Annotated in this window: 112 protein-coding genes (2 of these 112 cut by a window edge); 48 read left to right on the forward strand and 64 right to left on the reverse strand. The window is 59.4% G+C overall.

What is annotated here, in order from left to right; all coding sequences use genetic code 11:
* The 12 genes from ACR1XU_RS18005 to ACR1XU_RS18060 form a co-directional block, all read right to left on the reverse strand.
* Positions 1-1,016: the 5' portion of a hydantoinase B/oxoprolinase family protein gene (locus tag ACR1XU_RS18005; RefSeq protein WP_480915644.1), read on the reverse strand. The gene continues 637 nt to the left of window position 1, outside the view; the window shows 1,016 of its 1,653 coding nt (coding positions 1-1,016); it begins with the start codon at positions 1,014-1,016; the stop codon falls past the left edge of the window.
* Positions 1,016-3,112 (reverse strand): hydantoinase/oxoprolinase family protein, encoded by a 2,097-nt coding sequence (locus tag ACR1XU_RS18010; protein ID WP_480908379.1) that lies wholly within the window; start codon positions 3,110-3,112, stop codon positions 1,016-1,018. The genes ACR1XU_RS18005 and ACR1XU_RS18010 overlap by 1 nt, the downstream gene beginning before the upstream one ends.
* A gap of 335 nt (positions 3,113-3,447) precedes the next feature.
* Complete coding sequence (locus ACR1XU_RS18015) at positions 3,448-4,737, reverse strand: amidase (protein WP_480813211.1); 1,290 nt, start codon at positions 4,735-4,737, stop codon at positions 3,448-3,450.
* Positions 4,734-5,927, reverse strand: coding sequence for a YlbE family protein (locus ACR1XU_RS18020; RefSeq protein WP_480908381.1), 1,194 nt, complete (start codon positions 5,925-5,927; stop codon positions 4,734-4,736). The genes ACR1XU_RS18015 and ACR1XU_RS18020 overlap by 4 nt, the downstream gene beginning before the upstream one ends.
* The gene (locus ACR1XU_RS18025; RefSeq protein WP_480813209.1) at positions 5,924-6,550 is read right to left on the reverse strand and encodes a hypothetical protein; all 627 of its coding nucleotides are present in this window, start codon (positions 6,548-6,550) and stop codon (positions 5,924-5,926) included. Before ACR1XU_RS18025 ends, ACR1XU_RS18020 begins: the two co-directional genes overlap by 4 nt.
* Positions 6,550-7,179: a hypothetical protein gene (locus ACR1XU_RS18030; protein ID WP_480813208.1), complete on the reverse strand. Its 630-nt coding sequence runs from the start codon at positions 7,177-7,179 to the stop codon at positions 6,550-6,552. The genes ACR1XU_RS18025 and ACR1XU_RS18030 overlap by 1 nt, the downstream gene beginning before the upstream one ends.
* A 37-nt stretch (positions 7,180-7,216) precedes the next feature.
* Positions 7,217-8,602 (reverse strand): Rieske 2Fe-2S domain-containing protein, encoded by a 1,386-nt coding sequence (locus tag ACR1XU_RS18035; RefSeq protein WP_480908383.1) that lies wholly within the window; start codon positions 8,600-8,602, stop codon positions 7,217-7,219.
* Position 8,603: 1 nt separating this feature from the next.
* Positions 8,604-10,124, reverse strand: a complete 1,521-nt coding sequence (locus ACR1XU_RS18040) for an aldehyde dehydrogenase (protein ID WP_480908385.1) — start codon at positions 10,122-10,124, stop codon at positions 8,604-8,606.
* Between the two features lie 545 nt (positions 10,125-10,669).
* On the reverse strand, positions 10,670-11,464 hold the full coding sequence (locus tag ACR1XU_RS18045) for a TIGR03084 family metal-binding protein (protein WP_480908387.1): 795 nt from the start codon (positions 11,462-11,464) through the stop codon (positions 10,670-10,672).
* The gene (locus ACR1XU_RS18050) at positions 11,457-13,460 is read right to left on the reverse strand and encodes an acetyl/propionyl/methylcrotonyl-CoA carboxylase subunit alpha (RefSeq protein ID WP_480908389.1); all 2,004 of its coding nucleotides are present in this window, start codon (positions 13,458-13,460) and stop codon (positions 11,457-11,459) included. The genes ACR1XU_RS18045 and ACR1XU_RS18050 overlap by 8 nt, the downstream gene beginning before the upstream one ends.
* A gap of 122 nt (positions 13,461-13,582) precedes the next feature.
* The gene (locus ACR1XU_RS18055) at positions 13,583-15,214 is read right to left on the reverse strand and encodes an acyl-CoA carboxylase subunit beta (RefSeq protein ID WP_480908391.1); all 1,632 of its coding nucleotides are present in this window, start codon (positions 15,212-15,214) and stop codon (positions 13,583-13,585) included.
* The gene (locus ACR1XU_RS18060) at positions 15,214-16,995 is read right to left on the reverse strand and encodes an acyclic terpene utilization AtuA family protein (RefSeq protein WP_480908393.1); all 1,782 of its coding nucleotides are present in this window, start codon (positions 16,993-16,995) and stop codon (positions 15,214-15,216) included. The genes ACR1XU_RS18055 and ACR1XU_RS18060 overlap by 1 nt, the downstream gene beginning before the upstream one ends.
* Before the next feature lie 141 nt (positions 16,996-17,136).
* On the opposite strand from ACR1XU_RS18060, the gene ACR1XU_RS18065 reads away from it, so the two are divergent.
* The 4 genes from ACR1XU_RS18065 to ACR1XU_RS18080 all read left to right on the forward strand — a co-directional run bounded on the left by ACR1XU_RS18065 (position 17,137) and on the right by ACR1XU_RS18080 (position 20,765).
* Positions 17,137-17,769: a TetR/AcrR family transcriptional regulator gene (locus tag ACR1XU_RS18065; RefSeq protein ID WP_480908394.1), complete on the forward strand. Its 633-nt coding sequence runs from the start codon at positions 17,137-17,139 to the stop codon at positions 17,767-17,769.
* A 285-nt stretch (positions 17,770-18,054) separates the two neighbouring features.
* Complete coding sequence (locus ACR1XU_RS18070; RefSeq protein ID WP_480908396.1) at positions 18,055-19,209, forward strand: acyl-CoA dehydrogenase family protein; 1,155 nt, start codon at positions 18,055-18,057, stop codon at positions 19,207-19,209.
* Positions 19,210-19,396: 187 nt separating this feature from the next.
* The gene (locus ACR1XU_RS18075; RefSeq protein WP_480908398.1) at positions 19,397-20,200 is read left to right on the forward strand and encodes an SDR family NAD(P)-dependent oxidoreductase; all 804 of its coding nucleotides are present in this window, start codon (positions 19,397-19,399) and stop codon (positions 20,198-20,200) included.
* A 178-nt stretch (positions 20,201-20,378) separates the two neighbouring features.
* Positions 20,379-20,765 carry an acyl-CoA thioesterase gene (locus ACR1XU_RS18080; RefSeq protein ID WP_480908400.1) on the forward strand — a complete coding sequence of 129 codons (387 nt, stop codon included), beginning with the start codon at positions 20,379-20,381 and terminating at the stop codon, positions 20,763-20,765.
* A gap of 297 nt (positions 20,766-21,062) precedes the next feature.
* Here the strand turns inward: ACR1XU_RS18080 and ACR1XU_RS18085 are convergent, their stop codons facing one another.
* The gene (locus ACR1XU_RS18085) at positions 21,063-21,980 is read right to left on the reverse strand and encodes a LysR family transcriptional regulator (protein ID WP_480813197.1); all 918 of its coding nucleotides are present in this window, start codon (positions 21,978-21,980) and stop codon (positions 21,063-21,065) included.
* 103 nt (positions 21,981-22,083) lie between these two features.
* Between ACR1XU_RS18085 and ACR1XU_RS18090 the strand changes: the two genes are divergently transcribed.
* From ACR1XU_RS18090 to ACR1XU_RS18145, 12 genes are all read left to right on the forward strand, one after another.
* On the forward strand, positions 22,084-23,043 hold the full coding sequence (locus ACR1XU_RS18090) for a tripartite tricarboxylate transporter substrate binding protein (RefSeq protein ID WP_480813196.1): 960 nt from the start codon (positions 22,084-22,086) through the stop codon (positions 23,041-23,043).
* Between the two features lie 73 nt (positions 23,044-23,116).
* Positions 23,117-23,587 carry a tripartite tricarboxylate transporter TctB family protein gene (locus ACR1XU_RS18095; RefSeq protein WP_480908403.1) on the forward strand — a complete coding sequence of 157 codons (471 nt, stop codon included), beginning with the start codon at positions 23,117-23,119 and terminating at the stop codon, positions 23,585-23,587.
* Positions 23,588-23,592: 5 nt separating this feature from the next.
* Positions 23,593-25,107 carry a tripartite tricarboxylate transporter permease gene (locus ACR1XU_RS18100; RefSeq protein WP_480915645.1) on the forward strand — a complete coding sequence of 505 codons (1,515 nt, stop codon included), beginning with the start codon at positions 23,593-23,595 and terminating at the stop codon, positions 25,105-25,107.
* Entirely contained in the window at positions 25,067-26,200 is a 1,134-nt protein-coding gene (locus ACR1XU_RS18105; RefSeq protein ID WP_480909089.1) for a lyase family protein, read from the forward strand. The genes ACR1XU_RS18100 and ACR1XU_RS18105 overlap by 41 nt, the downstream gene beginning before the upstream one ends.
* Positions 26,201-26,292: 92 nt before the next feature.
* The gene (locus tag ACR1XU_RS18110) at positions 26,293-26,739 is read left to right on the forward strand and encodes a DUF2141 domain-containing protein (RefSeq protein ID WP_480909090.1); all 447 of its coding nucleotides are present in this window, start codon (positions 26,293-26,295) and stop codon (positions 26,737-26,739) included.
* A 1-nt stretch (position 26,740) separates the two neighbouring features.
* On the forward strand, positions 26,741-27,334 hold the full coding sequence (locus ACR1XU_RS18115; RefSeq protein ID WP_480909091.1) for a TetR/AcrR family transcriptional regulator: 594 nt from the start codon (positions 26,741-26,743) through the stop codon (positions 27,332-27,334).
* Positions 27,331-27,576 (forward strand): hypothetical protein, encoded by a 246-nt coding sequence (locus ACR1XU_RS18120; protein ID WP_170808052.1) that lies wholly within the window; start codon positions 27,331-27,333, stop codon positions 27,574-27,576. Before ACR1XU_RS18115 ends, ACR1XU_RS18120 begins: the two co-directional genes overlap by 4 nt.
* A gap of 28 nt (positions 27,577-27,604) precedes the next feature.
* Entirely contained in the window at positions 27,605-28,759 is a 1,155-nt protein-coding gene (locus ACR1XU_RS18125; RefSeq protein ID WP_480909092.1) for an aromatic ring-hydroxylating oxygenase subunit alpha, read from the forward strand.
* The gene (locus ACR1XU_RS18130) at positions 28,756-29,820 is read left to right on the forward strand and encodes a 2Fe-2S iron-sulfur cluster-binding protein (RefSeq protein ID WP_480909094.1); all 1,065 of its coding nucleotides are present in this window, start codon (positions 28,756-28,758) and stop codon (positions 29,818-29,820) included. The genes ACR1XU_RS18125 and ACR1XU_RS18130 overlap by 4 nt, the downstream gene beginning before the upstream one ends.
* 383 nt (positions 29,821-30,203) lie before the next feature.
* Positions 30,204-30,617 (forward strand): RidA family protein, encoded by a 414-nt coding sequence (locus tag ACR1XU_RS18135; protein WP_480492366.1) that lies wholly within the window; start codon positions 30,204-30,206, stop codon positions 30,615-30,617.
* Complete coding sequence (locus ACR1XU_RS18140; protein WP_480909096.1) at positions 30,614-31,414, forward strand: class I SAM-dependent methyltransferase; 801 nt, start codon at positions 30,614-30,616, stop codon at positions 31,412-31,414. Before ACR1XU_RS18135 ends, ACR1XU_RS18140 begins: the two co-directional genes overlap by 4 nt.
* Positions 31,415-31,435: 21 nt before the next feature.
* Positions 31,436-32,248, forward strand: a complete 813-nt coding sequence (locus tag ACR1XU_RS18145) for a class I SAM-dependent methyltransferase (RefSeq protein WP_480909098.1) — start codon at positions 31,436-31,438, stop codon at positions 32,246-32,248.
* 50 nt (positions 32,249-32,298) lie between these two features.
* On the opposite strand, the gene ACR1XU_RS18150 is transcribed toward ACR1XU_RS18145, so the two are convergent.
* Complete coding sequence (locus ACR1XU_RS18150) at positions 32,299-32,487, reverse strand: hypothetical protein (protein ID WP_170614043.1); 189 nt, start codon at positions 32,485-32,487, stop codon at positions 32,299-32,301.
* A 254-nt stretch (positions 32,488-32,741) separates the two neighbouring features.
* Between ACR1XU_RS18150 and ACR1XU_RS18155 the strand changes: the two genes are divergently transcribed.
* From ACR1XU_RS18155 to ACR1XU_RS18205, 11 genes are all read left to right on the forward strand, one after another.
* Positions 32,742-33,611, forward strand: coding sequence for a LysR family transcriptional regulator (locus ACR1XU_RS18155; protein ID WP_480909100.1), 870 nt, complete (start codon positions 32,742-32,744; stop codon positions 33,609-33,611).
* A 179-nt stretch (positions 33,612-33,790) separates the two neighbouring features.
* Complete coding sequence (locus ACR1XU_RS18160; RefSeq protein WP_480909102.1) at positions 33,791-34,993, forward strand: LacI family DNA-binding transcriptional regulator; 1,203 nt, start codon at positions 33,791-33,793, stop codon at positions 34,991-34,993.
* A gap of 16 nt (positions 34,994-35,009) precedes the next feature.
* A complete protein-coding gene (locus ACR1XU_RS18165; RefSeq protein WP_170808046.1) occupies positions 35,010-36,371 on the forward strand; it encodes an extracellular solute-binding protein in 1,362 nt (453 codons plus the stop codon).
* 68 nt (positions 36,372-36,439) lie between these two features.
* Positions 36,440-37,675: a carbohydrate ABC transporter permease gene (locus ACR1XU_RS18170; RefSeq protein ID WP_480909104.1), complete on the forward strand. Its 1,236-nt coding sequence runs from the start codon at positions 36,440-36,442 to the stop codon at positions 37,673-37,675.
* Entirely contained in the window at positions 37,675-38,883 is a 1,209-nt protein-coding gene (locus tag ACR1XU_RS18175; RefSeq protein WP_480909106.1) for a carbohydrate ABC transporter permease, read from the forward strand. The genes ACR1XU_RS18170 and ACR1XU_RS18175 overlap by 1 nt, the downstream gene beginning before the upstream one ends.
* 5 nt (positions 38,884-38,888) lie before the next feature.
* The gene (locus tag ACR1XU_RS18180; protein WP_480441080.1) at positions 38,889-40,136 is read left to right on the forward strand and encodes an MGH1-like glycoside hydrolase domain-containing protein; all 1,248 of its coding nucleotides are present in this window, start codon (positions 38,889-38,891) and stop codon (positions 40,134-40,136) included.
* Complete coding sequence (locus ACR1XU_RS18185) at positions 40,136-41,188, forward strand: sn-glycerol-3-phosphate ABC transporter ATP-binding protein UgpC (protein ID WP_170679222.1); 1,053 nt, start codon at positions 40,136-40,138, stop codon at positions 41,186-41,188. The genes ACR1XU_RS18180 and ACR1XU_RS18185 overlap by 1 nt, the downstream gene beginning before the upstream one ends.
* A gap of 207 nt (positions 41,189-41,395) precedes the next feature.
* Complete coding sequence (locus ACR1XU_RS18190) at positions 41,396-43,036, forward strand: thiamine pyrophosphate-dependent enzyme (RefSeq protein ID WP_480909109.1); 1,641 nt, start codon at positions 41,396-41,398, stop codon at positions 43,034-43,036.
* Positions 43,033-44,226 (forward strand): pyridoxal phosphate-dependent aminotransferase, encoded by a 1,194-nt coding sequence (locus ACR1XU_RS18195; RefSeq protein ID WP_480909112.1) that lies wholly within the window; start codon positions 43,033-43,035, stop codon positions 44,224-44,226. The genes ACR1XU_RS18190 and ACR1XU_RS18195 overlap by 4 nt, the downstream gene beginning before the upstream one ends.
* Positions 44,226-45,569, forward strand: a complete 1,344-nt coding sequence (locus ACR1XU_RS18200; protein WP_480909114.1) for an MmgE/PrpD family protein — start codon at positions 44,226-44,228, stop codon at positions 45,567-45,569. Before ACR1XU_RS18195 ends, ACR1XU_RS18200 begins: the two co-directional genes overlap by 1 nt.
* A 70-nt stretch (positions 45,570-45,639) precedes the next feature.
* Positions 45,640-46,545: a LysR substrate-binding domain-containing protein gene (locus tag ACR1XU_RS18205; protein WP_480909117.1), complete on the forward strand. Its 906-nt coding sequence runs from the start codon at positions 45,640-45,642 to the stop codon at positions 46,543-46,545.
* Positions 46,546-46,715: 170 nt separating this feature from the next.
* Here the strand turns inward: ACR1XU_RS18205 and ACR1XU_RS18210 are convergent, their stop codons facing one another.
* On the reverse strand, positions 46,716-47,417 hold the full coding sequence (locus tag ACR1XU_RS18210) for a GntR family transcriptional regulator (RefSeq protein ID WP_480909120.1): 702 nt from the start codon (positions 47,415-47,417) through the stop codon (positions 46,716-46,718).
* A 77-nt stretch (positions 47,418-47,494) separates the two neighbouring features.
* On the opposite strand from ACR1XU_RS18210, the gene ACR1XU_RS18215 reads away from it, so the two are divergent.
* On the forward strand, positions 47,495-48,034 hold the full coding sequence (locus tag ACR1XU_RS18215; protein WP_480909123.1) for a HutD/Ves family protein: 540 nt from the start codon (positions 47,495-47,497) through the stop codon (positions 48,032-48,034).
* Here ACR1XU_RS18215 and ACR1XU_RS18220 read toward each other — a convergent pair.
* Positions 48,031-49,395, reverse strand: coding sequence for a formimidoylglutamate deiminase (locus tag ACR1XU_RS18220; RefSeq protein WP_480915646.1), 1,365 nt, complete (start codon positions 49,393-49,395; stop codon positions 48,031-48,033). The genes ACR1XU_RS18215 and ACR1XU_RS18220 overlap by 4 nt on opposite strands.
* Positions 49,396-49,476: 81 nt before the next feature.
* Here ACR1XU_RS18220 and hutI point away from each other — a divergent pair, with 81 nt between their 5' ends.
* From hutI to hutU, 4 genes are read left to right on the forward strand one after another with little or no spacing between them, the layout of a single operon-like run.
* Positions 49,477-50,688 (forward strand): imidazolonepropionase, encoded by a 1,212-nt coding sequence (gene hutI / locus ACR1XU_RS18225; RefSeq protein WP_480907886.1) that lies wholly within the window; start codon positions 49,477-49,479, stop codon positions 50,686-50,688.
* Complete coding sequence (hutH, locus tag ACR1XU_RS18230) at positions 50,685-52,223, forward strand: histidine ammonia-lyase (protein ID WP_480915647.1); 1,539 nt, start codon at positions 50,685-50,687, stop codon at positions 52,221-52,223. The genes hutI and hutH overlap by 4 nt, the downstream gene beginning before the upstream one ends.
* Entirely contained in the window at positions 52,220-53,014 is a 795-nt protein-coding gene (gene hutG, locus ACR1XU_RS18235; RefSeq protein WP_480907890.1) for an N-formylglutamate deformylase, read from the forward strand. The genes hutH and hutG overlap by 4 nt, the downstream gene beginning before the upstream one ends.
* Positions 53,011-54,693: a urocanate hydratase gene (hutU, locus tag ACR1XU_RS18240; RefSeq protein WP_480907893.1), complete on the forward strand. Its 1,683-nt coding sequence runs from the start codon at positions 53,011-53,013 to the stop codon at positions 54,691-54,693. Before hutG ends, hutU begins: the two co-directional genes overlap by 4 nt.
* Positions 54,694-54,863: 170 nt before the next feature.
* Here the strand turns inward: hutU and ACR1XU_RS18245 are convergent, their stop codons facing one another.
* The 6 genes from ACR1XU_RS18245 to ACR1XU_RS18270 all read right to left on the reverse strand — a co-directional run bounded on the left by ACR1XU_RS18245 (position 54,864) and on the right by ACR1XU_RS18270 (position 57,343).
* On the reverse strand, positions 54,864-55,178 hold the full coding sequence (locus ACR1XU_RS18245; RefSeq protein ID WP_480907997.1) for a hypothetical protein: 315 nt from the start codon (positions 55,176-55,178) through the stop codon (positions 54,864-54,866).
* Positions 55,136-55,330 (reverse strand): hypothetical protein, encoded by a 195-nt coding sequence (locus ACR1XU_RS18250; protein ID WP_480907895.1) that lies wholly within the window; start codon positions 55,328-55,330, stop codon positions 55,136-55,138. Before ACR1XU_RS18250 ends, ACR1XU_RS18245 begins: the two co-directional genes overlap by 43 nt.
* Positions 55,251-55,460, reverse strand: coding sequence for a hypothetical protein (locus tag ACR1XU_RS18255; protein ID WP_480907897.1), 210 nt, complete (start codon positions 55,458-55,460; stop codon positions 55,251-55,253). Before ACR1XU_RS18255 ends, ACR1XU_RS18250 begins: the two co-directional genes overlap by 80 nt.
* Positions 55,461-55,904, reverse strand: coding sequence for a Rieske 2Fe-2S domain-containing protein (locus tag ACR1XU_RS18260; protein WP_480907899.1), 444 nt, complete (start codon positions 55,902-55,904; stop codon positions 55,461-55,463).
* Between the two features lie 110 nt (positions 55,905-56,014).
* Positions 56,015-56,956 (reverse strand): LysR substrate-binding domain-containing protein, encoded by a 942-nt coding sequence (locus ACR1XU_RS18265; protein WP_480907901.1) that lies wholly within the window; start codon positions 56,954-56,956, stop codon positions 56,015-56,017.
* 135 nt (positions 56,957-57,091) lie between these two features.
* Positions 57,092-57,343 carry a hypothetical protein gene (locus tag ACR1XU_RS18270; RefSeq protein WP_480907903.1) on the reverse strand — a complete coding sequence of 84 codons (252 nt, stop codon included), beginning with the start codon at positions 57,341-57,343 and terminating at the stop codon, positions 57,092-57,094.
* Between ACR1XU_RS18270 and ACR1XU_RS18275 the strand changes: the two genes are divergently transcribed.
* From ACR1XU_RS18275 to ACR1XU_RS18285, 3 genes are all read left to right on the forward strand, one after another.
* Entirely contained in the window at positions 57,333-58,373 is a 1,041-nt protein-coding gene (locus tag ACR1XU_RS18275) for a succinylglutamate desuccinylase/aspartoacylase family protein (RefSeq protein WP_480907905.1), read from the forward strand. The two genes, ACR1XU_RS18270 and ACR1XU_RS18275, sit on opposite strands and share 11 nt — an antisense overlap.
* A gap of 239 nt (positions 58,374-58,612) precedes the next feature.
* A complete protein-coding gene (locus ACR1XU_RS18280; protein ID WP_480907907.1) occupies positions 58,613-59,857 on the forward strand; it encodes a molybdopterin molybdotransferase MoeA in 1,245 nt (414 codons plus the stop codon).
* Positions 59,858-60,006: 149 nt separating this feature from the next.
* The gene (locus ACR1XU_RS18285; protein WP_480907909.1) at positions 60,007-61,182 is read left to right on the forward strand and encodes a S41 family peptidase; all 1,176 of its coding nucleotides are present in this window, start codon (positions 60,007-60,009) and stop codon (positions 61,180-61,182) included.
* A gap of 142 nt (positions 61,183-61,324) precedes the next feature.
* On the opposite strand, the gene ACR1XU_RS18290 is transcribed toward ACR1XU_RS18285, so the two are convergent.
* The 28 genes from ACR1XU_RS18290 to ACR1XU_RS18425 form a co-directional block, all read right to left on the reverse strand.
* Positions 61,325-61,582, reverse strand: a complete 258-nt coding sequence (locus ACR1XU_RS18290) for a hypothetical protein (RefSeq protein WP_170614021.1) — start codon at positions 61,580-61,582, stop codon at positions 61,325-61,327.
* A 14-nt stretch (positions 61,583-61,596) separates the two neighbouring features.
* Positions 61,597-62,295 (reverse strand): NapC/NirT family cytochrome c, encoded by a 699-nt coding sequence (locus ACR1XU_RS18295; RefSeq protein ID WP_480907911.1) that lies wholly within the window; start codon positions 62,293-62,295, stop codon positions 61,597-61,599.
* 29 nt (positions 62,296-62,324) lie between these two features.
* Positions 62,325-62,765: a nitrate reductase cytochrome c-type subunit gene (locus ACR1XU_RS18300; RefSeq protein WP_480441068.1), complete on the reverse strand. Its 441-nt coding sequence runs from the start codon at positions 62,763-62,765 to the stop codon at positions 62,325-62,327.
* A 9-nt stretch (positions 62,766-62,774) separates the two neighbouring features.
* The gene (napH, locus tag ACR1XU_RS18305) at positions 62,775-63,692 is read right to left on the reverse strand and encodes a quinol dehydrogenase ferredoxin subunit NapH (protein ID WP_480907913.1); all 918 of its coding nucleotides are present in this window, start codon (positions 63,690-63,692) and stop codon (positions 62,775-62,777) included.
* Positions 63,689-64,507 (reverse strand): ferredoxin-type protein NapG, encoded by an 819-nt coding sequence (gene napG / locus ACR1XU_RS18310; RefSeq protein ID WP_480524501.1) that lies wholly within the window; start codon positions 64,505-64,507, stop codon positions 63,689-63,691. The genes napH and napG overlap by 4 nt, the downstream gene beginning before the upstream one ends.
* A 27-nt stretch (positions 64,508-64,534) precedes the next feature.
* On the reverse strand, positions 64,535-67,027 hold the full coding sequence (napA, locus tag ACR1XU_RS18315) for a nitrate reductase catalytic subunit NapA (RefSeq protein ID WP_480907916.1): 2,493 nt from the start codon (positions 67,025-67,027) through the stop codon (positions 64,535-64,537).
* On the reverse strand, positions 67,024-67,317 hold the full coding sequence (locus tag ACR1XU_RS18320) for a chaperone NapD (RefSeq protein ID WP_170614015.1): 294 nt from the start codon (positions 67,315-67,317) through the stop codon (positions 67,024-67,026). Before ACR1XU_RS18320 ends, napA begins: the two co-directional genes overlap by 4 nt.
* Positions 67,314-67,829 (reverse strand): ferredoxin-type protein NapF, encoded by a 516-nt coding sequence (napF, locus tag ACR1XU_RS18325; RefSeq protein ID WP_480907918.1) that lies wholly within the window; start codon positions 67,827-67,829, stop codon positions 67,314-67,316. Before napF ends, ACR1XU_RS18320 begins: the two co-directional genes overlap by 4 nt.
* 253 nt (positions 67,830-68,082) lie before the next feature.
* Positions 68,083-68,985 (reverse strand): FAD:protein FMN transferase, encoded by a 903-nt coding sequence (locus ACR1XU_RS18330; RefSeq protein ID WP_480907920.1) that lies wholly within the window; start codon positions 68,983-68,985, stop codon positions 68,083-68,085.
* Entirely contained in the window at positions 68,982-69,497 is a 516-nt protein-coding gene (locus ACR1XU_RS18335; protein ID WP_480907922.1) for a nitrous oxide reductase accessory protein NosL, read from the reverse strand. The genes ACR1XU_RS18330 and ACR1XU_RS18335 overlap by 4 nt, the downstream gene beginning before the upstream one ends.
* On the reverse strand, positions 69,494-70,315 hold the full coding sequence (locus ACR1XU_RS18340) for an ABC transporter permease (RefSeq protein WP_480907924.1): 822 nt from the start codon (positions 70,313-70,315) through the stop codon (positions 69,494-69,496). Before ACR1XU_RS18340 ends, ACR1XU_RS18335 begins: the two co-directional genes overlap by 4 nt.
* A complete protein-coding gene (locus tag ACR1XU_RS18345) occupies positions 70,312-71,205 on the reverse strand; it encodes an ABC transporter ATP-binding protein (RefSeq protein ID WP_480907926.1) in 894 nt (297 codons plus the stop codon). Before ACR1XU_RS18345 ends, ACR1XU_RS18340 begins: the two co-directional genes overlap by 4 nt.
* Complete coding sequence (locus ACR1XU_RS18350; protein WP_480907928.1) at positions 71,195-72,451, reverse strand: nitrous oxide reductase family maturation protein NosD; 1,257 nt, start codon at positions 72,449-72,451, stop codon at positions 71,195-71,197. The genes ACR1XU_RS18345 and ACR1XU_RS18350 overlap by 11 nt, the downstream gene beginning before the upstream one ends.
* Before the next feature lie 2 nt (positions 72,452-72,453).
* Entirely contained in the window at positions 72,454-74,361 is a 1,908-nt protein-coding gene (nosZ, locus tag ACR1XU_RS18355) for a TAT-dependent nitrous-oxide reductase (protein ID WP_480524492.1), read from the reverse strand.
* Positions 74,362-74,377: 16 nt separating this feature from the next.
* Positions 74,378-76,555: a 4Fe-4S binding protein gene (locus tag ACR1XU_RS18360; RefSeq protein WP_480907931.1), complete on the reverse strand. Its 2,178-nt coding sequence runs from the start codon at positions 76,553-76,555 to the stop codon at positions 74,378-74,380.
* Positions 76,546-77,010 carry a DUF2946 family protein gene (locus ACR1XU_RS18365; RefSeq protein WP_480907933.1) on the reverse strand — a complete coding sequence of 155 codons (465 nt, stop codon included), beginning with the start codon at positions 77,008-77,010 and terminating at the stop codon, positions 76,546-76,548. Before ACR1XU_RS18365 ends, ACR1XU_RS18360 begins: the two co-directional genes overlap by 10 nt.
* An 89-nt stretch (positions 77,011-77,099) precedes the next feature.
* Positions 77,100-77,363: a hypothetical protein gene (locus tag ACR1XU_RS18370; protein WP_170614006.1), complete on the reverse strand. Its 264-nt coding sequence runs from the start codon at positions 77,361-77,363 to the stop codon at positions 77,100-77,102.
* On the reverse strand, positions 77,320-78,843 hold the full coding sequence (locus ACR1XU_RS18375; protein WP_480907935.1) for a cytochrome D1 domain-containing protein: 1,524 nt from the start codon (positions 78,841-78,843) through the stop codon (positions 77,320-77,322). The genes ACR1XU_RS18370 and ACR1XU_RS18375 overlap by 44 nt, the downstream gene beginning before the upstream one ends.
* A 76-nt stretch (positions 78,844-78,919) precedes the next feature.
* Positions 78,920-80,134 (reverse strand): heme d1 biosynthesis radical SAM protein NirJ, encoded by a 1,215-nt coding sequence (gene nirJ / locus ACR1XU_RS18380; protein WP_480907937.1) that lies wholly within the window; start codon positions 80,132-80,134, stop codon positions 78,920-78,922.
* A gap of 3 nt (positions 80,135-80,137) precedes the next feature.
* Complete coding sequence (gene ahbB / locus ACR1XU_RS18385; protein ID WP_170614003.1) at positions 80,138-80,632, reverse strand: siroheme decarboxylase subunit beta; 495 nt, start codon at positions 80,630-80,632, stop codon at positions 80,138-80,140.
* Entirely contained in the window at positions 80,629-81,078 is a 450-nt protein-coding gene (locus ACR1XU_RS18390; RefSeq protein ID WP_170614002.1) for an Lrp/AsnC family transcriptional regulator, read from the reverse strand. The genes ahbB (ACR1XU_RS18385) and ACR1XU_RS18390 overlap by 4 nt, the downstream gene beginning before the upstream one ends.
* On the reverse strand, positions 81,075-82,064 hold the full coding sequence (ahbB, locus tag ACR1XU_RS18395) for a siroheme decarboxylase subunit beta (protein WP_170614001.1): 990 nt from the start codon (positions 82,062-82,064) through the stop codon (positions 81,075-81,077). The genes ACR1XU_RS18390 and ahbB (ACR1XU_RS18395) overlap by 4 nt, the downstream gene beginning before the upstream one ends.
* 3 nt (positions 82,065-82,067) lie before the next feature.
* Positions 82,068-83,213 carry a cytochrome D1 domain-containing protein gene (locus ACR1XU_RS18400; RefSeq protein ID WP_480907939.1) on the reverse strand — a complete coding sequence of 382 codons (1,146 nt, stop codon included), beginning with the start codon at positions 83,211-83,213 and terminating at the stop codon, positions 82,068-82,070.
* A complete protein-coding gene (locus tag ACR1XU_RS18405; protein WP_480907999.1) occupies positions 83,210-83,497 on the reverse strand; it encodes a c-type cytochrome in 288 nt (95 codons plus the stop codon). Before ACR1XU_RS18405 ends, ACR1XU_RS18400 begins: the two co-directional genes overlap by 4 nt.
* Positions 83,498-83,570: 73 nt before the next feature.
* Positions 83,571-84,332, reverse strand: coding sequence for a uroporphyrinogen-III C-methyltransferase (gene cobA, locus ACR1XU_RS18410; protein ID WP_480813155.1), 762 nt, complete (start codon positions 84,330-84,332; stop codon positions 83,571-83,573).
* A gap of 201 nt (positions 84,333-84,533) precedes the next feature.
* Entirely contained in the window at positions 84,534-84,941 is a 408-nt protein-coding gene (locus ACR1XU_RS18415) for a cupredoxin domain-containing protein (RefSeq protein ID WP_480907942.1), read from the reverse strand.
* 52 nt (positions 84,942-84,993) lie between these two features.
* Positions 84,994-86,781, reverse strand: coding sequence for a NapC/NirT family cytochrome c (locus ACR1XU_RS18420; protein WP_480907943.1), 1,788 nt, complete (start codon positions 86,779-86,781; stop codon positions 84,994-84,996).
* A gap of 124 nt (positions 86,782-86,905) precedes the next feature.
* Positions 86,906-88,582: a cytochrome D1 domain-containing protein gene (locus ACR1XU_RS18425; RefSeq protein ID WP_170613995.1), complete on the reverse strand. Its 1,677-nt coding sequence runs from the start codon at positions 88,580-88,582 to the stop codon at positions 86,906-86,908.
* Positions 88,583-88,817: 235 nt separating this feature from the next.
* On the opposite strand from ACR1XU_RS18425, the gene ACR1XU_RS18430 reads away from it, so the two are divergent.
* The 7 genes from ACR1XU_RS18430 to ACR1XU_RS18460 all read left to right on the forward strand — a co-directional run bounded on the left by ACR1XU_RS18430 (position 88,818) and on the right by ACR1XU_RS18460 (position 95,514).
* Positions 88,818-89,996, forward strand: a complete 1,179-nt coding sequence (locus ACR1XU_RS18430) for an NnrS family protein (RefSeq protein ID WP_480907945.1) — start codon at positions 88,818-88,820, stop codon at positions 89,994-89,996.
* 99 nt (positions 89,997-90,095) lie between these two features.
* A complete protein-coding gene (locus ACR1XU_RS18435; protein ID WP_170613993.1) occupies positions 90,096-90,545 on the forward strand; it encodes a c-type cytochrome in 450 nt (149 codons plus the stop codon).
* 16 nt (positions 90,546-90,561) lie between these two features.
* A complete protein-coding gene (locus tag ACR1XU_RS18440) occupies positions 90,562-91,929 on the forward strand; it encodes a cbb3-type cytochrome c oxidase subunit I (protein ID WP_170678681.1) in 1,368 nt (455 codons plus the stop codon).
* Between the two features lie 5 nt (positions 91,930-91,934).
* Positions 91,935-92,744 (forward strand): AAA family ATPase, encoded by an 810-nt coding sequence (locus ACR1XU_RS18445; protein ID WP_480907947.1) that lies wholly within the window; start codon positions 91,935-91,937, stop codon positions 92,742-92,744.
* A gap of 9 nt (positions 92,745-92,753) precedes the next feature.
* The gene (locus ACR1XU_RS18450; RefSeq protein WP_480813151.1) at positions 92,754-94,676 is read left to right on the forward strand and encodes a nitric oxide reductase activation protein NorD; all 1,923 of its coding nucleotides are present in this window, start codon (positions 92,754-92,756) and stop codon (positions 94,674-94,676) included.
* Positions 94,673-95,221 carry a cytochrome c oxidase subunit 3 gene (locus ACR1XU_RS18455; RefSeq protein WP_480907950.1) on the forward strand — a complete coding sequence of 183 codons (549 nt, stop codon included), beginning with the start codon at positions 94,673-94,675 and terminating at the stop codon, positions 95,219-95,221. The genes ACR1XU_RS18450 and ACR1XU_RS18455 overlap by 4 nt, the downstream gene beginning before the upstream one ends.
* 5 nt (positions 95,222-95,226) lie before the next feature.
* The gene (locus ACR1XU_RS18460; RefSeq protein ID WP_480907952.1) at positions 95,227-95,514 is read left to right on the forward strand and encodes a cytochrome C oxidase subunit IV family protein; all 288 of its coding nucleotides are present in this window, start codon (positions 95,227-95,229) and stop codon (positions 95,512-95,514) included.
* A gap of 52 nt (positions 95,515-95,566) precedes the next feature.
* Here the strand turns inward: ACR1XU_RS18460 and hemA are convergent, their stop codons facing one another.
* On the reverse strand, positions 95,567-96,790 hold the full coding sequence (gene hemA / locus ACR1XU_RS18465; RefSeq protein ID WP_480907954.1) for a 5-aminolevulinate synthase: 1,224 nt from the start codon (positions 96,788-96,790) through the stop codon (positions 95,567-95,569).
* A gap of 179 nt (positions 96,791-96,969) precedes the next feature.
* On the opposite strand from hemA, the gene ACR1XU_RS18470 reads away from it, so the two are divergent.
* Complete coding sequence (locus ACR1XU_RS18470; protein WP_170613974.1) at positions 96,970-97,662, forward strand: Crp/Fnr family transcriptional regulator; 693 nt, start codon at positions 96,970-96,972, stop codon at positions 97,660-97,662.
* Positions 97,663-97,815: 153 nt separating this feature from the next.
* Here the strand turns inward: ACR1XU_RS18470 and ACR1XU_RS18475 are convergent, their stop codons facing one another.
* The 8 genes from ACR1XU_RS18475 to ACR1XU_RS18510 all read right to left on the reverse strand — a co-directional run bounded on the left by ACR1XU_RS18475 (position 97,816) and on the right by ACR1XU_RS18510 (position 106,602).
* Complete coding sequence (locus ACR1XU_RS18475; RefSeq protein ID WP_480907956.1) at positions 97,816-99,606, reverse strand: aminopeptidase P family protein; 1,791 nt, start codon at positions 99,604-99,606, stop codon at positions 97,816-97,818.
* A complete protein-coding gene (locus tag ACR1XU_RS18480; RefSeq protein ID WP_170807995.1) occupies positions 99,599-100,594 on the reverse strand; it encodes an oligopeptide/dipeptide ABC transporter ATP-binding protein in 996 nt (331 codons plus the stop codon). The genes ACR1XU_RS18475 and ACR1XU_RS18480 overlap by 8 nt, the downstream gene beginning before the upstream one ends.
* Positions 100,591-101,583, reverse strand: coding sequence for an ABC transporter ATP-binding protein (locus ACR1XU_RS18485; RefSeq protein WP_480907958.1), 993 nt, complete (start codon positions 101,581-101,583; stop codon positions 100,591-100,593). The genes ACR1XU_RS18480 and ACR1XU_RS18485 overlap by 4 nt, the downstream gene beginning before the upstream one ends.
* Positions 101,584-101,586: 3 nt before the next feature.
* Positions 101,587-102,438 (reverse strand): ABC transporter permease, encoded by an 852-nt coding sequence (locus ACR1XU_RS18490; RefSeq protein ID WP_480907960.1) that lies wholly within the window; start codon positions 102,436-102,438, stop codon positions 101,587-101,589.
* Positions 102,435-103,376: an ABC transporter permease gene (locus tag ACR1XU_RS18495; protein ID WP_170807990.1), complete on the reverse strand. Its 942-nt coding sequence runs from the start codon at positions 103,374-103,376 to the stop codon at positions 102,435-102,437. Before ACR1XU_RS18495 ends, ACR1XU_RS18490 begins: the two co-directional genes overlap by 4 nt.
* A 56-nt stretch (positions 103,377-103,432) precedes the next feature.
* Complete coding sequence (locus ACR1XU_RS18500) at positions 103,433-105,016, reverse strand: ABC transporter substrate-binding protein (protein WP_480907962.1); 1,584 nt, start codon at positions 105,014-105,016, stop codon at positions 103,433-103,435.
* 134 nt (positions 105,017-105,150) lie between these two features.
* A complete protein-coding gene (locus ACR1XU_RS18505) occupies positions 105,151-105,753 on the reverse strand; it encodes a helix-turn-helix domain-containing protein (protein WP_480907964.1) in 603 nt (200 codons plus the stop codon).
* Between the two features lie 102 nt (positions 105,754-105,855).
* Entirely contained in the window at positions 105,856-106,602 is a 747-nt protein-coding gene (locus tag ACR1XU_RS18510) for a creatininase family protein (protein ID WP_480907966.1), read from the reverse strand.
* 60 nt (positions 106,603-106,662) lie between these two features.
* Here ACR1XU_RS18510 and ACR1XU_RS18515 point away from each other — a divergent pair, with 60 nt between their 5' ends.
* Complete coding sequence (locus ACR1XU_RS18515; RefSeq protein WP_480907968.1) at positions 106,663-107,265, forward strand: helix-turn-helix domain-containing protein; 603 nt, start codon at positions 106,663-106,665, stop codon at positions 107,263-107,265.
* Positions 107,266-107,307: 42 nt separating this feature from the next.
* On the opposite strand, the gene ACR1XU_RS18520 is transcribed toward ACR1XU_RS18515, so the two are convergent.
* Positions 107,308-108,078, reverse strand: coding sequence for a transporter substrate-binding domain-containing protein (locus tag ACR1XU_RS18520; RefSeq protein ID WP_480907970.1), 771 nt, complete (start codon positions 108,076-108,078; stop codon positions 107,308-107,310).
* 138 nt (positions 108,079-108,216) lie between these two features.
* Here ACR1XU_RS18520 and ACR1XU_RS18525 point away from each other — a divergent pair, with 138 nt between their 5' ends.
* The 3 genes from ACR1XU_RS18525 to ACR1XU_RS18535 are packed head-to-tail and all read left to right on the forward strand — an operon-like array spanning position 108,217 to position 110,086.
* Positions 108,217-108,957, forward strand: a complete 741-nt coding sequence (locus ACR1XU_RS18525) for an amino acid ABC transporter ATP-binding protein (protein ID WP_170613966.1) — start codon at positions 108,217-108,219, stop codon at positions 108,955-108,957.
* A gap of 14 nt (positions 108,958-108,971) precedes the next feature.
* Positions 108,972-109,733 (forward strand): amino acid ABC transporter permease, encoded by a 762-nt coding sequence (locus ACR1XU_RS18530; RefSeq protein WP_480524446.1) that lies wholly within the window; start codon positions 108,972-108,974, stop codon positions 109,731-109,733.
* Between the two features lie 11 nt (positions 109,734-109,744).
* Positions 109,745-110,086 carry a carboxymuconolactone decarboxylase family protein gene (locus ACR1XU_RS18535; RefSeq protein ID WP_170678646.1) on the forward strand — a complete coding sequence of 114 codons (342 nt, stop codon included), beginning with the start codon at positions 109,745-109,747 and terminating at the stop codon, positions 110,084-110,086.
* Here the strand turns inward: ACR1XU_RS18535 and ACR1XU_RS18540 are convergent.
* From ACR1XU_RS18540 to ACR1XU_RS18555, 4 genes are all read right to left on the reverse strand, one after another.
* Positions 110,083-110,700: an RES family NAD+ phosphorylase gene (locus tag ACR1XU_RS18540; protein WP_480907973.1), complete on the reverse strand. Its 618-nt coding sequence runs from the start codon at positions 110,698-110,700 to the stop codon at positions 110,083-110,085. The two genes, ACR1XU_RS18535 and ACR1XU_RS18540, sit on opposite strands and share 4 nt — an antisense overlap.
* Positions 110,701-110,706: 6 nt before the next feature.
* Positions 110,707-111,354: a hypothetical protein gene (locus ACR1XU_RS18545; RefSeq protein WP_480907975.1), complete on the reverse strand. Its 648-nt coding sequence runs from the start codon at positions 111,352-111,354 to the stop codon at positions 110,707-110,709.
* Positions 111,355-111,558: 204 nt separating this feature from the next.
* Positions 111,559-112,596, reverse strand: coding sequence for a sterol desaturase family protein (locus ACR1XU_RS18550; RefSeq protein WP_480907977.1), 1,038 nt, complete (start codon positions 112,594-112,596; stop codon positions 111,559-111,561).
* Between the two features lie 108 nt (positions 112,597-112,704).
* Entirely contained in the window at positions 112,705-113,670 is a 966-nt protein-coding gene (locus ACR1XU_RS18555; protein ID WP_170613960.1) for an NAD(P)-dependent oxidoreductase, read from the reverse strand.
* Positions 113,671-113,804: 134 nt separating this feature from the next.
* On the opposite strand from ACR1XU_RS18555, the gene ACR1XU_RS18560 reads away from it, so the two are divergent.
* Positions 113,805-113,849, forward strand: partial view of a LysR substrate-binding domain-containing protein gene (locus ACR1XU_RS18560; RefSeq protein WP_480907979.1) — the beginning only. Its footprint extends 840 nt past the window's final position; the window shows 45 of its 885 coding nt (coding positions 1-45); it begins with the start codon at positions 113,805-113,807; its stop codon lies beyond the right edge, outside the window.

A 113,849-nucleotide genomic window follows, 5' to 3' on the forward strand; every position in this document is an offset into this window, starting at 1 on the left:
GGCGTCACCTGTCCCAGCGTATGCCGCATGGCGACCGGCACCGGGCGCTGTGCATTCAGGATACAGCCCTTTGGTCCGTCCACGGTGAACGGTTCCAACGATCCGGCATTGTTGGGGATGTCAGAGCCGACGATGCAACGCAGTGCGAACACTGTATAGGCGGTGGCATAGTTGAGCGGCACGTTGATACCCTTGCGCGAACAACCCGAGGTGCCGGTGAAATCAACATGCATGCCCGATTTGCTTACGGTCAGTGTCGCGTGCAGTTCCAGTTCGTTCTCATAGCCGTCCATCTTCAGCGCGTTCCTGTAGACGCCTTCCGGCACTTCGGCGATCGCCTCAAGCGTACCACGGCGCGAGGTGTCGATGATGTAGTTGCCCAGCTTGTCCAGATCGTCGATGCCGAACTCGTCCATCATGTCGACCAGCCGGGTCACACCCGCTTCGCAACAGGCGATCAGCGCATATATGTCGCCCTCGTTTGCGATGGGCTCGCGGCTGTTGGCGCGGACGATGTCGAGCAGCAGCGCGTTCGGCACGCCTTCTTCGACCAGTTTGCAGGGCGGGATCAGCAGACCTTCGTCATAGATGTCCGAACCCTCTGGCCCCATGCCGAGGCCACCCAGATCGACCAGATGCGAGGTGCACGAAGTAAAGCCCACGACCTCGCCATTCTTGAACGCAGGCATCATCAGCAGAAAATCGTTCAGATGCCCCGAGGCGAGCCAGGGATCATTGGTCATGTAGATGTCGCCGGGCTTCATGTTCTGCACCGGGAAACGCTCGCGCAGATGCATCACCGCTTCGGCCATGGTGTTGATATGGCCCGGTGTGCCGGTGACCGCCTGTGCCAGCATCCGGCCGGAGATATCGAAAATCCCGGCAGAGATGTCGCCACATTCCCGCACAATGGGCGAAAACGCCGCGCGGATCAGGGTCTGGCCCTGTTCCTCGACCACTGCCAGCAGTCGGTTCCACATCACTTGCAGGCGGGCGGGAGAATGATCGGCAGTCATCATGCGCCTCCTTTCTGGTCCTGGAGCAGGACGAGGTTTCCAATGGCGTCCACATGCGCCGAGAAATCAGCCGAGACCAATGTTGTGGTCTGCGGTTCGGTGATCAGTGCCGGGCCATGTATCCGGTCGCCGGGTCTCAGGCTGTCGCGGGGGACAAAGCTTGCCTGCTTTTTCTGCCCGTCAACATCACAGGTGATGGGGCGCGTCTCGGAAGGTGTGATCGTGGTCAGATCAGGTGTTGTCGGAATATCCGTCACCTCGGCATCCGGCGTGGCAACGCGCACGGCCCAATTCAGAATCTCGATCTGCATCCCCGGCACAGGGCGGGAGAACTGCTTGCGGTATTCCGTTTCGAACGCCGTTATCAGCGGGCTGATATCATCCGCCGTTAAGGCACGGTCGGGCAGGGGAATCTCGATCTCGTGACCCTGACCGTTGTAGCGCATAAAGGCAGTGCGTTGCGTCTCGGTAAGCGCATCGCCTGCACCTTGTGCAACAACGCCACTGGCCTCGGCAATCATGTCAGCGAACAGGGTGTTGATCCCGTCAAAATCCAGCGTCTCCAGCAGCGAGTAGCGCGAGCGCACGATCTCAAAACTGACTGGTGCGAACAGGAAACCCACCGCCGAGCCGACGCCCGGATTGGGCGGGATCACGATCCGGCTGACCCCGGCCGAACGCGCCACACGGCTGGCGTGCAGCGGCCCGTTACCACCAAAGGCGATCATGGTGCGCGGACCCAGATCCTTGCCCGATTCAACGGCATGCATCCGGCCAGCGCTGGCCATGCTTTCATCGACGATCCGGCTGACCCCATCGGCCGATCCCGTCGCATCGGTGTCCAGGCGTGATCCGATCACACGGGTAAGCGCCTCTTTTGAGGCTTCGGCATCAAGCTTGATGTGCCCTTCGGCAAAAGTGTCCGGCACGATGTAACCCAGCGTGATGTCACTGTCGGTCACGGTTGGTTCTGTGCCGCCTCGGCCAAAGGCCACCGGGCCGGGTTCCGATCCGGCCGATTTCGGGCCGACGGTCAGGCGGCCCAGACGATCGACACCCGCGATGGAACCACCACCCGCGCCAATCTCGATCATTTCTATCACCGGAATGCGCACGGGCATGCCCGATCCCTTGATGAACCTAGCTGCGCGCGCGATTTCGAACTGGCGTGAGGTTTGGGGCCGGGCGCTATCAATCAGGCACAGCTTGGCGGTTGTGCCGCCCACATCAAAGGACAGAACATCGCAAATCCCAGCCCGCGCCGCGATGCGCGCGGCAAGGATGGCACCGCCCGCTGGTCCGCTTTCCACCAGTCGGATCGGAAACCGGGCGGCGGTTCGTACCGTGCACATGCCACCCCCTGCAGTCATCATCAGGATCGGGCAGGTCACGCCCTCGGCCTCAAACCGGGCGACGAACCGTTCGAGATAGCTTTCCATCAGCGGCTGGATATAGGCATTGGCAACCGTGGTGCAGAGACGGTCGAATTCACGCGCCTCGGGGCTGACATCGGACGAGATCGAAACCGTCAAACCGGGACGTTTCTCGGCTAGCGCATCGCGCAGGCGCCGCTCATGGTCGGGATTGGCATAAGCATGCATCAGACAGATCGCGACCGCCTCGGCACCGCTGGCGTCTAGATCGGCCAACAATGCATCAATCGCGTCATCCTCCAGAGGGATCAGCACACTGCCATCCGCCGCCATCCGTTCACGAACGGTCAGCGCCCGTTCGCGCGGCACCAGCAGATCGGGCTTTTCCAGATTGATGTCATATTGCGAATAGCGCCGCTCGTACGCGATCTCAAGGATGTCCCGGAACCCTTCGGTCGTCACCGTCGCTACAACCGCACCGCGCCGCTCAATCAGCGCATTGGTTGCAAGGGTGGTCCCGTGAATGAACCCTGTTACTTCATTCAGGTCGTGCCCGGACTGTGCCATTACGCGCACCGCGCCCTCCATCGCGCCATCTGCCGGGTTCTGGTGCGTGGTCAGCGTTTTTGTCGAAGCCAGTATCGTCTCTTCACCGGATACCAGAACCGTATCGGTAAATGTGCCGCCAATATCGATGGCCAGACGCAGTCTTTGAAATGTCATGAAGTTTTCCGGATATGATCGTCACAGCGCAGATGAGCCCGGGCAGATGCCCGCGCTTCAGGCTGACGCGACCAGATCGCAACCGGTCGCGCGACGGTCCAGAGGGTTCAAGATGTGACTCGCTCTCATGCAATTGATCTTGCCGTCGCGCCAATGCTTCGACAAGCCGATTTGCGACAAAAGTTCTCGTTAGCGACATGCACTTGCTCGATCGACCGATAGTCGTGCGACAGAATTTTGTTTTGAAGCGGAACCCGTGGCCCCAGCAAGAACTGTTGAAAACCAAGTTGTCAGCAGCCTACACGCCACTTGGACCGGGATTCGTGTCTATTATTCTATGGCTCAGCCTGAAGAATATCATGAACCCATTGCGCAATACCCAACAACCGCGCGTCGGCACCGCATGGTGCGATCAACTGAAATCCCAACGGCAGGCCGCTTGGATCAGCCCCGAACGGTACGGCGCAGGACGGGACCTGCAACAGGTTCCACATTCGGGAAAACAGTGGATCGCCGGTGGCTTCCAACCCCTTAGGTGCAGGTCCCGGAGCCGATGGCACCAGCAAGGCATCAATATCCCGGAACAACTGGTTCAGAACGACAGACGCGCTGTCGCGGATTGTCAGCGCCTGCCGGTAGTCCGTATCACGCACCCCAAGGCCGTTCTCGATCAGCGAATGGAATTGCGGGCTGATCGCGGACTCGCCCGCGCTGTATTCGACAGCGCGCAACCGGGCGGCCTCATAACTCATGACGGTGTTTTGGGCGTCGGAAAGTCCGGAAAACACCTGCGGGCAGGCGACCTCTGCTGTGTCGGCTCCGGCCGCCGCAATTGCAGCCAGCGCACGAGTACATGTATCGCGCATTTCGACCGTACCATCCATCCAGTGTGGGCCACGCATCAGCCCGATACGCGGCAAGTTGTCTTGGAAGTCTGGCAGCGGCGGCACATCGGTTCCCCGCAAGACAGAATCCGCCAACAAAAGATCACGGGGGTTTCGGGCCAGCACGCCCAGGGTATCCAGGCTTTGCGACAAACCCATGACTCCGTCCAGCGGATAGCCACCGATAGTTGGCCGAAACCCATATACCCCGCAATAGGCCGCTGGCCGGATCAGGGAAGCTGCCGTTTGCGAACCAAAGGCCAGCGGCACCATGAAGTCGGCCACCGCTGCGGCTGAGCCTGACGAAGATCCGCCGGGTGTGTGCAAGGTGTTGTGGGGGTTTGCCGTCTTGCCCGGGCGAAAATAGGCGAACTCGGTTGTCACCGTCTTGCCGACTGCAATCGCGCCCGCATCTATGAATGCCTGAACGCAGGCCGCATTGCGCGTTGGCTGCCGCCCCGCATACAAGTCACTGCCCCATCCTGTTGGCATGTCTTCGGTATCAATGATGTCCTTGATCGCGAAAGGCACCCCAAACAGCGGCCCGTTGACGGGCAGAGCGTCGGCTCGGGTTGCCCGCTCCATGGCATGCTCTGCATCGAGGTATTCGAAGGCACCAATTTCAGGCTCTCTGTGTGCGATGCGATGCAAATGGGCGGCCATTACTTCGGACGGTTTGGCTTGGCCCGCGCGGATCAGCGCGGCAAGCTCAAACGCCCCAAGTTCATTCAGTTCTGTCATGAAGACAGCGCCCGCAAGGCTGTGGCAAAGGGATCGACCGGCATGTCATAAATCCCACCGCCTAAGCGCCCAGCCTGTCCCAGCCGATCCAGAATGCCAAGGCTGACCACAGGACCAGCCCCTTGCGCAACCGCCCCTCGGGCGGTCGAGCCCAGACTGATATCAAAAGCATTGAAATACGGGTGCGCGCCCACGGACAAACCGGATGTACGGGTCCTGGCATCGCCAGGCAAAAAGGCACCCAAACCCTTTAACTGCTCAGGGCTGTGTTCGATGGCCATGGCGCCCAGCCCAAACGCGTCGACCACAGCGCTGTCACCGATGGCGCCCAGGGCACGCTCGGCCGGTAGATCGACATCGAACTTACCTGATGGCGGAGCGGCCGGAATGGTGAACCAACGCCCGGGCAGGCCAGATACCTGAATGCCGACGTCGCGCCCGTTTCCGCCGGCCGCGGTGACGAAACTGGACCCTTCGACCCCTTCGGCCAGCTTCATCATGATCTTGGTTGCGGCCATCCAAAGGTTCAGAAACAAGGACGGTGAGGTCGCCATGAATTCCAGCGCATCCGCGTCATCAATGCCCCTCGGGCTGCGGTCTTTCAGTTCCTCGACAAGCGCAGCCGTGCTGACGGGAGTTCGCCCGTGACAATCATCACCACCCACCAGACCAATGACCGCCAGAGGCACAAGTGCAATGCCCTCGGCGATGCCGTTTTGCAGGATGTCCAGAAATCGCGTGTTCAGCCAGCGGATATGATCCAGCACTGCCTGGGATCGCAGACCCAGCCGCATGGACGGGCGCGCGCCGCCGTTGATCGGGGTGAATACCCGCGTCTGTCCCCGCCACGCATCGTAAATCGTGTGAAGGGGCATATTTGCGGAGACAACGGCAGCCAGTGGTGTGACCACGTCATGGTCTTGCGCTGGTTGCAACAGGATTTCCTGTGCCATGATCATCGCTTCGGCCTGATCGAAATCCCGGGCCAACCCTTCCCAGACTGCCGCGACACAGGCGGAATTCAGGATCGGTACAGTGATTTGTTCCGGCGCAGAGAACGCCGGACCAGCATGCAACAACACATTTTCGGCCAACCCGACTGCTTCGGAGGCCGTGTTGAAACGGTTCCAGACCGGTTGCGTCACCATCGCCCGGTCAAACGCCAGCTGGTCGGCGGGGTGCAGAGTCATGAGACCTCCGGCGGGATGATCCAGGTTTCCGAAAAATAGAGGAACGCGGTCGTAGTCTCGAACCCGGCCTGAACCCGTGTCCCCAATTTTCCCGGCAATGCACGCCCATTTACAATGATCTGCGCGAATTGTGCCGGGATCAGAAGCGAGAACATGTTCTGTTCACCCGATGCCACCTCATGCGGGGACAACTCCAATGCGCGGGGTGGTTCAAGCTTCTCCCAGACCAGTTCAACCGTCAGGGTTCCGCCAACGATGGTTTCAGAGTAACGATGGCTCATCGGGTCACCCGAGCTGCGAACCACCTGCGCGCCGATTTCCGGAAGGGTTTCAAAAGCTGGCGCGTTGGCAAAGGCTGCAATTTTGCTGATGAAGTTCTTTTTCAGAAAAGCAGTCAGATCGGGATTGTCGCTGAGGATGACATTCGGCGCATCCGAAGTGCCTTCGACCTGAGAGGGGGTGCCGTACAGCAGCAGAACCTGCCCCTGTCCCACAGGCGACCAGGCAACACGGAAAAACAAGGCCATCGCGCTAATTTTCCCGTCGTCATCTTTCAACAGGATTCCGGGATTTTCCCCGGTCCAGTCAACCACGCCCGGTGTGATCGGTTCATTCAGTGGCATCAGGCATCCTCCTGCGGCGTAACCCAGGTTTCTGAAAAGGCCAGAAAGGCGGTGCTCATCGTGCGGCCAAAGAACTGACGTTCCGCCACCTGGCCGGGCAGGGTTGTGCCGTTGATCTTGATCTCCGCCTGGCCCGCCTCAAGAAAAACGGAATACATCTCGTGTTCCTTGGTCGCCGAATTCTCTTTGGTCACCTCGACCGGCAGCGGCGGGCCCATATCCCGCCAGATCATCTCGAGTGTCACGCCAGACCCACGCAGGGTCTCCGAATACCTGGTTTTGAGGTCTCCGGGACGTTTTTCAACGCTGTCACAGTCCAGCCATGTCATCGCGGACAGCCCGGCCTTGCCTACGAATGTCGGCATTTTCGTCACCCAGCCATCGACGATCCAACGCATCATACGCTGATTATCAGTCATGATCAGATTTGGCACCCTGGGCCAGCCGAGTGCGTCATCCGGCGCACCTAGCACGATGGCCGCATGACCCCGTCCGAACGGCGATACAACCACGCGGAAGAAAAGCGCCAGAGTGTCATACCTCTCCTGACCCGGATCCCGCTTCAGGTAGATGCCCGGGTTTTCCCCCGACCACTCCACCCGCCCCGGATTGTGCGGTATGCGCGTCATGTCCAATCCCCTTTTCCTGTCGCCTCGCCCTTCACCGTCAGGCCCAGCCAGATTCGTAAGCCTTCAGTTCCTTCACGATAAAGTCGCGTCTCTGTTTGCCGGTCAGGTGATCGCCCGATTTCAGGACTTCGGCGACCTTGAAGCTGACTTCTTTCTGCAGGGCACCGTCGTCGCGGCCTTCCTGCTGCGGGATCTTCAGCACCGTGTCACCGGCGTAGGTTGGGATCACCCTGCCGGTGAAATGGTCGGTCGGCTGTGCGGGGCGCTCGCCTTTTTGCAGCGCCCGGATCGCATTGCGTACCATCCGCCGCGCCTTGGCGACCCCACGGTCGGTAAACGACAGGTTTTCGCGGGCATGGATATTGATCGGGCCCTGACTGACCCAGGCGTCGTAGTCGCCTGGATCGCGTTGGCGCGTTTCATATGGGCGGTCAGGGCCCTGTCCGTAGAAATCCGTTTTGCCGAACCCGACCTCTTCACGATTGGTCAACCCTCGCGGGTCATCATTGAACTCGGGGGCGCGAAAGTGCCGCCAGGCAATGACCATCGTATTGGTGTCATCAATCGGTGTGATCCAGCGCGTCAGCCCGCCGCGACCGAAATAGCGCGAGCGGTCAGGCACCGGAAAATGCCCGCCATTCTGCGTGAAACTGGGCAGCATGTGATCGTGCACGCGCACCCAGATATAGTCCCCGTCCCGGCGCACGTTGGTATAGAAATCGCCGGTGGCGCAGTCGTGGAACTCAATCATCGGCATATGCGCGAACGCTTCGGTGAACTGCACGCGGGCGGCCAGCGTGTGCAGGTATACGACATGGAATGGATCCCAGGCATTCTCCATCACCTGCAGCCAGTTGCACGGAGATTTGATCAGATAGGGAACAAGCTCGTCTCCTTCATCATCGAACGTGTCCATGACTGGGAATGGCGGCATTTCGTTCTTTGGACCCAGATAAGCAAAGGCAAGTCCCTTGTATTCGATCACCGGATAAGCCCCCAGACAGGCCTTTTTCCTGACCTGGCTGGCAGGGGGTTCGCAGGGCGTTTCCAGAACCGTGCCATCCAGACCGTATTTCCAGCCATGATAGGAACAACGGATGCCACCCTCTTCGACGATGCCGAATTCCAGGCTCATGTTGCGGTGGCAGCAGTGGAGATGAGTCAGGCCCAGCTTGCCTTCCTTCTTTTCCCGGAAAAGGACAAGATCCTCGCCCAGTATGCGCAGGCGATAGGGCAGATCGCCAATATGATCCGTCATCGCGACCGGCATCCAGAACCGCCGCAGATATTCGCCGCAAGGTGTGCCGGGGCCGACTTCGGTCAGTTCCGGATCATGCTCAAGTGACCATACCTGTTGCTGGTCATGACCTCGGAAATCACCCTCGGGAACTGCGAACAAGGTGTCGTCGGCTGGATTGCTCATGTCATTGCTCCATACTTTCCGGGTCACAAAGGGTTGTTTCCGTCGGTTCCGGGAAGGGGTCGGGAACCGGGGAAGATCCGGTCCAGATCGATTTGCTTTGCAGGAAGTCCTTGACGGCATCCGGCCCCAATTCCCGGCCATATCCCGACAGTTTGAACCCGCCGATGGGACTTGCCGGATCGACGCTTCGATAATGGTTGATGTAAACCGTGCCTGCATGAATGGCGCCGGCAACGCGCGCGCCCTTGTCCGGATCAGAGGTCCAGACTCCGCCCGCCAGGCCGTAGTCGGTGTCGTTGGCCAATTCGATGGCCTCGTCTTCAGTCGCGAAGGTGGTGATCGCAAGGACCGGACCAAAAACCTCCTCACGCCAGAGCTGCATGTCCGGTGTCACTTCGGCGAAAATCGTTGGTCCGATATAAAAACCGGGATACCCGGCCCCTGTCTCGGTACCATCAAGAAGGCAAATCGCGCCATCGGCCTTCGCCTGCCGGATCATGGCCGCAACCTTGGTCCAATGCGGTTCGTTCGCCAACGGTCCGATCTGCGTCTCTGTTTTCATCGGGTCACCAGGCCGAAGGATGCGGGCGCGTTCCAGAAGGCGATTGGTAAAGGCGGCGGCAACCGTTTCCTCCAGAATCAGACGGGACCCGGCGACACAGGTCTGACCATTCGACAGAAAGATTCCCGACATGACGCCGTTGACCGCATTTTCCAGGTCGACATCGGCAAACACGACCTGCGGGGACTTGCCACCCAGTTCCAGGGTCGTTGGAACAACTCCGGCCGCTGCCGCCTCGGCAACCTTGCGCCCGCCGATATCAGAGCCGGTGAAGGTCACTTTGCGGGTCAGCGGGTGGCGCACCAGCGCCTCACCAGCCTCATGCCCGTGACCTGTCACGACGTTCAAAACACCAGAAGGCAAGCCGCATTCACACGCCAGTCGCGCAAATTCCAGCGTCGAGGCCGACGCCATCTCGGATGGTTTCACCACCACCGTATTCCCTGCGGCTAGTGCGGGGGCCAGTTTCCACGCCAAGATCATCAGCGGTGAATTCCACGGTGTAATCGCGGCGACCACCCCGTAAGGCATCCATTGGCCGGTGCTTTCCACTCCGGACACCCCGTTCGATTGCAGCGCGGGCGAAAGCTGGCGTGCCTGATCGGCAAAATACCTGTACCAGCCGTGCAAGCCGGAAAACTGTCCGCGGACTTCGGCGATGCGTTTGCCGTTGTCACGGATTTCGGGCTCGACAAGCTCTTCCCAGCGACTCTGCAGCCCATCCGCTAGACCATCTAGGATATCCGCGCGCTGCGAAGATGTTGCATTGGCCCAGGGCCCGGTTCGAAACGCCTTGTCCGCATCACGAACAGCCTGATCAACCTCGTCAGACCCGCAACACGCAAACCGACACCATTCCTGACCCGTCGCAGGGTCAACACTCGGCAATGTCTCACCATGCCAGTTCAGGAATGAGCCCGAGATGAAAGGGCCGTAGGTTTTCAAGCCGCTATCGCCCATTTACCAGCTCCTGAACCGCCGCTGCAGGTTTCCGCTGACTTGAGATTGTGCACCTGGCGCCAAGACGGATCAGGCTCCGTGCACACATTCTCGGGATTTGATGGCCGGTGGTTGAAATGCATGAACTCATTGCAGGCGGATCCTATTCAACTTTCATTCATAATATTTTTGAAATCGAAAAACAAAAACTTACTTACTTTGTGATGATGCAATCTGAAAAATGAACAACAAGAGCATGCGAAACACGGTACTCACCAGCAGGAAAAGACCCGTTCCGCAGCCAATTGAGGCACCGTGCGGCCCGAGATTTAAGCTGGCCGCAATCGAGGAGTGGTCGTTTTCAGGCTTGGCATTTGTCCGTTCGCAGCTAATAAAATAATGCCGGCCGCCAAGTTTTCGAACCTAAACACCGACAGGCTGGATACCGTCTGCGATTAGGGTCGTAGCCGACACCAGATGCTCTCGCGCGTCGCCTGATCGCGCCAAACCTTCGCGGCCATACCTGGCGACTTTTGGGGGGTTTACCCAGACGTGTTCTTACGATCTCAGGCCATATGGCGCTGGCCGGGGGCCGGGGGCACTTCGGGGGGGCCCGCAAAACACTGCGCCATGCCCATCCATTCCGTGGCAACGGGGCCGGTCACTTGCAGGGCGGTGTCGGCGATATTACGGGTTTGGGTGACGACCTGACAAAACTCGGTGGCGCGACCCTCGATCCGCTCGGCCTCATTGGGTTCCCCCCATTCCCAGACTTCACCGGAAGGGGCGGTCAGGTTTAGATGGGGCATCGTACCGGGCAAATCCAAGCTGCGGTTCTTGTAGGTCCAGCCAAAAGTGTTCACACCCAGAACGACGATATTCTTGATGTAGTCGTGATCCTGCCGCACGACACCGAACAGATCGTAAAGCGCCTGCGCGTGCGACCAGGTTTCCATCAGCCGGGCAGAAATGGACGATCGCACGGACATATCCGGCCCGACCCACGGCACCCGAGCCTTGGGATCGGCCTGCGCAAAGCGGTCGCACATACCAGTGGTGTAGAACATCCATTCATCCAGCAACGCGTGCCCCGACAAACCCTCGAGGTATTTCGCCTCAAACCCGGCAAGATCACCGCTGCTGAAGCGGGCGATGGCGTCAATTTTGAAAGCCGCGAAAGCCTCGGGTTTGCTCAGCGACAGGTCTGCACCGATGTTCCAGACATGCAGATGGCCCAGGATCCGGTTGGCGGTCCAGCCCTTGAACAGGGTGGCGCGGGCCAGATCTTCCTCGCTCCGGTCCTTCAGTAGATCGTAGAGCGACTGGCTTTCGGCCTGAACGGCCTGCGGTTGATCAAACATCTTCACCCTCCTCGGCGGGTTCAATGATCAGGATCACCTCATCGGCGGCGATCTGTCCTCCGGCACTGGCCTGAACTTCGGTCACGGTTCCGTCGATTTCCGCTTCGATCGCGAGCTGCATTTTCATCGCTTCCAGAACCGCCAGACGATCGCCCCTGGCGACGGTGTCGCCCACGACCACATTGATTTCCAGCAGAGCACCATGCATCGGTGCCGCCACACGGCCTCCGCCGCGTGCCTCCTCGGCCAAAGCCGGGAATTCGAGCTCGTTGCGCAGGGCAAAAGTACGGCCCTGATGTTCCAGATGAATACGGCCGCGTTCGGTGACAAGCATACCGACCGGGACAAGGCGTCCGTTCACCCGCAAACGGGCTTCGGTGCCTTCTTGACGGTCGATGGTGATGGTGGCGCGGGTTTTACCACAGGTCACGTGATAGCGGCCTTCCGTGGCAGTCACCGTCACGTCGCGGGTCATGCCTTCGCTGACATAACGATAGTCGGTTTCCAGACGCCCGGTTGAACTGAAGTTGGCCAGTTCCGGGTTGATACCCAGCGTGGCCGCCATACTCCGGTGGCGCGAGTCCTCGTATTGCAGAACGGCTGCAATCATTGCTTCGGTTTCGGACAACACCGGTGGCGTCATTTCTTCTGCGCCGAACTCCTCGGCGATGAAGGCAGTGGTAGCTTGGCCCTTGGCGAAGGTTTCCTTGTCTAGAATTGCCGACAGGAAGCCCTTGTTGGTCTTGATGCCGAATAGTCGTGTTTTGGCCAGTGCCGCGCTCAGCCTCGCGGTGGCGGTTTCACGGTCCGGGCCCCAGGCGATGACCTTGGCGATCATCGGGTCATAATAGGGCGAGACGACGCTGCCGGTCTCGATACCGCTGTCGATCCTTATGCCTTCGCCGCGATGGGGTTGCCAAAGGTCCACATGACCCGTTATCGGCAGGAAGTCCTGCGCCGGGTCTTCGGCGTAAAGACGCGCCTCGATCGCATGGCCATTCAACTGCACACCATCCTGGACCAACGGCAGGGGCTCGCCCTGTGCGATGCTGATTTGCAGCGCCACCAGATCGAGACCGGTGATCATCTCGGTCACCGGATGTTCCACCTGAAGGCGGGTATTCATTTCAAGGAAGTAGAACTTGCCCGAGGCGTCCACCAGGAACTCCACCGTGCCCGCGCCCAGATAGCTGATCGACAGCGCCGCATCGACGGCGGCCTTGCCCATCGCCGCGCGCAGTCCGGGGGTCATGATCGGGCAGGGGGCCTCTTCAATGATCTTCTGGTGTCGGCGCTGGACGGAACAGTCACGTTCGCCAAAGTGGATGGCGTTACCATGGGCGTCGGCAAAAACCTGAACCTCGACATGACGAGGGCGGATGAGGGCCATTTCCAGAATCAACTCGTCCGAGCCAAAGGCGTTCAGCGACTCGGACCGGGCCGAGATCAGCGCAGCGGGCAGTTCCTCGGCCATCTGGACCAGACGCATCCCGCGCCCGCCGCCACCTGCGGCAGCCTTGACCATGATTGGAAAACCGAGCTCGGCTGCGGCAGTGATCAGTTGCTCGTCCGACTGACCCTTGCCCTCACGGCCAGGAACACAAGGCACACCCGCCTCAATCATCCGGCGCTTGGCGGCAGCCTTGTTGCCCATCAGGTCAACCGCTTCGGCCGTGGGACCGATAAAGACAATACCCGCGTCGACACAAGCCTTTGCGAAATCAGCGTTTTCGGACAAGAAGCCATAGCCCGGATGCACCGCGCCCGCACCAGCCTTCCTGGCAGCCTCAAGGATTTTGTCCGCACGCAGATAGCTTTCGCCTACAGGTGCCGGACCCACACAGACCGCATCATCGGCAAATTTCACGTGCGGCTCGGTGGCATCGGCCTCGGAATAGACGGCGATGGTGCGATAGCCCAGCGAACGCGCTGTTTTCATCACCCGCAAGGCAATTTCACCACGATTGGCCACAAGGATCGAGTTGAAGCGCGGCATGGATCAGACCTTTGCGGTTTCGGAGGTGGCATCGGCCTGGTCGGACCACACCGACCGGCTGTTGCACTGATTGTCCAGTTCGAAGGTTTGATGGGTCTTGAAATCAGCCAAGTTGCGCCCTCTCAAATCCTTGCGACGCCAAAGGTGTTGGGTTTCAGGTCTCGGTTGCGTGCTTCCCAAGTGGTCTCGATCAAAAAGCCCAGAATTTTACGAGTGTCGCGCGGGTCGATGATACCGTTATCCAACATCCGGCCCGAGGTGTAGAAGACGCTTTCCTGCGGTTCGAACACGTCCTGAATGGCCTGCTTCTGCCTGGCCATCTTCGCTTCCATCTCGGGTGTGATCTCAACCCCCTTGCGGGCGGCTCCGGCGCGGGCAACAACGTCCATGGTCATGGCGGCCTGCTCGCCACCCATTACTCCGGTGCGCGCATTGGGCCATGAGAACAGGAAATCCGCATCAAAAGCATGACCGCACATGCCGTAATTCCCGGCACCAAAGCTGGCACCGACATAGAGTGATAACTTTGGAACGCGGACATTCGACACGGCCTGAATCATCTTGGAGCCAAGCTTGATCATACCCGCCTGCTCGTACTCGGTACCCACCATGTAGCCGGTGATGTTGTTGAGAAAGATGATCGGCATGTCTGCGCTGTCGCAGAGCTGGAAGAACTGCGTTGCCTTGGCCGCACCCTGAGGGTCCAACGGGCCATTGTTGCCAATGATACCGACCGAATGACCAAAAATTCGGGCCTGGACGCAGACGGTTGCAGGGCCAAAACGGGGTTTGAATTCCAGCAGGTCCGAGCTGTCGGTGATCCGGGCCATGATCTCGCGGCAGTCAAAGGCGGTTCTGTAATCCACAGGGACGACACCGGCGAGTTCGTCCGGAGAATAGACCGGCGGTTCGACCTGTTTGCGGGGCAGGGGGCGGGCGTTCTTGTTCCAGTCCAGACGCTCGACCAGATCGCGACATATCAGGATGCCATCCGCATCGTCCTCGGCCAGGTATTCCACAAGGCCCGAAACCGAAGCGTGCATCTCGGTACCGCCCAGTTCGCGCTCATCGGCCACCTCACCAGTTGCGGCCTGCGTCAGCGCGGCTCCGGCCAGCGCCGCCATGCCATTGTGTTTCACGCCGATTACGTAATCCGACATGCCCGGCTGATAGGCGCCACCAGCAGTGGAAGGCCCGTGCAGAACCACAAAGGTCGGAATGCCGGCTGCGGACAGTTTGGCCAGACCGTAAAACAGCCCGCCGCCATTGGCCCAAAGTTCTACGGTGTACTGCATCAGATTGGCCCCGGCGCTTTCCACCAGATGCACAAAGGGCAGCTTTTGTCTCAGCGCGATCTTGAGAATGGCCAGTCCTTTGTTCACTGACATATTGGTCGACGCGCCCGCATTGATCCCACTGTCATCGGCATAGACCAGACAGCGCGTGCCGCTGATATAGCCGATCCCGGTTATCATCGACGCGCCGGGAATGGAGGTTTCCGGGTCTGGGTCGTCGACCAGAAAATTTGCCATATTGAACAGCTCGACAAACGGCATACCCGGGTCCAGCAGACGCTTGACCCGCTCGCGCGGGGTCAACTGGCCGCGCTGGTCGAAACGGGCCTTGCGGCTGTCCGAACGCGCAACGGCGCGCGCTTCGTACTCGCGCAGTTCGGTGATCAGTGCCAGCATATCCCGACGGTTCTGCGCAAACGCTTCGGATGAGGTCGATATTCTGGTCTGGAAAACGGGCATCAGAGCGTCTCCGCAACAGAGGGGGGAACAGGAATGGGGTGATCCAGCAGAATCTGCCCATAGGCCTTGCCCAGCGGATCGTCCTGCAGTGCGGCCGTGCCACCGCCACCCAGTGCATCAGGCAGTACAAAATTCAGCGCGTGCATGCCCGGCATATAGAACCGCTCTACCCCGCCTTTCAGTCGATGGGCAAAGCGGGCCGTCACCACATCCGAGGTTACCGCGGCAGCAATATAAGGCAAGTATTCGGACTTGCGGGCGATCAGGCCGATATTGGCCTTGTCGCCCTTGTCGCCCGAGCGTCCGAAGGCCAACTTGATCAGGGGCACTTCGACTGTGCAGGCTTCTAAAACAGCGGGGATGCCGGGCAGGGGTTCGGAATCCGTAAATGGTTGCCCCGCCGCTATATCCACTGATTGTGCGCCGCTCTCCGTGACGACATGGACCGGCACATCCGCTTTCGGGATCAGGCACGAAAACAGGCGCACGATCGGCATCGGCTTTGGCTTGCCACCGCCAAAGGCGGACAGACCGGCTGGTGTTGCAAGGCCCGCGCCAATTACCTCGGCCAAGAAAAGGGCGACGCCGGTTTTGTCCATGTGTTTTACAGTGAACCGGCCCGCAATCTCGCGCACGCCCAATTCTCGGGCATAATCGCCGTATTTGGCTTCGGATCCGATCGGCTCAACGCATATCTCTTCGAAATCCGGCAGGTTTCTGGCGGCCAGTTTTCCGCGAGCACGGGTCAGAGCCGCCTGCGCATAAGCGCGGAACTTGGCCTCGGAGTCAAAGCCGGTAAACACCAGCATGATTGAGCCCTTATATCCATCCAGGAAAGTGACACTGGCCTTATAAGACTCGGTTGGCGCGCGGCCCCGGGCACCAGCAACCCGGACCAGGTCGGGGCCGATCTGCGTCACGACAACCTGCGAGAAATCGCAGACAACATCAGGCAGGATATAGGCCTGCGGGTCGCCGATTTCATAAATGATCTGTTCAGCGACGGTCCCGACGGACACCAAACCGCCGGTGCCTTTGGGCTTTTCGACGGTAAAGCTTCCGTCGGCTGCGACCGTTGCGATTGGATAACCGATGTTGGCCATATCGCCCACATCCCGCCAATCGGTGAAATTACCACCTGTGGCTTGCGGCCCGCATTCGATTACATGTCCTGCAAGGCTGCCACCCGCGAGTTGGTCCAGATCATCCGCACCCCAGCCAAATTCATGGATGCAGGCCCCCAGCGTGACGGCACTATCCACACAGCGACCGGTTACAACTATCTCTGCACCACCCGCCAGCGCCTGCGCGATGGGGAACGCGCCCAGATAGGCGTTCGCGCTTTGCAGATTTTCTGGTTTCGGCAGCGGAGTGTTCACAAACATTTCTCGCACGCCAGCGAATTCCCCGACCTTGAGGCGGGGTAGAATATCGTCGCCCAAAACCACGGCGACTTTCAGATCCAACCCCAGATCGGCAATGAGTGACTTTACGGCTTCGCCGCAGGCTTCGGGGTTCACGCCACCCGCATTTGCAATGACCTTGATCTTCTGCCGCGCGATCTCGGGCAGGTTCTGACGCAGGACCGAATTCACGAAGTCCACCGCATAACCCTTGTCTGCATCCACTGCGCGCGCGCGCGCCAGAACGGACATCGTGATTTCAGCCAGATAGTCGAACACCATATAGTCCAGCCGCCCGTTTTCCAGAAACTGCGGCACGGCCATATCGGACTCGCCCCAAAATCCGCTGGCACCGCCTATTCGGATTTGTCTCTGCATGAACTCCCCTTTGAATCCACTGGACCTGCGTCAGTTTTGATGCCATCAAACAAACAGAACGTTCTGTTTGTCAACTGCTTCGTGTCGCATAAAACTCTTTGAAATCGCAAAGGGGCAGACCGAAGCTGAATAAGGTGGAATATGGCCAACAGCAAACCGACCAAACGCGAGACCAGGGCGCAAAAGTCGCGGCAGACGATCCTTGAGGCGACGATGCGGTGCCTCGTGAAATACGGCTACTCCGAAACCAGCACGTCGCGTGTATGCGAAGAGGCGGGGCTTTCGCGCGGGGCTCTGACCCATCACTTTACCTCGAAGACAGCATTGATGGTGGCCACCAGCGACTGGATCATGCAGGCCTCGATCCGCTGGCTGGCCGGCCGCGAAAACCGACCTGAGCAGACGATCGAAAGGGATCTGGAACGGCTTTGGCGGCAGGTCATGAACACCGACGCGATGCGCGCCCTGCACGAGATTCTGGTGGCGATCCGCACGGATAAAGAGCTTGCGGACCAGATCCACGACTCGCTGCTGGACTGGAACGACACCATCAATGAAAACGCATTGCTTCATCTCAAGACAACGGACGGCGACAATGCGAAATTTATTCGCCTGTGGACCATCGCCCGAATTTTCTATCGCGGCTTGCTGACACATGACTCATTTGTCCGGAGCGAAGCTGAGACCGCGGAAATCGTGCAGGAGTTCATTTACCTGCTGACCCCGCATTTGCAACGGCGAAGCGAGGTGCGGTTGGTGAGTTCCGAGAGCTAGGCAGTCATGCCCCAGATCGGGCACTGTAACCATTTTGAGGGGATTTCGATGATGTTTACGCAAAGACACGAAGAATCCCGACGAACTTGCGAACGTTGAGCAGAGAACGAGATGAACCTTTGCAAGGGCCTTCCCCGGCCATGAGATTTTCAAATCACTGGACACCCGGGAGATCAAGTGGGTCAAAAAGATCGGTATGAATGGCTCGACACGGTCGAACTGGGCGCGACCAGTGCATTATCCGAACAGCCGGTTGAGAAAGTACTGAATGGCTAGGAGGCCAAGATGGCGCTGATTTCACCCTTTATGACACCCGAGCGCGAACACTTCCGGGACAATTTCCAGCGATTTGTCGAAAGCGAGATTCACCCCAACATCGAAAAGTGGGAGGCCGACAAAGCCGTTCCCGCCGAACTGGATGAAAAAGTGGCCGAGTTCGGTGTGTTCGGCTTTGGGGTGCCCGTAGAATACGGTGGGATGGGAATGGACGATGCCTTTCTGCGTGCCGACTTCAACGAAATGATCTTTGGCTGCGGCGCATCGGGGGTGGCGGCAGCCGTGGGCGGACGCGCGATTTCAATTGCGCCGATGGCGCGGTTCGCATCAGATGACTTCCGCACCACCGTTCTGCCCGAAATCATAGCGGGGCGGATGTCGTCGTCGCTGGCGATCACTGAGCCCAGTGGCGGATCAGATGTGGCCAACATGCGCACGACCGCCACGCGATCAGATAACGGGTGGGTTCTGAATGGTGAAAAGTGCTTTATCACCGGCGGCATGGCCTCGAAGTGGTTTGTCGTCGGCGCAAGGACGGGCGATGCGGGTCTGGGCGGTATCTCTCTGTTTCTGATCGAAGCCGACACACCAGGCTTTACCCGCACCAGAGGCGAAGAAAAGATGGGTTGGCATTGTTCAGAACAGGCCTCTTTGTTCTTCAACGATTGCCACGTTCCCGCCGACGCGCTGATCGGTCCTGAAAACCGGGGCTTCCTTGCGATCATGGAAAACTTCAATCATGAACGGCTTGCTTTGATCGCCGGTTCGGTGGGCATGATGAAGCTGTGCTTCAACGCCTCCCTGGACTGGGCGCGGGAACGAAGGACCTTTGGCAAACGCCTGATCGATCATCAGGTCATCGCCCATAAGTTTGCCGAAATCTCGGCCCGGATCGACATGAATCAGGCCTATCTGGATCAGATTTGCTACACCATCAACGCGGGCCAAATGCCTGCCGCCGAAATCGCCAAGGCCAAGGTGCAGGCGACGAAATCGCTGGAATTTGTGGCGTCTGAAACGATGCAGATCTTTGGTGGCGCAGGTTACATGCTCGGCAATCCGGTCGAGCGCGTTTATCGCGAAGTCAAGATCATGGCTATCGGCGGCGGTTCGGAAGAGATCATGCGCGATCTGGCTGTACGCCAAATGGGCCTGGCCACATAACCGTCAGCCGGCACGAAGGCGTTTTGCAAAGGCCGGATACGGTTGCGCGCGACCGGGCGGGTCGACCGCTACGGCGCTAACCGACGCGATAAACTACCCGCGACCACATCGACAAAAGAAGCGCCGACCCTCAGGATACACGCGTTGGTTTTTGCGACGAAGCGAAGCAAGGGAGAGGCGGGGTAGCATGGGCAGGACGTATCAGGACCGGTATGGCAATTGGGCGCTGGTCACAGGTGCCAGTTCCGGAATTGGCGCCGAATTTGCGAACCAGCTTGCGGTTGCCGGGATGAACCTCATCCTTGTGGCGCGCCGCGCCGATGTGCTGGACGCTATGGCCAGCGATCTCAGCGCTCGCCACGGGGTGGAAGTGCGCTGTGTCGCCGCTGATCTCGGAACGGAGGCCGGCATCGACGCGGTGTGTACCATCCCCGAAGAAATCGGTCTGTTGGTTCATTCTGCCGGTGTCGAGGTGAACGGCGCGTTTGAAACGACCGATGCGGATCAGGGAATGGCATTGCTGCGGCTGAATGTTCTTTCGACCTTTCGCCTGACCCACCACTTTTGCCAGGGAATGCTAAAGCGCGGACGGGGCGGGATCGTTCTGGTCTCAAGCCTGTCGGGCCACATGCCGAACCCCTATTTTTCTAACTATGCAGGCAGCAAGGCTTACGTGTTGAACTTCGGTGCATCCCTGCGGGCCGAGCTTCGGCCGAAGGGCATTGACGTTCATGTCCTGTCGCCCGGACCGACCGATACGCCGATGGTTGCTGGTACCGGGTTGGATTGGAGCAAGGTTCCATCAAGCGTTATGAGTGCAGACGCTGTTGTCACCGAAGCGCTCGGCAATCTGGGTGGCAAGTTCCTGACGGCTCCGGGGCTGATGAACAAAATGACCATATGGATGGCCAAACACAGCCCGACAGCCCTGTTCGGTCGCATAAATGAGAAAGTGCTGAAAAACGCCCTCCCTCCGGAAAAGCTCGGGTGAAGAACTGCGGCGATCACGGCTATGGCAACGTCAGGGAGCGTCTTATAAGGGAACCCAGGGAACGTCAGAACGGCCTGTAACGCGCGACTGAACAGTGCAATCCACCTCTGGCGCTCAGGGCAGGACAAGAACTTTCGGACATGATGACCGTGTCCTGAACCGAAGAAGGGCACAAGAGATGAGCAGTGAAACTCCGAAAGGTGAACTGACATTGCGCACGGCAGCAATGCCGTCGGATGTCAATGTTAATGGAGACATCTTTGGTGGCTGGGTTCTCAGTCAGATGGACATCGCCGGAGGAATTGTTGCAGCTACACGCGCGCAAGGCCGCGTTGCCACAATCGCAGTTGATGCGATGAAGTTCATTCGCCCGGTGAAAGTCGGAGACGTGCTATGCATCTACGGAGAGGTGTCGCGCGTTGGCCGAACCTCAATGGCCATTTCCATCGAAGCCTGGGTTTTGCGCGGTTTGATCGGCGTCCGTGAAAAGGTGACCGAAGCGATCTTCACCTTTGTTGCGATCGACGAGAACGGAGTTCCACGTCCGGTTCCAAGCACTGAATAGGGGCTGTCACTGGCGTTTGCGGTATCCAACATTGTCAGGAAAGTTAGAATTTGACCATTTTGGAGCGGTACTTGAGCGCGCTTCCAAAATTCGAACTGCTGGAAACTGTACTGAAGCTTTCATGCCGGCACAATTCACATGCCAGCCGGTCAGGAGAGTTCCTGCCTGAGTTCGCTAGATCGATAACAACTACTAAAAAACGCGAGGATTTCTGCCGCGCACCTCGATTGGAGCGCGATTTCCAATCAGGCACGCCAATCAGGTCCACATTAGTCGCCTGAACGGTAAGTCGGTGGATCAGGACACCTCGCTGCGCATGGTGTCGCTGGAACGGCATACGCGTTTTACGTGCTCCACCAACTTGTCCTGGAACTGCTTGGCCGCCGATCCCGACTGTTGATACTTCGGAAGCAACATTCCAAATGTCATCCATTTTTCCGGCTCGATCGGGATTGATACCAAGCGATCCCCAAACGACGCCGCCACCATCTCATCGGCGATCGTGATACCTGCACCTTCGGCCACCAAGGCACAAGCAAGTTGGGACGAGGACACTTCATGGGTCACTTCGGGCGCAACACCAGCCGAGTTGAAAGCGTCGTCCAACTGCTCCCGAAGCAACAAGCCCTGCATCAGGCGGATGATCGTTTCACTGGCAAGCTGCTCTGCGGCTATCGATGCCTCATTGGCCAACGGATGATCCCGGGGCAGGATTGCCAAGGCTCGCACGCGGACAAGCGGCACCGTTCTGATGTCCGGATGGCTGACCGGCAGGGCCGCTATTCCGATATCGTACTCTCGTCCGGCCAGCCATTTGCTCGCGTCCCGGCGCGCGCGGACGTCCAAGGTCACACTCACTTCGGGGTTTTCACGGGTGAATTGCGCGACGGCGGGTGCAGACAGAAACTGGGCGATCCGAGGCATCGTCACAACCCGAAGGCTTTCTGTACGCCCGGCCCGGATTTCGGCTGCAATACGGGGAACCTCATCCAGGTTGTCCAGAATGCGCCCGGCTTCGCGGTAAAACGCGATCCCCTCGGTGGTGGGGGACAGGCTGCGCCCGCTGCGGTCAAACAGCCTGAGCTTCAGTTCTGCTTCCAAACCGCTGATCAGTCTGCTGATGGCAGGCTGACTTAGATGCATGATGTCCGAGGCCGCCGCAATGGAGCCTTCGGAAAAAGCATGGCGGAAGGCGCGGAGAGCTTTGACGTTCATCGACAGGACTCTTTCATTATTTGCATTATTTAATGCTACATTTGCAAAAATCGCAATCAAATGACCTGCTAGAAAGGCTGCGTCACTTTTTGGAGGAGCCCACATGAAACGCAGAGCATTCCTTGCTGCCGTCACAGCGGCGACCGCGCTGGTCGCAACGGCAACCGTCGGCTTTGCGGCCGACTGGCCGAAACGCCCGATCAATATCGTGGTACCCTATCAGGCCGGGGGCGGCACCGATGCCTATGCGCGTGCCATTTCCGCTGCTGCAGAAGGCGTATTAGACGTTCCGGTTGTCGTCGTGAACAAACCCGGTTCAGGTGGCCTCAATGGTGCCAATGCCGTGGTCGGGGCCAAGCCAGATGGCTATACGATGATGATGACCTCGGGCGGGTCATTCCTGCTGTCGACCATGACACGCGACACAGACATTGATGCACTGGATAGCTTTGCCTTCGTGGCTCAGGTCGGCCAGCTGCAGACCTCGCTGATGGTACCCACAGACAGCACCTATCAGAGCGTAGAGGACGTGATTGAAGCGGCAAAGGCAAACCCTGGGTCATTGCGTTGGGCCCATTCCGGGCGCGGCGGGTTCCATCACGTGGGCGGTCTCGGGTTCCTGGCCAATAACGGAATCGAGGCGCAGGATGTGCCGTTCAAGGGCGGCGGCCCGACCCGAGCTGCGCTGATTGGCGGACAGGCCGACTTCGGTTTCCTCGGGGTGCAGCAATTGCGCGGTTTTGAAGAGCAGCTTCGCGCACTGGCCGTCAACAGCGCCGAGCGGGACAATATCATGTCCGATGTTCCGTCCTTTGGCGAACTGGGCGTTCCCTTTGCCGCCGTATCGTCGCCGGTGATCGTTTTCGCGCCCAAGGGTACGCCGGCCGAAGTGATATCCGTCATGGAAACGGCACTGGCCGAGATCACGGCAAAGCCGGAATTTGCAGAGCTTCTGGCAGAGCGCGGCACCGGTCCGGTCTTTGCGACAGGCGCGGATGCCAAGGCCACGCTGACCGCGATGAAGGCGGATGCCGCGCCGCTGGTTGCGACTTTGAATAACTAAGGTGGTCAACGGCTGGGGCGGTCTCAGCTTCGGCCCCGCCGCTCCACCCGAGATGTTTCTGAAGGAGAACACCATGCGGGACGTGATCGAGGGAATTGTACTCGCGCTGTTGTCATTGGTCGCGATCTGGGGGGCCTGGCAGGTTCCGGCGGCAAGCCCCGGAGACACATGGGCCGGGATCGTGCCCTTTGCCGCATCGGTTGCCTTGCTCGCCCTCTCGGGCCTGGTACTGATGAACGGGCTGCGCCTGGTGCAGGCACGACAGGCCGCTGTTGAAGAAGGCGACACGGGCACGCTGGACATCCTGATCCTGTTTGCCATTGCTCTGATTTATCAGCAGTCATTCCGCTGGTTCGGCTACGTCCTGCCCACAGCCTTCACCGCGCCGGTGGTTCTGTATATCTTCGGTGTCCGCAGTCGGATCGGGCTGGCCATATCCGTGATCGTCTGCCCGCTCATCTTCCACATCATCTTTTTCGAGTTGCTCGGCGTCTTCCCGCCTTATGGCGAGGTGTTCGATCTGCTCGACTGGTTCCGAGGGTAAACCCGATGGAGATCTTTCCCGCCCTTCTGTCGGTCATCACCGATCCGACACTCCTGTTAGCGATTGTCCTAGCAGCTGCCGTCGGCATGATCGTCGGTGCCACCCCCGGCCTGACCGCCTCGGCGGCCATCGCAATGCTGCTGCCCATTACCTTCTACATGCCGCCTCTGTTTGCGTTGGCGTTTCTCTATGTGATTGGCAAATCGGGGCGTTATGGCGGTTCGGTAGCCGCGATTCTGTTCAATACGCCCGGAACGGCGGCAAGTGCAGCGACGCAGATCGACGGCTATCCGTTGGCCCGTGCAGGCAAGGCAGGTAAGGCGATGAAGGTTGCGACGATCTCGTCGGTTATCGGCGATTTCATGGGGGACATCCTGCTTGTGGCGGGTGTCGGTTTCATCGCCGCCATCGCGCTGAAACTCGGCCCGCCCGAAACCTTCGCCATCTACTTCGCGGCCTTCGTGGTGATCGGGTCCGTGATCGGAAAATCCATCACCAAGGGCCTGATCTCGGCCCTGCTCGGCATCCTTGTGGCCATGGTCGGTCTCGACCCGATTTCCAGCGAAGAACGGTACACGTTTGGTTCTTTTGATCTGTCGAATGGCATTGGACTGGTGCCTCTTATGATCGGCGTCTTCGTTCTGGGCGAGGTTTTTGCCCAACTGGAAGAGCGCAAGAAGGCCAAAGGTGAAGTCAGTGGAAACGAAAGCGACCCTACCGGGCACAGCCTGACCTTTGAAGAATACAAGCCCTGCATCCCGCATGCCATCCGGGGCGGATTCATCGGCGCGGGGATCGGGGTTCTTCCCGGGCTAGGCTCGGCCATTGCGGCCTTCATTTCTTACGGCGAAGGCAAGCGCCGCGCCAGAAACCCCGAGCAATGGGGCAAGGGTGCGCTGGAAGGCGTCGCCGCGCCCGAGGCCGCCAACAACGCGGTTTCCGGGCCATCGATGGCGCCGCTGCTGACGCTTGGCATCCCGGGTTCGACCATCGGGGCCATCCTGCTGGGCGTTTTCCTGATCCACGGCATTCAGGTCGGTCCCACCCTGTTTCTCACGGACAAGGAACTGGTCTATCAGCTTTTTGCCTGCGGGATGCTGGGGATCTTTGCCTACGGGATCATCGGCTACTTTGGGGCCACGCAGGTTGCGCGCCTGATCCTGAAGGTTCCGGTCAACGTGCTCTACCCGCTGATCTTTCTGACTGCCTTTGTCGCCGCCTATTCCGCCCGAGGTTCGATGTTCGACGTGACTGTCATGACTGTGGCCGGATTTGTGGGCTGGCTGATGCGCAAATTCGACTTCAACGTCGCGGCCTTCGTCATCTCTTTCGTCCTGGCGAAGGGGGCCGAGGAAACCTTCCGTCAGGCGCTGCTGATGTCCGATGGCGGCGCGCTCATCTTTGTTGAACGCCCCATCGCCGCCGGTTTCCTGCTGCTCGGCCTTTTGGCCATGGGGTTCCGCATTCGGTCGATCATGAATGAACGCCGCATCGCTGACGGCGGGCTGGGCGATGCTTGATTACCGGATTTACCGCAACTGCTTTTCTTCCGCTGAAATGCGCCGGATTTGGTCCGAGCCCGCCACCATCGCTGCGTGGTTGAAGGTCGAACAGATCCTTTCGCGCTGTCAGGCAGACCTGAACCTGATTCCGACCGAGGCGGCCGTGGCGATCGAAGCCGTGGGTATCTCTGATCTGGATACCGAAGCACTGGCTGCGGAAATGGATCTGGTCGGGCGCCCGATCGTGGGGCTGGTGAAACAGATTCGGTCATTGGTGTGCGCGCATGCAGATCACGTTCACCACAGGGTGACCACACAGGACATTATGGACACCGCCATGGTCATGCAGATGAAGCTTGGCCTTGCGGAAATCGAGATTGGCATCAACCGGCTGCTCGAACTGCTGGACGTACATATCCGCGATTACCCCTCGACCATTCTGATGGGGCGCACCAACGGTCAGCATGCGGTTCCCATGAAGCTGGCCACCAAACTGGCGGTGTGGCGGTCAGAACTGGCGCGCCGCAACAAGGCGTTGGAACAGGCTTCGGGTCGTGGCCTCAATGTGCAAATCGGCGGCCCGGTTGGTGATCTGCGGGGCTACAAGAACGGAGAGGGAGAGAGGGTCAAGACAGCGGTCGCGGAAAGCCTGGGGCTGGGCAGTGTCGCGCCCCACTGGCAAAACGCCCGCGACGGGATTGCAGATGTGGTGACTGCACTGGGATCACTCTGCGCCACGCTCTGCAAGATCGCCCACAACATCAATCTTCTGTCCTCATCCGACATTGCCGAGATCTCTGAAGTACATGCCAACGGCAAAGGCGCGTCCTCGTCCATGCACCATAAACGCAACCAACGGGCATCTGAATTCATGGAGGCGGTATCGCGCCTCGGCCGGCAGAAAGCAGAACAGATCGGGGAATTCACCCTTCACCAACACGAAAGGTCCGGCGGCGCATGGATTGGAGAGTGGCTGATCGTGCCCGAAGTGTTCCTGCTGACGTCAGGGGCACTGCACTGGGCGCAGGCCTTGTTTGCAAACCTGACCTATCATCCCGAACGAATGGCAGAGCACTGCAGGGCGTCTTCCGAGGCCGCCCGGATGCGTTGAAGTTTGGCGTTCCAAAATAATAACCTGTCACTGTTGACAATAAATGGAAGTCGCCCTAAATACTGTCAATGTTGACAATTTATGGTGACCCGATGCAACCTTTCAAACTTGTCTCAGTGGCGGCCCTTGCTGCTGCCACCGCAGTCGCAGCCATTGCGCAATCGCCCGAAACTGCACCACTTTCGGTGACTGTCGACGGGTTGCGGAATGGCAATGGCGCAGTGATCGTGGCGGCCTTCGATCAGGCCGCGGGCTTTGAGACGATGGACGTGGCCACGGCGATTGCAATGGCCCAAGTCCCGGCAGCCGGTGCGACGGTCTCGGTCACGTTTCACAACCTTCCGGCTGGCACCTATGCCTTCGCCGCGATGCACGACGAAGACCTGGACAGCGATCTGGACATGAAAGGCGAAGTACCGACCGAAGGATATGCGTTTTCCGGAATGGGGCGCCGGGGTTTGCCGCCGAAATTCGAGGATGGGGCTGTCGCCACTGGCGCGACGGCCAATTCGACATTGCAGCTGAAGTACTGGAACTGACGTGGCCGGGCGCCCATCAAACCGAGACGAACGCTATGCACAGGTGATGAACGCACTGGTGCGTTGCGTGGCACGTTTCGGGCTTGAAGGAGCCTCGCTTGCGCAAATCGCGGACGATGCGGGGCTGACCCGGCCACTGATCCGACACCATCTGGGCAATCGGGACGAAGTGATCATGGCGTTGCGGGACTATGTCCTGCACAGCTTTGCCGAACAGACCGAAGCGCTGTTGGCCGCGCTTCCGGAAAATGGCGCGGGGCCGGCTCTGGTCGAGTTTCTGTTTTCCGACACGATGGAATCGGCCCCGGACATGGTGTTGGCGTTTGCGGCCCTGACTGCGCGTGCCGCAGAAGATGCAGACCTGCGCGCCGCCTGCCGAGACTCCCTTCTGGGGTTCGAGGCCGCGATTGCAGGTGTTTTGAGCAAGGACCATCCACAAGCCGACCATCACGCGATCGCTGTCGCGGCCCATGGCATCGTTGCGCTATATCTGAACGTGGCGTCTCTGGCGCCGTTGAACATGCCGCAGGAGTGGCCGCAAGCCGCACAATCCCTCGCGGGCAACCTGCTGGAAGGATTGGAAAACCGCTCATGATCCAGATGCGTCCACTCAACTACATCGCTTTCGCCGTGCTGATGATTGCAACAGTGCTTGGCTATCAATCGCTCTGGGGGCTGCTGTTCCTGTTTTGGACAGTCCAGAGTTACCGCACGGGCTATGCGTTTTTGTTGTCTGAAGTAACGCGGGACGAAGACCCCGTTCTGTACTGGTTGATCCAGGTTGCCTGGGTCGTCTTCGGTATCTTGCTGATAACCGCCGATTTTCTGCCCGGCTAGGGCTCACACCAATCTTGGGAACACCCGAATGACCCGAATGCTTCACCAGCTGCCTGTCGAGGCCTACACCTCGCAAGAATGGTTCGATCGCGAAATGCGCGAGATCTTTTCAAAAACCTGGCGTTATGCCGGGTTCATGGAGGATGTCAGCGAACTCGGCCAGTACATCACCGTTCAGGCCGGGCTAAACAACATTTTCGTGGTAATGGGCCGCGACAGACGCCTGCGCGCGTTTCATAACATTTGCCGTCACCGCGGCACGCAACTGATCCGGGCCGTCGGCAAGACGCAAAAGGCGCTGACATGCCCGTATCACGACTGGACCTATGACCTTGAAGGCAACCTGATCTCGGTGCCCGAAGAACAAGAGGAATTCGGAAAGGTAGATAAATCCTGCCTGGGTCTGAAACCCGCCAGGGTCGACATCTGGAAATCGATGATATTTGTGCATCCTGACCCGGGCGCGCCCTCCATCGCTGAATGGTTCGGGCCGGTGGAACCGCATATCGGCCCGCACGTACCCGAGGAACTGGTCGAATATGAAGACCTGAACAACAGCTACGAGATCAAGGCCAACTGGAAGGTGGTCGTCGAAAACTACATCGACGTCTACCACCTGAGCCACCTGCATTCGAACACGCTGCAAATGTACGACCACAAGGCCGCGAAGTACCACTGGGAAGGCCCCCATTACATGTTCTGGGAACCCCCGGTCGAAGACTTTCTGAAGGATCAGGAAAGCAAGCTGATTGCCCCGCGTGTGATCCCCGAGGACATGACTGGCGCATGGGTGCCGATGCTGTTCCCGGGGATTGGGTTGGCTGGCTCCGAGGACGGTTGGAACATCTTCATCATTGAGCCGCTCGGCCCCGAACTGACGCGAGTGTCCAACCGGGGGCGGGTGTCCAACAGTTCCGGCTGGGAGTTTGCCAAGCAGTCGATGAAATCCTCGAATTTCTGGACCAAGTTTGGCCTGAGCGGCAAGTACGAAGCCCATGACGCCATGAGCGAGGATGACCCGATGGTCGCGGGCGACTTCACGGGGGAAGACATCTACGCATGTGAACAGCAGCAGAAATCGATGAAATCGCCCTATTTCGAAACCGGTCCCGCAGCGGTTGGTGAAAGCCCGGTCGTGCAGCATCAGAAAGTCGTTCTCGAATGGTTGGGGGACGCCAAATGAAACAGCGAAACTTCCACCCGCTGACCGTTCTCGATACCCGCGAGGAAATCGGCGGCCAGGCCAAGACAGTCATGCTCGACGTGCCCGACGCCCTGCGCGAAACCTTCGTCTGGCGGCCCGGGCAGCACCTGTCGTTCCGCTTCGTGGTGAACGGAGAGGAGCAAAGGCGCAGCTATTCAATCTCCTCGTCTCCGTTCACGGGTGATCCCCTGCGGATCACCGTAAAGCGTGTCCGGAACGGCCTCGTCAGCAACCACGTCAATGACACTGTGAACAAGGGCGATGTGATTGATGTGATGCCACCTTTCGGCGGGTTTTTCCTGGACCCCGGAGCGACAGCGCGGCGTACCCATTACTTTTTTGGCGCAGGTTCAGGCATCACCCCGCTTTACGCAATGCTCAGTTCAGTCATGGCGGCCGAGCCCAATTCCTTCGCGCATCTGGCTTATGGTAACAACAACGAGCACTCTGTCCTGTTGTTGGACGAGCTGAACGCCCTGTGGGAAGCCAATCCGGATCGGATGACCATTCACCATGTCTTTTCCAAACCCGGTTTCTGGTCCTCGGCCGAGTATTGGCGCAGAGGTATCATCGACGAACCCGCGATCGAGGCGCTGATTGCCGAAAACCCGCCCTATGCACAGGACGCGCAGTATTACGTCTGCGGACCCGGCGGCATGAACAAGGCCGTGAAAGCATCGCTGATGTCGCTGGATGTTCCTGCCAATCGCATCCACATGGAAAGCTATGGCGGCGCGGCAGAGATTGACACCACTGTCGAAGGTCTGGCTGCCAAAGCAGAGATCACGTTGGGCGGCGTCAGGCATTCGGTCGACGTGGCCAGCGGCCAAACGGTTCTCGAAGCGGCAAAATCCGCAGGACTGAAACCGCCCTTTTCCTGCCAGTCCGGGGTTTGTGGTGCCTGCCGTGCCAAGCTGGCAAAAGGCGATGTCCACATGCGCGCGCGAATGGCGCTGGAAGACGCAGACATTGCAAAAGGGGCGATCCTGACGTGCCAGTCGCTGCCGCAGACGGACACCCTGTCGCTCAGCTATGACTGATCGCATTATGAGCAAAAGGTGAGTCGTTCTGCGCAACCCGTTGCACCATCTACCAGACTTCACCTGCGGCACGAATGGCCTGTGCCGGGGCGGGCAGGGCCGTCGATGGAGCGGCCTGCCCATTATGGCGGTGTGTCTTCCTTTGTGCCAAAAGCCCTCCCTTGTCAGGCCAAGTGGCCAAGGCCAAACGATAAGATAACACTGGCCACGTGAATGCCCTGGCGGCTTGCTTTTTCAAGCCCGGATCTGTGTGAATCGCACTTGGAATGCCTTGCCCCAAGACCGTCAAACAGAACTGTCCCCGCAGGTTGCCGGGTCGATTATTTCTGAGACAAGAAAAAAAGAATTCTCTACACTAGCGCATCAATTTGGGGGAACCAGTAATGAAGGGACGGCAACTCGTTTCGAACGGCAACCCGATGGAAGAGATCGTTGGGTTCAGCCGTGCTGTTCGGGTCGGATCGTTCATCGCCGTCGGGGGAACTGCGCCGGTCGATGCAAACGGTAAAACGGTCGGCATCGGCGATGTCTATGCCCAGACCAGACAGTGTTTCGAAATCATCAAGGCGGCCCTCGAAGACGCCGGATCCGGCTTGCAGGACATTGTCCGCACCCGCGTGATCCTGACGGATATCGACAACTGGAAGGAGGCGATCGAGGCGCGGAAACACTATTGCAGGGACTCCCGGCCGGTGGACACGATCATGGCGATTGAACGCTTCGTGAACCCGGAATGGCTGGTCGAAATCGAAGTGGATGCCGTGATCCCCGAAGACACAGGCGGTGCATCGTCATGACCACATCTGCGAAATTCGACAGCTGGGCCGCCGGTGATGCCTACGAACATTACATGGGCCGGTGGAGCCGTCAGATCGCCCGCGATTTCCTGGATTGGCTGGCACCTTCGCCTGACGCCGACTGGATAGATGTCGGATGCGGAACCGGCGCGCTTTCCGCAACCATTCTGGACCACTGTCGCCCGAAGTCCGTGCTCGGCGTTGATCCGTCGGACGGCTTCGTCGCCTTCGCCCGCGAAAACTCGGCAGATGACCGCGCAAGGTTTGCCGTCGGCGGTGCGGAAACTCTGCCTGCCGAGACCGGGATGTTCGACATCGCGACGTCTGGTCTGGCCGTCAATTTTTTTCCCGATCCAACTGCGGGTCTGCAGGAAATGATGCGCGTTGTAAGGCCGGGAGGCACTGTTTGCTTCTATGTCTGGGACTATCCCGGCGGCGGCATGGGCTTCATCAGCACTTTCTGGAAAGCTGCGGCATCGATTGATGAAAACGCGGCCATTTTAGACGAGGCGGCCCGGTTTCCTCAATGCACGCCCGACGGGCTGACCGAGCTTTGCAAGGCTGCGGGCCTGCAATGCGATGTGGCACCCATCCAGCGCGACACCCGCTTTTCCGACTTCGAAGCGTTCTGGGACCCGTTCACACGAGGGGCTGGACCGGCACCGGGCTACCTCGCAAAGCTCGCTCCGAAACAACAGGCCGAACTGAAAGGCAGATTAAAGACCGATCTTGGCGAGAACGAGATCGTGCTGCCGGCCCGCGCCTGGGCCGTCAAGGCAACCAATACCCGCGCCTAGTAAACTTCGGACGGCAATCCAATGTCGCAAGACAACACCTTTCATCTTTCGACCTCTGCAGCGGAAAAATACGAGAAACAACGCGTCCCGGCCATTTTCGGCCCGATGGCAGAAGCCACGCTGAATGCCATTTCGTTGCCCCCCGCAAAAACCGTGCTCGACGTGGCCTGCGGAACGGGGGTCATGGCCCGCGCCGTGGCCAAGCGGCTGACCACACCCGCTCGTATTGTCGGATGCGATCTGAACCCGGCCATGATCCAGGTTGCCCGCGCAAACGCGCCGGACGGCCCGCACCGATTTGAATGGATCGAGGCACCGGCCCAGTCGATGCCCTTGAAAGATGGGGCAGTCGATCTGGCGTTTTGCCAACATGGTTTGCAGTTTTTTCCTGACAAACCCGCAGCCCTGGCCGAGATCAGAAGGATCGTAAAGACAGACGCGCTGGTTGTCGTGACATGCTGGAAAGCGATCCCGCCCTTTTTTGCGGTCGTTGCCGATGTGCTGAAAGTCCACATTGGTGACACGGCCGCCACAACGGCTGTTCAACCCTTCACATGGAACGACGCCGATGAGGTTCGCGAATTGATTGGAGCCGCTGGTTTCAACGTCGCCGCACCGAAGACCATTTCCGTCGACCGAAAACTGCGCTGCGACGCGCTAGCCATGCGAGACGAACTGTTATCAACTCCGAACGAAAAGGCGCTTCGCGCGGCGGGAGAGGAAGCCACCAACGTTGTTGCTTCAGAGATACTAAAGGCGGTCACTCACTTTCGCGACGGCGAGTTCCTGATCATGCCGCAAAAGGCGCTTTTGTTCGAAGCGGTCGCCAGATAGCAGACGGCCGAAGTTCGGATCGGTTCCCTCGCACCTGATGATTGTTCGACTCAACTGACAAAGCCATCTGCATCCGGGCCGAATTCCAGAAAGAATTCATCAGGGACTGCAGGATACTTCGTCTGAAGCTCCGCCAATGAGGCCAGGCCGTCACCGTCCATATCCAGATCGGCGGGCATGGGGAACACAAGCCGGGCAAACAGCGACGAGAGCAGTGACACAACAGAATCTCGACCCATTTTAGTCTCCGTCAGATATGGGCAACTACCCATTGCAAGGTTGGTGTAGCGCTCCGGTGCCGGTGAAATTTCTTCGGGTATCAGACTTCATTGGTTCCTCAGCTTGGGTGCTGCAATACGAAATTAGAAGTGTTGATTGGTGATCCGATATGGCAGGGGCACTTTCGCGCTACACATAAGATATGGCACGGCCTCATTTTATTGAAAAACGAATTTTTATCACGGATAATATCGATCAATCAAATAGGTGGCTCATGGATATTGAACTTGCCCGCACGTTCCTGGCGGTCGTTGAGACGGGCACCTTTTTCGATGCCGCAAACAAGGTGCATGTCACACAATCGACCGTGAGCATGAGGATTCGGACGCTCGAGCAGCAGCTAGGCCAATCCGTTTTTGAACGTGGCAAATCCGGCGCGACCCTGACGCCAGCGGGGCGGCATTTCCTCAAACACGCTCAGGTTCTGGTACGCACCTGGACACAGGCAAAGCTGGATGCAAGCCTTCCGGCGGCGATGACAGCCGCGCTGGCGATCGGTGCGGCGCCGAGCTTATGGGACGGCTATTTGACCGACGCCCTGCCCAAGTTGATGACATTGATGCCCGATGTTGCCATCAAAGCGTCAGCCGCGTCTTCCGCAACCCTGACCCGCGAAATTGAAGAGGGCGGCCTGGACCTCGCAATTATGTACGAGCCGCGAAGCGTGTCAGGGCTGTCTGCGGTGCAACTTTTCGAAGATGAGTTTGTACTGGTCACCAGCGGCCCGGATGCCCTGCCAGCCAATCTCGGCAACGCCTACATCCTGATTGATTGGGGCCCGGAATTCCGAGCCGACCATTTGCTGAACTTTCCCGAGCTTGATACGCCACGTCTTCAGCTGGGGATCGGAACCCTCGGCCTTCAATACCTACGCTCAATTCCCGCCGCTGGTTATTTTCCGAAACGCGTGATCGAACCGGAACTTGAAGGCGGGTGGCTTAAGCTGGTCAAGGCGGCCCCCCGGTTCGCATATGCCGCCTACGCGGTTTTCGACGAAAGCGAGGGGGATGGGCTGCCAGCCCAGGCCGCATCAGAGCTTCGTGCTGCCGCGAGTTCGTTGGGTCTTGCATCGCGCAGCGGATAAGATCGCCCTGCGAGCTTGATCGGCCACTTGCGGCTACCGCCACGGACATCGCCCCGATGGTTTCGTATGTGATCAGGCCGGATTTGCGCCGGGGAAGCCTGTGCCTGTCCAGAGCGACGGAGTTGCCAGCAATTCACCATCTATGTTGGCACTTGGATCAGTAGTCGGCGGATCCGGGTTTGGCTCGATCCAAAAATACACACAAAACTGTTGCCGAAACCGGTTTCGGAACCGAACCTGAGCACATGAACGCGAATCCGTCCACTTCCAAGGCAAGAAACAACGGGGCGACGCCCCCGGCGGCGGGTCGCGTCAAAATCGACGAACTGGCCGAACATCTGGGGCTGTCAAAAAGCACCGTTTCCCGCGCACTGAACGGCTATTCCGATATCGCCGAAACAACGCGAAAAAGGGTGGAAAACGCCGCGCGAAAGCTCGGTTACCGTCCGTTGAGCCATGCACAGGCAATCCGAACCGGACGTGTTCGCGCCATCGCCATGGTTCTCAACAGTGAAGAGCCGGACGGGCACAATCCGTTCCTTCAGGAATTTCTTGCCGGTGCGTGCGAGGCCGCCAGCGGTTTTGACTGGACTATGACAATCTCGACCGCCAAATCCGAGCAGGACACGTTGAAAGTCCTGAGCCGTTTGGTCGAGGAGCGCAAGGCCGACGGCTTCATCCTGCCTCGGACCGCCGTGAATGATTCTCGTGTTCGTCTTCTGCGCCATCTCGAGGTGCCGCATATTTTGTATGGACGAACCGGTTACGGACGCTCGAACCCGCCCGAAGGTACATCCTGGTTCGACATTTCCGGCGAAAGCGCAATGCGTAACGCAGTCCTGAGGCTGGCCGGGCACGGCCATACGCGGATCGGCTATGTCGGCAGCGATCTCAAATTCAACTACAGTCACCTGCGTCGGGACGGGTTTGTCGAGGGGCTGGGCATCGCAGGTCTGCCCTATGATCTTGAACTTGTGCGCGACGGAGCCCGAACCCGAGAGGAAGGGGCCGTGCAGGGCCGCGCACTGATGCGGCTGAACCGCCCACCCACAGCGATCGTTTTTGCCACTGATCTTGCTGCATTGGGCTTTTATACCGTGGCCGCTGATCTGAACTTGCAGGTTGGTCGGGATGTCTCGGTCATTGCTTATGACGGCATTCCCGAAAGCCAGCATGCCCACCCGGCATTGACCACCTTCAACGTGGATTCCGGCCAGGCCGGGCACAGGCTTGTGACACTGTTGATCCGTCAGATCAGGGGCGAAACCGCAGATACGCTGCGCGAGTTGGGTGAGGCCACGTTGGTTGAGCGCGCTTCAGACGGGCCACCCTCCTGTTCTGCAGAAGAACTGGCGCAAAAGATTTCCATTCATGTCGAATAATCCGGGGAGGAACCAAATGACTATTCGCATCGCAACCCGTACGGCCAGGCTTTTGCTTGGCACATCCCTTGCGCTGACCTTGTCAGCGCTGTCGGCGCAAGCCGATACCATTCGCTTCTGGACCACGGAAGAACAGCCCGAACGCCTGGCAAAACAGCAGGAAATGGCTGATCAGTTCAAAGCCGATACAGGCACCACCGTCGAGGTGATACCGGTGACGGAAAGCGATCTGGGCACGCGCGCAACCGCAGCTTTTGCAGCAGGCGACCTGCCGGACGTAATTTATCACACCCTGCAATATGCCCTGCCATGGGCAGAAGCAGGCATTCTGGACACAGAAGCCGCTTCCGAAGTGATCGAAGAACTGGGCGCTGATACATTCGCACCCGGAGCGATCGCGATGGCCGCGTTCAACGATGAAACCGCATCGGTGCCTGTAGACGGCTGGACCCAGATGGTCGTCTATCGCAAGGACCTGTTCGAAGAAAACGGTCTCGAAGCCCCGGATTCCTTTGCCGATATTCAGGCGGCATTGGAAAAACTGCACAATCCGCCCGAGATGTACGGGTTCGTGTCTGCCACCAAAGTTGATGAGAACTTCATGAGCCAGGTTCTGGAGCATGTTTTCCTCGCCAATGGCGTCAGCCCAGTTGGTCCGGATGGCTTCCAACCACTGGACGAAGCCAAAACCACCGAAGTTCTGGATTTCTACAAGGCGATTTCCAAAGCCTCACCTCCGGGAGAGTTGTACTGGAAGCAATCGCGCGAGCTGTATTTTGACGGCAAAGCGGCAATGATCATCTGGTCGCCTTTCATTCTGGACGAGCTGGCCGGTCTGCGCGATAGCGCTCCGCCGACCATCAACGACGACCCGACCTCGCGTGATCTGGCGGGCAAGACAGGTATCGTGACCAAATTGTCCGGCCCTTCCAATCCTGACGGCGCGGCCTGGGGTGACGTCCGGTATTTCGGCATCACCAGCGACGCGGACACCGATGCAGCCATGGAATTCGTGAAATACGCCATGGATGACGGTTATACTCAGACGCTGGCAATCGCGCCCGAGGGCAAGTTCCCGGTCCGCCGAGGCAATGCCGAAAATCCGACGGCCTTTGCAGAAGCCTGGGCCGAATTGCCGGTCGGGGTGGATCGCAAGGCACCCTTGGGTGAGCTTTATGATCAGGCGATGATCGACGAAATCGTCGGTGGTCTTGACGTCGCACAGCGTTGGGGCGTGACCGAGGGGCAATTGTCCCTGGCGTCGAAAATGATCAACTCGCAGGCCATCAACCGTGTCGTTCGTCAGTATATCGACGATGAAATCGACGCTGCCCAGGCCGTAGCGGCCATGAACGACGAACTGGCCAAAGTTCAGTAGAACCGTCTCTCAATCGGAAACCGCAGCGGCGTGCGCGCCGCTGCACCCAACCCTCTCCGAGGTCTTCCATGTCTTCTTCGGTAACCCCACCGACCGGAACCGGGGCACTTGCCAAACGCGAGGCGCGTATGGCCTGGGCTCTGCTGGCTCCGACCGTGATCAGTGTGTCGCTTGTCGTGATCCTGCCGTTGCTGGCAATCATCTGGATCAGCTTCAAGCCATTTTCCCTGTCCGACCTGCGCCCACCCGCGCCAGTTGTCCGTGAAAGTCTGCGCGGATCGGGCGACGATCTGCGGATCGAATACCGCTTGCGCAACTCCAGCCAGGAGATCGCGATCGAAGGCGTGACCCTGGCCGATGTTCTTCCTGACGGGGTGACCGCCGGAGAAGTCGTTGCGCCATGTGCTCTGGACGGGCAGGATTTGTATTGCGATTTCGGCACTTTGCAGGGTGGACAGCGTGAGCGTATCCGCATCCCGGTCACATTCGACGGCGACCCGGATGCGGTCGAGGATGCGGTCGAGGGATCAGAGCCGAAAGTCACCGGCAGCGGGCCGAATGTACTGACCAGCCTTGAATTCAGCCTCGAAAACTTTGCCCGCGTCTTTGACGGGAAAGAATTCTGGGGCGTTCTTTGGGTCACTCTGTTCTATACTGTATTCGGCACAATCGGTGCGCTGGTCATGGGCCTCTTTGCGGCCCTGCTGCTGAACAAAAGCTTCAGGGGGCAGGGCATCATCCGAGGCCTCTACCTGTTCCCTTACGTTGCCCCGGTGATTGCGGTCGCCTTCACATGGGTCACGCTATTCGACCCATTCTCAGGTTCCGCCAACGCGTTGCTGGTGCAGATGGGACTGACCAGCGATCCCATCAACTTCTTCGGTGAACGCCCATTGGCCCTGATCATGGTCACAGTGTTTGAGATCTGGCGCTATTTCCCTCTGTCCTTCCTGTTCATCCTCGCCAGGATGCAATCTATCGACTCCAGCATGTATGAAGCGGCGGATATGGACGGGGCTTCGCCATTCCAGAAATTCTGGTGGCTGAGCATCCCGCAATTGCTGGGTATCCTGTCAGTGCTGTTCCTGCTGCGCTTCATTTGGACGTTCAACAAATTCGATGACATCTTCCTGCTGACCGGCGGCAATGCAGGCACCCGCACGCTGACCGTGAATGTCTATGAACAGGCTTTTGCAATATCGAACATCGGCGCCGGTGCGGCGGTGGCGGTGGTGATCCTGGTGTGCCTGATTGCCTTCAGCTTTGTCTTCTTCCGCTTCATTAGCCGTGAGGAGGGTCTGTGATGCGCAAAGGGTATATAACCGGCCCAATTCTGGGCGCGCTTTGGCTGGTTGTCATCGCGACAACCGTTGCCGTCACCATGTCGTTTTCCACCGGGGCGGCATTTCGTCCCCAAATACTGCTCTGCCTGATCTGGGGTGCGCTGGCAGGATGGATCTACATCCGGTTCCCGGCGCACCATGCACCGGCCCGCCTGGGTATATCGGCCATGCTGGGCCTGTCCGGCCTGACCGGGTTTGGCCCCGTTCTGATCGGCCCGGACACGTCGGTGCAGGCAGTCCTGGTTACTGTTCTGGCAATGGCCGCCGTAATTCACGTCTCGTTGGCTGCAATTCTCAGGGAAACCCCGTTCGGAGAGCTGACCCGGCACGAATTCGAGGATGCGGTAATCCGGTTCTGCACCGGCTTCGGGTATATTTTCTTCACGGCAATCGTGGTCATCCCGTTTTACGTCATGGTGATGACCAGCCTTAAATCCCAGCAGGCGTTGCTGCAAAATCCGCTGGATTTCTCGATCGACCTGAGCCAGGGCACCGCGCTTTTCCGCAGTTATACCGAGCTGTTCCGTGACTTCAATTTCGGCACCTATTTGTGGACGTCCTTCTACGTCTCGGTCCTCACGGTATTCATTACGCTGGCCTTCAGCGTCCCCGGGGCCTACGCTGTTGCGCGGTTCCGGTTCAAGGGGCAAAAGGCGTTCTCACGCTCGATCCTGTTGATCTACATGGTCCCGATGATCGTACTGGCGCTGCCGATCTATATCGCATTCTCTCTGACCGGCTTGCGCAATTCGATCCTTGGCATTGTCATGATCTATCCGGTGACGACGATCCCGGTCGCGCTCTACATGTTGCAAGGCTATTTTCGCGGCTTGCCGACCGAGGTCGAGGAAGCCGGTTTGATGGATGGGTTGTCACGCTTGTCGGTGATCTGGAAGATCACCCTTCCGCTCAGCCTGCCGGCTCTGGCGTCGGTCTCGCTTTACGTCTTCATGATCGCCTGGAATGAGTTCCTGCTGGCCTTCATGCTGCTGGACGATCCGTCAAAATTCACCCTGACCCGAGGGGTCACGATGCTGAATTCCTCAGAAATTCCCCGTCAGCACCTGATGGCCGGTGCCGTCATCGCCACCGTTCCGATCATGGCGCTGTTCCTGGGGCTTGAACGTTTCATGACCAAGGGCCTGACTGCGGGGTCCGTCAAAGGATGACACAGATGAACCAACATACGAACCCCGACCGCGAGGCGCGCAATATCCTGATCGCCAATGACCGGGGAGGCTACACCATCCCGACCGAAGGGCTTTATCCGTATCAATGGAATTGGGACAGCGCGATCGCCGCGCTTGGGTTTGCCGAATTTGACATAGATCGCGCCTGGATTGAGCTTGAGACGCTGTTCTCGGGACAATGGGCTGACGGGATGGTCCCGCATATCCTGTTTCACAAACCCGATCCTGGGTATTTCCCTGGACCGGATGTCTGGGGATGCAACGGCCCGATCCCGTCGTCGGGCATCATCCAGCCACCCATTGCGGCCACCATGGCACGCCTTATCTGGGACAAGGACCGGACACTGGGCGAAGCTCGTATTCGCGCGCTGTTCCCTGCCATGCTGGCCTGGCACCGTTGGATCATGAAATGGCGGCTGGACGATCTGGGGGCTGTCTGCACCACCCACCCCTGGGAGGCGGGCCGCGACAACGCTCCGGACTGGGACAAGGCGATGGCACGTATGGATGCCTCGGACGTGGGCGAATATGTCCGCCGGGACACAAGCCACGTCAACAGCGACGACCGGCCCACCAAGTTCGACTATGACCGGTACATCAAGCTGGTTCAGATCGGACGCGAGGCCGGATGGGATCAGAAGACCTTACTCCGTAAGAACCCGTTCCGCGTGGCGGACCCGACAATGACCTTCACCACCTTACGCGCGGCCCGCGATCTGTTGGCCGTAGGCACCGAACTCGGTCTGGAAACCGACAGCTTGAGCAACGACATCGCCCGGCTGGAGGAGGGCGCGCGGTCGCTGTGGAATGCCGATCTGGGGTCTTTTGACTCGCGCGATGCCCATAGCGGCGACTGGGCGAACAGTATCTCGAACGCTTCCTTCATGTGCTGGTTTGCCGGCATCGAGTCACCCGAAATGCTGGAAAGGCTCCGAAAAGTTCAGAAAACGGTCCCGCACCCTATTCCCAGCCACGACACAGAAAGCCCGAAATTCGATCCCCGCCGATACTGGCGCGGACCAACCTGGGCGATCATGAACATGATGATCGGCATTGGCCTTGCCGAAATGGGCCATGAGGCCGAAGCGGAAGACCTGCGCGCCAAAACCGCCGCGTTGATTTCCAATTTCGGGTTTGCTGAATACTTCGATCCCAATACCGGCAGTCCCGCGGGCGGGAATTCGTTTACATGGACAGCCGCCGTTTGGCTGATCTGGGCAGGGAGGAACTGATGGGCAGCATCAAGCTCAACGCGGTCGAAAAGTGGTTTGGTAACGTTCAGGTCATCAAGGGCATTGACCTTGACATAGACGAAGGTGAGTTCATCGTGTTCGTAGGCCCATCGGGCTGCGGTAAATCCACCCTGTTGCGTATGATCGGCGGCCTTGAAGATACTTCGCGCGGCGCAATTCTGATCAACGACAACGACGTCACCGATCACCCGCCTTCGAAACGCGGTCTAACCATGGTGTTTCAATCCTACGCCCTTTACCCCCATCTGACCGTGGCCGAGAATATGGGGTTTTCGCTGAAGGTTGCCGGTGCCCCAAAAACAGACATCGACGCCCAGGTCAGCAAGGCTGCGGAGGTGCTGAAACTGACGCCATTTCTGGAACGCAGGCCTAAGGACCTTTCAGGTGGTCAGCGCCAGCGTGTCGCTATCGGCCGCTCAATCGTGCGTGACCCCACCGCATTCCTGTTTGACGAACCTCTTTCGAACCTCGACGCCGCGTTGCGCGTCGAAATGCGCTACGAGATCGCCAAACTGCACCAGAACCTGAAACGTACCATGATCTACGTCACGCACGATCAGGTCGAGGCGATGACGCTGGCAGACCGGATCGTCGTGCTGGAATACGGTCATATCGCCCAGGTCGGCACTCCGCGCGAATTATATGAGCATCCAGCGAACCTGTTCGTAGCCCAATTCATCGGCAGCCCGAAAATGAACATCCTGCCGTGCACGACCGACAATGGTTCTTACCGCCTTTCGGGGGGTGGCAGTGGAACCTATGATCGGGCTGTAGCCGCGACACGGTTGGGCATCCGCCCCGAACATATTAAGGTCGTAGCACAAGGTGCAGGTCAGTGTGATGGCGTTATCGAGGTTATTGAGTATCTTGGCGCAGACACATTCCTGATCCTCGATTGTGGTGGCGAAGACAAAGTTACAGTCCGCATCACCGGTGATACCGAATTGCAGCCTGGCGCAACGGTTGGGTTGCACCTTGCACCAGAATTCCTGCATTTCTTCGATGTCGAGGATCAACGCGTTGATGTGTAAATGGGATTATCAAGGCTAAGGTCGACACAAATGCACCCATGACATGGCCCGGAGTAGGCATGCGCCGCCCGTTTGCACGTCGCACGGCCTGGATGTTTTTCCGGGCGCCCCTTCGGGATGAATTTACCTCAATCCCGGCGTGAAGAATTCAGTTTCGATCTTTGCTTCCGACTGAAAAACATGGACTCTGAAACAGGAGGCAATGTGATGCGGACAGGCGGACAGGTTTTGATCGACATGCTGCGGGTCAACGGTGTTGAGGCCATTTTCGGTGTCCCCGGTGAAAGTTATCTTGCGGCCCTGGATGCGCTGCATGATTGTTCGAACACACTAAAGTACTACACGACACGGCAAGAGGGCGGCGCGGCCTTCATGGCGGCGGCGTATTCGGACGCCACAGGCAAGCCCGGAGTCTGTTTCGTGACACGGGGCCCCGGGGTGACCAATGCCTCCATCGGGGTACATACTGCGCAACAGGGCTCGACCCCGCTGATCCTGCTGATCGGTCAGATCCCACGCACTCATCGCGACAAGGAGGCGTTTCAGGAGGTCGATTACCGTCGGTTTCTGGGCCATATGGTGAAATGGGTGGCCGAAATCGACGATCCCGCCCGCATCCCGGAATATGTGAACCGCGCCTTTCGCACCGCCCTTTCGGGACGGCCCGGCCCGGTGGCGCTGGCTCTGCCCGAGGATATGCTGGCCGAACTGACCGACGCCACCGATCTGCCACAGGTCAAACTGACCCCTCCCGCACCCACACCTGCCGATCTTGAACAGGTGTCCGCGCTTCTGGCCGAAGCCGAGCGCCCGCTGCTGCTGTTGGGCGGCACCTGCTGGACCGAAGAGGGGCATGCAGCCGCGATCCGCTTTGTCGAAGACCACGGGCTTCCGGTTGCCGTAGGGTTCCGCCGCCAGGGTCTGTTTCCGCATGACCACCCCAATTTTATCGGGAATCTGGGTTTTGGCGGCAATCCGATGCCAAATGAATACGCGACATCTGCTGATCTGGTGATCGCACTGGGCGCGCGCCTGAATGACGGGACCACACTGAAATTCAGCCTCATCCAATCGCCCCAACCGAATTGCAAGCTTGTCCACATCCTGCCGGGTCCCGAGGATCTGGGGCGGCTCTATCAGGCCGACCTGCCCATTCTGGCCGACCCGAACGAAGCTGCAAAATCCCTGGCCTTACTGCCAGTCGCAAAACGCCACTCGCCTGCCAGCGCGCGTGCCGATTACCAGGCGATGCGCGCCCTGACTGTCCAACGCGGTCCGGTCGACATGGCCGAAGTGATGCGCGTGCTGAACTCCACTTTGCCTCGGGAAACTACGATGACCACCGGTGCGGGCAACGCGGCCGACTGGCCCAACATCCATTTCGACTACCGTCAGTTTCTGGGCGCTCTGGCCCCGATTTCCGGCGCGATGGGAATGGGCGTTCCGGCGGCGGTCGCCGCCAAGGTGGTGCGCCCCTATGCACCAGCCGTCTACATCGCCGGGGATGGAGATTTCCTGATGAACGGTCAAGAGGTGGCGACGGCAATTCAATATGGGTTCGATCCCATATTTATCATCGTTGACAACAGCATGTACGGCACCATTCGCTCCAATCAGGAGCGAAAGCATCCCGGACGTACTTCGGGCACCTCACTGACAAACCCCGATTTCGCGGTCGTCGCGCAAGGCTATGGCGCACATGGCGAGCGGGTGGAGACGACCGCCGATTTCGCACCCGCGCTGGAACGCGCAATGGCATCCGGAAAAGCCGCCGTCATCCATATTCTTGTTGGCCCCGACAGTCTTGGCCCAAATCTGACCCTGACTGATCTGGCGGAGGCATCATGATGCTGTCCCGACTGGTCGACGCGCTGCCCGCATCACCGATCATCGGTGTCTTCAACAAAGCCTTCGAAATGCGGCAGGCCGGGGCCGATCTGATCGACTTTTCCGTGGGCGAACCGGATTTCGACACCCCCGCCCATATTTGCGCGGCCGGGATTGCCGCCATTCGGGCGGGCGACACCCGGTACACTCCGACCGACGGAAACGGAGCCGTCAAGGCGGCCGTGATCGAAAAGTTCCGCCGGGACAACAACCTGACCTTCTCAGCACAAGAAATCATCGTCTGTTCAGGCGCGAAGCCGTTGCTGGCAACCGCCATTCAGGCAGTCCTGAACCCAGGGGACGAGATGATCCTGCCTGTGCCGCTCTGGGCCTCTCACTTGGGTATGGTTCAGGCCGTGGGCGGAACGCCGGTTTTGGTCGACACTGCAGACAGCTGCTTCAAACTGACGCCCGAAATTTTTGAAACGGCAATCACGTCCCGGACGCGGCTGATGATGATCTGCTCACCCTCCAATCCGACCGGAGCCGTGTATTCGGCCACCGAGCTGGAGGCGCTGGCCGTGGTCCTCAGACGCCATCCGCAGGTCTATGTGATCTCGGACGATCTGTACGAACACATTATTTTCGATGGCGCGGAGTTCGAGACCCTGGCTGCCGTCGCGCCGGACCTGCAGCAGCGGATACTGACTGTGAACGGCGTGTCGAAATCCTACGCCATGACGGGCTGGCGCATCGGGTTTGCCGGTGGGCCCGAATGGTGGACCAACGGTATTCGCAGCCTGTTCAGCCAGACCAATGGCGGTCCGTGCTCGATCAGTCAGGCGGCGACGGTGGCGGCTCTGATCGGGCCGCAGGAATTCCTGAAGAACTGGTGCGCCATCTACCAGAAGCGCCGCGATCAGGCTTTGACCGGGCTGGCCGAAATCGAAGGGCTGCAAACACAGAGCCCCGGCGGCGCGTTCTATTTGATGCCCGATTGCGGCGGACTGCTTGGACGCCGGACGCCCGAGGGTAAGATACTGACCAGCTCGACCGAACTGGCGGCCTATTTTCTGGAACACGGGGTCGTCGTGGTCCCCGGGCCCGGATTTTCATGTGATCCGTTCTTTCGCATGTCAATCGCAACGTCTGAAAACAATATATCGGAAGGTTTGAAGCGCATGAAATCCGCCGTGGACTTGCTGAGCTGATGGGACACAGATTCGACCAGTTCGCCGCCAATCTGCGTTATGATGATCTGCCTGAAACCGTCCTGTGGACGCTGCGCCGGTCCTTTGTCGACACGATCGGCGTGGCGGCCGTCGGCGTGACCACCGAGATGTCGGGCATCGCACGCCGCGTTGCACCGATGATATTCGGGGCGGGCTCATCCGGTTCGGCGAGGATTCTGATGGATGGCCGCTCGGTCAGCCCTGTCGGGGCCGCCATGGCCGGCGCATTCACAGTGGACAGTATCGACGCCCATGACGGTACCACCCCGTGCAAAGGTCATGCGGGTTCAGCCGTGTTCCCGGCGATGATCGCAATGGCACAGGCCAGCGGCAATCAGATCGACGGCAAGCGCTTTGCCGAAGTCCTTGCCACCGCATACGAAGTCTCCTACCGTGCCGGGTTGGTGCAACACGCAACCTGCGCTGATTACCACACCTCGGGCGCGTGGACCGCCGTTGGGGTCGCCGCCGCCGGAGCCAAACTGCTGGGTGGTAACGCGGAACAGATCCGGCAGGCCGCAGGGATCGGGGAATACCATGGCCCCCGCAGCCAGATGATGCGCTGCATCGACCATCCCACCATGGTTCGCGATGGCGTCGGTTGGGGCGCGCCCTCGGGGGTGACGGCGGCTTACCTGGCAATGGAAGGGTTCACCGGTGCCCCGGCGCTGACCTGCGAGGGCGAAGACGGCGCGGAATTCTGGGCCGATCTGGGCACCGGCTGGCGGCTGGTCGACCACACGCATTACAAGGCCTATCCCTGCTGCCGCTGGGCCCATCCCTCGCTCGACTCCGTACACGACATGATGCAGAAACACGGTTTCACCCACGAACAGGTGGACAGCGTCGAAATCCGCACCTTCCACTATGCAACACGGCTGGCCGGTCACGAACCGCAAACTCAGGATGAGTTCGCCTATGCAATCGCCTTTCCCGTCGCCGCGATGCTCGTACGCGGTCAGGTGGGCGTCGACGAACTGAGCGCCGAGGCCCTACGCGACCCCGACATCCTGCGCGTAAGCCGCACCATCAAGCTGATAGATGATCCGGAAATGACCCGCATCAGTACCGACAAACGCTGGGCGCAGGTGACAATCATCCTCAGGAACGGTCAGCGGATCGTGGATGAACCCCGCACACCGCGCGGTGACGCGGACATGGCACTCAGCGACGACCAGATCACCCAAAAGTTCCGCATGCTCGCCGCTCCGGTTCTTGAGGAATCCCGAGCCGAAGAAATCCGCGACCTGTCCGCGCAGTTCGATCAACTGTCGGCACAAGACTTGCGGCATCTGTTTGATCTGTGCACGGCTCCCGTATAAGGGGACAGGACTGGGAGCAGCGTATCATTTGTTCTAGGGTCCGCACGTTGGCCCGTAACCGGATGTTCAGATGTCACGCAAGATACCGCCATTTGCCGCCATTCGCGCGTTCGAAGCCGTCGTACGACTGGGGCGCAACGTCGAGGCCGCGCGCGAGCTCAATATCACTGCCTCGGGCGTGAGCCATCAGATCCGGTCACTCGAAACCTTTGTCGGCGCGACCCTATTGAAGCGCGGAGCACATCAGAGCGTCGAACTGACAGACGAAGGGAAAGCGCTGTTCGGCCCCGTGCGCCAAGCCCTGGACACGCTTGATGCCGCCTTCGCCGAATATACCGGCGACAAGAGCGGGCAAACCGTGTCGGTCCATATGTACCAGTCACTGGCCAACATGTGGCTGATCCCGAACCTGCCCAATCTGCGCGAGGCAGCGCCGAACGTGACCGTCAAAATCATCACCATGCCAGAGGAAATCACCCTTGCAGGCAGTGACGTCGACATGGCGATCGTCTTTGCCGACAAACCCCCGCAGGAGGCACGCTGCGTCAAGCTGTTCGATGAGATCATCCAGCCGGTTTGCGCCCCCGATTATCTGGAGGCCAGAGGCAGCATTCCACTGCCCGAAGAGATGCAGTCCGAGCCGCTGATCAGCAGCCACCACCACGCGAATGAATGGAGCCGTTGGTTTTCAGCAGCTGGTCTGAGCGAGATTTCATGGAAACCGGTCGCCGAGATGGATAATCGCTCGAACGCCCTGCAGGCCGCCAAAAGCGGGCTGGGCTGGGCCATGGACCGCCGCCCCTTTGGTGAGGAAAGCCGGCGCAAGGGCCAGTTGGTCGCGCCCTTTGATCTGAGCCTTCCGACCGGCAATGCCTACTACCTGCTGACTTCGTACCGCGCCGACGGGTCGCGTGCGGTCACTCAGTTCCGCAACTGGCTGCTGCGCATTTGCGCCAGAGAATTCCTGCTCAGGTAAGTTGTTCTGTTTCGCGCTTGAGTTAATTCAGCGACGGGAAATGCATCTGTGCGTGTTGCTTCGAAAACCTGAGGCAACGGCATTAGAAGGCTGGTCTCAAGCTGAACAGGTTTCAACGGGAATATTCCCGTATTCTTCGACCGCCGGACAATGCCTGAGGGCGGCCGCGGTCAATAGGTTGTGCGCATCTGATAACCTTGGTGGAATGTCATGCGCACGAACGTGACGGGTTTGTTCTGAAACCATGTCGTGCGTTCCAGCTGGAACAGCGGTGTTCCGGACGGGACGGACAAAAAGTCCTGCAACGCGCCTGTGGCGGGGACGGCCGAGAATGCGATTTCCGCATTTGAAAATGGCACTTCAGCCAGCAGCCATTCGTTGGGGCCAACGGTCAGAAAATCTTCGTTCGCAACATGGGGCACGGCGTCGATATTGATCCAACGCTCTTCGAACTGGAAAGGGCGGTTGTCGGCGTGGTGCATACAGGACAGATGAAGGACCTGCGCCGCCTCGGGCAGGCCTAACTTGGCCTGCAGCCAGGCCGGGCAGGCAATGACAGTTCGGCTGACAAGCGCATAACGGTATTCGGCATTCATCTCTTCGATGGTCTGACGAACCACGGTGATGGGCAGTTTTGCCTGTTTGACCGGCATAGTGACCACGCGGGTGCCGCCCTTGCGTTTTCGGGTGACGATCCCCTGATCTGCCAGTTCGCGCAGGGCCCGGTTGACCGTTGCCCGGGCGCAGCCGAACTCAGCCGCCAGTTCCAGCTCGGTCGGCAGCAGGCTGCCCTGCGGCCAGACACGCGTCTGGATGCGGTTCAGCACTTCATCGCGGATCGCCTGAAAGCCTATGTTTTTCTGCTCGGTCAAGTTCTGCTCACTATATCATTTTGCCCATATTCATATTATGTCCAGATTAATGACAACATGCAAAGAAATTGACCCGCATGCGTATCAGGCTTGAGGAGACGGCAGCCGCCCCCTGGGCCAATGGCGGTGGCGTGACCCGTGAACTGGCCGTCCAGCGGATCAAAAATCAACTCGACTGGCGCATAAGCGTTGCCGAGATCGGCCGTGACGGGCCATTCTCGCGCTTTCCGGGTCTGGCGCGGGTGCACACGATCATCGACGGGGCCGGGCTGAATTTGCAAGGCTCGACCGACATTTATAAGGCCCGGCCGTTCAAGCCGCTGTATTTCGATGGGGCGTTGCCGCTGAATGCGCGGCTGCTGGGCGGGCCGTGCCGGGCATTCAATGTGATTTACGATCCGCAGGCTATCACGGCCAGCGTGGATGTTCATATAGGTGCACAACATTTCGATGTGGCACCGTTTGAATTCGTCTTTGTTGCCAGGGGTATGGCTGCCACGTCAGTTGGCGTTCAGTTGATCGCGGGAGAGGCGGAATGGCCGGATGACGCCTTAACCGTCACTCCGGCCCCTGATGCCATAGTCCTGTCTGTCCGATTTGCACAGGTTCGGGCCTAGAGACCAGACAAAAGCCCGGCCATGGCCGCCCGGTAACCGGAGATGATCTGGTCCCGCGCCACGTGGCGGCCATTTTGCACGCGATGGCGGCCGGCAGACCACAGGTCTGTCACCACATGGTCCTTTGCGGCAAATACTAGCCCGTCCAGAAGTTGGTCCGGGCGCAAGGCACACAAGGCTGGGTTTTGGCCGTCCACAGCCACGAGGTCGGCGAGCTTGCCCTCGGCAATCTGCCACGCATCGCGGCCAAGCGCCTGCGCGCCACCCTCTGCCGCGCCGCAATAAAGCGTCCGCCCGACCGAGCCCTCGCCCACGACTAGCACATTGCGCGACAAATCGCGCAGACGCTGGGAATACTCCAGTGTGCGCAACTCTTCAGTCAGGGATATCAACACGTTGGAATCCGAACCCACGCCAAAGGCGCCGTTTGCAATTAGGTAAGTCGGGCCGTTGAAAGGACCATCGCCCAGATTGGCCTCGGTCACGGGGCAGAGGCCCGCAACGGCACCGCTGGCGGCCATGGCGCAGGTCTCGGCTTCGGTCATATGCGTGGCGTGGATCAGGCACCAGTTCGCATCGACCGGCGCATTGTCCAGCAGCCATTCAACCGGGCGCGCACCCAGACCCGCCTGCACTTCAGCCACCTCCTTCGGTTGTTCGGCGATGTGAATGTGGATCGGGCCAGCGCCCTGCGCGGCGATAACCTGCGCCAAATCTGCTGGCGAGGTGGCACGCAGGGAATGCGGTGCGATGCCGACCCGGCAGTCATCTGGCAGATCACCAAGCGCGCCACGGGCTTGCTCCACCAATTTGCAGAAACGGTCCACATCGTTGCCAAAGCGGCGCTGGCCACTCTCCAGCGGCTTTTCCCCGACGCCCGCATAGGAATAGAGCACCGGCAGATGCGTCAGTCCAATCCCGGTCTCGGCGGCAGCGGCCATGATCCGGTCCGACAGCTCGGCAAGGCGGTCATAAGGCGTCCCGTCCGGCTGGTGATGCAGATAGTGGAATTCGCCGACCGCGGCATATCCGGCCTCCTGCATCTCAAGATAAACCAACGCCGCGATGGCCTGAACCTGTTCGGGGCTGAGATGGCCGGTAAAGCGATACATCAAATCGCGCCAGGTCCAGAAACTGTCGCGACCGGCCAGACGATACTCGGTCATCCCGGCCATGGCGCGCTGGAAGGCGTGACTGTGCAGGTTCGACAAGGCAGGCAGCAGAATGTCGACGCGGGTATCTTCATCACACGCCGCGGAATCCGGGGTCAGGCGCGCAATCCGCCCGCTTTCGACCTCAAGCCGCAGGTTCTCTGCCCAGCCAGTGGGCAGCAGGGCGCGATTTGCGAATATGGCTGTCATGTGTGTCTCCGCTTTATGGATAGACATATGACATAAAGACCTGTACCAGAAAAGAGAGAATTGCAGGGGAGAGGGATTCGAATGCAGGCCCGCGATCATCTGTTCACCGATCTGCACGCAGCGACGATGGTGGAAGCTGCCAATGCCTATGGTCTGATCGAGGATGCCGCGATTGCGGCTGTGGATGGTCGCATCGCCTGGGTCGGCCCGCAGACCGAACTGCCCGCTGAATTTGCAGCGCTGCCCCGGACCTCGTTCGAGGGCCGACTGGTGACACCTGCATTTATTGACTGTCATACACATGTGGTCTTTGGCGGCCACCGCGCGGTCGAGTTCGAGATGCGGCTGAACGGCGCCAGCTATGAAGAAGTGGCGCGTGCAGGCGGCGGCATCATCTCGACCGTGAAGGCGACGCGTTCAGCCAGTTTCGAGGATTTGGTCACGCAGGCGCTGCCACGGGTGGATGCGATGCTGGCCGAAGGTGTTTCGGTGATCGAGGTCAAATCCGGCTACGGGCTGGATAAAGAAACCGAATTGAACATGCTGCGCGCGGCAAGGGCGCTGCCACGACATCGCCCTGTCCGGGTCGTGACCAGCTTTCTGGGCGCCCATGCAGTTCCGGTTGAATATCAGGACCGCCCCGAAGCCTATATCACCGAAGTCTGCATTCCGACCCTGCGTGCCGCCCATGCGGAAGGGTTGGTGGACGCGGTGGATGCCTTCTGCGAAGGGATTGCGTTCCTGCCCGAGCAACTGGTGCCATTGTTCGATGTGGCCACAGAATTGGGACTGCCGATCAAATGCCATACCGAACAGTTGTCCAATCTGGGCGGCACGAAACTTGCCGCATCCTACGGGGCGATCTCAGCCGATCACATTGAATATCTGGACGAGGACGGCGTTCAGGCCATGGCGGCCGCCGGCACGGTCGGAGTCATCTTACCCGGTGCCTTCTACACCCTGCGCGAAACACAAGCCCCGCCAATCGACCTGCTGCGCAAGCACAAGGTACCGATGGCGCTGGCCACAGACTGCAATCCGGGTTCTGCGCCAATGACCTCGCTTTTGCTGGCGATGAACATGGGTTGCACCCTGTTCCGGATGACGCCCGAAGAGGCGCTGCAAGGTGTCACCACCCATGCGGCACGCGCGCTGCGCCTAGACGATTGCGGCCGTATCGCCCCCGGTTTGCGCGCCGATCTTGCCGTCTGGAATGCAACGCACCCGGCTGAACTGGCCTATCGCATCGGCTTCAACCCGCTTCATTCCCGCATACTCGGAGAACTCAATTGACCACCCTGACACTCACCCCCGGCTCTGTGTCTCTGGCGCAACTGGAACAGGTATACCGGGAAGAATGCGCGGTTCGGCTAGACCCGGCCTGCCGCCCCGGCATTGAAGCTGCCCATGCGCACATTGCCGATGCGGCAGCAGGTGATGCGGCGGTTTATGGGGTCAATACCGGGTTTGGAAAACTGGCAAGCGTCAAGATCGCGGCCGAAGATACGGCGACCCTGCAGCGCAACCTGATCCTGTCCCATTGCTGTGGGGTGGGGCCGGCCATTACGCGCGCCCATGCGCGGCTGATGATGGCGCTGAAACTGCTCAGCCTCGGGCGCGGTGCATCCGGTGTGCGGCTGGAACTGATCGACCTGCTTGAGGCGATGCTGGACAAGGGCGTGACCCCGGTGATCCCAGCGCAGGGGTCCGTGGGCGCGTCGGGTGACCTGGCTCCGCTGTCGCATATGGCCGCAGTGATGATGGGCGCAGGCAAGGCCGAGTTTGGCGGCACCGTGATGCCGGGCAACGAAGCACTGGCCGCGGCCGGTCTGATCCCGGTCGAGCTTGGCCCCAAAGAAGGTCTGGCCCTGATCAACGGAACCCAGTTTTCAACCGCGTTTGGGTTGGTCGGTCTTTTTGGTGCGTGGCAGGCCGCTCAAAGCGCGCTGGTTACATCGGCGCTGACCACCGACGCGATTATGGGGTCAACCGCGCCATTGCAGCCCGAGATTCACACATTGCGTGGCCATCGCGGCCAGATTGAGGCCGGGGCCACGATGCGCGCATTGCTGGCCGGATCGGTGATCCGCGAAAGTCATCGCGAGGGCGACACGCGGGTGCAGGACCCTTATTGCATCCGCTGCCAGCCGCAGGTCGTGGGTGCCGCGATGGACGTCCTGCGACAGGCCGCCACGACGCTCGAGATCGAGGCCAATGCCGCGACCGACAACCCGCTGGTGCTGGCCGACGCGGGGCTCATCGTCTCGGGTGGCAATTTCCATGCTGAACCCGTGGGGTTTGCCGCCGATATGATCGCGCTGGCGATTGCGGAAATCGGGGCCATTGCGCAGCGCCGTATCGCCCTGATCGTGGATCCGGTGCTCAGCTTTGACCTGCCGCCCTTCCTGACCCCCAATCCTGGGCTGAACTCGGGGCTTATGATTGCCGAGGTCACCACCGCCGCCCTGATGAGCGAGAACAAGCATCTGGCCAACCCCTGCGTGACAGACTCGACCCCGACCTCGGCCAATCAGGAGGATCACGTGTCCATGGCCGCCCATGGTGCACGACGTCTGGGGCAGATGGTGACCAATCTGGAACGCATTCTGGGGGTCGAACTGCTTTGCGCCACGCAAGGGATCGAGTTCCGCGCGCCGCTGCCTACCAGTGAAACCCTGCAGGGCGTGATGGCGCGTCTGCGCGCGGTGGTTCCTCCCCTTGGCGATGACCGCTATACCGCCCCGGATATCGAAGCCGCCTCGGTTCTGATTGCCAGTGGTGAGATTGCCAATGGCACAGAGATAGAAATGCCCAGGCTTGGCGCATGACCCATCCGGTGGAAATCATCCGGGGCGACAGCCCCCTTGTGCTTGGGTTGCCCCATACGGGCACCTACGTGCCGCCTGACATCAAGGCCAGGCTGAACGACCGCGGCCGGGAACTGGCCGATACGGACTGGCATATTGACCGACTTTACGACGGGCTTCTTCCGGGGGCCACCACGGTGCGGGCCACATTCCACCGTTATGTGATTGATGCCAACCGTGATCCGTCGGGCGTGTCTCTCTACCCCGGGCAGAACACCACGACGCTGGTGCCGCTGACGGATTTCGACGGGCATGACATCTGGAACCAGCCACCTTCCGAGGCAGAGATCACCGAGTGCCGGGAAACGTTCCATGCGCCGTATCACGCAGCGCTCGAGGCCGAACTGGCGCGGGTGAAGGCAATTCATGGAATTGCGGTTCTGTATGACTGTCATTCGATCCGCAGCCACATTCCATTCCTGTTTGACGGTGTCCTGCCGGACATGAATCTGAGTACCAATGGCGGGACAACCTGCGCGCGCCAGATCGAGGCCATTGCCCATGAATTTGCCGCCTCGTCCCCCTACAGCAGCGTATTGAACGGGCGGTTCAAAGGCGGGTGGACAACCCGGCACTACGGCCGTCCGGCTGAGGGCCTGCACGCCATTCAGATGGAACTGGCCCAATCCACCTACCTGACCACAGAAAGCCCGCCCTGGTCCTATGACGACCGCAAGGCCACCCGCCTGCGCCGCTGGCTTTCCGACATTCTGGACGCCATCCAAGACACTGCACTGGAGCTTGCCCCATGACCGACCCCCGCAAGAACACCCGCGACATCTTTCCGCCAACCGGCCCTGAGCTGAACGCCAAAAGCTGGATGACCGAAGCCCCCCTGCGGATGATGATGAACAACCTGCACCCGGACGTTGCTGAAAACCCGCATGAACTGGTGGTCTATGGCGGCATCGGGCGCGCAGCGCGGACGTGGAAAGATTTTGACACCATCGTCGCCAGCCTCATGGATCTGGAAGAGGATGAAACGCTGGTGGTGCAGTCCGGCAAGCCGGTGGCCATCGTGCGCACCCATGCCGATGCTCCACGTGTGCTGATCGCCAACTCGAACCTTGTGCCGCACTGGGCCAACTGGGATCACTTCAACGAGCTCGATAAGAAGGGCCTGATGATGTACGGCCAGATGACCGCCGGCTCGTGGATCTATATCGGCACGCAGGGCATTGTTCAGGGCACTTACGAAACCTTCGCCGAGGCCGGACGTCAGCATTATGGCGGCGATCTGAAAGGCAAGTGGATCCTGACCGGCGGCCTGGGCGGCATGGGTGGCGCACAGCCTCTGGCCGCCGTCTTCGCCGGAGCCTGCTGTCTAGCGGTCGAGTGCAATCCCGACAGCATCGATTTCCGCCTACGCACCAAATACCTGGACGAAAAGGCCGAGACGCTGGACGAGGCGCTTGAGATGATCGACCGCTGGACCAAAGCGGGAGAGGCGAAATCCGTCGGCCTCCTCGGCAATGCCGCCGAAATATTCCCCGAAATCTATGCCCGGATGCAGGCCGGCGGCATGCGTCCCGATATCGTCACCGACCAGACTTCGGCACATGACCCGGTCAACGGTTATCTGCCCCTGGGCTGGACCATGGCACAGTGGAAAGACAAGCGCGAAACCGATCCCAAGGCGGTCGAAAAAGCGGCACGGGCCTCGATGAAACAACACGTGGCCGCCATGGTCGATTTCTGGAACGCAGGTGTTCCGACACTGGATTATGGCAACAACATCCGGCAGGTGGCACAGGATGAGGGTTTGGAAAACGCCTTTGCCTTCCCAGGATTTGTCCCGGCCTATATCCGTCCGCTGTTTTGCCGTGGCATTGGCCCGTTCCGCTGGTGTGCGCTGTCGGGCGACCCCGAGGATATCTACAAGACCGACGCCAAGATGAAGGAACTGTTCCCCGAGAACACCCATCTGCACAACTGGCTCGACATGGCGCAGGAACGTATCGCCTTCCAGGGTCTGCCCGCGCGCATCTGTTGGATCGGGCTGGGCGACCGTCACCGCGCCGGGCTGGCGTTCAACGAAATGGTCAGAAACGGCGAGTTGAAAGCACCTGTCGTCATTGGTCGCGACCATCTGGACAGCGGTTCTGTCGCATCACCCAACCGCGAGACGGAGGCAATGCTGGATGGCTCGGACGCCGTCAGTGACTGGCCGCTGCTGAACGCGCTGGTCAATACTGCCTCAGGCGCCACATGGGTGTCGCTGCACCACGGTGGCGGGGTCGGAATGGGGTTCAGCCAGCATGCAGGCGTCGTGATTTGCGCCGACGGCACGGATGCGGCCGCCAAACGGCTTGAGCGCGTCCTGTGGAACGACCCGGCCTCGGGAGTCTGGCGGCACGCGGACGCCGGCTATGACATCGCAAAAGACTGCGCCCGCGAACATGGCCTGCGCTTGCCCGGCATCCTGGGGTGAATGTAAGTGGCGGAGGGGTTGCCCCTCCGCATCTGTACTGAAGATTGCGATTGCTACGGAAGCCCGCAAGGCCTAGGCCTTGCGACACCTGAATTCAGGTTCGAACGCCGTGGTGATCGCGCGCTCCATTATCTTGGGCGACCCGATACTAACGGATATTCCCGGCCGCCTCAGCCCTCCATCTTGGCATCGACCATCGCCTCTTCGGCGATCATTGCTTCCAGTTGGCGGCGGAACCGCAGCTGGCCCCCGTCGATGCTAAGGTCGATATGGGGGCTTTCCTTTTCGTCCATGCCGATCTGAACCTCTTCGAGAACGGCCAGGTCTTCTTCAAATGCGTGGCGGACATCCTCGCTCATCATCCTGGAAAGCTCGGCGTCGTCCGGGCGGATGTTGCGCAGCTGGAACCAGTAATACCGGGTCTCGGTTTCCGAAGTCGGCGTCATGAAGTTGTAGCTGTCCATGATGAAGGTCCGTTCATGCAGCGGTCCGTCCGGCCCCCGGTACCAGCAGGGGTGAAGACAGCCTTAATCAGCGCATGGCTGGGATAGTGCACTTCATAGTGCTGAAGCCGGTCGCAATTGCCTTCGAACTCGACCACCTTCTTGTAAAACGGGGCAGGTTCCACATCCATCATCCACCGATGCACGACGATGCCGTTGTCCTTTTTTTGTAACCGACAGCGGCGTGTCCTTCGTGGCATCCTGCGCGAAAGAGCTTTGGTGCACCCACGCGACATGCGTTGGATCCAGCAGGTTGTCGGTCATTTACAGATAGTTGCACCTGATCTCCATCGCCGCACCACGGTTGATGCCCCAGTCGGGGTCGTCGTAATGCGCGATCTCGAAGATCTCGGAAGGCTCTGCCATGGCCGGATTGCCCATCCAGATCCAGACCAGTTCGTATTTTTCATGCACCGGATATGAGTGCACCTTGGCCGAGGACGGGATGCGCCCTTTGCCGGGGGCCGAGACACACTGACCGGCGCAGTCGAACGTCAGCCCGTGATAGCCGCATTCCACATCGTCGCCTTTCATGCGGCCTTTTGACAGCGGCAGTTTGCGGTGCGGGCAGGCGTCCTCCAGCGCGACAACTTCGCCGGCCCGGGTCCGATAGATACAAATTTTCTTGCCCAGAACCCGGATTTGCCGCAGCTCATGAGTGATCTCGGAACTCCAGGCCGCAACGTACCAGGCATTTTTCAGAAACACGGCTCACCTCCCGCAGAATAGTTTATTCGCGCTTTAGGAACTTATGTGCGGGGAATGCGGGCTTGTATAGTATTGCTGCCTGTCTTGTTGTTTAGGAAAACTAAATCATTTTACCGATCTCTTGAGGAGTTTCCGAGCGATTTTGAGACGTCGCGTCCTGCCTGCAGAATCCAGTCCAGAAAGCTGCGTGCCGTTCGTTCGTCCAGCGCGCCTTCACCCCAGCAGACCAGATAGGGTCTGGGCAATGGTATTTCCTGTTCGGACAGGCGACACAGATAGCCCATCTGCAAGTCCCGTTGAACAAAAGATGTTTGTGCCAACGCCACGCCACGTCCCTGAATGGTGGCATCCAAAGCCAGGCTGGACAGCGAAAAGACGGCATCCCTCCGTCGTGGTGAGGCGTCGATATCGTTCGCTGCAAACCAGTCTTCCCACTCCGGGACGTCTTTGAAGCCGGGCCCCCAGTCTGTGCTCAGCAAGGGCGCGCGCGACAGTCCATCCGGCGTCACAAGCTCGGGGTCGTTGCGCGCGAACTCCGGCGAGCATACGGGAAACAGGGTGTCCGTGAACAGTTCCTTTTGGAACGGGAAATCCCGCCCCTGATCACCATATGTAAGTCTGAACGAGACGCTCAGCAAATGGCGGTCCGGTTCCTGATGGGTGGAATCCAGCCGGATTGAAACGCCGGGATGTTGTTGCTGAAAATCGCCGAGAATCGGGTAGAGCCATTTGGACAGCAAAGATGGCAAGGCGCTTATGGACAGGCTCGTCTCACGCTCCATCCGCGCAAGGTAATGCTGCGCCCGATGCAGTGCTTCGAACCCTTCGGACAGGAACTGGTGGTAAACCTGTGCATCCTGGCGCAGAAAAACGCTACGCCCCCGCCGGGCAATCAGCGCGCGACCGGTTTGTTCTTCCAGCACCTTGAGCTGCTGACTGACCGCACCGGGTGTGACGTTCAGCTCCCGCGCGGTAACGGCGACGGAATTGGTACGCCCAAACACTTCGAATGTTTGCAAAGCCCGGAGGGAGGGGAGAGGGTTTCGACGCATATTTACCGTTTGATAAAGTTTAGAAAAACTGAGTTGTGATGCAGGCTACCCAACTTGGCGTCTGAAGAAAACAGATCCAATTCAGGTATGAACACAAGAAGCGGCGCCATGACCGACGGCTTTCACCTATAGGCCTTAAGCAACATAGGTGGACACCAACCCGGCCGTTCGAGCTGGCCACAGATCGGATTTGGCGAAGAGCGGCACCCCGGGGAGTTTCTGTTCAGGCGCGCGCGCCCCGAATTGTTGATTGGCCAAAAAAGCGATCCGATGATCACTGATGGACCAATGCAAGATCAGATCAACGAAGGCTTTGATCTCAACCATAAAGATGAGAGCATACGCGCAGTGGTCGAATTTGAAGCCGCTGACAAACGTGACATTCAAAGAAGGTGCCTCGATGGTTCAGAATTGCCCGGTCCGATGCTCGCTTGATCTTGTAAGTCCGGGCAAACGGACCGGTTTCATCGACGTGACCCTGTCCAACAATGCGCTTGCTTTCAGCACCATTCGCGTTCCCATTGGCGTGTTGTGCGGTGCGGCCGGGCCCACGGTGTTGCTGACGGCTGGCAACCATGGGGACGAGTACGAAGGGCAGCTTGTCCTTCACCGGATGCTGAGAGAGCTCGAGCCGGAGCAGCTGAACGGGCGCATCATTGCGCTGCCGGCATTGAATGCGCCTGCCGTGCGTGCGCGTACCCGTGTGTCGCCACTGGATCAGGGAAATATGAACCGGGCGTTCCCCGGGACACATGCTCCCGGACCGACGGCTGCCATTGCCCGGTTCGTGTCACAGGAGTTGATCCCGCAATCCGACATCATTCTGGATTTTCACTCAGGCGGAACCGCGACCCGTTACATTGACTGTGCGTTCGTTTGCCTGGGGAATGATGCGGCGCTGAATGCAGACAATATTGATCTTGCGCGCCAATTTGGTGCCGATTTCACAATGGTAAGTCGAATGTCCGACGAGGGTGCAGATTTCGACTCGGAAGCCTATCGTCAGGGCAAAAAATTCCTGTCCTGCGAGCTTGGGGGAATGGGCACGATGACCACCCGCTCTTTCCAGATTGGCTGGTCGGGCTGCTGCCGTGTTCTGTCTAACCTAGGGCTTTTCGCAGTCGATGAGGTCATGACGGAACCCGCGGAAGCTGCCATGACCCGTTTTGTTGATGTGGGTGCAGACTGCTCGCATGTCACCAGTAATTTTGAGGGGTTGATTGACCTTCACGTGCAGCTTGGTGACGAGGTCGGCAAAGGACAGGTCGTTGCGACCTTGTATGACATACACAACATCGGGCACCCACCTGCGTCATTGACGACCCAGCAGGACGGAGTCGTTTGCGTCACGCGTCGAAACCCTTTGGTCTCACCCGGTGATCACCTGCTGATGATTTGCGGGGACTACGCAATTTAGCCAATAGGCTGCGGGGGTCGGCCGGGATTCTGGCGCAGACCGACAATCACAGCATGGGCATGGGGGACGTGTTCAGGCAAGTGGCGACGAACTGTGACCTATGTCAAGGACAGCGCTCGGGTCTCGGTGTCCATTGGGCGCGGTTTGTTGGCCGGGTTGCGACCCGTCCGATTATGAACAGTGTTGACGCTGATTTGCCGGGGTTGTCCTTGCATTCGGCTGAGCCCGGAGAAACACAGATGGCTGATGGATGCGCCTGCGACCGGCACGCCCACATGTACGTGTCCGTGGCGGACGCCCTGACACGGGGGCTGGCCGCCGCCAATCCGATTGTCGAAACAAAGTCCGTACCGTTGACTGAGGCGATTGGCCGGGTTCTGGCCGAGGATTGCCTCAGCAAGACCGACATGCCCGCCTTCGACAACTCCGCCATGGATGGCTACGCGATCCGCACTCGCGATCTGGGCGCGGGGCCGGTCTTTGATCTGCCCGTCGCCGGGCGCGTGGCCGCCGGGGACAGTGGCGCGCATCAGGCACCCGCAGGAAGCGCCTTGCGTATCTTTACCGGTGCGCCGGTGCCGAATGACTTCGATGCCATTCTGATGCAGGAGGATTGCGAGGTCACAGAAGACGGTATCCGCTTCTCAAGTCGCCCGACCGCCGAACAGCATATCCGCCGCGCGGGTGAGGACCTGAAAGCGGGGGCACTGATCCTGCGTCGCGGCTGCGAGATTGGCGCGCGCGAGGTCGCGGCGCTGGCATCAGCCGGGTTTGGCCAGGTCAAGGTATACCGCAAGCTCAAGATCACCATCTTCTCGACCGGCAGCGAATTACGCCAGCCCGGAGAAGACCTTGGCCCCGGCCAGATTTACAACTCGAACCGTTATATGCTGCGGGCGCTGCTGGACAAGCGCTGGATCGACCTGACGGACATCGGCCCGGTCGAGGATGACCCGGATTTGCTGGAACAGGTCTTGCGGCAGGCCTGCGACACATCCGATCTGATCGTCACAACCGGCGGCGTTTCCGTTGGCGACGAAGATCACATGCCGCGCCTGTTTGCCGAAATCGGCGGTCAGACGGATGTGATGAAAGTGGCCATGAAACCGGGCAAGCCGATCATGTTCGGACGTCACGGCGATGCGCTTTATATCGGGCTGCCGGGCAATCCGGTTTCCGCCTACGTTACCTGGCAAATCATCGGGTCGCCGATGATGGCACGGCGCGCCGGTCTGAATCCAAGCCCGCTTGTTGCCGAACAGGCGGTGCTGGCGGAACCGCTGCGGCGTCATCCCGGGCGGCAGGAATTTCGCCCGGTGCAGATCCGGGGCACAGCTCCGGACGGCAGGCCGCGCCTGCACCTGATGGCACCGTCCTACAGCGGGCGCGTGGCGTTGCTGGCGCAGGCGGACGGGTTGGCCGTGATCCCGGCGGATGTCGAAACCCTACCAGACGGGTACGCGCTGGAACTGATAAGGTTCTGAACACACGACGCACGGATCGCGCGCTGTTCGTGCTGCGGTGTGGTGCGTGCCTCCAAAAGGTCGTTTCGCACCATGCACCTTTGCTGGCAGAGAATACCCGCTTTGGACACAATCTGGACATTGACGAGCGGCTATGCCCACTGTGAACCATGTCGCTGACGGAAGACCTGAAGCAAATTCTGGAAACCGCCCTGCCAACCGATCCCAGCTTTCGGCGGGTCGAGAAGGCCGTCATAGACAACTGCGTTAATGACTGCCGACGATACGCTTTGGAGGGCTCCATTGAAGCCTTTTTGTTGTCCGCGATGCGTCTATTGGCACTTCCCGACAATGGGCACACACGGTTGATTCCGAATGATGCGATCTCTGTGCTACCGCTGAGGTTCGTGAGCGTGGGGCGTTCAGTGCAAGTCATTGGGGCGGTGCCAGGGGTAACCGCACCGCGAGGAGAGTTGATAGCAGTCAACGGAGCAGCTCTGAGCCAAATCCAAGCCACTGCGCAGAAATTTCTGGCAGGGACCTGCCAAAGGAAACGGGTCATCGGACCGATTCTTCTGGCTTGGCCGTACGCTTTGGCACGATTGGGCTTTTCGTCAAACGGCAGTACGACCGAGTATCGCGTGAAGGACGAAAATGGGCAGATAACCAATCTGAAGGTAGCAAATGGTAATACTGTTCCTGCATCGACGCTCTACCCGAGAAACGAGCACGGCAAGGCTGATCCGGCCTGGGAACCCGAGACCTTTGTGGAGATTAAGGACTGGCAGGATCTTGGGCTATCAATAACGTTGCCAAGTTTCTTTGACCCGAGCGAAACTGCACTGCCTAAAGCCATCTCAAATGCAGCGGACCGCGTGGGTGGTTGCTCAGAAAAAGCACTCTTAATTGACGTTTGCGGAAACACCGGCGGCGATTTTCTTCTCACGGTGCCCTTGATCGATGCGATCTCGCAAAGCGCAAGTAAGCAGGTTGTCGTGCTTGTCGACAAATTCACGTTTTCCGCAGCGATCGTGTTTGTGGCCATCCTAAAACATCGTTTGGGAAACAGGCTGAAACTCATCGGGGAAGAAATGGGCGACGGGTTGGTGTTCTTTGCCGAGGGCGGATTGCTCGATTTGCCGACTAGCGGAGCGGTCGTTCGATACTCATCAGCCTTTCACGACTGGAAGACCGGCACATCAGACGAAACCACCCCGCCTGAGATCGCGCGGCAAATCGTACCCGCAGGAGCGCTGAGTTTGGATTGGGAATGGGTCGATAGACCTACTGGTGAAGATGCACAGGGCGCGTTCTATCAACAAATTCTCAAAAGCGTGAGCGATTAGACCAACGCCCGCCTCGATTCGCAAAGCACCCGTTCAAGTCTCGTGAAATCTCCATGTTTCGGCGACTGGTGGCTTTGTCAAAGACCAGAACCCTGCGGCCCGGCGCTCTGAGAAATTCAGACGCCGGGCCGTTTGACTCGGATCAGGCAGTTGCGCCCTTTATGCGGATGGCACTGCCCACCGCGCCCGCGCAAACGCCGACGGCGATGGCAATCATCAGTTCCAACACCTCGACGTGGGCAAACTGCCATTTGGCAAAGACCAGCGTCTCCAGCACGCCGACCACACCGCCCATGACCGCGCCCAGCCAAAGCTTGCGGGTCATCATGCCAAGCGCCAAACCCAGAATTCCGGGCAGGCTGAGGATGTTGCCACCGATGGTTCCAAGTAATTCAAGCATGTGTCGAGCTCCTCTCAGTCTGCCCGTTTGGCCAGAAACGACCGGATTTCGTCACTGCCTGCCGAGGCATGCTGCTGCAGGTTCTGCGGCGCCTCCTCCAGTTCGGCAGTGATGTCCTGATAGGTTTCCAGATAGTTGGGCGGCAGACTGTGGGCGATGCCCTGGTGGCAGTCGATGCATGTCATGCCGGTGTCGATGGCGCGCTGATGCTCGGACGCGGCGCGGGTTTCCTGAAGGGTGAAGTCCATATACTCGAAATTGTGACAGTTGCGGCATTCGCGGCTGTCGGATTCCTTCATTTTCTTCCACACCGCCGAAGCCATGCTCAGACGATGGTCTTCATATTTTTCGGGTGTGCTGATGGTGCCGGCCAGCTCGTGATAGACGTCCTTGACCGCCATGATCTTGGCTTTGATCTTGTGGTTCCATTCGTGCGGCACGTGGCAGTCGGAACAGATCGCGCGGACGCCCGAGTGGTTGTTGTAGTGGATCGTCTCGCGGTATTCACCCAGATTGGTTTCCATCGTGTGGCACGAGGTGCAGAATTCCTCGGTATTGGTCAGTTCCAGCGTCCAGTGGAAACCGCCCCAGAACAAGATACCGGCCAGAAAACCTGCCAAAATCAGAAAGCCCGAGCTGAACATCACAGCCGGGGTCCAGATCGCGTTCCAGAGGCGGCCAATCCAGCCGCGATTTTCGGGGGAGTCTGCCATATCGGTGCTCCTTTCAAAGATGCGTTGGATCAGTTGCCGGAAGAAGGTTCGAATTCATTGTCGACCAGCGCCGGAGTGTCGGCCTGCGGCACGTGGCACTGATTGCAGAAATACCGCGTACCCGCGATCCGGTCCAGTTCACGGCCTTCGCGGTCCAGGTAGTGGGTCATCGAAAGGGTCGGTGCGTTGCGCTCGCCCGCTTTGGTCCAGTCGTGACAGGACAGGCACTGATTTGTGCGCAAGTCGATCTGGTATTGTTCAATCGAATGCGGGATCAGCGGTGGCTGCTGGCGATAATTCCGCTGCATGCGTCCTTCGACATTCCGATGGACCTGATCGAGGACCACTGGTTCATCCACTTCGGCTCCGCGTAGCGAATTCACCTGAGCGGACTGCGCCAGAGCAAACCCACTCAGGAGCAAAACGGGGATCAGGGCAATTCCGCCTGTCAGGATTGGTCTATTCATCATGGCACTCCCTTAGATAGGTCTGGCGGCGCGCGGCTTGGGCGCGGCGGCTGGATCGGCAGGCGCGACGAGGGCCTCGTCGAACCGGTGAGTAAATTTGAAGACATCAACCGCGCACACATCAATGCAGCGGCCACAATTGGTGCAGTCAGGCGACAAGATCAGTGGGCTAGATCCCGGCTTGCCCTTCAGCGCAGGCGAGATCACCTGGTTTTCCGGGCAGACCGCATAGCAGTCCATGCAATCATCACACGCAGCGCGGTTGCTGGCGCTGACGCGCAGCAGGCTTTTTGTGCCGATCAGGCCGTAGAAAGACCCGACCGGGCAGATATGACCGCACCAGCCATGGCGTGCGACCAGCAGGTCAAACACAAAGATCGCGGCGATCATGGCCCAGACAAAACCCATGCCGAAGATCAGGCCCCGGTGCAGCATGGTGATCGGATTCACGATCTCCCACGCAATCACGCCGGTCAGGCCCGAGACGATCAGGACTGTCGCCAGAACCCACAGACGGGTGCTGCGCTTTGGCTGCCAGCCCTTCGGCAAGTCCAAACGCCGATGCAGCCAACTGGCGGCATCAGTCACCGGGTTGATCGGACAAACCCAGGAACAATAGACCCGGCCACCGATCAGCGCGTAAGTGACAAGCACGATCAACCCGCCGATCAGTGCGGTCAGTTCGGGCCAGTGGCCTGCCACCATGCTTTGCAGCAGGATCAGCGGATCGGTCAGCGGTAGAACGCCCAACGTCAATGATCCGGCCAGGTTGCCCTGAACGATCCAGATGCCAAACCACGGCCCCAGCAGGAACAGCACCAGAAAGAACACCTGGCTTGCCCGGCGCAACAGCAAAAAGCGATGCGCGCCGATCCAGCCCTTGGCCTCTATCGCCTCTTGGCCCACAGGTATCTGGGTGCTGGCGCTCATTGTCCCACTCCCGGCAGGTTGTATTCGGGCGCAAACCCTCCGGGTGTGACCAGATTGTCGGTGCCGGGCCCCGGCAGGCGGTCGGGCAGGTCAATGATGCCCTCGACCAGCGGAGCGCCCTTGGCAGCCTTTTCTTCCCAGCCCTTGCGGTAGTGATCCGCCGCGCTGCCGCGCGCCAGACGGGCTGGAAGCACCTTTATCGCGGCTTCCGGCAAAACGCAGCTTTTCTCGCATACGCCGCAGCCGGTGCAGCGGTCCGCATGAACCGTCGGCGCAAAGATCGCGTGGCTGCCCGAGCGGGTATTGTGTGACGGCTCAAGCGTGATGGCCTCGTCAATGACGGGGCAGACGCGATAGCAGACATCACAGCGCAGGCCGAGGTAGTTCAGACAATTCTCCTGATCCACCAGCACCGCAACGCCCATCTTGGCATCGTCGATGTTGTCCAGCGACGGGTCCAGCGCGCCGGTGGGGCAGGCGGCGACGCATGGAATGTCGTCACACATCTCGCACGGCACGTCGCGGGCGGTGAAAAAAGGCGTCCCGGTAGCGCCGGAATCCGAGCCCAGTTCCGCCAGTTTCAGCGTATCGTAAGGGCAGTCCCGCACGCATAACCCGCAGCGGATGCAGGCCGACAGGAAATCCTCTTCGGGCAGCGCACCGGGCGGGCGCAGGGCCTCGGCCGGCAGGCTGCGCGCATCGCGCGCCAGCCAGGCCAGCAGCGATCCTGCAACCACGCAGCCGCCCGCCGCGCGCGCCGTTCCCTGCAGGAAACGACGCCGTTGCGGCGAAAGAGGTGTGCCGGCAAGGGACATGGGGACTACCTTCGCGATCCGTGCCGGTTACGCGCGCTCGACCTTGCAGGCGCATTTCTTGAAGTCGGTCTCCTTCGAAAGCGGGCAGGTCGCGTCCAGCGTCAGCTTGTTGGTCAGCTGGCCCTCGTCGAACCACGGCATGAAGACCAGACCACGTGGAACCTTGTTGCGCCCGCGGGTCTCGACCCGGCTTGTGACTTCGCCGCGACGGGTGGACAGAACGATCTCCTGACCACGGCGCAGACCCCGATCCTTGGCATCCTGCGGATGCATGTAGACCACGGCCGCCGGATAGGCGCGGTGCAGTTCGGGCACCCGGCGGGTCATCGAGCCGGAATGCCAGTGCTCCAGCACGCGACCGGTGCACAGCCACAGGTCGTATTCCGCATCCGGCTCCTCAGGGGCGGGTTCATACGGCGCAAAGATGATACTCGCCTTGCCGTCAGGCTTACCATAGAACTTCACGCCTGCGCCTTCGGGCACATACGGGTCATAGCCTTCGCGGAAACGATAGAGCGTTTCCTTGCCGTCCACGACCGGCCAGCGCATGCCGCGCGCTTGATGGTACATTTCGAATGGTGCCAGATCGTGGGCATGGCCACGTCCGAAATCGGCATATTCCTCGAACAGACCCTTCTGGACGTAGTATCCGAAATGCTCGGCATCATCGTTGTCGAAACCTTCGGCAGTTTCCGACAGCGGGTACTGGTCGATCTTGCCGTTGGCATACAGCACGTCATACATGGTCTTGCCGCGATGTTCCGGCATGGCAGCCAGCAGTTCCTCGCCCCAGACCTCCTCGACGGTGAAGCGTTTCGCGAATTCCATCAGCTGCCACAGGTCGGACTTGGCCTCACCCGGGGCCTTGACCTGCTGTCGCCAGAACTGGGTGCGGCGCTCGGCGTTGCCATAGGCGCCTTCCTTCTCGACCCACATGGCGGTGGGCAGGATCAGGTCGGCGGACAGGGCGGTTACGGTTGGGTAGGGGTCCGACACGGTAATGAAGTTTTCCGGGTTGCGATAGCCGGGGTACCCTTCTTCGTTGATATTCGGCGCGGCCTGCATGTTGTTGTTGCACTGCACCCAATAGGCGTTCAGATCGCCATCCTTCAACTTGCGGTTCTGCAGCACAGCGTGGAAGCCCGGTTTGGGCGGGATGGTGCCCGCAGGCACGTTCCATGCGGTCTCGCAGATTTCGCGGTGCTTGTCATTTGTCACCACCATGTCGGCGGGCAGACGGTGGGCAAAGGTGCCGACCTCGCGCGCCGTACCACAGGCCGAGGGCTGACCGGTCAGCGAGAAGGGCGAGTTGCCGGGTTCGGAAATCTTACCAACCAGCAGGTGCACGTTGTACATCAGCGAGTTCACCCACGACCCACGGGTATGCTGGTTGAACCCCATGGTCCACAGGCTCATGACCTTGCGGTTCGGATCGGCATATTGCTGGGCCAGCTTCTCAAGCTTTTCGGCGGGCACACCGGACAGTTCCTCGGTGTATTCCAGCGTGTATTCCGACACCGCTTCGGCATATTCCTCGAAGCTGATCGGTTCCATCTTGCCGACATTGGGGTTCGCTGCCTCTTGCTGCAGCGGGTGGTTGTCGCGCAGACCATAGCCGATATCGGTGGCAGTCTTGGTGATGTTGACGTGGTTCTTGACGAATTCCTCGTTCACCGCGCCGTTCTGGATGATGTAGTTAGCGATGTAGTTCAGGATCACCAGGTCGGTCTGCGGGTTGAACACCATGCCGTTGTCGGCCAGCTCGAACGAGCGGTGTTCGAATGTCGACAGAACATGTACCTCGCACCCCGGCTTGGTCAGGCGCGTATCGGTCAGGCGCGACCACAGGATCGGGTGCATCTCGGCCATGTTCGACCCCCACAGCACGAAGGTATCCGCGTGCTCCAGATCGTCATAGCAGCCCATCGGTTCGTCGATACCGAAGGTGCGCATGAAACCCACAACGGCCGAGGCCATGCAGTGCCGCGCATTCGGGTCGATGTTGTTCGACCGGAACCCGGCCTTCATCAGCTTGGCGGCGGCATAGCCTTCCCAGACCGTCCACTGACCGGAACCGAACATGCCGACACTGGTCGGACCTTTCTTGGCCAGCGCTTCTTTCCACTTGGCGGCCATCACGTCGAAGGCTTCGTCCCAGCTGACCGGCTCGAATTCGCCGTTCTTGTCATATTCGCCGTTTGACTTGCGCAGCAGCGGAGTTGTCAGGCGGTCATTGCCGTACATGATCTTGGACAGGAAATATCCCTTGATGCAGTTCAGGCCCCGGTTGACCGGCGCGTCCGGGTCACCTTGCGTGGCCACGACGCGGCCATCCTTGGTGCCGATCAGAACCGAACAGCCTGTTCCGCAAAACCGGCAGGCCGCCTTGTCCCAGCGAATATCAGGCGTTGCCACCTGGGCATTGGCCTGTCCGGCGGCCATTGGAATACCTGCGGCCGAAGCAGTGGCTGCCGCGGCTGAAGCTTTTAGAAAAGTCCGGCGAGATTCAGAGATGGTCATTGCATGGGCCTCCTGCTGGTCGGTTGGCTTGGGGCATCAGGACGCGGATAGCTTTCCGCGAGATCCTCGAAATGGTGATAGGTCAGCGTCAAAGAGATCACTCCGGGGATCTGGTGCAGATCCATGATGATCTCGGACGCCATACGTGCGGGCGTATCTTCTACGACAACGACAAAGCGGCCGTCGTCGGTTGCGGCGTGAACCTCGACCCCCGGCGTGTCTTCCATGACCTGGCGCGCTGTGCCGGTGCTGTCCGGGGCAACGTGAACAAGGCAACCGCAGATATTCATTGCAGTGTCTCCGGGTGTAAGGTTGCAGGGCGTTCAAATCTGACCGCGTCGGCGGGGCAGGACGTGGCGCAGCCGCCGCATCCGGTGCAGGTCTCGGTATTCAGAACCGGTTCCGCCTTGCCGCCAGGCATCAGCTTGAACCGGATCGAGCCTTCATCGCAACTGTCCTGGCAAATGCGGCAACTGATCCCGTTCAGTGACAGGCAAGCGCTGGCGACGATAGATGCGCGCCAGGGCCAGTCGGCCATGCGATCAGCGATCAGGGCGCCCGTCTGGCAGGCCTCCACGCAATCGCCGCAGAACGTGCACGCACCGTCCGTCATCCGCAGCGTCGGGTATCCACCCGCGCTGAGCGTGATGACATCTTCGGGGCAGGCGTCCAGACAATCACCGCAGGCGGTGCACAGGTCCAGAAACCTGCTTTCCACCGCGCCCGGAGGCCTGATGGCACCGGGGTTTTCGCGGAGCATGCGCCCACTGAGAAAAGCGCGTCTGCTGGTTGGCTGACTCATGCGTTGCTGACCTGCGTTTCTGGGGGCAGGTGATCCTGCCCGGATTCGCTTGCTAGCGCATTTTCACAAGACCGGAGTTGATCCAGATCATGTTTTTTCGGAACCGTTTCTCCGGCTTGCAAAAACAAGGCAGACACGCCCAAGAGCGGTTGCCGAAGTATCTGCTTGTTTGCCAGCGAAACATCCACTCTCACAGTGGTACAACACCTTCGGCCCTTTGCCAAAACTTTTGTGCCACAATCAAAAGTTGTGATCAGATCATCATCTCGATCCGACTGCCGGGAAAGCGGTCCAGCACGGTATCAACCCGCGTCTTTGGGATCAGACAAAGGGCTGTGGAAAGACCATCTGCAATCGCCGCTCGGGGGGCAGAGACCGAGACGGCCTGGTGCAAGGGCTTGCTGTCGTCCGGGCTCAGGATGTGGCCCTGACCGCGCATCAGCATCGAACCTCCGGGTGCAGAAGTGGCAACCGCCCGGTCGCTGATCCCGATCCGTTTCAGAACCGCACCGTCTGGCCCGGCCAACCCGACACGCCAGTGGCGGCCATCCGCGTTGGCGCCTATGGCTGCGATCTCGCCCATGTCCACCAAAACGTTCCCAAGGCCCATGGACCGCAACAGATCGGCAATACGATCTGTTATCGCCCCCTGCGCTATTCCGTTCAGGGTCAGAGCCGACACACCGGGTTGTGGCAGAAGAATATGATCTGCCGTCACTGTGACTTGGTGCCAGCCGACCAATTGCCGGGCCGAGCTGATCACGCTTTCATCGGCACCAGAGGCCAAGGCAAGCCACAGAGGTTGAACACTCGGATCAAACGCCCCATCCGATGCGTCATGCAGTGCCGAACACAGGCTGAGCACGTTCAGCAACTCCGGCGCGGGAGCGGTCAACATCCCATCACGGTTCAGCCTGCTCAACTCGGAATCCGGGCGATAGAGGCTGAAAATGTTCTCAAGCCTGTGCAGTTCCGCCTCGATGGCAGAGATCACAGGACGGGCCTCGTCATCGGTCAGACCGGACAATTGCAGGCTGGCACGCGCGCCCAGTGCGGTGCCACGCCAATGGGCGACTGGGGCTGCCTTGGCTCCGGCGGGCAAGGCCATGCAAGCCGCGGAAATCGACAGGAAACGGCGACGGGACAAAACGGTCATACGGGGGTCTCCAGATTCAGGTCCAGATCGACGGGCCCCAGAACCTCGTCAGCCGGGATGTCGGACAGGGGCAGGGCGGTGCCACCATACCGATTGATAAAGTCATCGGCGTCGGCGGGATCACCAAAAGGAACAACTTCGCGTGCGCCCATGCCACCGGCGACGTTGGCCCCGACCACGAAAGTCGCGCCATCGGCGGCGATCCAGTTGGAAATACCGGGTTGCCGCCAGTTTGTCGCGATGCCCATGTCACTGACATAGACGGCGGTGATCTTGGCATCGCGTTCAGGGCTTTTCAGATAGGCCACCATGTCGCGCACCTGCGCAAAAAACAGCGGCGCTGGGTAGCCATTCAGATGAATCTGGCCCTTGGGTCCACCATGTTCGGCGATGTTCATCTGGCAGAAGAAACTCAGCGCATCCGGGGTCAGGTCGACTGGTTCGGGGACGACAGCGACCTCTTCCTTGCAGGCGGCCAGAGCAATCAGCGCAATCAGGCACAGGCGTTTCACGGCTCGACCCTCCGGAATGCCGCACGGGCAAGGGCAAAACCGATCAACGGCCAGAGCAGCAGCGACGCGGGTGCGGCCCAGACGGGCAGGGCCTGCGCTGCACCGGTCATACCGGACGCCATGGCGACGCCTTCGGTCGCGGCGATGTTCCACAGACGGAATGCGTCGGCCGGGTTGGCCACCATCACCCATGGAAAGACGGATTGGGTGAAGGTGCCGCCCTTGTCCATGACGACGGCCCCCAACAGGCCCAGATCATAAAGGACGACAAATACCAGCCATAGCCCGGCCGACAGACCTGCCGCCGCCGTGGACCCCTTTGCCAGGGCGGACAGCAGGTATCCCAGCGCCAGAAAGACAGCGCCCAGAAGGATGGATGTAAGGATGAGGCGCGCCAGCGCCATCAGGCTTTCCGGGCCTGCGCCACCAAAGAAGGCGGCGACCGCGCCGGCGGTTCCGAAACCGACGGTCATGGCAAAGGCCAGGGCGGCCAGATGGGCGGTGAACTTGCCCAACAGGATTTCTCCGCGCCCCGCCGGGTAGGACAGCAACAGCGACAGGCTGCCCCGGTCCACATCCCCCGCGATAGCGTCGAACGAGATCATCAGCGCCAGCAGCGGTGCCAGATAGACCGAAAGCGTTGTCATCGAGGCGACCGAGACGGTCAGCATGTCAACGCCCAGCGTGCCGGTCGGGGCGCTGCCTGCAAATGTAAGGGCCAGCGCGAACAGCACCATGATCAATGTTGCCACCAGCAGCCAGCGGTTGCGGCGCAGGATCAGCATCTCGGTGCGGGTGATTGCGAGGAAGCGGGTCATAGCCTCTCCTCCTGTGCATAATGGCGATAGAGGTCTTCCAGCTTGGGTGGGGTCATTTCCACATCCGCCACCGCGTCGCCCAGCCCGGCGATGCGGCGCAGGGCCTCCATCTTGTCATCAGGTGTACAGAGCAACTCAACGGATGCTCCGTTGATCCGGTTGCCGCCCAGTTCGGCGGCAAGCGCTTCGGGGTTGGCGCTGGCGCGGACCCGCAGGCGTATCGGAAGTCCCGCCAGGGCGGACAGGTTGGTCAGCGTATCGTCGGCCACCATCCGGCCCTTGCGCATGATGGCAATGCGGTCGGTACGCGCCTCGACCTCGGTCAGCGCGTGGGACGCAATCAGGACCGCTGTGCCTTGCGCTGCCAGTTCATCAATGATGGCGTAGAGATCCTGCCGAGAAATCGGGTCCAGCCCCGAGGTCGGTTCGTCCAAGAGGGCCACTTTCGGCCTGCCCAGAAGAACCTGAGCCAGACCCAGGCGCTGCCGCATCCCTTTGGAATAGGTGCCGATCCGACGGTCGAGTGCATCACTCAGGCCGACGCGTTCCAGCAGACCGGGCACATCGGCTTTGGCTCCGGACAGCTTTGCAAACAGGGTCAGTTGCTCGCGTCCGGTCAGGGCCGGGTGGAAGGAGACCGCTTCGGGCAGATAGGCCGTCTCGCGCCGCGCTTGTGCGCTGCCGGGGGTGGCGTCTCCGATCCGGATAGCCCCGCCATGGATCGGCGTCAGGCCGAGGATGGATTTGATCAGGGTCGACTTGCCCGCGCCGTTATGGCCCAGCAACGCGACGCGCTGACCGGTGGCAAGAGACAGGTTGATATCGTCAAGAACGCGGGTTTTTCCCCGGTCCTTAAGTACATGGTCGATTGACAGGGCCTTATCCGTCATGAGGCACCTTTTTCATTGCTGGGGGTTCAGGGGCTTGCATCAATGGATTGCTGTCCATCACGCCGCCCGGCAGCAGGGCCGGGAATGCAGATTGGGACCAGCGCACCAACTGCACGGCAGGCGAGCCGAGCAGCATTTTGGCTGCGGGTTGGGTCCACAGCACATGGTCCATCGAGTCATTAGGGCGATAGGGGGCATCGGCGATACCGTTGCCATCCACATCATACGCGGCGAAATCGGACCAGTAATTGCCGCGCCCTTCTTCTGACCACTCGACCCATTTGGTCGAAACGTATTTCACTTGGGTCCGGTTACCGACAAAGGCGTTTCCGACGATCCGATTGCGCTCGGACCCGGCGGTAAAGTGGATGCCGATGCCGCAACCCTGGAACCAGTTGTCGGTGAATTCGTTCTTGTTGGAGTTATAGAGGAAGGTGCATTTCTCTTTCGCACCTTTCACCACGTTTCCTGTGATGGTGCTCTTGTTGGCGTAGTTCAGCATCACGCCATGTTCCCGGTCACCGATCGAGACATTGTTGGCGACGGTCACATTGGTCGTGAACATCACCGCATAGCCCAGATCGTTCCCGATTGAGACGTTGTCGCTGACCACCGAATTGTCGGCATACATGTAGTGCACCGCAAACCGCAGATCGCGGAACAAATTGCCCGTGAAGGTGTTCTTCTTGGACGAGTTCACAAAGATTCCGTCGCGGCCGTAGCGAATGTCGTTGTCTTCCACCCGCGCGCCCGGCGCGTTCCAGACGTAGACTCCATTGCCACGGTCGTTCATCCGCTGGTCCAAACGCCCTTCGATCCGGTTACCACGCACGATGCTGTGCTTGGCCCCGTGAATGTCGACGCCATAGAGATTGCCCAGCAATACGTTATCCTCGACCACTGGCGCATTGGCCGTTTTGGTCAGCTGGATGCCACTGTCGATTCCGTCATGGTCAGAACCCGAGCCGACCACCGTCAGCCCGCGTACCGTTACGCCCGGCCCGGTCACGGTAATGACGCTGCCGTCGCCTTGCCCGTCGATGGTGGCCTGGCCCTGCCCGTCGAGGGTAACGGGCCGGTCCAGAACCAGCGTTTCAAAGTAAACGCCGGGGCTCAGGCGGAGGGTGTCTCCATCCGCCGCCTGCGCCAGTGTTTCGTTGATGGCCCCCGCCCGGTTGGGCACATCCCAGTCCGCCGCCCAAAGGGGCGAGCCGAGCAGGAGCGGTATGAGCAGGGACCAACGCATCGTTATGCGCTCCGCGGCTCAACAAACATCCGGCCGCGCATTTCCATGTGCAGCGCGTGGCAGAACCACTGGCAGTAATACCAGTGCACGCCCGGACGGTCGGCAATGAAGGTGACCGAGGCGGTGGCCTGAGGTGCGATCTCCATCGCGACGCCGAAGTTCGACAGGCACAGACCGTGGGTCACATCATCCACGTCATCCAGGTTGGTGACATAGATGGTGACTTCATCGCCCTGCTTGACCGTGAACTTCTCCATGCTGAAGACGGGCGCGGTCGAGGTCATGTAAACGCGGACCTTGTTGCCGTCACGGATGGGTTCTTCGGCTCCTTCCTCCAGATCGACACCGTCTGCCGCGGCCTGCTGGCGCGCATCTTCCCACATCGGGTCATTGCGATCCCAGACGTTGACCGGGTTCACTTTCGACCGGTGCACGATGATCGAGTCGTGCGGCTCCGCAAATGTCGGGCCGTCGTGGACCACTTTCATCTTGTCGCCCGAGATGTCGATCAGCTGCTCGTTTTCCGGCTTCAGCGGACCCACGTTCAGGAAGCGGTCTTTCGAGAACTTATTCATCGAAATCAGCCACTTGCCGTCCGCCTCGGCGGTTTCGCCCATCGAGGTCGAGTTGTGGCCGGGCTGATAATGCACATCCACCTTGTCGACAATCGGATCGACGTCCGCACCTGCATAGGCTTCGATGGCCTTGGCGATATCCCATTTCACCACCTGACTGTCCAGGAACAGGGTTGTATAGGCATTGCCCTTGCCGTCGAACGCGGTGTGAAGCGGGCCAAGGCCCAACTGCGGCTCAGCAACGATAGCGGAACGCGGATCGGCATTGTCAGCAAACAGCGCGTCGACTTTCTCCACATCGATCACGGACACGGTCGGCGACAGCTTACCGTTGATCATGATGTGCTTCTTGTCGGGCGCGGCGTTCACACCGTGCGGCGAGTTCGGGATCGGGATATAGCGGGTCAGGTTGCCACCTGCCTCTTTGCGTCCGTCCACGACCTTGACGCCGTTCAGTTCCTGATAGTTCCCGGCGGCCACCGCCTCTTCGATGCCCTTGAGGTTGAATACGACCACGTGGTCCAGCTCGTTCTCGGTCATCTCGGCCAGGTTCATACCCATTTCCGAGTTGTACGAGGTCGAGAAGGCGTATTTGCCCTGATAGTCGCAGTCAGTGTTGTCGAGGTTGCCCGACACCATCACCTGCCACGCGATCTCCATCGTGTCACCGTCGATGGCGGTGAAGATGTTCACGTATTGCGACGGATCGTCGAGGATCTGACCATCATTCACCAGCGGCGCTTCATGCTCACCATTGGCAAAGACGTAGCCGGTGCGCGGGTATTTCTGCGGACGCAGGCCGTGGATGTCGTGCGCGTTCGGGATCTCGATGATCTTGTCGCATTTCATCACGTCACAGCGCACGCGGGCCACGCGGGTGTTGGCCTTGTCGTTCATGAACAGATAGCGGCCGTCATAGGTGCCATCGGTGAAGGACATGTGCGGGTGGTGCAGGTCGCCGTTGTCGTAAGTCACCTTGCCGTTTGCGGCCAGGAATTCCTTGGTTTCGGGCAGCAGGCCCTCGGTCAGGATTTTCAGTGACTCGTTGGTCTGACCCCAGCCCGTGGCCGAGCAGCGGTTGAACACCGGAACCCGCATCAGTTCGCGCATGGACGGCACGCCCATAATGCGCAGTTCACCGGTCTGGCCCGAAGACCAGAAGCCGTAATACTCGTCCAGTTCGCCCGGTTCCAGCGCGGCATTGGCGGCAGCACTGGCTTGCTTGGCCGTCATCAGGGTCGAGCCCAGGCCGGTCCCGGCAATCACCGCGCCGGTGGCGGTTGCCCCCAGCATCCCGCGGCGTGTGATGTTCAGTTTGTTTTCATTGTCCGACATGATCGTTCCTCCTTTTTTAGGAAACGGATTGCGGTTTGGCGTTCGGATGGTTCGCCGGTGGTTGTCCGAGAGGGGTCTTGAGGTTGACCGACCCTGTCTTGGCCCGCCGTTTTAGCTGGCGGATAACGACGGGACATTTCGTCTCGGACTGATAGAGCACCTGGCAATGCAGACAGGTGACGCACTCGTTCGGGTTGATCTCACCTGTGGGGTGGATCGCCTGAACGGGGCATTCGTTGGCGCAGGTCTGACAGGGGCTGCCGCAATCGGGGTAGCGGCGCAGCCAGTCAAACATGCGGATACGGGCAGGGATCGCCAGCGCTCCGCCCAGCGGGCAGAGGTAGCGGCAGTAGAACCGTTCGATGAACAGCCCGATCCCCAGCAGGGCCAGCGCAAAGACCACAAAGGGCCAGTCACGCATGAATTTCAGAATGATCGCGGTCTTGAACGGCTCGACCTCGGCGTATTTCTCGGCCAGCGGGATCGAGACAAAGCTGATGCCGAAGAGAACGAGGAAGATCATGTACTTCGCAGGCCAAAGCCGTTCGTTCAGGCCCCAGGGCAGGGTCCATTGCGGGACCTTCAACGCGCGCGCGATCTTGTTTGTCAGCTCTTGCAGCGCACCAAACGGGCACAGCCAGCCGCAATAGGCCCCGCGCCCCCAGAACAGCAGCGCAGCGGCGACAGCGAACCACTGAATGAAGACCAGCGGGTCCAGCAGGAACGCGTCCCAGGAAAACCCCGTCCGCAGGCTTCCGGCCAGCGCCATCAGATTCACCACGCTCAACTGCGCATTGGCGTACCAGCCGATGAAAAACAGGGTCATGGTCAGATATCCGATGCGGAACCAGTAAAAGACGCGCGCGTTCATGGTGGCGTGGAACTGGAAGAAGAAAGTCGCGGTCAGCACCAGCAGCATGACGATAAGAACGCCGATCTCAACGGTGCGGTCCTTCCAGATGCGTTTCCACAGCGCAGCCTTGGCAGCGGCCTCGCCGGTGGCATCATCGACAACAACGGGGGCCGCGACAGGCAGCAGGTACTGTTCCGGCAACTTGTAGCCCAGGTCGAAGGTCAGAAAGGTTTTTTCGACCGCACCCACGGCGCGCTGCACCAGCAGTTGCAGGCGGAAGGGTGCGGCGGGGTCAAACTCGGCGTCGGCCGGGATCTTGAAGATGTCCAGCTCGGTAAAACTGGGCGCGTCAGGGGCTGCAACTTCCCCCAATCGCCGTTGTTGACGGTCGAAAAAGCGGACCGATCTGTCACCCTGGATCAATTGAATTCGGTCAAAGATGCCGCCACGCACATAGCCCGAGCCTTTGAAACTATAGGCGCCGCGCCCCAATACCAGAATGGCCTGCTCGCCTTCGTCCAGCCAGTTGATCAGGTTCTGGTATTCAGCCTCACCCAGCAGCGACTTGCCGATGGACGGCACCGAAACAAGTGCCACGTGCATGTCGATGAAGGTATCATCGGGCTCGCCGGGTTCGGGGCGTCTGATGGCGCGCTGATCTCCGGTGGCCTCGAAGGCGGCATTCACCTGGCCGATATCCAGCGTCATCCGCCGGACCGAACCGTCGCCCGAAAGTGTCGTCCAGTCGAAAACAGCATCCTGCGCCATGTCGACTTCGCGTTTCGGTCCATCGGCCTTTACCGGAGACAACCCCCCCAGTCCAAGCGCGCGCGCAACTTTGATACCACCACGCACAAGGCTGTCGTCGATCACCATGATCGTCACGGTCGCGCCCGAGATGATGTCCAGGTCATGCCCTTCACCGCCGGTTTCGGCCTCACGCTTGAGGTCCAGGCCGGCATAGCCTTCGGTCAGCTCGACCATGCGCGAATTGGGGATGCCGATCAGAACGATCGGTTCCGAGTGTTTGACCAGTTTCACACCGGTCAGAACCGCGTCACTGTCGATGGCCGCCACCACGTGAATGGGTTTGCCGGAATAACCGGTGGTGCCGACGAAGTCAGACGTCAGGAAAGCCCAGGCAACCGTTTCGCCCCCCTTCAAAACCGGGGCAACGGGTATGTCATCGCGGACCGGACCAAAGGCATCGGCTTCTGGAACCAGATCGGCAGGAGCAATTTCGGGCAGAAAGCTGGCGAGGCTGTCGGCATGCGCGCTGATCGCCATCAGGCAGGACAGGGTGAAGGCCAGCAGGAAATGGATTGCGCGACTTACGACCATGGCGCACCTCCGATTACTTGGGTGGATGCCATGGACGCGCGCAGGGCGCGTTCAGATTCTTCTTTGGTCAAATACGGGGGACCCCGGGTTTCGGGCCATAGCCATTTCGGGCTGTGCAAATCGCACAGGCTCTGGTTCGCAACGTGTACAAACCACACATCTCCGGCCTGCGCGACAAGCGGCAGGTCTGGCAGCGGCGCTGCCGTCGTCACCGCGCAAAGCGCACAATCGGCGCATTTCGGACAGGGCGCGGTCGGGTCGTCGGTATCTTCTTCCAGATCAACCTCAACCCAGACCGCCCCGGCCTCCGAGCAGATCTCGATCCACATGCTGTCGCCGGAACTCGCCAGTGCCGGGCCAAGCATTTGTAACAGCAACAGGAATATGCCCACCAAACCGCACACCGCGCGGGACACGCGATCAAACAGGTTATGCGGAGGGCGGAAGGTGGGCATTGAGAATCCAACTCGGCGTTCTTTCCCGAACCCTATGGGATTCTCTCAAGCAGAAACTTGACTTAGGTCAGGTCCGAGAAATTTTGCACCTATTCATCGGCCTCGTCCATCAACCCGCGCAGCCAGCGCCCGGCCAGCCATGTCGCTGGAATCCCTAAAGGAATCGACCAAAGGATCGCCGGAACTGGTTCAATCGCGCCGAACCCGGCGCTGTGCAGGATCAGGCCAAGCAAAAACAGGTTGATGGCCACGGTCAGTGCGGTGGCCGGGTACAGCAGTATGGCCAGTTTCCAAACCGACCATCTGCCCTCAGTGGCTGGTGCCTTCCGAGAAGGTGATCTTGTTCCAGACATTGTATTTCCCCGAAGGTTTGCGCATCGGCAGACGGCGAACTTCCTCCAGCGTCTGCGCATCATAGACGATCACCGCGCCGTCATCCTCCCAGATCGAAACCAACGCATGGCTGCCGTCCTTGGTAAATTCCACGTGGGCCACGGTTTCGCCCGGAGCAGGTCGCAGAGTCTTTATGATTTCAAGGCTTTGCTTGTCGATGACATGCATCGCGTCCTTGTTGGGTCCAAAGAACACGTCGGCCCAGACGTAGGGTGAGTTCTCATGGCTGCGCATGAAGAACCCGGGCCCTTCGGTCTTGATCCGCTTGACGGTTTCCCATGTCTGCATGTCGATCACCGACACGGTGCCATCGGTCAAATGTGGAGTGGCCATCACGGTTGTATCACCGTGCTGCCATGTGATGCCCGACCCCAGATGCGGCATCCCCGGCAGGTCCAGATCGGCCACTTTCTGACCGATGACCAGGTCGATCACCTGCCCGCCTTTACCATCGCGGGACGCACCCATGACGTATTCGTAGCTCTGATCGAAAAAGAAGTCGTCCAGGTAGTCCGGCGTCGTGATCTTGCGCACCGGGAAGGGGTCAGGGTTCTTGAACTGCCCTTCGATGCGGAAGTCATGACCCAGCCCGGATTGCGGCGGGTTGGCGCCATAAAAGACCTCCCATATCTCGGGCACATCTTTCAGCGCCAGAACAAAACTCTCGCGCGGCGGAGCCTGATACACGGCCGAAACACGGCTGCCCTTGCCCTTCTTGCCTTTGATCTCGATGACCTTGGCAACCGACAGATCCTCTGTCGACAACAAGGTCAGGGTGTTAGGCAGGTAATTTGCCACGGCCACCCATTTGCCGTCGCCTGACATAGCGATGTTACGGCTGTTCAGGCCGGCGCGCACACGACCCACCTGTTTCAACGCCCAGATGTCATACTTCTGCACCCAGCCGTCGCGCGACATGATGAAGACATATCGCCCGTCGGGGCTGAACTTTGGCCCGCCATGCACGGCAAAGGGTGTCTCGAACCGGTCGAGAACCTCGAACGTGTCACCATCCAGAACGCTGACATGGTGATCGCCAGTTTCAACGACCAGCGTGATGTTCATGGGGTCACTGTCCCAGACAGGGGCATCAACCGATGTGTAATCCTCGTCCAGAGCACGGCTGGCCATAATCTCGGCCTCACCCCATTCCGGGTCGGTCTCCAGCGGCGATTTCAGCCAACCTGCCAATTCCTCGATCTGCAGGGCGTCAAGCTCATGCGAAAACCCCGGCATCTGTGTCGCCGCCCGCCCTTCGGCAATTACTGCGGCAACACGGGGGCCGCGCATGCGTTTCAAGGTCTCGGGGATCAGCGCCGGACCCACACCGCCCAGACGGCTCTCACCGTGGCACGATGCGCAATGCTCGGCATAGTCTGAAGGCGCATCCGCCCATGCCGCCCCGACACTGAGGATCGAACACAAGACCCCGATCTTCATCTTTTTACAAATACTCCCGCCGGAGGCTTCAGAACTCACCACCCGCACAGGTGCTGGGTGAACAGAACGCCCATTATCAAAAGAACTGATGCGCCGGATCATGACGTTTCCCCCGGAACGGCGTGACCTGCAGACGTTCGCCCGCGTCGTCCACGCCGATTTCTTGATTTGACAGATAGCAGGCCGGATCTTCGGCCCAGGGATCGCCGGTCAGTTGCAAGGCGCGAATGCGGGTGTTGCCGCCACACACATCCTTCAGCTGACAGGCGCCACAGCGCCCCTTCAGCGGGCGGGGGCGAGTGCGCAGCATGGCCAGCATCGGGTCATCACTGGTCCAAAGCTCTGAGAACGATTTTGTCTTCACGTTGCCGACCGTGTAGTCGGACCAATAAGTGTCGGGATGCACGCGACCGAGATTGTCGATATTGGCAACACCCAGACCGCTGGAGTTGCCACCCCACGCGGCAAGATGTTCGCGCACTTGCGCCTCTTTCTCTGCATCGAAACGCGAACGTACCCAGTTCAGAAAATACCCAGCATCCGCGTCGTTGTTGCCGGTGACGATATCCAGCGGTCGCCCTCCAGAGGCCGCCTCCCATGCGCGCTCCAACAACAGGTCCAATCCCTTGCGGGTGCGCAGATGCTCGGCATCCTCCCCCCGGTTCTTGTCGCCACGTCCGGCATAGACCAGGTGGGACAGGTAAAACTTGTCCACTCCCTCGTCGTCACACAGTTTCAGCAGGTCGGGCAGGTGATGCTGGGTCCCTTCAGTCAGACAAAACCGCAGACCAACCTTGATGCCGCGTTTCTTGCATTCACGTACGCCGCGCAGGGCGTCGGCAAAAGCACCCTTGACCCCACGGAACCAATCGTTCGTGGCCCCGATCCCGTCCAGCGAGATGCCGACATAGCTGAACCCCACATCGGCGATCATGTCAGCGGTTTCGTCGTAAATCCGCGTTCCATTTGTCGACAGCGCCAGCATCGGCACCAGATCGCGGGCGCGTTTCGCGATGTCGAAGAAGTCGAACCGGTCCAGCGGCTCCCCACCCGAGAGGATCAGGGCCGGGACGCGAAACTGGCCCAGATCCTCAAGGGTAACCATGGCTTGCTCGTGGCTGAGCTCACCCGGGAAGGCCACATCCGCCGAGACGGTGTAGCAATGGCGGCACTTCAGGTTGCAGCGCCGTGTCAGGTTCCAGATCACCACCGGCTTCACCGGACCCGGACGCCGTTTGCGCACCGGTGTCGGTTTGACCAATTGATGCATGTATTCGGTCAGGCGGAACATGTTTCAGCCTTTCAATTGCTCTTTGGATTTCAGGCGCAACCCGGTTTTTTTCAGGATGCGTGTAGAATAAAGGATGTCTTTGGCGCGGCAGGCGTCGCCCAGAATGGCCGTGATTTCTGCCCGCTTTTCTTCGACCTCGGTCCGGTCCGAACCATGGACCATGGCAAAAAGGTTATAGGGCCAGTCGGGCAGGGCGCGCGGGCGTTCATAGCAGTGCGTAACATAGGGCAGCGCGCCGATTTCTGCGCCCAGTTCGGCAACACGGTTGTCGTCCACATCCCACACGGTCATTCCGTTCGACGTCATGCCCAGCTTGTAGTGGTTGGGTGCCGCAGCGATACGGCGGATCACCCCGCGCGATTTCAGACCCGCAAGCCGAGAAAGCAAGGCGTCTTCGTCCATGCCCAGGGTTTCGGCCACACTGGCATAGGGGGCAGGGACCAGCGGCAGGCCGCCTTGCAAAGCCTCAATGATCTCTCTGTCTTTTGCGTCGATCATGCTGCCACCCGGAAGCCTATGAAAAATTCCTGTAGTTTGGGGAACTGCAGGACGGCGATCCCGGTTTCCCTTTCGATTGCCTCGGCCGCTGTTGCAATCCCTTCAGGTGTTTCGGTCGCCAGAACGAACCACATGTTCAGCCGGTGCGTGCGTTCATAATTATGGGCCACCTCGGGGTGCGCATTGACTTTGGTTAGGACGGCTTCGAAATTCTCGGGTTCAACAGCCATGGCACAGAGGCAAAAAGCCCCCCCCATGGCGGCTGCGTCGAAGAACGGGCCAAACCGGGTAATCACACGCTCTTTCTTCATCCGGGACAGGCGATTCAGCAAATCGCTTTCAGATATGCTCAACGCGTCTGCCACGGCGGCGTAGGGGTTCGGTACCAATGGCAGGTCGTCCTGCATCCTGTTCAGGATTCTGCGATCAATTGCGTCGAGTGTCATGCGGCGGACTCCTTCGGTTGGATCAGCGCGCCGGTCTGTTTGAAGCAGCGGGTCGAAAACAGAACCTTGTGCCGCGCACCGGTCAGCTCCTGAAGCTCGGTCGCGCCAGCCAGCACCTCATACGCTTCGCTCCGCGAGCGGGCGTGGATCATGGAATAGAGCCGATAAGGCCAGACCCCCTCGACCGGATTGCGTTCGTAACACAGGGTGATCCCGGGATGGGCCGCAAGGGCCGGTCCAGCAGTGTCAATCTGATCGGCGGGAAGGTCCCAGACGACCATCGCGTTGGCAGACCATCCGAGTGCACGGTGACGCACGATGACGCCCAAACGCGAGATGATGCCCGCCTCGTGCAGGCAGCGAATGCGCGTCATTACATCTTCGGGCTCTCGACCCAGCGACCGGGCCAGCGCCGCGTAAGGGTCACCGACAAGTGACAGGCCCGAGCTCAGTGACTGGAGCAAATCACGGTCACCGTCCTGCATGGCCGACCGGTCGATCCGACGCGCGCTGGGAACGCGTCGCGCGCCACCGGACATGCGGAACCCCAGATCTACGTTGAAGGGGCGCACCAGCCGCAGGTCGAGAACGCGAAGTCCGGTTTTTTTTCTGATCCGGGCCAGCGTGTTGTCGACATGTGCGCGATCCGGCCCGGTGGCGACGAACCAGAGGTTCCAATCATCTTCCCGCTGGTAGTTATGGTTCACGCCCGGTTCCGCGTCGATCAGGGCAGCAATCTTTTCAATGCGGTGCTCAGGTGCCGCAACCGCAGCCAGCGTGCTTGCGGAAACCGCGCCGGGCGCGATGGTCGCCCCGACACGCGTGATCCGGCCTGCCGCCCGCATGCGGGCCAGCCGGTCGATCACATCGGCCTCGCTGAGCTTCAGTGTGTCGGCCACAACTTGGAAAGGGCGTTCGGTGACTGGAAAGTTGCGCTGGAAATCATCCAGAAGGTGGCGATCGATCGGGTCGGTGATATGGCACATGGGTTACAGGCCTGTTCTGTGCGCGCGGGCGGTGAAGAAGATGCCCGATGGGCTGTCCGCTTCGATTTCACGCAGTTTTTCAAATGTTTGCGTGTCGTAGATCATGACCTTGTTGGCATCCCGGACGCTGATCCAGACCTCATGCCCGCGCGGCGTGAACTCCATATGCAGTACGGCGGGGCCGGGTTTGAATTCGTGGATGATGTCCTTGCTGACACTGTCGATGACCTGGATCGTATCGTTCAGCGGGTGGGCGAAGTTGACCCAGACTTGCCGCCCGTCGGGCCGCGCCATTGCAAAGACCGGCTGGCCATGGGTTTGGGTACGCCCGGTCTCGGTCAGGGTATCGGCGTTGATCCACAAGACCTCGTGATGGCCAACAGCGGGCAGAACGAATTCACGACCGGTCAGCGCCCAACCTTCAAGATGGGGCATCTTGTAGACGGGCATCTCTTCTTGCCCGCGCCCGTAATCGGGCAGCACGCGGATGGGTTGCGGGGTGTCAGCCCAGAGGTCCAACGCCGTTAAGCCGTCTTCGCCAAACAGGCCGGTGATATAGGTCCGGCCATTTGAAGTTATCAAAGCGTCGTAGGGGTTTTCACCCATATCGGGGATTTTGGTGATTTCCGGCGTACCTGAGGAAAAATCGGCTATCCAGGTCTCACCCGTGTCCCACATGGTGAACACGAACCGCCGACCGGGCGCGTCAACCAGGCCGATGGTTTTGCTGCCGGTCGGAATGTCTGCGACCATTTCAAGCGTATCGGCATCGAACACGCGCACGCCGCCGGGTTCATAGTTGGACACTGCCACCAGCGTACCATCGTCAGAGATTGCGCCGCCGATGGCGTTGCCCGCCTGTACAACACGATTGGCAATCTGGCGGGTGACAATGTCGACCTTGGTCAGACCTCCATCGCGGCCGAACACGTAGGCGAAACGTTCGTCGGGCGAATAGACCAGCGACGCATGGGACAGATCGCCCAAGCCTTCGATCCGGGCCAGCGCCGTGCGCTCGGATTGATCGACCAGCAGGACTGAACCCTGTGCCCGTTCGATCACCAGCCCGAGGTCGCCGGTGGCGGTGGGTTCCGCCTGCGCAGTGGACATCATAAGGGTTGCGGCAAGGCCGAGGATGAGCTGTTTCATTGTGCCTCCGGTTCCAGCAGGTAACGAGCGATCCACTCGGCCTCTTCTTCTGTGATCAAGGGGCGCCAGGGCGGCATCGCGGTGTCCGGGATTCCGTCAAGGATGACGCCGGTCAGAACTTCGGCGTCGTAATGTGCAAGAGTTCCCGCACGCAAATCGGGGCCTAGGCCCCCCGTCAAAGACAACCCGTGGCACGATCCGCAATCCTGATGGACAAGCCGCTTCAGAGCGTTGGGGTCCAGCGTATCGGCGGCAATTGCCGAGGTTGCCACCAGCACGGCCATGGTCAGAACGGTGCGCCCGGCCCATCCTGACTGCGGATTATTGCGGGCCGGCGCGGTATTTTGGCGACCTAGCCTAGCCATGAGCCTGTTCCAATAACTCGGCCACGGGTCGCTCGGAATATAGCGAAACGACCTGACCGATGATGAACAGGGTAGGGGCCGCAAGTTCCGCCTGACGCACATCCGCAGCCAACCGATCCAGCCGGGAAACAAGGCGGCGTTCTGCGCGGGTGGTTGCCTTGGCGACCGCCAGAACAGGGGTCGATCCGGGCAAGTTTTCGGTCATCAGACCCATTGCGATCTGACCGATGTTGGCAACGCCCATATAAACCACCAGCGTCGAATCCGGGTCGGCCAGACGTTTCCAGTCCAGATCTAGAACCTTGTCTGCCTGCCGGTGCCCGGTGACATATTGGACCGAGGTCGCAAGGCCCCGATGGGTCAGTGGCACGCCCGTTGAACAAGACGCGCCTTGTGCCGCTGTAATTCCGGGCGCGTATTCGACCTCGACGCCGTGGTCCATCAGATAGGCGGCCTCTTCCGAACCGCGGCCAAAAATCATCGGGTCGCCGCCTTTCAGGCGCGCCACAGTATGGCCAGCGCGGGCCTCTTCCAGCAGGATTTCGTTGATGCGGTCTTGTGGGACAGTGTGGCATTTCGGGGCTTTGCCGACAGGTATGAGTCGTGCCCCTTCGGTGTGCATGGCAAGGATTTCGTCCGAAACCAATCGATCATAGACCACCACATCCGCCTGTTGCAGCATCCGCAGGGCGCGCAGGGTCATCAGCTCCGGATCACCCGGTCCGGCACCAATTAGAAAAACCTTACCGCTCATGTGCAAACTCACTTGTCCTGAATGTCGTCGGAACCCGGTGTTTCCTGCGCGAATCCAGTGTGATTACGGGACGTTGCTGGGTGAACCGGGCGTGTCATGACGGCAGGTTGGCGCATTCACGGTTCAACCTCCTTGACATAAGTTAAGGAGCGCGGGATTTGCATCCGCGCTCCTTACTTCTGCCCGTATGTCTGCTTCTGCTCAGGGATCTACTGTGATCATTCCGATCATGTTCTGTGTCTCCCAATGCGGACCGCACAGATAGTCCTGCGGCCCCGGGGTGAGGAAGGTCAGATCAACCGTTTCCTCGGGAAACAGCCGGTCGCTTTCAGGTTCGCTGCCGTCTTTCAGCAGCACGCTGTGGCTGGTGCGTTTGTCCACGTTCACCCAGCGGACCGTGGTTCCTGCTTTGACCGTCAGTTCGGCAGGGCAGAAATTGTATTTGTACATCAACACAACTTCGGCGTCCTCAACGGCCGACGATGGTTGGTCGAACAATTCGACATAACGTTCTTCGGCCTCGGCGCAGATTGCGGCTGTGCCTTCGTCGGCCGCAAGAACCGGTGATGCCAGAAACAAAAGTGCAGGAAGAAGTCTTTGGGTTTTCATGATCCAATCTCCTTTCTGAAAGGATTGGGGCCGGATCCTCCGGCCCCATCCGCTACTGTTTCACCACGTTGATATTTGCGCTGTCGTCGTCCAGCGCGAGGCTGGTGTTCAGCGTCACATGGTGGAACCGCGCACTGGCATAGTCATCGTGGATTGCAAAGCCGACCGTATAGGTCTGCCCGGGTTCCAGCGGCACATCACCCGGCGCACCGGAGTTCAACGGCCGCGTGAACACGACAGTCCACATTCCGCCGGAAAGCTCGGCCGAGGCAGCGATTTCACCGTCATTGACCACGCGCTGATCTAGCAGATAGCCGTTGGTTGCACTGCCATCAGCATAGACCCGCATCAGGTCAAGGTAGGTACCGTCGGCCAGGTATTGCTCAATCTGCTCGGCAGACTGAAGCTTGTCCCAACCACCCAGGGGCTTGCCACGTCGGCCCTTGACTTCAACCTCGGTGCGGCTTTCGCTGATGTATTTGGTAACTGTGTCCTGCGCGGTCAGGCGTCCCGTTACATCACCATTGGCGGCAATGGCATCCGCACCCGGGTCAAAGGGCATGTAGCTGTTGTCGGCGTGACATGAAGCCCAGCAACCCACTTGATCACCCAGTTCAATATCTGTGCCGGTGATCATCATGGCGACCTTGATCTGGTTGTCGGGGTCCATTTTGCCGCCATCAACGAACGGGGCAGGGCTATGGCCCGCATCCGGCCATTGCAGACGGATATAAAGGTTTTCATCGTCATGTGCCGCCTGAACGGTTGCGTCGATCACCCCACGTTTGCCCGGGATCGGGGTCGGTTCCAGTTCGCCGCCGGCAACGATCTTGTTTCCGATGGTGTCCAGTTCCTTGGCGTGACAGGTCGAACACTGATCGCCCCCCTTGGTCAGCGGACGGGCACCGCCGTGGGTCTTGCCGTTTTGCACCCATTCGAACGACGCCTGACCGGGGTAGAACAGTTTCAGGTCCGCACTGGCCACGGCATTCCAGTCGATGTTGGAAGCGACGTCGCTGCCACCGCCGCCCGCAGGCGCGGCCGAGGCCTCTCCCGCAGCGTTGGCGCGTTCTTCCGCCACAGCAGCGTCAACAGCGGCCGCAATCTGGGCCTGAACAGCCTCTTGCTGGGCTTGTTTGGCGGCTTTTTCCGCGTCGGCCTCGGCGGCCTCCAAGGCTTCGATCTTCTCGAGGCTGGCCAGATATTCTGGCGGGATCGGCCGGACAAACGCAGGGTTCGGGGCTTCCAACTCTTCCAGATACTCGTCGGTTGCACGGTCCCGGATGTTCGAGTGCGCAATCCCCTTGTGGCAATCGATACAGGTCTGACCGGTTTCCATCGCGTTCAGGTGTTGCTGACGGGCGCGGGGTTTCTGGAATTCGGGCATCATCGATTCGAAATCGTGGCAGTTACGGCACTCGCGCGAGTCGGTAGCCTTCATCCGCTCCCATTCGTTCATCGCCAGATGGATGCGTTTGGCTTCGAATTTCTCTGGGGTGCTGATGGTCCCGACCATTTTGCCATAAAGCTCTTTGGAGGCCTGGATTTTGCGGATGATCTTGTGGGTCCAGTCCTTGGGCACGTGGCAGTCTGAACAGACCGCGCCCACGCCGGAACGGTTCACATCGTGGATCGTGCCGGTGTATTCGGTGTATATATAATCGCGCATCTCGTGACACGAGACACAGAACTTCTCGGTGTTGGTCGCTTCCATGGCAGTGTTGAAGCCGCCCCAGAAGATGATGCCTGCAGCAAAAGCGGCAGCGAGACCGGCCACGGGCATTCCCCACAGGAAATACCGGCGCCAGATCGGTGGTTTTTTATCCGGTTCGGAGGTCATATCCGTGCTCCGTTATGGCTGTCTTGTCAGGCCTTGTGTGGCAGGCCGGTGAGTTTGGCTGATAGGTCAAACGAGGAAAGGGCGGGCGAGGGGCCCGCCCTTTCCGGTTCTGGATGCGATCCCGTCAGGTGACGTGGTTCGAACGGTTGTAGACGTTGAACTTGCCGGTCGGGGCATAAAGCCCTTCGATGCGGCCAATTTCTTCCAGCGTCTTGGCGTCGAAGATCACGATCTGACCGTTGGGTTCTTTAGAATCCGACAGGTTCCATTTGGAAACCCAGACCTCGGTACCATCCGCGTTGAACTCGAAGTGAACAGCGGCGCTGCCTTCATCTTCGGTGATCTGGATGGTTTTTACGATCTCGCCGGTCTCTTTCGAGATGACCTGAACGGACTGCTGAATTTCCGGTTCCGGATGTTTGGTCTGGTCAGCCCAGATGTAATCCGAATTCGGGTGCGTGCGGATAAACAGGCCGGGGCCGTCGGTTTCCACTTCGTAACAAACCTTCCAGGCATCGTCCGGACGGTTCTCTGGGTCGTTGCCCCAGACTGTCACGGCACCAACACCAAGGTGGGTTGTACCGGCAACCGGACCACAATTCGGGTCAACCCAGTTGGCGCCCGGGCCGGGGTGCGGCAACGCAGCCGTGTCGATCATTGCCTCAAGCTTGTGAGTTTCGGTGTCGACGACAACCATCTTGTTCGACGCGTTCGCGGCGATCTGGAAGTAACGGCCTGTCGGGTCGAAGAACCCGTCATGCAGGAACTTGGCACTGTCGATCTTGTCGATCCGCAGGTTCTCCAGGTCGGTATAGTCGACCTGCCACAGCTGACCCAATTCCTTGATCGCGACAATCCAGGTTGGCTCGTTCGGTGTGGTGTAGATTGCGGCCACGCGGGCCTCTTCCACATAGTCCCCGTCCACGTTCACGCCGCGTGTCGATACAACCTTGACCGGTTCCATGGTCTGGGCATCAACGATTGCGAAATGCGGCGGCCAGTAACCACCACCGATGACGTATTTGCCGTCGCCGGAAACTGCCACATCGCGGGCGTCATAGGCAATCTTGACCTCGGAAACCAACATATTCTCAGGCTTCTGCCAGAGGTCGATCTTGGTCATCTTGCCGTCGCGGCCCATGGTGTACCAGAAGCGGCCCGGATGTTCCGGTTCGGTAGTGCTGTGGTGTTCGGATGCTTTCAGAACGTGGACAGCGTAACCGGTCGGGATGTGTGTCAGCACTTCTTTGGTGTCGCCGTCGATCACGGCCACTTTACCTACGTCACGTTCGATGACGACAAAGAAGTTCTCCCAGTTGCGGCCATGCAGCGGTTCGGTCGGATAGTCGGCTTCTTCGACATAGACCTTGCGTGTCGCTTTCATCTGTTCCAGCGACATCTCAGGCGGCTTGGGGGCCTCCATCATAATGTATGTCGCCATGTCCTTTATTTCCTGCTCGGTCATGATGTCCGAGAAGTTGTTCATGCCGCCTTCGGTCCCCCAGGCGATGATCTTTTCAAGACGTTCCTGCCCAAGCGCGAGGGTGCCGCCTTCGGTCACGGTGCCATCGGCTGCGGTTTTCTTCCAGTGGGGCTCAAGGTTTTTGCCTGTGGCGCCTTTACGCAGAACGCCGTGGCAACCTGCGCATTGCTCGAAATAGAGCTGTTTGGACGATTCAAACGCTTCGTCGCTCAATGTTGGCTCTTCGGCGAAGACTGGTGCAGCGACGCTGCCCAGCAGCATCGCCAAACCGACCCCAAAGGCGCGGCCAGTTTTGTTGTAGCTGATTCCAAGTGACATGATCACTCTCCATTTGCTGGTGAGGCAGGCTGGAGACTGAAACATCACGGAGATGTTATCCTTGACCAAAGTCAACGGAAGGGACGGAAACGGGTTTGTACACAGACTGAAATGCAAAAATAATTCCTAATAAAACAGGTGTTTCCGGGTCATGTTTTGCGACGGTTTTGATTTTGGTTAAGTCATCCGGGCCGCCGGGCTGCTACGTGTGGCAAAACGGTCTAGGAGAGCAGAAATGCCCACGATCATCACCCGTATTTTTGGTGAAGGATTCCGAGTTTTTTTCCTGTCTGCAGGTCTCTACGGCCTGTTTGCCGGCCTTGTCTGGGGGCTGTGGCTGGCGGTGCCGTATTTGGCACCGGATTACGGCATGACACCGCCTATGTGGCACGCGCATGAGATGATTTTCGGCTATGCCACAGCAGCTTTGGGAGGGTTCTTCCTGACCGCGGTGCCGAACTGGACCGGTGCGCCCGACGCGCGGGCTCGCTTCATCGCACTGGCGGCAGGGGTCTGGCTGGCCGGCCGGATGGCAATGTGGTTTTCCGGGATAGTGCCGCCGCTTGTGGTCGCGGTTTTGGATCTGGCCTTTGTGCCAATTCTGGCAGCCAAGATCGCCACACTGCTCATCCGCCGTCCCAAGCCGCAGAACATGGTGTTTCTTCTGCTGCTAAGCCTCATCTGGGTCGCGAACCTGCTGACCCATCTGGAATGGGCTGGTATTAGCGACACACTGCAAACAGGTCTGCGAGCAGGCTTGCTGACACTCTGTGCGATGATCGCCATTCTGGGGGGCCGGATCACTCCCGCCTTTACACGCAATGCAATGAAACGCGCCGGAGAGCCCGAGGCGAACTGGCCGGTCTCGGTGGCGGGCCTGGACAAGGCGGGCATGATTCTGGCCTTGGTTCTGCCCTGTGGCGTTCTGGTATTGGGCGCGACGGGCACGGCCGGAGTGCTGGGGCTGGCCCTTGGCGGTGTGCAAATCCTGCGCATGTCGCGCTGGCGCATGATCTGGTCCGCGCGGCAGCCAATCCTGCTCGCGCTGCACCTGGGACTTGGAATGCTGGCGCTGGGGCTGATTCTTTGGGGGCTTGCGGCATTGGGTTTCGGCAACGAGGTTGCTGCGCTGCACGTTCTGGGCATCGGTTGCGTGGGCGGCATGACCCTTGCGGTCATGAGCCGAGCTGCGCTGGGGCACAGCGGACGGGATCTGATCGCACCCGGCCCGATGGTCGTGGCCTATGGACTGATGGCCGCGGCAGCGATCTCGCGCTGGATCGCGGCGGATATGGAATCTGGCTATCTAGTTGCGATGCTGCTGTCCGATGGACTCTGGGTCAGCGCCTTTGTGCTGTATCTGATCGCCATGTGGCCTGCGCTGACGGGTCCACGGCTGGGGCACTCAAACTGAATCTGATTTCCTGTCGCAAGTCTTGACTTTCGTTAAGGCGATACCATGACCCACCCGCCATTCTGAGCAAACTAGCTAATCTGCGCAAAGGAGAGCGCGATGCGAGAAGTCATGACAAAGAGCATGGCTCGCAATATATTCTATGGCGGGTCACTGTTCTTCATTCTAATCTTTCTGGCCCTGTCGGCCCATTCCCACCTGTATATCGTCAATTCCGAAAACGCGGCAAAGCTTGACGAAAGTGTGGTTCGCGGCAAGCACGTCTGGGAAAAACACGCCTGCATCAACTGTCACTCGATTCTCGGCGAAGGGGCCTACTTCGCCCCGGAAGTCGGTAACGTGATGACCCGTTGGGGGGTGCTGGACGACCCGGAATCAGCCTTTGAATCCCTCAAGGGCTGGATGGAGGCGCAGCCGACCGGCATTCCCGGTCGCCGACAGATGCCCAATTTCAACCTCAGCGACGAAGAACTCCGCGACCTGACCAATTTCCTGATCTGGACGGACAATATCGACGCTCAGGGCTGGCCGCCCAACGAGGCAGGCTGAGAAAGGGACAAGGACAATGAAATACGAATCCCAAAAAATCGCCTACGCCTACTTCGCAGTGGCAATGGGCCTGTTCGCGATCCAGGTGATCGGCGGCCTGCTGGCCGGACTGATCTATGTATCGCCAAACTTCCTGAGTGAGCTTCTGCCGTTCAATATCGTGCGGATGCTTCACACCAACTCGCTGATCGTCTGGCTGATCCTGGGCTTCTTCGGCGCTGCTTACTTCCTGATCCCGGAAGAGGCCGAGCGCGAGATCCACTCGCCCAAGCTGGCCTATCTGCAGCTGATCATTCTGGTCGTCGGCACGCTGGGCGTGGTCGTGACCTATGTCTTCAACCTGTTCGAAGGCAACTGGCTGCTGGGCAAAGAAGGGCGCGAGTTCCTGGAACAGCCCAAATGGGTCAAGGCGGGTATCGTCGTGGCTGCGCTGATCTTCCTATACAACGTGTCGATGACCGTTCTGAAGGGCAAAAAGACCGCTATCACCAACATCCTTTTGTTGGGTCTGTGGGGTCTGGCGCTTTTGTTCCTGTTCGCTTTCTACAACCCCGGCAACCTGTCCCTGGACAAGCAATACTGGTGGTACGTTGTCCACCTGTGGGTCGAAGGTGTGTGGGAACTGATCATGGCCTCGATCCTGGCCTATCTGATGCTGAAGTTGACCGGTGTTGACCGTGAGGTGGTTGAAAAGTGGCTCTACGTCATCGTCGCTGCCGCACTGTTCTCGGGCATCCTCGGCACCGGCCACCACTATTACTGGATCGGTACACCCGCCTACTGGCAGTGGATCGGATCGATCTTCTCGAGCCTCGAGGTGATCCCGTTCTTTGCAATGATGGCCTTTGCCTTCGTCATGGTCTGGAAAGGCCGCCGTGACCACCCCAACAAGGCCGCACTGTTGTGGTCGCTGGGCTGCGCCACATTGGCCTTCTTCGGGGCCGGCGTCTGGGGCTTCCTGCATACGCTGCACGGTGTGAACTATTACACCCACGGCACGCAGATCACGGCCGCACACGGTCACCTGGCCTTCTACGGCGCCTATGTCTGCCTCAACCTGGCGATCTTCAGCTACGCGATGCCGATCCTCAAGAACCGCGATCCTTATAATCAGGTTCTGAACATGGCGTCCTTCTGGCTGATGACAGGTGGTATGGTCTTCATGACCTTCGTGCTGACCTTCGCCGGGACTGTTCAGACACACATGCAACGTGTGGTCGGTGACTACTTCATGGATGTGCAGGATCAGATCGCGATCTTCTACTGGATGCGCCTTGGCTCTGGCCTGGTCGTGGTCCTTGGTGCGCTGCTGTTCATCTACTCGATCTGGGTCCCTCGGAAAGAGGTCATTGAACCCGGCGCAGCTGAAACTCCTGCGGAGTAATGGATATGGACGGCTCCATGCAACTGGGAACGGGGGCGGCTGACGCCCCCTTCTACCTGCCCCAAGACGACGAATGCGACGTGTTCGCCGCCGCCTATACCAATAACCTGCCGGTCTTGCTGAAAGGGCCGACCGGATGCGGCAAGACCCGCTTTGTGGCCCATATGGCCGCCAGCCTTGGCCGCCCGCTTTACACCGTGGCCTGCCATGATGACCTCGCTGCCGCCGACCTGATCGGCCGCTACCTGCTGAAAGGCGGCGAGACCGTCTGGGTCGATGGCCCCCTGACCCGCGCAGTACGTGAAGGTGCAATCTGCTACCTTGATGAGGTAGTCGAGGCTCGCAAGGACGTCACCGTCGTTCTGCACCCGCTGACCGACGACCGGCGCATCCTGCCGATCGACCGCACCGGCGAAGAGCTTGAAGCCGCACCCGGCTTCATGTTGGTGGCCTCATACAACCCCGGCTACCAGAACATTCTGAAAACTCTGAAACCCTCGACCCGTCAGCGTTTCATCTCGCTGGAGTTCGACTTCCCGTCGCCCGAGATGGAGGCCGATGTCGTTGCACAGGAAAGCGGCCTGCCGCTGGAACGCTGCAAACCGCTGGTGCGTCTTGCCGGCAAACTGCGTGGGCTCAAGGGTCAGGATCTTGAGGAAGGCGTTTCCACCCGTCTGGTCGTTTATGCCGCAACGCTGATCGCGCAGGGCATGTCCACCGACCGCGCCATCCTTGCCGCAATGATCGAACCTCTGACTGATGACGAGGATATCAAACGCGGGCTCCTCGATCTTGTCACGGCTGTCTTTGGGTGAGGCCGGCCGATGGTCAAGATCGACTTTGAGCCATGGGAACCCGAAGAAACGATCGGGAAACTGTGGCACACCCTTGCCAGCCGCCTCGATGCACCTGAGGTGCATGTTGGAGCCGCGGTCGACCTCTCTGAGGTCGCGGGGCGGCTGGCAGTCCTCTTCCGGGGACTGGGGGGCAGTCCGGGCGTCGAATTGCGCCCGGTCTCTCCTGAAGTTTCGCGCCACCGTCTCGGCTGGCGCCGCCGTCTGGCGACCGAAACCGAACTGATGCCGCGCGCGTCGTTCGACGGGGAAGTACTGCGCCTGCCGGACCGGCTGGCCGTATTCCCCGCGCGCGAAGCAAACGGCGCGCTTTATGTCTGGCTGGCCGCAACTGCCGCCCATGCCGCAACAAGAATTGACGAAGACGATCCTCTGCGCGGCGACCTGCGCGCACTGGTCGCTGCCCGGCACATGGTCGAGGCGACATTGGAAAATGCCCCCGGTCTGCGCCCGCTGTACGCTGAACTCTGCAAGGGCGTTCTGTATCAACGGAACATACCCGGCCTGCCACCGCTCGAGGCGGCGGTCGAAGAGGTTGTCCGCAACATGCTGGGTGACCCCAAGCCCCTGTCACCGCAAGCCCAAGAGCTTTTGGCACTGGGTGACGATCTCGCCGCCCCGCGCGGCTATCAGCATTTCCGCCCGGTCCCGCTGTGGCCCGAGTTGCGCGCCGTCGGGTTTTCCGAACATAACGAGGTTGAAAACCCGGATACAGAAGGCCCACCCGAAGAATCCGGTGAAAAGACCCACCGCGCGCGGCGCCGAAAATCTGACCAGGCTTCGCGCAGCGACAGTTTCATCCTGCACAAGTTCGAAGCAATACTCAGTTGGGCCGAGTTTTTGAACATCAACCGTCGTATCGACGATGATGACCCCGACAACGCGAAGAAAGCGGCCGACGATCAGGAGGAGATCGGCCTCGGTCAGATCTCCAAGGCGCCGCCGACCAAGTTAAAACTCCACCTCGATCTCGCGCCAGAAGACGTGAACCGAGAACGCCTGTCAGGCCGCATCCTCTATCCTGAATGGGACGTGCGCACCGGTCAATACCTGCCCGACCACGTCAACGTTCTGCTGTCCGACGCCGATATCCGCGAGGATGCAGCCGAGTTCGGCAAGGACCCCGCCACGGCCCGCCGCATTCGTGCCGTCAAACGCCAGTTCGAAGCCCTGCGCCCCGGTCGGGTCATGACCAGAGGTCATCTGGACGGTGATCAACTCGACATCGAAGCCGCCGTGCGGGCTGCTACCGACCGACTCGCAAGCGGGGAAAGCAACGAACGCGTCTGGATGCAATCCCGCCCCGAGGCCCGCGATCTGGCGGTGTCGATCCTGCTGGATGTCAGCCGCTCAACCGAAAGCGCCGTCACCGGCCGCGCTGTGATCGACATAGAACGCGAGGCGCTGGCGGCGCTGGCCTGGGGCCTGAATGCCTGCGGCGACGATTTCGCCATCCACGCCTTCAGTTCGCTGAAACGCGAACGCGTATACGTTCAGCGCTGCAAACGATTTGACGAACCCATGGGGCCAAAGGTCGAGCAGCGTATCGCTTCGCTGCGACCGGGGCACTACACCCGACTCGGAGCCGCAATTCGCCACTGTTCCGCCGACCTTGCCGCGCAATCTCGCAAGCGCCGCCTGCTGCTGGTCATCACCGATGGCAAACCCAACGACCTTGACCATTACGAGGGCCGACACGGTATCGAAGATACCTGCATGGCTGTGCGCGAAGCCCGCCGTGCCGGTCATTCGGTCTTTGGCGTCACCATCGACAAAACCGGCAAAAGCTGGTTCCCGCGCATGTTCGGGCAGGGTGGCTTTGCCGTCATCCCGGACCCGCACCGGCTGACAATGGCCCTGCCGCAAATCTATCGACAACTGGTCGGCGCATGAGCAACGCCACCCTGATCGACGAACTGCCCGGCGAATTGCTGATGTGGGTGCTGATCATCAGTGAACTACTGGTGTTCGGGGCAGGGCTGATCGCCTTCATGGGCGTGCGTCTGACTGACCCTGCAGGATTTGCCGAAGCCCAGTCGCATCTTCACCGTACCGGAGCTGCGCTGAACACCGTCGTTCTTGTATCGTCCGGCTATCTGGCGGCACAGGCACTGCACTGGCGGCGGGATGCCCGCCGGAATACCGCCCGATTGGCACTGTTGGGTGCGTCCCTGCTGGGACTGGTTTTCCTTGTCATCAAAGGGGTGGAATATGCCGACAAAGCAGCGCAGGGCGTCAGCTACGAAACCCACCCGTTCTTTCTCTTCTACTATCTGCTAACCGGATTTCACGCCGCACATGTGCTGGCCGGAGCCTTCATACTCCTGCTGGTTGCCTGGCGGGATGACCCCCGAAATATCGAGGCAGGCGCTCAGTTCTGGCACATGGTCGACCTGGTTTGGATCATGCTGTTCCCGGTCATCTACCTGCTGGGATGAACATCATGGCCGCCTCTTCATCTTTTTCCAAATACTCCCGCCGGAGGCTCCCGAACCCGCTAACAAAGGCCTGGCTTGGACTACTGGCGCTCAGCCTGGCATCCGCGCTTCTGACCCTGCTGCCTGCAGCGCCTGCGACAATAGGGGGTGGAATCCTGCTTTTGGCGTTGCTCAAGGCGCGCCTCATCCTCGCGCGCTACCTCGACCTGACGGACAGCGCTGGCTGGCTACGAGGCTTTACAATGGTACTGACCGGGTTTTCAGTCGCGGTTTTTGGCCTCTACCTGGTATGATAGAAAAAGCCGCCCGAAAGGGCGGCCATTTTATACAATTTTCAAGCCGGTATCACTGCGCGGCCATCGGCCTCCGGGCAATCTGACAGCGTTGCCACAGCGCGGACAGGGCGCCGACAAGATGATCGATATCTGCGTCAGTATGGACGGGCGACGGCGTGATCCGAAGACGTTCAGTGCCTTTGGGAACGGTCGGGTAGTTGATCGGCTGGATATAAATGCCGAATTCTTCCAGCAGCGTGTCCGAGATGAATTTGCATTTCACCGGATCACCCACCATCACCGGAATGATGTGACTGGGGTTGGGAAGATGCGGGATGCCTTCGGCATCCAGTCTGGCCCGGACCTGTTCCACACGAGCCTTCTGCAAACCGCGCTCGGCGTTCGACTGTTTCAGATGCCGAATTGATGCCGCTGCCCCGGCTGCAATCGTCGGCGGCAGGGCGGTCGTAAAGATGAACCCGCTGGCGAAGCTGCGCACGAAATCGCACAAGGCGACCGACGCCGCGATATAACCGCCCACTACTCCGAACGCTTTGCCAAGCGTGCCTTCGATGACGGTCAGGCGGTCCATCAGCCCTTCACGTTCGGCGATGCCGCCGCCACGTGGACCATAGAGACCAACGGCGTGAACTTCATCCAGGTAAGTCATCGCCCCGTATTTGTCGGCCAGGTCGCAGATCTCTTTGATCGGGGCGATATCCCCGTCCATTGAGTAAACGGATTCAAATGCAATCATCTTGGGCGCATCGGGGTCAGCGGCGGCCAGTTTGGCCTCGAGATCTGCAAGGTCGTTGTGTTTCCAGATCACCTTTTGCGCCCGTGAGTGGCGAATGCCCTCGATCATCGAGGCATGATTCAGCGCGTCGGAGAACACGATCAGACCAGGAATTTTCGCCGCAAGTGTACCAAGCGCCGCCCAGTTCGAAACGTAACCGGACGTAAACAGCAGCGCGGCTTCTTTCCCGTGCAGATCAGCCAGTTCCGCCTCGAGCAACACATGATCGTGGGTCGTGCCGGAAATGTTGCGCGTTCCACCCGCACCCGCGCCGCAGCGGTTCAACGCATTATGCATCGCGTTGATCACATCCGGATGCTGACCCATGCCCAAATAGTCGTTCGAGCACCAGATCCGCACATCGCGCTGGATATCGCCATCGGTTTGCCGCGCATTTGGAAAAGCGCCGCGGTGGCGTTGCAAATCGATGAAAACCCTGTAGTTTCCCTCATCCCGCAATGCGTCGAGGCTTTGACTGAAAAATCGCTCGTAGTCCATGGTGTGTGCTCCCCGGATTGCTGGCTTTGCAGCGAGGTTAATCGCTGCGGCCGAGGCGTGACATGACAATAGTCAAGTTGGTGGGCGGTAAAGGGCTGGTGCCGGGGCGATGGCTTTGGCATAGCCATAAAGCAAGGAAAATACCGGTCGGAGACCCGGCCTGAAAAAGAGGATTATTCGTGGCCCATGAAGCCGAAAAGGCAGTTGCCCGGCAGTCTTTGCTGCTCAGGAGCTTGCCAGAGCAACATGTAGATACGTTACTGAGCCAAGCCATCTGGCGCGAATACGACCGTGGGGAAACCATCTTTCTGCAGGAAGAGACGGCTCAGGCCGTTCACGTGGTTCTGGCTGGGTGGATCAAACTGTTCCGGATGTCTCCGTCCGGTGCCGAGGCAGTGGTCAGCGTTTTCACCAAGGGCGAAAGCTTTGGCGAGGCGGTGGCGTTGCGCAATATGCCCTATCCGGTCTCTGCCGAGGCCGTGTCGCGTTGTCAGGTGATGCATATCCCGATCCCTGTGCTGATATCTCTGATGAAGGAAGACCCCGAAATCGGTATCTCGATACTGGCGGCAACGTTTACGCACCTGCATTCACTGGTTGCACAGTTGGAACAGCTGAAGGCGCAGACCGGGGCGCAGAGGGTGGCCAAGTTCTTGCTGGGCCTGTGCGATCGCGATAGCGGCGCCTGCGAGGTGGTGCTGCCCTATGACAAGATGCTGATCGCCGGACGCCTTGGAATGAAGCCCGAAAGCCTGAGCCGCGCGTTTTCGCGCCTCAAGGCAACCGGAGTCGTCATCGACCGCAACCACGCGCGGATTTCAGATGTCACTTCTCTTCTGGAATATGCTGAAAGCGACCCGATGGACAAATGACCGGACTGTCCTGTCACTTCGCTGATTAAGCCTGAACTTTGTCTTCCCATCATGCAAGTTTCTTACATGGCTTCGACCCGTTTTGAGCCGGGGCCCTGTGCACAAGTTCCATTCCGGAAAATTTGGAACCGTTGCGAGGTACTGAACAACCCGTCAAGCAATGGCTGCGCAGGCTCTCTCGGCCCATGCACGCCCGGCGGGTGATAGCTGCGAACCGATCCGGCGCAGGACCTCGGCGTTGTATGCGTTCAGCCAGCTTTGTTCCGCTTGGGACAACTTGTCAGCAAGCAGCATATCAGTCTGGATCGGTATCCATGTGAGGTTGGAAAACGCCATGAAGCCATCGTCCTCTTCGACGATCTCGAACAGGTTTTCGATACGGATGCCAAACCGGCCCATCTCATAAAACCCCGGCTCGATGGACAGGATCATACCCGGCACAAGATCCACCGGGTTGTATGGCTTGCCTATACGCTGCGGGTGTTCGTGTACGGAAAGGCGATGCCCGATGCCATGTCCGGTTCCGTGATCATAGTCCAACCCCAGATCCCACAAAGGGCGGCGGCAGATGGCGTCGATGTGGTGGCCCTGTGTGCCGGGTGGAAACCGCAGTGTTGCAAGGGCGTGGAACGCTTTAAACACGGCGGTATAGGCGCGGTCATACCCATCCGGCCTGACCTTTCCGAAGGCAAAGCTGCGGGTGGCGTCGGTTGTGCCGGTCTCATACTGGCCGCCGGAATCCAGCAGATATGTCCCTTCAGGGTCAATTGTTGCCGCATCCTCCGGAATAGTCGCGTAATGGCACATGGCAGCATTCGCACCCGCGGCCGAAATGGTATTGAAGCTTTCCTCAAGATACCCGGCACGGTCGCGGCGGCAGGACTGAATTTTGTCTTTTGCTTCAAGCTCGGTCACTTGTCTGTTGAGAGTGGCTCGCGCGGGGACCTCAGCATGTAGCCAACCACAGAACTCGGTCCACGCGATGGCGTCTTCAACGTGACAAGCACGCAGGCCTTCTATTTCCGTTGGATTTTTCCGGGCCTTGTACAGCGTCAGCGGACTGCTGGCCGCTCGACCTTGTGCAGATGACCGGTCGAGGGCCAGACGCACCGCAGCCGGGGAAAATTCGGCATCGTATTGCACGCACGCGCCACGACCCGACAACTCCGAAAGGGTCGGTAGAAATGCTGCTGGCGGATGCAGCGTCACGGTGTCGGGCAGATGATCGCAGATTTCTGGGCTGAATTTTTTGGTTTCGACGAACCAGTCAACCTGACCCGATGAACGCGCCAACAAAAAAGACTGTGGAACCGGACAATAAGCCACATCCGAACCGCGCACATTGAGAAGCCATGCTATGTTGTCCGGCTGTGTTTCCACCAGCAGATCGACCTCGCCGCTTTGCAGGGTTGCGACAAGCTGAGAGATCTTTTCATCCGCGCCTACACCCGTGAATTGTGTCGGAAAGGCAGAGATGATGCCGTTGGGCGGCGCGGGCTGATTGGGCCAGATCGCGTCAACAGGGTTGTCTTCAACGGCGACAAAACGGGCGCGCGATCCATTCAGCGCATCCGTGAAGCGGTCATGCAAAACGGGCGGCAGGTGCATGGCGTCAAACCCGACGGACCAGCCCTGTTCGGCAACGGTGGCCAGCCAGAATTCAGGCGGCTCGTCGTGCAGATGGTGATGCGAGAACAAAGGTTCCGGGCATTGATTGGCAGCCTGAACCACATATCGTCCATCAACAAACATGGCGACAGTGTCACCTGTCACGATGGCCAGTCCGGCAGTACCGGTGAAGCCGGTCACATAGGCCAGCCGTTCGTCATGCGGCGCGACGTATTCGGCCTGATGCGCATCGTAGCGGGGCAGAACAAATGCATTAAGACCACGGGTGCGCATCTCGTCGCGCAGGGCTGAAACGATCCGAGCGCGGTCAGGCATGGGCGTTGATCTCTTTGACGTGGTGGCAGGCGACCCGGCCGCGATTTTCGAACGGCATCAGGGCAGGAGTATCGGTCCTGCAAATCTCGGATGCGTGGCGACAGCGGACATGGAACGGGCAGCCCGATGGCATGTTCAGGGGCGAGGGCAACTCTCCTTCAAGCGGGATGGCCTTGCCCCGATCATCCGGGTTCAGGGATGGCGCGGCAGACAAAAGCGCCTGACTGTAGGGATGGGCAGGGGCGGAGAACAATGTCTCGCTATCGCCGATTTCGACGATCCGGCCCAGATAGATCACCGCCACGCGATTTGACACATGCCGCACCAGTCGCAGGTCGTGAGCCACAAACAGGATGGTCAGGCCCAGTTTTTGCTGCAGGTCCAGCAGCAGGTTGACCACCTGCGCCTGCACCGACACATCCAGCGCCGAAACCAGTTCATCCGCAATCAGCACTTCGGGCTCGACCGCCAGTGCGCGGGCAATGGCGATGCGCTGTCGCTGGCCACCGGAAAACTCGTGCGGCAGTTTGTGCTGAGCGTCCTGAGGCAGACGCACAAGGTCCAGCAGTTCGGCGACACGTGCCGGGATGTCCTCTTTGGTACGCATGTCATGGACCGCCAACGCTTCGGACAGAATCTGGCCCGTTGTCATGCGTGGGTTCAGCGAGGAATAGGGGTCTTGGAACATCATCTGAACGCGCCGGTTGTAACTGCGGTCGCCGCCTGCATCTTCGAAGATATCCTGCCCCTCGAAACGGATCGTCCCGTCACTGGGGCTATGCAATCGAACGATGCAGCGGGCCAGTGTGGATTTCCCGCAACCGGATTCGCCGACGACGCCAAGCGTTTCACCCCGGATAAGATCCAGGCTGACGCCATTCAGCGCCCGCACCACGCGACCCGGCCGGCCGGTGGCAAGATCAGAAAGGCTGCGACCCAGGGCAAACCGCTGATGCAGGTCGCGTATTTCGATCACGGCATTGTTCATGCGGCGTTTCCTTCGGCCTTGGTCACAGGGTTGAAGCAGGCCACCTGCCTGCTGTCCGCGATCACCGACAGAACCGGGCGGTCCTGCTGGCAGGGCTGGATGCAGGCCTCGCAGCGTGGCGCAAAGGCGCATCCCTGCGGAAGCGCGTCCAGAGATGGGGGAACACCCGGCACGGAATAAAGCGGCGTCCGAGGTGGAAGATTTTCCGGAACCGAACGCATCAGACCCACCGTGTAAGGATGGCGGGGTTCGCGCAGCACATCCCGAACCGGCCCCTGTTCGACGATCCGGCCTGCATACATTACCGCCACGTTGTCACAGGTTTGGGCGACCACGCCCAGATCATGAGTGACAAGGACAACGCCCATTTCCATCTCGTCCGCCAGACGCAGAATCAGATCGAGGATCTGCGCCTGAATGGTCACATCCAGCGCCGTAGTCGGCTCATCCGCCAGCAGCAACCTGGGGTTGGCGGCCAGTGCGATTGCGATCATGACCCGTTGGCGCATACCACCGGAGAACTGGTGCGGGTAATCCCTGAGCCTTTGCGCCGCCGAGGGGATACCGACCAGATCCAGCATCTCGACCGCCCGGTCGCGCCGGGCTTTCCCGGACAGATCCGTATGAGTGCGCAATGTCTCCTCCAGCTGCAGACCCACTGTCAGCAATGGGTTCAGCGAGGTCATGGGTTCCTGAAAGATCATCGCGATCTCGCGTCCCTGGACCTGCCGCAGAGCGCGGTCCGGCAGCGGCACCAGATCGCGGCCCTGCCAGCGGACCTGCCCGCTGACATCGCCATAACGCCGCGCCAGTCCGATGATCGAGCGCAGCGTGACGCTTTTGCCTGAACCGCTTTCACCAACCAGCCCCAGAACCTCGCCACGAGCCACGCTGAAGCTGACGTCGCGCAGGGCCGGCAGTTCCCGGCCGTTGCGGTGGAAAGTGGTGTTAAGCCCCTGAACCTCGAGGATGGGAGTTCGTTCAGTCATCTCTTATCCCCGTGGTCTCAGCAGATCGGCCAGCCCGTCGCCCAGCAGCGAAAAGCCAAGGCCCGTCAGAACGATAGCCAACCCGGGCATCAGGCTGAGCCACCATGCGGTCGAGATGAAATTGCGCCCCTCGGCGATCAGTACGCCCCATTCCGCCTGCGGTGGCTGCGCGCCCAACCCAAGATAGCCCAGCGACGAACCCAGCAAGATCACCAGCGCCATGTCAGTCATCCAGTAGACAATGACCGGGGTGATGGCGTTAGGCAGCAGGTGGCGGAAGATGATGCGCCGGTCGGAATAGCCCATGACGACCCCGGCGGCCGCATAGTCATTGCCCATCTGTGCGATCACCTCGGCCCGCATCAGACGCGCGTAATAGACCCAGTAGACCACAGATATGGCGATATACATGTTGATAAGGCCCGGCCCCAAAACGGCGACCACCGCGATCACCAGCACCAGAAATGGAAATGTGATGACCGCATCGACGATCCGACCAAAGATCAGATCGGCAAAACCCCGGTAATATCCGACCAGAGCTCCGATGATGACACCCGTCACCAGAGCAAAAACTGTGCCGAAGATCGCCATTTGCATATTGACCTGATAAGCCCAGATCACGCGGGACAAGCTGTCACGGCCTAGCAGGTCGGTGCCGAACGGGTGCTCCCATGATGGCGGCTGACGCACCGCCAGATAGTCAATTGCATTTGGATCGTAAGGAGCAAACGCTCCGGGAAAGATGGCCAGCAGGGTCGATAACCCGATGATCAGCAAACCGGCCACAAAACCCGGCTTGCGCAAGGCGGCGCGGGCAAGGGATGGGCGGTCGGCTGTGAAAGGCACGTCACTCATTGCAGGCGCATCCTTGGGTCCAGGCGGCTTTGGAACAGGTCCGTCATCAGAAAGACCAGCGAAACCAGAAGCGCGAAGGTCAGGGTCAGCCCCTGTATCAGCGGGTAGTCGCGCGCAAAGATCGCTTCCAGCATCAGCCGTCCCATTCCGGGCACCGCAAAGACAGTCTCGGTAACCAGCGTTCCGCTCATCAGATTGCCGATGGACAGGCCCAGCAGGGTGACCGTGGAGATCAGCGCGTTGCGCAACACGTGACGGCCAAGGATCAGGCGCGGCGGCAGACCCTTGGCGCGGGCGAACTGGACATACTCGGCATCCAGAACCTCGATAATCGCGCTGCGCAAGTTCCGCATGATGATGGCCGAAGTATAAAGCGCCACGGTCACCGAAGGCAGAAACAGGTGATAGAGACGCTCACCAAACGTGTCGCCATAGCCACCCACCGGGAACAGGCGCAACTGCGCCGCCAAAAAGGTCAGCAGAACCAGTCCGATGTAAAACACCGGCATCGACAGGCCGATCTGGAACACAGTGCGGATCACCGCATCGGGCCAGCGGCCGCGATTGAGCGCCGCGACAAAGGCCAGCGGACCAGCGATGATCAGGGATAGCACAACCGAGTAAATCGTCAAGAAAACCGTGATCGGCAATCGATCGGCAATGACGCCCACGACATCCGTCCGCATCAGGATCGAACGGCCCAGATCGCCCTGCAGAGTATTGGTCAGAAACAGCCAGAATTGCACTGGCATCGGTTCCGTCAGACCCAGTCTTTCCCGGATTGCAGCAATATCGGCGTCAGATGCGCGGTCCCCGGCCATGGCGATGGCCGGATCACCGGGCAACAGGCGCACCAGCATGAATATGATGATCATGACCAGAAAGAAGGTCGGGATCATCAGCAAAAGCCGTTTGAAGATGTAGGACAGGCTGGACAATTCGACGCTCCGCAAAGGGCCCCGCCGCAGGGTGCGGCGAGGCAAGGGATCAGCTCTTAGCGGCTGACTGTGGCTTCATCGAAGATGTTATTGCCAAGCGGGGTCTGAACATAGCCCTCGACCGCCGTCCCCAGCGCGACAGCGAAAGGTGTTTCATACATGAACAGCAAGGGGGCTGCCTCGGCATAAAGTGCCTGCATGCGGTCGAACTTGGCCTTTCGAGAGTCCGGGTCCATGTCTTTGGCGGCCTCTTCGAACAGGGTGTTGAACTCTGCGTTCTCCCAACCGGTGCCGACAGCCTTGGCAGTCGGTGTGTAGCCCAGCCAGCCGACAACCTGGCTGGGATCGTTCACATCGTTGACCCAGCCATAGGTGTGAATGTCAAACTCACCCGAGCGGTTCTTGGCCCCGCGCGTGGCGCCGTCGACCTGTTCGACCACCAGATCAATTCCCAACTCGCCCCACATTTGCTGAAGCGCGGCGAAAATTGTTGCGTCATCGGCGGATCCGGCCAGCGTGGTCAGAGTCACCTGCGTGCCGTCCGCGACCCCGGCATCCGCGATCAACCCTTTGGCTTTTTCAAGATCATAGCTATAGAGCGGGCTCAGATCGGCCGCATATTGCGTTGCTTTGGCCATCAGCGGTGAGCTCATGGGTTGGCCCGCACCGTGCAGAACCACACCGATCAGAGCATCCTTGTTGGTGCCATAGTTCAGCGCCTGCCGCACGCGGGGGTCTGCCAGCGGGTTGGGGGAACCGTCGGCGCGTGTCTCACGGGTGTTGATCGGCGAATAGATGATCCGTGTTGAAGGATATAGCTGCATGTTGATGTTCGGATCGGCCTCAAGCTCGGCCACGCGGCTGAACGGGATGAACTCGGCTGCATCCACCTCGCCCGCCTGGAGGCGCAAAATGCGGGTTGCATCATCGGGAACGATCTCGAAATGGACGCCGTCCAGATAGGGCAGGGCTTTGCCATCCGCGCCCATGCGCCAGTAGTTCTCGTTGGCGCAGAAATCCATGCTGGCACCCTGTTCAAAGCCGCACAGATAGAACGGGCCGGAGCCGACGCCTGCGCTTGTGGCCGCGAAAATGGCAGCGGATTTGTCCTGATCCGTTTCACCTGCGGCTGCGTCGAATGCGGCTTTCGAAACGATGGCGGTGTTGAATGTGGCCAACATCGACAACAAGGTGGGATCGGGGTCCTTCAAAGCGATGGTGATCGCGTTTCCGTCCGCGGACACCGTGTCAATCGATCCCAGCAGACCGGCCCATGGGCTCAGGTCAGGGTTGCGGGCGCGATCCAGCGAAAAGACCACATCCGCGCCCGACATGGGCGAGCCGTCAGCGAATTGGATACCTTCTCGCAGGGTCAGGGATACGGTCTTGCCATCCTCTGACACTGCATAGTCTTCTGCAAGCCCGGGTTCGACCGAGTTGCCATCGGGGCTGCTGCGCAAAAGCGTGTCGAACAGACTGCCAACCATCCAGATATCGGGGTTGCGGTCCGCGTAGATCGGATCGATCAGGCGCGATCCGTCATAGCGGGCAAAGTTCAATGTGCCCCCGCGTTCTTGCGCCAGAACGGGCAGCGCAAGCGTCGCGGCGACCGTGGCGCCCAATAATGTCTTCAGCTTCATCTTCTTCTCCTCCCGCAAGTCTTCTTGCTCCTGCGGAGGGACATTAAGCGATTCTTAGCTTTACTAAAGTTTTTTTTAGCAAAAGATGAAACTTTTTTAGAACGCGGCATTCCGGGACTGAGTTTTTCGCAGTCCTAACCGCTGTCTGGTGGCGCGGAATCCTTGATCGGAGAGGTTGTAACCCACAGTTCGACGGCCTCGGCTTCGCCCAGGACAACGGAATAGTGAGGCGTCGATGTGTCGTGATGAACCACGTCACCGGGTGACATGATAAAAACACGATCACCCAGATGGTATTCCAGTTGACCGGCTTGCAGATAGCAAAAGGCTTCACCGCTGTGGCACATACGTTCCGATATGTGCCCCGGCGGACGATGAACGATCTGCGGGTGGAACAGAGCGCCCAGAAATCCCGGCCCGAGTTTCTCGTAAAACCGCCCGCGCAAACCAAGGGAATAGGTCTGTCTGCTATCCTTGGCGACAAACTCGGAAAAGACCTGTGGAACGCTCAGCAGTTGTTCGATGGTTGTCTGCAAGGCCGCGGCAATTGCCATGAGAGAGGTTAAGGAGGGAGAGCTGAGCCCACGCTCGACCTGCGACAGAAAGCCTGTAGTCAGATCGGCTTTCTTGGCAACCTGATCCAGCGTCAGCCCCATCGCCTTTCGGCGTCGCCGGATCGCCTGACCCAATTCGGTCGGCTGCCCCTTGGTTTTTGCCCGCGTTGTCGGAGCTTGCATCCGGTCTCTCCTGCATTCCATTTGTTCTGACCATTGAACAGAAGAATGTGGGTAAGATCAAAATTTATTTTAGTGCTACTAAAAATCTGGCACCAAGTGTTGTCAACTTTGCTTCCTTGCCTTTTGAAAATCAAGAAACTCCCGTGAGATGGCTTGAGCCGCCATCTCCAACAGTCGGGCTCCGTCTGTAGGCGTGGCCAGCGCGGAATGGGATCCGACCCGCCCGTCCGGGAATTCTGCGCGGTGTTCATCGGGCGGCCCGTGACGGTCTCCGCTGTGATCACGCAGGTATTGAGGGGTCAGCTTTTGCGGCGGCTCATCGGTGCGTTCGTCGGATATGGCGCCCAACAAGGATTGCGTGATGGCAACTTCGGACGGGGTGGCGTGCATCCCTTCCCATTCTCCGTATAGCGTTCGCCGCAATGCGTTGACGGGTTCAGGCTCCCACCAGCTGCGGATGATCAAGGCGTTCGGGGGCAGGTCGGCGCTTATGGCCTGCAGCGGTGCAATGTTCGCACCATGGCCGTTAACGATGAAGACGCCAGAAAAGCCCTGCGCCAAAAGGCCTTCAATGATTTCCCTTGCGTAAAGGGTGAACACATCCGGGGTAACGGAAACCGTGCCGGGAAAGGCAGCGTTGAAGGGTGCGGGCGTGTAGGCCAGGGCGGGTGCCACGATCGCGTCACACAGATCAGCGGCGCGCAGCGCGACGGCCCGGGCACAGATCGTATCGGTCCCGATCCGCCCGATCGGCCCGTGCTGTTCGGTCGAACCGACAGGAAGTATAACGGCGCAGCCATTGCCAAGGCGGTCGTCAACTTCGTACCAGGTCATGTGTTCCAGTTGCATCAGGTGTCCTTACGGTTACGCGCGCTTTCCCTTTTTGTACCGGGGCGTTACGCTGCGTGCATGGAAGATTCCGCACCCATCGAAGGGGAAAAGCCCCGGCTGGATCAGGTAATCGGCGCAGCGGTCAAAACCCACAGGGTTCTGGCCGGCCTGACGATCGCCGAACTGTCGGCGCGCGCCAATGTCTCTCCAGCGATGATTTCCAAGATCGAGCGGGGACAGGTATCCGCTTCGCTGAGTTCGCTTGAGGCGTTGGCGAAGGCCACGGGCGTTCCGCTGATCAATTTCTTCGCCGGAACTGCCGAAGTGACGGATGTATCCTTTGTGGCCGCCGGCGAGGGCATGACGGTTCAGCGTATGGGTAGCGATTTTGGGCATGCGTTCAAACTGATCGGACGGGCGGAAGCCAGCCACGTGAGCTTCGAAAGCTTCCTTGTCACGCTTGAAGGCCCCTTGCCGCCGGGTCCGCTGTATCAGCATGAAGGGGCAGAGTTCGTGCATGTAACCGAGGGCGAAATGATCTTTCGGTGCGGCGAAGGCTTGTACCACATGCGCCCCGGCGACAGTCTGAGTTATGATTCCAGTACGACCCATGGGGCGGTTGAGCTTAAGACGGACAAGGTCAGTTTTATTTCGCTTCTGGCCAAAGCAGTGCCTGGCTAGACCGTCCGCTCCGGCCGGAGCGAACGGTTCTGAATATGGGGATCAAAGCCCCCATTTTTCCTTGTTGGCCTCAAAGAACCCCTGTGCCTTTTTCACTTTGATCCAGTTGTTCACGTAATTGATCCACACCTGATCGTCCTGTGGCAGCAGCATGGCGATGGGCGCAGGAGAACGCGCCTCGGCGCCCGCAACCGGGACAACCGGAAATTTGGCTTCCAGCGTCGCGCCTTCGATGTTGGACGTGATAAAGACGTCGGCACGTCCGGCCAGAACCTCCTGAAATCCGCGGGCAGGGGCCTCGACCACCTTGATATCCGCATTCGGGAACCATTCGCGCGCGCGTTTTTCGAATGTGGTGCCAAGGGTTGTTGCAACCTTGACGTCAGGCTGGTTGATCGAGTCGTAGCCGTTGAAACGGTCGGCCTTGTCCTTGGTCGTGAAAGGATAGAGTTCGACCGAGATGTAGCTTTCCGAGAAACCCGCAACCTTCATGCGTGGCGGCGAGATCGAAGCCGAACCGGTCATGTGGTATTTGCCCGAGACCACGCCGTTGACCAGCGTTTTCCAGTCGGTCGGAACAAACTCGACCTCGACCCCCAGGTCGTTGGCCAGCTCGGTCATGATGTCGATGTCATACCCTTTGTAGCTGTTGGTCGCAGGGTCGCGCAGGGTCATCGGATTCCAGTCACCGGTTGTGCCAACCTTCAGGACACCGCCATCAAGGATTTCGTTCAGCGCTGACTGGGCCTGTGCGGCCCCGGCAAGGGCCAGTCCGATGGCTGCCGCAGCGGCCGTCCTGAGTAGGTTTTTCATCTGAGTGCTCCCGTTGGTTGTTCATTGATTGCCGTTGTATACTAGCATTTTTGATGCTTGATTTAACGTCAAGTGCAACGTTAACCTCAAGAAAAATATTTCTTCCCAGGAAAACTTCATACCAAGGGAGCCCGGCCAGTGAGCGAAACGGCAATCGAACTTGTGAATGTCAATAAATGGTACGGCGATTTCCATGTTTTGAAGGACATCAATCTTAGCATCAAGTCGGGCGAAAAGGTTGTGATCTGCGGCCCTTCGGGGTCCGGCAAATCGACCGTGGTGCGCTGTATCAACCGATTGGAAGAACACCAGAAAGGCACCATCCGTGTTGATGGAATTGAACTAACGAATGACCCCAAATCCGTGACGGCCATCCGGTCAGAGGTCGGAATGGTGTTTCAGCAGTTCAATCTATTCCCGCACCTGAGCGTTCTGGAAAACCTGACCCTTGGCCCGATCAAGTCACGAGGAATGTCGCGTGCCGACGCCGAGGCTCGGGCGAGGCACTATCTGGAACGGGTTCACATCCCGGATCAGGCCGAAAAACGCCCCGGCCAACTGTCCGGCGGACAGCAGCAGCGCGTTGCCATCGCGCGGTCGTTATGCATGGAGCCCCGGGTCCTGTTGTTTGACGAACCCACGTCGGCACTGGACCCCGAGATGATTTCCGAAGTGCTCGATGTGATGGTGGAACTTGCGCAAGAAGGTATGACCATGGTCGTGGTGACACATGAGATGGGCTTTGCCCGCAAAGTGGCAGACAACATGGTGTTCATGGATGCGGGGCAGATTGTCGAGCAGGGCAACCCCGAGGAGTTCTTTGGCGCCCCCCGATCCGAGCGCTGCCAGAAATTTCTCAGCCAGATACTGCAACATTGAGGGGGCCAAACGCGATGATAAGAAACCTTCTTCTTCTCCTGTCGTTTCTGGCGCTTGCAGCTTGTTCCAGTTCTTCCACATGGGGATGGTATGTCATCAATCCGATGACCGAAGCGGGCTGGATCAATGTCAAATTCCTGATTTCCGGCATGGGCGACACAATTCTGATTTCAGTGATCGCCGCTGTCATTTCGATTGTTCTGGGGCTGATCGTGGCATTGCCGGGGCTGGCCAAAAGCAGGGGCTGGCGTTTGGTGAACCGGGTCTATGTCGAACTGATCCGCTCGATCCCGCTGCTGCCCATGCTGTTCTGGGTCTTCTACGGCCTGCCGATCGTTTTTCGTGAAATGGGCCTGAACATACCGATTGATCCGTTCTGGGGCGCGATCATCACGCTTGCCTTGTCCGACAGCGCATTTACGGCCGAGATTTACCGGGCCGGTATCCAGTCGATTGCCAAGGGGCAGACCGAGGCGGCCCAGACCATCGGCCTGAACTATCTTCAAACCATGCGCTATGTGATCCTGCCTCAGGCGATCCGGCGCATTTTGCCGCCGCTGGCGAACCAGTTCATCTACATTGTCAAGATGAGCGCCTTTGCCAGCGTCATCGGCATGCAGGAACTGACGCGGCGCGCGAACGAGCTGGTGGTGACGGAATACCGCCCGCTTGAGATCTATTCGCTGCTGATCCTTGAATATCTGATCCTGGTTCTGATCATCAGCGCCGGAGTGCGCTGGCTGGAACGCCGCATGGGATCGGACGAACGCGGCTGAAGGAGGACGACATGGACTGGAATGACTTCATGGCCGGGATTGAGGCCGACATCGCAACATATTCGAAAGAAGTGCCCGAAACGGTCAAAGGCTTTGGCATCATGGGGAAGGCCGCCAAGTCTAACGGCGCGCTCAGCGAAAAAACCAAAGAGTTCATGGCGCTCGGTATCGCAATTGCGACGCGCTGTGACAGTTGTATCGGCTTTCACGTCCGTTCTTTGGTGCGCCTCGGTGCCAGCCGGGAAGAACTGTGCGAGGCGCTGGCCATGGCGACCTATATGGGCGGCGGCCCGTCTTATGCCTACAGCGCCAAGGCGCTCAAGGCGTTCGACACCTTTTCAAAACAAGCTTAACGGCTGATCGTGATGCCCGCGCGGCGCGCCGTTGTTCTCAGCTGATCCAGCAAGTCCGCGTCGCGCTGAACGTATCGTGTTTCTGTTACAGTCAGCGCGCCGGGTGTTACCCGATCTTCGAACAGCATCATCGCCAATGCGGAACTGTCACGCACGGATGACCAGATCATGCCATCTGCGGCGGGATTGTCTTTCCAGATCAAGGCGGCAAGCTCCCGGCAAGTGGGATAGTTGCTTTCATCGTAGGTAAGCAGGTCAGCTTCAGCGATGCCCCAAGCGGCGAGTTCCGGCGTAAACAAACGAACCAACCGAAGTTCCCGCCTGGTCGTTAACCGGCTTGCTGCATAGTCATCAAGACGATTACGAGGGAATGTCTGATACTTGGCCGGACGTTCTCGGAACAGTGTTTCATAAGCCGCGCCATCAAATGTGGTAGCGGAGTAAAGAGTGGGAACTATTTTGCCCTCGAGATCCTGAAAGGGGGCGAAGCGGGACGTGCCGTAGCCGGGATTGAACTGATCACCATCCAGAACGTCTCGGTGCAGGCGAAAGACCTCTCGCCCGCTTTCCAGCGCAAAGTAGGGATGCTGTCCGGCCGAATTCGGAAGTATCACGCGCCGTCAGCCTGCCGGCGTTTTAAACGCGCGTGCAGCGGCATCGGCAACCCGCGCGTCACCGGCCTGAACAAGATCAATGGGCCGGGCACCATCCAGCGCGTTTTGGGGCGCGACAAGCCAAAAGGCCGTTTGCCAGGGAGTCAAATCCTGCGGAAGCGCCGCAAGCACGTCCACCAAGGTCGCATAGGGCCGCCCATCAGCATTAAATTGGAACGCCGGATACAGGTCCTTGCCCTGCAGTTTGACCGAAAAGATCTTTCCGGCCTTTTTCCAGTCGTTCGCCGTGGCTGACTTGTTTCTCGATGTGCTGCCAGACATGGCATGGATCTGAGCGCTTGTAAGGACCTCAAAATCGCTCAGGAACTGAGCGCGCAGCCGGGCGTTGTCTTCGTCAATCTTTGCCTCGACCTGATCGAACGCGTCCGTGTCGAGATAGGCATCGATCATCGCGTCAATACGCTCCTGAGCGCGCTCCAGCTTTCGTCTGGCAACCGAGGATGCGATGAGATGAAATGTCCTGGGCGACATGTCCCGAACACCGCTGATAAGGATCAGGGATTTGTCCTTTTGGGCAAGCCGAACCGCTTCCTGCGCGGAAAGATCGCGTTCGGTATCTTCTGCGACATCATAAAGATGAAGAATCCTGGACATCACAAGCTTCCTTATATTTCATATATGACAATATAGATAAGAAGTATCAGAAAACAAGCATTGCGAAGCCGTTGTCGTTGGCCAAAGCGAGTACCTAAACGATACACCCCCACGTTATTAACATAATCATGATTATGCGGGATATCCCGACGAACGCCATTTAGAGTTGTATTTTCATAAAACCACGGGAAAACGAAACGTTAGCTACTGCCGTGACGCATGCATTTCGCGTTTCCGGTTGCGCGTGCGTACGGTCGCCTCTTCTGAGCCGTCGTGATATGTGCCGAACCACTTGTCCCAGGGCATTTCCGCGTTGCCGTAGTTGCATTCGTAGTATCGATGATGCAACTGATGAAAAAAGGCACCGATCAGGAGTGCTTTGCGGTCGTGGGCCCAAATCGCCTCGTAACCTGAATGAGATGAAGCGGCGCCCAGCATCAGCCAATATCCCAGAAAGATCATGTGAACCGGATGACTTGGCAATACCAGAACGATCAGGATCGCGCTGAGGTAGCCGAACGCCTCGACCGGGTGCATCGACATGCCCGACCAGGGTCCGGTGTTTACGTTGCGGTGATGAACGGCGTGAACATGTCTGTAAATGAACGGTTGATGCAGAAAAAGATGCACCATGTAGAAATGAAAACTCTGCCATATGGCGAGTATCGGAAACAGTAGAACAAACCAGACCGGATGAGCGTCAAAGCTAAGCGTGGCGACGTAACCATTGGCATACATCCAGCGCAAAAAGCACTCGAGCGCCGACAGGATCGTGGCACCGTAGACCAGCGAATAGTACATATTGTCCCAGGTCTGATAGCCGAACTTATAAAGCGAATTCTTGCGCTTCATGTAGGGTCTTGGGTCGTATTTCAGCAGCTTGCCCTGCCCGTCAATTCCGTAGAACCAGAAATGCAGCCCACCTGCGACAATGATCAGCAGAGCCCAGTTTCGGATGAAAACCCATGACATCCACCCGAACGCGAATTGCGTTTGTTCGGGGCCAACGGGTTGCATCCAGAACGCCACGACAAACGACAGTGCCAAATAGATCGAACGATCGGAAACCTGCAGGTAATTCTGCCAAAGCCACTTAGCCAGAACACGAGGTTTCGGCGGCCAATGCCAATATGGCGCGTGGTTCACCGGCAATTCAGGGTGCCAGTGCCACTCGCGGCTCATCGGACCAGGCTCGGGGCGATGGGCGGCATTTGCCGTTGGGTTGGTGTCCGCTGTCGTCATGTCCAATCCCCTACTCGCGATTTAGCAGCACCAGTTTGCCGGACAGAATGGCACTGGCGGCCTCAGCTATGATATGCCTGAGCCGGTTCAATGCCCGACGCCTTAAGGTCATTCAGCGGCTTTCAGCGCCTTGCCCTGCGGGATCACCTCATAGCCGGGCTCTTCGGGTTCATCGTCTTCCATCTCGGGCGGGAAGCCGGGTGCAAGGATCTCCAGGCCTGTGACCTCTTCCAGGCGCCTGATTATGTTGGGCGACAACTCACGTTCGCCAAAACGTTCGATCCCGTCCTCGAAAATCTGAACCAGCATGGGCGAGATTTCCAACGGGACGTTGTGGCGGTCGGCAACCTGCTGGAACAGGCTCACGTCCTTTTTGACCAGATCCATGGTGAACGAGATGTCGCGTGATCCGTTCAGGATGACCTGACTCTCGGTCTCATGAACAAACGATGTGCCGGAACTGATCTTGATCGCTTCATAGGTGGTATTCAGGTCCATACCTGCGGCTTTGGCCGTGACCAGAGCCTCGCAGCAGGTCACCAGATTGGCTGTGGCCAGATAGTTCGTCAAAACTTTCAGGACCGAAGCCGACCCCAACTCACCGGTATGCAAAATACGGCGGCCCATGGTCTTGAGGAACGGCGCGATACGCTCGAACGTTGCGCGATCACATCCCGCAAAGATCGAGATATTTCCTGTCGCCGCGCGGTGGCATCCGCCTGAGACCGGGCAATCCACTGCCGCCCCGCCCCGCTCCATCACCATGGCCCCCAGGCGTTTGACTTCAGCCTCATCCGTGGTGGACATCTCCATCCAGATTTTGCCGTCGGTCACTTCAGGCAACATCTGCTGCATGACGGCGTCCGACGCAGCAGGCGACGGCAGGCAGGTGATGACCGCATCACAATCCCGCATCAGTTGCGCCGGTCCTTCCGCCTTTTTCGCACCACGGGCCACGAAGGCATCAACCAGTTCTTCGTTCAGATCATGGACTGTCAGGTCCATACCATTGCGCAGCAGCGAACCCGAAAGCTTGCCGCCGACATTACCCAGACCAATAAATCCAACTTTCATGAGCGCGTTCCCCAGGGTATCCGGTCTGATCAGGCCGGTGAAATTTCCGTTTGCGCACCGATTTAGCGACGTTGAAGCGAAAAAGTAAAACGAATAAAAAGAGCAATAATCACAATTTTTCTTTGGTGCTGAACGTGTCCAATTCCCCAAATCTTGTCTGGCTCAGATCGTTTGAATGC

The organism is Ruegeria sp. D1(2025) (assembly GCF_056536425.1).

Excerpts from the sequence above, each read along its gene's own strand:
- nirJ (WP_480907937.1), bottom strand. The coding sequence starts at position 80,134 with ATGTTCCGCCTGACCGAATACATGCATCAATTGGTCAAACCGACACCG.
- ACR1XU_RS18065 (WP_480908394.1), top strand. The coding sequence starts at position 17,137 with ATGGCCAACAGCAAACCGACCAAACGCGAGACCAGGGCGCAAAAGTCG.
- ACR1XU_RS18020 (WP_480908381.1), bottom strand. The coding sequence starts at position 5,927 with ATGACTCTGCACCCCGCCGACCAGCTGGCGTTTGACCGGGCGATGGTG.
- ACR1XU_RS18520 (WP_480907970.1), bottom strand. The coding sequence starts at position 108,078 with ATGAAAAACCTACTCAGGACGGCCGCTGCGGCAGCCATCGGACTGGCC.
- napF (WP_480907918.1), bottom strand. The coding sequence starts at position 67,829 with ATGAGTCAGCCAACCAGCAGACGCGCTTTTCTCAGTGGGCGCATGCTC.
- ACR1XU_RS18455 (WP_480907950.1), top strand. The coding sequence starts at position 94,673 with ATGAGCAACGCCACCCTGATCGACGAACTGCCCGGCGAATTGCTGATG.
- ACR1XU_RS18350 (WP_480907928.1), bottom strand. The coding sequence starts at position 72,451 with ATGCGTTGGTCCCTGCTCATACCGCTCCTGCTCGGCTCGCCCCTTTGG.
- ACR1XU_RS18485 (WP_480907958.1), bottom strand. The coding sequence starts at position 101,583 with ATGACTGAACGAACTCCCATCCTCGAGGTTCAGGGGCTTAACACCACT.
- ACR1XU_RS18180 (WP_480441080.1), top strand. The coding sequence starts at position 38,889 with ATGAACCAACATACGAACCCCGACCGCGAGGCGCGCAATATCCTGATC.
- ACR1XU_RS18170 (WP_480909104.1), top strand. The coding sequence starts at position 36,440 with ATGTCTTCTTCGGTAACCCCACCGACCGGAACCGGGGCACTTGCCAAA.
- ACR1XU_RS18045 (WP_480908387.1), bottom strand. The coding sequence starts at position 11,464 with ATGTTTGATCAACCGCAGGCCGTTCAGGCCGAAAGCCAGTCGCTCTAC.
- ACR1XU_RS18070 (WP_480908396.1), top strand. The coding sequence starts at position 18,055 with ATGGCGCTGATTTCACCCTTTATGACACCCGAGCGCGAACACTTCCGG.
- ACR1XU_RS18190 (WP_480909109.1), top strand. The coding sequence starts at position 41,396 with ATGCGGACAGGCGGACAGGTTTTGATCGACATGCTGCGGGTCAACGGT.
- ACR1XU_RS18165 (WP_170808046.1), top strand. The coding sequence starts at position 35,010 with ATGACTATTCGCATCGCAACCCGTACGGCCAGGCTTTTGCTTGGCACA.
- ACR1XU_RS18375 (WP_480907935.1), bottom strand. The coding sequence starts at position 78,843 with ATGAAGATCGGGGTCTTGTGTTCGATCCTCAGTGTCGGGGCGGCATGG.
- hutI (WP_480907886.1), top strand. The coding sequence starts at position 49,477 with ATGCAGGCCCGCGATCATCTGTTCACCGATCTGCACGCAGCGACGATG.
- ACR1XU_RS18515 (WP_480907968.1), top strand. The coding sequence starts at position 106,663 with ATGGAAGATTCCGCACCCATCGAAGGGGAAAAGCCCCGGCTGGATCAG.
- ACR1XU_RS18285 (WP_480907909.1), top strand. The coding sequence starts at position 60,007 with ATGTCGCTGACGGAAGACCTGAAGCAAATTCTGGAAACCGCCCTGCCA.
- ACR1XU_RS18265 (WP_480907901.1), bottom strand. The coding sequence starts at position 56,956 with ATGCGTCGAAACCCTCTCCCCTCCCTCCGGGCTTTGCAAACATTCGAA.
- ACR1XU_RS18460 (WP_480907952.1), top strand. The coding sequence starts at position 95,227 with ATGGCCGCCTCTTCATCTTTTTCCAAATACTCCCGCCGGAGGCTCCCG.
- ACR1XU_RS18360 (WP_480907931.1), bottom strand. The coding sequence starts at position 76,555 with ATGGTCGTAAGTCGCGCAATCCATTTCCTGCTGGCCTTCACCCTGTCC.
- ACR1XU_RS18290 (WP_170614021.1), bottom strand. The coding sequence starts at position 61,582 with ATGCTTGAATTACTTGGAACCATCGGTGGCAACATCCTCAGCCTGCCC.
- nosZ (WP_480524492.1), bottom strand. The coding sequence starts at position 74,361 with ATGTCGGACAATGAAAACAAACTGAACATCACACGCCGCGGGATGCTG.
- ACR1XU_RS18185 (WP_170679222.1), top strand. The coding sequence starts at position 40,136 with ATGGGCAGCATCAAGCTCAACGCGGTCGAAAAGTGGTTTGGTAACGTT.
- ACR1XU_RS18125 (WP_480909092.1), top strand. The coding sequence starts at position 27,605 with ATGACCCGAATGCTTCACCAGCTGCCTGTCGAGGCCTACACCTCGCAA.
- napH (WP_480907913.1), bottom strand. The coding sequence starts at position 63,692 with ATGAGCGCCAGCACCCAGATACCTGTGGGCCAAGAGGCGATAGAGGCC.
- ACR1XU_RS18120 (WP_170808052.1), top strand. The coding sequence starts at position 27,331 with ATGATCCAGATGCGTCCACTCAACTACATCGCTTTCGCCGTGCTGATG.
- ACR1XU_RS18555 (WP_170613960.1), bottom strand. The coding sequence starts at position 113,670 with ATGAAAGTTGGATTTATTGGTCTGGGTAATGTCGGCGGCAAGCTTTCG.
- ACR1XU_RS18050 (WP_480908389.1), bottom strand. The coding sequence starts at position 13,460 with ATGCCGCGCTTCAACTCGATCCTTGTGGCCAATCGTGGTGAAATTGCC.
- ACR1XU_RS18400 (WP_480907939.1), bottom strand. The coding sequence starts at position 83,213 with ATGAAACAGCTCATCCTCGGCCTTGCCGCAACCCTTATGATGTCCACT.
- ACR1XU_RS18035 (WP_480908383.1), bottom strand. The coding sequence starts at position 8,602 with ATGAGCAATCCAGCCGACGACACCTTGTTCGCAGTTCCCGAGGGTGAT.
- ACR1XU_RS18505 (WP_480907964.1), bottom strand. The coding sequence starts at position 105,753 with ATGCAAGCTCCGACAACGCGGGCAAAAACCAAGGGGCAGCCGACCGAA.
- ACR1XU_RS18255 (WP_480907897.1), bottom strand. The coding sequence starts at position 55,460 with ATGACCGACAACCTGCTGGATCCAACGCATGTCGCGTGGGTGCACCAA.
- ACR1XU_RS18110 (WP_480909090.1), top strand. The coding sequence starts at position 26,293 with ATGCAACCTTTCAAACTTGTCTCAGTGGCGGCCCTTGCTGCTGCCACC.
- napA (WP_480907916.1), bottom strand. The coding sequence starts at position 67,027 with ATGACCATCTCTGAATCTCGCCGGACTTTTCTAAAAGCTTCAGCCGCG.
- ACR1XU_RS18530 (WP_480524446.1), top strand. The coding sequence starts at position 108,972 with ATGATAAGAAACCTTCTTCTTCTCCTGTCGTTTCTGGCGCTTGCAGCT.
- ACR1XU_RS18250 (WP_480907895.1), bottom strand. The coding sequence starts at position 55,330 with ATGATGGATGTGGAACCTGCCCCGTTTTACAAGAAGGTGGTCGAGTTC.
- napG (WP_480524501.1), bottom strand. The coding sequence starts at position 64,507 with ATGTCCCTTGCCGGCACACCTCTTTCGCCGCAACGGCGTCGTTTCCTG.
- ACR1XU_RS18015 (WP_480813211.1), bottom strand. The coding sequence starts at position 4,737 with ATGACAGAACTGAATGAACTTGGGGCGTTTGAGCTTGCCGCGCTGATC.
- ACR1XU_RS18320 (WP_170614015.1), bottom strand. The coding sequence starts at position 67,317 with ATGAATATCTGCGGTTGCCTTGTTCACGTTGCCCCGGACAGCACCGGC.
- ACR1XU_RS18060 (WP_480908393.1), bottom strand. The coding sequence starts at position 16,995 with ATGCAGAGACAAATCCGAATAGGCGGTGCCAGCGGATTTTGGGGCGAG.
- ACR1XU_RS18500 (WP_480907962.1), bottom strand. The coding sequence starts at position 105,016 with ATGAAGCTGAAGACATTATTGGGCGCCACGGTCGCCGCGACGCTTGCG.
- ACR1XU_RS18080 (WP_480908400.1), top strand. The coding sequence starts at position 20,379 with ATGAGCAGTGAAACTCCGAAAGGTGAACTGACATTGCGCACGGCAGCA.
- ahbB (WP_170614003.1), bottom strand. The coding sequence starts at position 80,632 with ATGATCGACGCAAAAGACAGAGAGATCATTGAGGCTTTGCAAGGCGGC.
- ACR1XU_RS18545 (WP_480907975.1), bottom strand. The coding sequence starts at position 111,354 with ATGTCCAGGATTCTTCATCTTTATGATGTCGCAGAAGATACCGAACGC.
- ACR1XU_RS18510 (WP_480907966.1), bottom strand. The coding sequence starts at position 106,602 with ATGCAACTGGAACACATGACCTGGTACGAAGTTGACGACCGCCTTGGC.
- ACR1XU_RS18370 (WP_170614006.1), bottom strand. The coding sequence starts at position 77,363 with ATGTCTGGAACAAGATCACCTTCTCGGAAGGCACCAGCCACTGAGGGC.
- ACR1XU_RS18330 (WP_480907920.1), bottom strand. The coding sequence starts at position 68,985 with ATGACCGTTTTGTCCCGTCGCCGTTTCCTGTCGATTTCCGCGGCTTGC.
- ACR1XU_RS18300 (WP_480441068.1), bottom strand. The coding sequence starts at position 62,765 with ATGATGAATAGACCAATCCTGACAGGCGGAATTGCCCTGATCCCCGTT.
- ACR1XU_RS18040 (WP_480908385.1), bottom strand. The coding sequence starts at position 10,124 with ATGGGCGATAGCGGCTTGAAAACCTACGGCCCTTTCATCTCGGGCTCA.
- ACR1XU_RS18130 (WP_480909094.1), top strand. The coding sequence starts at position 28,756 with ATGAAACAGCGAAACTTCCACCCGCTGACCGTTCTCGATACCCGCGAG.
- ACR1XU_RS18450 (WP_480813151.1), top strand. The coding sequence starts at position 92,754 with ATGGTCAAGATCGACTTTGAGCCATGGGAACCCGAAGAAACGATCGGG.
- ACR1XU_RS18075 (WP_480908398.1), top strand. The coding sequence starts at position 19,397 with ATGGGCAGGACGTATCAGGACCGGTATGGCAATTGGGCGCTGGTCACA.
- ACR1XU_RS18155 (WP_480909100.1), top strand. The coding sequence starts at position 32,742 with ATGGATATTGAACTTGCCCGCACGTTCCTGGCGGTCGTTGAGACGGGC.
- ACR1XU_RS18195 (WP_480909112.1), top strand. The coding sequence starts at position 43,033 with ATGATGCTGTCCCGACTGGTCGACGCGCTGCCCGCATCACCGATCATC.
- ACR1XU_RS18535 (WP_170678646.1), top strand. The coding sequence starts at position 109,745 with ATGGACTGGAATGACTTCATGGCCGGGATTGAGGCCGACATCGCAACA.
- ACR1XU_RS18295 (WP_480907911.1), bottom strand. The coding sequence starts at position 62,295 with ATGGCAGACTCCCCCGAAAATCGCGGCTGGATTGGCCGCCTCTGGAAC.
- ACR1XU_RS18415 (WP_480907942.1), bottom strand. The coding sequence starts at position 84,941 with ATGAAAACCCAAAGACTTCTTCCTGCACTTTTGTTTCTGGCATCACCG.
- ACR1XU_RS18205 (WP_480909117.1), top strand. The coding sequence starts at position 45,640 with ATGTCACGCAAGATACCGCCATTTGCCGCCATTCGCGCGTTCGAAGCC.
- hutU (WP_480907893.1), top strand. The coding sequence starts at position 53,011 with ATGACCGACCCCCGCAAGAACACCCGCGACATCTTTCCGCCAACCGGC.
- ACR1XU_RS18085 (WP_480813197.1), bottom strand. The coding sequence starts at position 21,980 with ATGAACGTCAAAGCTCTCCGCGCCTTCCGCCATGCTTTTTCCGAAGGC.
- hemA (WP_480907954.1), bottom strand. The coding sequence starts at position 96,790 with ATGGACTACGAGCGATTTTTCAGTCAAAGCCTCGACGCATTGCGGGAT.
- ACR1XU_RS18345 (WP_480907926.1), bottom strand. The coding sequence starts at position 71,205 with ATGACGGATAAGGCCCTGTCAATCGACCATGTACTTAAGGACCGGGGA.
- ACR1XU_RS18135 (WP_480492366.1), top strand. The coding sequence starts at position 30,204 with ATGAAGGGACGGCAACTCGTTTCGAACGGCAACCCGATGGAAGAGATC.
- ACR1XU_RS18025 (WP_480813209.1), bottom strand. The coding sequence starts at position 6,550 with ATGCCACTGAATGAACCGATCACACCGGGCGTGGTTGACTGGACCGGG.
- ACR1XU_RS18220 (WP_480915646.1), bottom strand. The coding sequence starts at position 49,395 with ATGACAGCCATATTCGCAAATCGCGCCCTGCTGCCCACTGGCTGGGCA.
- ACR1XU_RS18440 (WP_170678681.1), top strand. The coding sequence starts at position 90,562 with ATGAAATACGAATCCCAAAAAATCGCCTACGCCTACTTCGCAGTGGCA.
- ACR1XU_RS18430 (WP_480907945.1), top strand. The coding sequence starts at position 88,818 with ATGCCCACGATCATCACCCGTATTTTTGGTGAAGGATTCCGAGTTTTT.
- ACR1XU_RS18480 (WP_170807995.1), bottom strand. The coding sequence starts at position 100,594 with ATGAACAATGCCGTGATCGAAATACGCGACCTGCATCAGCGGTTTGCC.
- ACR1XU_RS18175 (WP_480909106.1), top strand. The coding sequence starts at position 37,675 with ATGCGCAAAGGGTATATAACCGGCCCAATTCTGGGCGCGCTTTGGCTG.
- ACR1XU_RS18145 (WP_480909098.1), top strand. The coding sequence starts at position 31,436 with ATGTCGCAAGACAACACCTTTCATCTTTCGACCTCTGCAGCGGAAAAA.
- ACR1XU_RS18090 (WP_480813196.1), top strand. The coding sequence starts at position 22,084 with ATGAAACGCAGAGCATTCCTTGCTGCCGTCACAGCGGCGACCGCGCTG.
- ACR1XU_RS18215 (WP_480909123.1), top strand. The coding sequence starts at position 47,495 with ATGCGTATCAGGCTTGAGGAGACGGCAGCCGCCCCCTGGGCCAATGGC.
- ACR1XU_RS18150 (WP_170614043.1), bottom strand. The coding sequence starts at position 32,487 with ATGGGTCGAGATTCTGTTGTGTCACTGCTCTCGTCGCTGTTTGCCCGG.
- ACR1XU_RS18140 (WP_480909096.1), top strand. The coding sequence starts at position 30,614 with ATGACCACATCTGCGAAATTCGACAGCTGGGCCGCCGGTGATGCCTAC.
- ACR1XU_RS18390 (WP_170614002.1), bottom strand. The coding sequence starts at position 81,078 with ATGACACTCGACGCAATTGATCGCAGAATCCTGAACAGGATGCAGGAC.
- ACR1XU_RS18445 (WP_480907947.1), top strand. The coding sequence starts at position 91,935 with ATGGACGGCTCCATGCAACTGGGAACGGGGGCGGCTGACGCCCCCTTC.
- ACR1XU_RS18405 (WP_480907999.1), bottom strand. The coding sequence starts at position 83,497 with ATGGCCGTGCTGGTGGCAACCTCGGCAATTGCCGCCGATACGCTGGAC.
- ACR1XU_RS18425 (WP_170613995.1), bottom strand. The coding sequence starts at position 88,582 with ATGTCACTTGGAATCAGCTACAACAAAACTGGCCGCGCCTTTGGGGTC.
- ACR1XU_RS18420 (WP_480907943.1), bottom strand. The coding sequence starts at position 86,781 with ATGACCTCCGAACCGGATAAAAAACCACCGATCTGGCGCCGGTATTTC.
- hutG (WP_480907890.1), top strand. The coding sequence starts at position 52,220 with ATGACCCATCCGGTGGAAATCATCCGGGGCGACAGCCCCCTTGTGCTT.
- ACR1XU_RS18490 (WP_480907960.1), bottom strand. The coding sequence starts at position 102,438 with ATGAGTGACGTGCCTTTCACAGCCGACCGCCCATCCCTTGCCCGCGCC.
- ACR1XU_RS18010 (WP_480908379.1), bottom strand. The coding sequence starts at position 3,112 with ATGACATTTCAAAGACTGCGTCTGGCCATCGATATTGGCGGCACATTT.
- ACR1XU_RS18055 (WP_480908391.1), bottom strand. The coding sequence starts at position 15,214 with ATGCCCGTTTTCCAGACCAGAATATCGACCTCATCCGAAGCGTTTGCG.
- ACR1XU_RS18340 (WP_480907924.1), bottom strand. The coding sequence starts at position 70,315 with ATGACCCGCTTCCTCGCAATCACCCGCACCGAGATGCTGATCCTGCGC.
- ACR1XU_RS18550 (WP_480907977.1), bottom strand. The coding sequence starts at position 112,596 with ATGACGACAGCGGACACCAACCCAACGGCAAATGCCGCCCATCGCCCC.
- ACR1XU_RS18200 (WP_480909114.1), top strand. The coding sequence starts at position 44,226 with ATGGGACACAGATTCGACCAGTTCGCCGCCAATCTGCGTTATGATGAT.
- cobA (WP_480813155.1), bottom strand. The coding sequence starts at position 84,332 with ATGAGCGGTAAGGTTTTTCTAATTGGTGCCGGACCGGGTGATCCGGAG.
- ahbB (WP_170614001.1), bottom strand. The coding sequence starts at position 82,064 with ATGTGCCATATCACCGACCCGATCGATCGCCACCTTCTGGATGATTTC.
- ACR1XU_RS18365 (WP_480907933.1), bottom strand. The coding sequence starts at position 77,010 with ATGCCCACCTTCCGCCCTCCGCATAACCTGTTTGATCGCGTGTCCCGC.
- ACR1XU_RS18100 (WP_480915645.1), top strand. The coding sequence starts at position 23,593 with ATGGAGATCTTTCCCGCCCTTCTGTCGGTCATCACCGATCCGACACTC.
- ACR1XU_RS18030 (WP_480813208.1), bottom strand. The coding sequence starts at position 7,179 with ATGACGCGCATACCGCACAATCCGGGGCGGGTGGAGTGGTCGGGGGAA.
- ACR1XU_RS18280 (WP_480907907.1), top strand. The coding sequence starts at position 58,613 with ATGGCTGATGGATGCGCCTGCGACCGGCACGCCCACATGTACGTGTCC.
- ACR1XU_RS18435 (WP_170613993.1), top strand. The coding sequence starts at position 90,096 with ATGCGAGAAGTCATGACAAAGAGCATGGCTCGCAATATATTCTATGGC.
- ACR1XU_RS18105 (WP_480909089.1), top strand. The coding sequence starts at position 25,067 with ATGAACGCCGCATCGCTGACGGCGGGCTGGGCGATGCTTGATTACCGG.
- ACR1XU_RS18475 (WP_480907956.1), bottom strand. The coding sequence starts at position 99,606 with ATGCCTGACCGCGCTCGGATCGTTTCAGCCCTGCGCGACGAGATGCGC.
- ACR1XU_RS18095 (WP_480908403.1), top strand. The coding sequence starts at position 23,117 with ATGCGGGACGTGATCGAGGGAATTGTACTCGCGCTGTTGTCATTGGTC.